Annotated in this window: 95 protein-coding genes, 1 tRNA gene and 1 pseudogene; 37 read left to right on the forward strand and 60 right to left on the reverse strand. The window is 68.2% G+C overall.

What is annotated here, in order from left to right; translation table 11 throughout:
• Window positions 1–241: 241 nt before the first annotated feature.
• From ACFWNN_RS38915 to ACFWNN_RS38935, 5 genes are all read right to left on the reverse strand, one after another.
• Window positions 242–895: a response regulator gene (locus ACFWNN_RS38915; RefSeq protein ID WP_382444984.1), complete on the reverse strand. Its 654-nt coding sequence runs from the start codon at window positions 893–895 to the stop codon at window positions 242–244.
• Window positions 886–2385 carry a GAF domain-containing protein gene (locus ACFWNN_RS38920; RefSeq protein WP_382444985.1) on the reverse strand — a complete coding sequence of 500 codons (1500 nt, stop codon included), beginning with the start codon at window positions 2383–2385 and terminating at the stop codon, window positions 886–888. The genes ACFWNN_RS38915 and ACFWNN_RS38920 overlap by 10 nt, the downstream gene beginning before the upstream one ends.
• Before the next feature lie 162 nt (window positions 2386–2547).
• Complete coding sequence (locus ACFWNN_RS38925; protein WP_382444986.1) at window positions 2548–3156, reverse strand: hypothetical protein; 609 nt, start codon at window positions 3154–3156, stop codon at window positions 2548–2550.
• Window positions 3153–4103 (reverse strand): methylmalonyl Co-A mutase-associated GTPase MeaB, encoded by a 951-nt coding sequence (gene meaB / locus ACFWNN_RS38930; protein ID WP_382444987.1) that lies wholly within the window; start codon window positions 4101–4103, stop codon window positions 3153–3155. Before meaB ends, ACFWNN_RS38925 begins: the two co-directional genes overlap by 4 nt.
• 10 nt (window positions 4104–4113) lie before the next feature.
• Complete coding sequence (locus tag ACFWNN_RS38935) at window positions 4114–5304, reverse strand: acetyl-CoA C-acetyltransferase (RefSeq protein WP_382445068.1); 1191 nt, start codon at window positions 5302–5304, stop codon at window positions 4114–4116.
• A gap of 125 nt (window positions 5305–5429) precedes the next feature.
• Between ACFWNN_RS38935 and mce the strand changes: the two genes are divergently transcribed.
• Window positions 5430–5876, forward strand: a complete 447-nt coding sequence (gene mce, locus ACFWNN_RS38940) for a methylmalonyl-CoA epimerase (protein WP_382444988.1) — start codon at window positions 5430–5432, stop codon at window positions 5874–5876.
• Here the strand turns inward: mce and ACFWNN_RS38945 are convergent.
• Both ACFWNN_RS38945 and ACFWNN_RS38950 read right to left on the reverse strand, forming a co-directional pair.
• Complete coding sequence (locus tag ACFWNN_RS38945) at window positions 5873–6421, reverse strand: TetR/AcrR family transcriptional regulator (RefSeq protein WP_382444989.1); 549 nt, start codon at window positions 6419–6421, stop codon at window positions 5873–5875. The genes mce and ACFWNN_RS38945 overlap by 4 nt on opposite strands.
• A gap of 63 nt (window positions 6422–6484) precedes the next feature.
• A complete protein-coding gene (locus ACFWNN_RS38950; protein ID WP_382444990.1) occupies window positions 6485–6844 on the reverse strand; it encodes an SPW repeat protein in 360 nt (119 codons plus the stop codon).
• 163 nt (window positions 6845–7007) lie between these two features.
• On the opposite strand from ACFWNN_RS38950, the gene ccrA reads away from it, so the two are divergent.
• The gene (gene ccrA / locus ACFWNN_RS38955; RefSeq protein WP_382444991.1) at window positions 7008–8321 is read left to right on the forward strand and encodes a crotonyl-CoA carboxylase/reductase; all 1314 of its coding nucleotides are present in this window, start codon (window positions 7008–7010) and stop codon (window positions 8319–8321) included.
• Window positions 8322–8357: 36 nt separating this feature from the next.
• A complete protein-coding gene (locus ACFWNN_RS38960; protein WP_382444992.1) occupies window positions 8358–9671 on the forward strand; it encodes a chromosome segregation protein in 1314 nt (437 codons plus the stop codon).
• 93 nt (window positions 9672–9764) lie between these two features.
• Here the strand turns inward: ACFWNN_RS38960 and ACFWNN_RS38965 are convergent, their stop codons facing one another.
• Complete coding sequence (locus ACFWNN_RS38965; protein WP_382444993.1) at window positions 9765–10292, reverse strand: histidine phosphatase family protein; 528 nt, start codon at window positions 10290–10292, stop codon at window positions 9765–9767.
• A 24-nt stretch (window positions 10293–10316) separates the two neighbouring features.
• Between ACFWNN_RS38965 and ACFWNN_RS38970 the strand changes: the two genes are divergently transcribed.
• Both ACFWNN_RS38970 and ACFWNN_RS38975 read left to right on the forward strand, forming a co-directional pair.
• Window positions 10317–10865 carry a GNAT family N-acetyltransferase gene (locus ACFWNN_RS38970; protein ID WP_382444994.1) on the forward strand — a complete coding sequence of 183 codons (549 nt, stop codon included), beginning with the start codon at window positions 10317–10319 and terminating at the stop codon, window positions 10863–10865.
• Complete coding sequence (locus ACFWNN_RS38975) at window positions 10862–11554, forward strand: alpha/beta fold hydrolase (RefSeq protein WP_382444995.1); 693 nt, start codon at window positions 10862–10864, stop codon at window positions 11552–11554. Before ACFWNN_RS38970 ends, ACFWNN_RS38975 begins: the two co-directional genes overlap by 4 nt.
• 3 nt (window positions 11555–11557) lie before the next feature.
• On the opposite strand, the gene ACFWNN_RS38980 is transcribed toward ACFWNN_RS38975, so the two are convergent.
• On the reverse strand, window positions 11558–11851 hold the full coding sequence (locus ACFWNN_RS38980) for a hypothetical protein (RefSeq protein ID WP_285646468.1): 294 nt from the start codon (window positions 11849–11851) through the stop codon (window positions 11558–11560).
• Between the two features lie 33 nt (window positions 11852–11884).
• Between ACFWNN_RS38980 and ACFWNN_RS38985 the strand changes: the two genes are divergently transcribed.
• Entirely contained in the window at window positions 11885–12097 is a 213-nt protein-coding gene (locus ACFWNN_RS38985) for a zinc ribbon domain-containing protein (RefSeq protein WP_382444996.1), read from the forward strand.
• A 21-nt stretch (window positions 12098–12118) separates the two neighbouring features.
• Here the strand turns inward: ACFWNN_RS38985 and ACFWNN_RS38990 are convergent, their stop codons facing one another.
• From ACFWNN_RS38990 to dhaK, 5 genes are all read right to left on the reverse strand, one after another.
• The gene (locus ACFWNN_RS38990) at window positions 12119–12715 is read right to left on the reverse strand and encodes a DUF3558 domain-containing protein (RefSeq protein ID WP_382444997.1); all 597 of its coding nucleotides are present in this window, start codon (window positions 12713–12715) and stop codon (window positions 12119–12121) included.
• Window positions 12716–12759: 44 nt separating this feature from the next.
• Window positions 12760–14535, reverse strand: coding sequence for a 3-hydroxyacyl-CoA dehydrogenase family protein (locus ACFWNN_RS38995; protein WP_382444998.1), 1776 nt, complete (start codon window positions 14533–14535; stop codon window positions 12760–12762).
• Between the two features lie 1133 nt (window positions 14536–15668).
• Window positions 15669–16379 carry a dihydroxyacetone kinase phosphoryl donor subunit DhaM gene (dhaM, locus tag ACFWNN_RS39000; protein WP_382444999.1) on the reverse strand — a complete coding sequence of 237 codons (711 nt, stop codon included), beginning with the start codon at window positions 16377–16379 and terminating at the stop codon, window positions 15669–15671.
• Window positions 16376–17002 (reverse strand): dihydroxyacetone kinase subunit DhaL, encoded by a 627-nt coding sequence (dhaL, locus tag ACFWNN_RS39005; RefSeq protein WP_382445000.1) that lies wholly within the window; start codon window positions 17000–17002, stop codon window positions 16376–16378. Before dhaL ends, dhaM begins: the two co-directional genes overlap by 4 nt.
• Before the next feature lies 1 nt (window position 17003).
• A complete protein-coding gene (dhaK, locus tag ACFWNN_RS39010) occupies window positions 17004–17996 on the reverse strand; it encodes a dihydroxyacetone kinase subunit DhaK (protein WP_382445001.1) in 993 nt (330 codons plus the stop codon).
• A gap of 145 nt (window positions 17997–18141) precedes the next feature.
• On the opposite strand from dhaK, the gene ACFWNN_RS39015 reads away from it, so the two are divergent.
• Window positions 18142–19134, forward strand: a complete 993-nt coding sequence (locus ACFWNN_RS39015; RefSeq protein ID WP_382445002.1) for an ABC transporter substrate-binding protein — start codon at window positions 18142–18144, stop codon at window positions 19132–19134.
• 20 nt (window positions 19135–19154) lie between these two features.
• On the opposite strand, the gene ACFWNN_RS39020 is transcribed toward ACFWNN_RS39015, so the two are convergent.
• The 4 genes from ACFWNN_RS39020 to ACFWNN_RS39035 form a co-directional block, all read right to left on the reverse strand.
• Window positions 19155–20660: an aldehyde dehydrogenase family protein gene (locus ACFWNN_RS39020; RefSeq protein WP_382445003.1), complete on the reverse strand. Its 1506-nt coding sequence runs from the start codon at window positions 20658–20660 to the stop codon at window positions 19155–19157.
• An 87-nt stretch (window positions 20661–20747) separates the two neighbouring features.
• On the reverse strand, window positions 20748–21758 hold the full coding sequence (locus ACFWNN_RS39025; RefSeq protein ID WP_382445004.1) for a hypothetical protein: 1011 nt from the start codon (window positions 21756–21758) through the stop codon (window positions 20748–20750).
• Between the two features lie 227 nt (window positions 21759–21985).
• A complete protein-coding gene (locus ACFWNN_RS39030; RefSeq protein WP_382445005.1) occupies window positions 21986–22222 on the reverse strand; it encodes a hypothetical protein in 237 nt (78 codons plus the stop codon).
• Between the two features lie 11 nt (window positions 22223–22233).
• Window positions 22234–23925, reverse strand: coding sequence for a sodium:solute symporter family protein (locus ACFWNN_RS39035; RefSeq protein ID WP_382445006.1), 1692 nt, complete (start codon window positions 23923–23925; stop codon window positions 22234–22236).
• Window positions 23926–24112: 187 nt separating this feature from the next.
• Between ACFWNN_RS39035 and ACFWNN_RS39040 the strand changes: the two genes are divergently transcribed.
• Window positions 24113–24451, forward strand: a complete 339-nt coding sequence (locus tag ACFWNN_RS39040; protein WP_382445007.1) for a hypothetical protein — start codon at window positions 24113–24115, stop codon at window positions 24449–24451.
• Between the two features lie 6 nt (window positions 24452–24457).
• On the opposite strand, the gene nucS is transcribed toward ACFWNN_RS39040, so the two are convergent.
• Window positions 24458–25117: an endonuclease NucS gene (nucS, locus tag ACFWNN_RS39045; RefSeq protein ID WP_382445008.1), complete on the reverse strand. Its 660-nt coding sequence runs from the start codon at window positions 25115–25117 to the stop codon at window positions 24458–24460.
• A 27-nt stretch (window positions 25118–25144) separates the two neighbouring features.
• Here nucS and ACFWNN_RS39050 point away from each other — a divergent pair, with 27 nt between their 5' ends.
• Window positions 25145–25708: an NUDIX domain-containing protein gene (locus tag ACFWNN_RS39050; RefSeq protein WP_382445009.1), complete on the forward strand. Its 564-nt coding sequence runs from the start codon at window positions 25145–25147 to the stop codon at window positions 25706–25708.
• Here ACFWNN_RS39050 and ACFWNN_RS39055 read toward each other — a convergent pair.
• A complete protein-coding gene (locus tag ACFWNN_RS39055; protein WP_382445010.1) occupies window positions 25705–26631 on the reverse strand; it encodes a GlxA family transcriptional regulator in 927 nt (308 codons plus the stop codon). The genes ACFWNN_RS39050 and ACFWNN_RS39055 overlap by 4 nt on opposite strands.
• Window positions 26632–26740: 109 nt before the next feature.
• On the opposite strand from ACFWNN_RS39055, the gene ACFWNN_RS39060 reads away from it, so the two are divergent.
• Both ACFWNN_RS39060 and ACFWNN_RS39065 read left to right on the forward strand, forming a co-directional pair.
• A complete protein-coding gene (locus ACFWNN_RS39060; RefSeq protein WP_382445011.1) occupies window positions 26741–27319 on the forward strand; it encodes a DJ-1/PfpI family protein in 579 nt (192 codons plus the stop codon).
• Complete coding sequence (locus ACFWNN_RS39065) at window positions 27316–27723, forward strand: hypothetical protein (protein ID WP_382445012.1); 408 nt, start codon at window positions 27316–27318, stop codon at window positions 27721–27723. Before ACFWNN_RS39060 ends, ACFWNN_RS39065 begins: the two co-directional genes overlap by 4 nt.
• On the opposite strand, the gene ACFWNN_RS39070 is transcribed toward ACFWNN_RS39065, so the two are convergent.
• Window positions 27720–28421 carry an SDR family oxidoreductase gene (locus ACFWNN_RS39070; RefSeq protein WP_382445013.1) on the reverse strand — a complete coding sequence of 234 codons (702 nt, stop codon included), beginning with the start codon at window positions 28419–28421 and terminating at the stop codon, window positions 27720–27722. The two genes, ACFWNN_RS39065 and ACFWNN_RS39070, sit on opposite strands and share 4 nt — an antisense overlap.
• A 102-nt stretch (window positions 28422–28523) precedes the next feature.
• Between ACFWNN_RS39070 and ACFWNN_RS39075 the strand changes: the two genes are divergently transcribed.
• A complete protein-coding gene (locus tag ACFWNN_RS39075) occupies window positions 28524–29378 on the forward strand; it encodes a helix-turn-helix transcriptional regulator (protein WP_382445014.1) in 855 nt (284 codons plus the stop codon).
• Here the strand turns inward: ACFWNN_RS39075 and ACFWNN_RS39080 are convergent.
• Together ACFWNN_RS39080 and ACFWNN_RS39085 are read right to left on the reverse strand one after the other, a co-directional pair.
• Window positions 29293–30051: an enoyl-CoA hydratase-related protein gene (locus tag ACFWNN_RS39080; RefSeq protein ID WP_382445015.1), complete on the reverse strand. Its 759-nt coding sequence runs from the start codon at window positions 30049–30051 to the stop codon at window positions 29293–29295. The two genes, ACFWNN_RS39075 and ACFWNN_RS39080, sit on opposite strands and share 86 nt — an antisense overlap.
• 17 nt (window positions 30052–30068) lie before the next feature.
• Complete coding sequence (locus tag ACFWNN_RS39085; RefSeq protein WP_382445016.1) at window positions 30069–32063, reverse strand: protein meaA; 1995 nt, start codon at window positions 32061–32063, stop codon at window positions 30069–30071.
• 103 nt (window positions 32064–32166) lie between these two features.
• Here ACFWNN_RS39085 and ACFWNN_RS39090 point away from each other — a divergent pair, with 103 nt between their 5' ends.
• Window positions 32167–32454, forward strand: a complete 288-nt coding sequence (locus ACFWNN_RS39090; protein ID WP_382432139.1) for a hypothetical protein — start codon at window positions 32167–32169, stop codon at window positions 32452–32454.
• Here ACFWNN_RS39090 and murA read toward each other — a convergent pair.
• Window positions 32444–33709 carry a UDP-N-acetylglucosamine 1-carboxyvinyltransferase gene (murA, locus tag ACFWNN_RS39095; protein WP_382445017.1) on the reverse strand — a complete coding sequence of 422 codons (1266 nt, stop codon included), beginning with the start codon at window positions 33707–33709 and terminating at the stop codon, window positions 32444–32446. The genes ACFWNN_RS39090 and murA overlap by 11 nt on opposite strands.
• Before the next feature lie 35 nt (window positions 33710–33744).
• Here murA and ACFWNN_RS39100 point away from each other — a divergent pair, with 35 nt between their 5' ends.
• The gene (locus ACFWNN_RS39100; protein WP_382445018.1) at window positions 33745–34317 is read left to right on the forward strand and encodes a cob(I)yrinic acid a,c-diamide adenosyltransferase; all 573 of its coding nucleotides are present in this window, start codon (window positions 33745–33747) and stop codon (window positions 34315–34317) included.
• Between the two features lie 58 nt (window positions 34318–34375).
• Here ACFWNN_RS39100 and ACFWNN_RS39105 read toward each other — a convergent pair whose 3' ends face one another.
• Both ACFWNN_RS39105 and ACFWNN_RS39110 read right to left on the reverse strand, forming a co-directional pair.
• On the reverse strand, window positions 34376–34807 hold the full coding sequence (locus ACFWNN_RS39105) for a DUF2550 domain-containing protein (protein WP_382445019.1): 432 nt from the start codon (window positions 34805–34807) through the stop codon (window positions 34376–34378).
• Window positions 34808–34829: 22 nt separating this feature from the next.
• Window positions 34830–35195 carry a F0F1 ATP synthase subunit epsilon gene (locus ACFWNN_RS39110; RefSeq protein WP_089921576.1) on the reverse strand — a complete coding sequence of 122 codons (366 nt, stop codon included), beginning with the start codon at window positions 35193–35195 and terminating at the stop codon, window positions 34830–34832.
• Between the two features lie 108 nt (window positions 35196–35303).
• Between ACFWNN_RS39110 and ACFWNN_RS39115 the strand changes: the two genes are divergently transcribed.
• Window positions 35304–35792 carry a SigE family RNA polymerase sigma factor gene (locus ACFWNN_RS39115; RefSeq protein ID WP_382445020.1) on the forward strand — a complete coding sequence of 163 codons (489 nt, stop codon included), beginning with the start codon at window positions 35304–35306 and terminating at the stop codon, window positions 35790–35792.
• Window positions 35783–37009 carry a hypothetical protein gene (locus tag ACFWNN_RS39120; protein WP_382445021.1) on the forward strand — a complete coding sequence of 409 codons (1227 nt, stop codon included), beginning with the start codon at window positions 35783–35785 and terminating at the stop codon, window positions 37007–37009. The genes ACFWNN_RS39115 and ACFWNN_RS39120 overlap by 10 nt, the downstream gene beginning before the upstream one ends.
• A gap of 16 nt (window positions 37010–37025) precedes the next feature.
• Here the strand turns inward: ACFWNN_RS39120 and ACFWNN_RS39125 are convergent, their stop codons facing one another.
• From ACFWNN_RS39125 to ACFWNN_RS39180, 12 genes are all read right to left on the reverse strand, one after another.
• A complete protein-coding gene (locus tag ACFWNN_RS39125; RefSeq protein ID WP_382445022.1) occupies window positions 37026–38756 on the reverse strand; it encodes an ABC transporter ATP-binding protein in 1731 nt (576 codons plus the stop codon).
• Window positions 38753–40258, reverse strand: coding sequence for an ABC transporter transmembrane domain-containing protein (locus tag ACFWNN_RS39130; protein WP_382445023.1), 1506 nt, complete (start codon window positions 40256–40258; stop codon window positions 38753–38755). The genes ACFWNN_RS39125 and ACFWNN_RS39130 overlap by 4 nt, the downstream gene beginning before the upstream one ends.
• 15 nt (window positions 40259–40273) lie before the next feature.
• Complete coding sequence (locus tag ACFWNN_RS39135) at window positions 40274–41440, reverse strand: MFS transporter (RefSeq protein WP_382445024.1); 1167 nt, start codon at window positions 41438–41440, stop codon at window positions 40274–40276.
• A 557-nt stretch (window positions 41441–41997) separates the two neighbouring features.
• Complete coding sequence (gene atpD / locus ACFWNN_RS39140) at window positions 41998–43434, reverse strand: F0F1 ATP synthase subunit beta (RefSeq protein ID WP_382445025.1); 1437 nt, start codon at window positions 43432–43434, stop codon at window positions 41998–42000.
• A complete protein-coding gene (locus ACFWNN_RS39145) occupies window positions 43427–44341 on the reverse strand; it encodes a F0F1 ATP synthase subunit gamma (RefSeq protein ID WP_382445026.1) in 915 nt (304 codons plus the stop codon). Before ACFWNN_RS39145 ends, atpD begins: the two co-directional genes overlap by 8 nt.
• Before the next feature lie 8 nt (window positions 44342–44349).
• Window positions 44350–45996 (reverse strand): F0F1 ATP synthase subunit alpha, encoded by a 1647-nt coding sequence (gene atpA / locus ACFWNN_RS39150; protein ID WP_382445027.1) that lies wholly within the window; start codon window positions 45994–45996, stop codon window positions 44350–44352.
• A 46-nt stretch (window positions 45997–46042) separates the two neighbouring features.
• Window positions 46043–46876: a F0F1 ATP synthase subunit delta gene (locus tag ACFWNN_RS39155; protein WP_382445069.1), complete on the reverse strand. Its 834-nt coding sequence runs from the start codon at window positions 46874–46876 to the stop codon at window positions 46043–46045.
• Between the two features lie 3 nt (window positions 46877–46879).
• The gene (locus ACFWNN_RS39160) at window positions 46880–47422 is read right to left on the reverse strand and encodes a F0F1 ATP synthase subunit B (protein WP_382445070.1); all 543 of its coding nucleotides are present in this window, start codon (window positions 47420–47422) and stop codon (window positions 46880–46882) included.
• Between the two features lie 41 nt (window positions 47423–47463).
• Entirely contained in the window at window positions 47464–47721 is a 258-nt protein-coding gene (locus tag ACFWNN_RS39165) for an ATP F0F1 synthase subunit C (protein WP_319977816.1), read from the reverse strand.
• Window positions 47722–47782: 61 nt separating this feature from the next.
• Window positions 47783–48559, reverse strand: a complete 777-nt coding sequence (atpB, locus tag ACFWNN_RS39170; RefSeq protein WP_382445028.1) for a F0F1 ATP synthase subunit A — start codon at window positions 48557–48559, stop codon at window positions 47783–47785.
• A 148-nt stretch (window positions 48560–48707) separates the two neighbouring features.
• A complete protein-coding gene (locus ACFWNN_RS39175) occupies window positions 48708–49154 on the reverse strand; it encodes a hypothetical protein (RefSeq protein WP_382445029.1) in 447 nt (148 codons plus the stop codon).
• A 49-nt stretch (window positions 49155–49203) separates the two neighbouring features.
• Window positions 49204–49962 (reverse strand): BTAD domain-containing putative transcriptional regulator, encoded by a 759-nt coding sequence (locus ACFWNN_RS39180; RefSeq protein ID WP_382445030.1) that lies wholly within the window; start codon window positions 49960–49962, stop codon window positions 49204–49206.
• Window positions 49963–50091: 129 nt separating this feature from the next.
• Here ACFWNN_RS39180 and ACFWNN_RS39185 point away from each other — a divergent pair, with 129 nt between their 5' ends.
• Window positions 50092–50475: a hypothetical protein gene (locus tag ACFWNN_RS39185; RefSeq protein WP_382445031.1), complete on the forward strand. Its 384-nt coding sequence runs from the start codon at window positions 50092–50094 to the stop codon at window positions 50473–50475.
• Between the two features lie 7 nt (window positions 50476–50482).
• On the opposite strand, the gene ACFWNN_RS39190 is transcribed toward ACFWNN_RS39185, so the two are convergent.
• Both ACFWNN_RS39190 and ACFWNN_RS39195 read right to left on the reverse strand, forming a co-directional pair.
• Window positions 50483–51622 carry a glycosyltransferase family 4 protein gene (locus tag ACFWNN_RS39190; RefSeq protein ID WP_382445032.1) on the reverse strand — a complete coding sequence of 380 codons (1140 nt, stop codon included), beginning with the start codon at window positions 51620–51622 and terminating at the stop codon, window positions 50483–50485.
• Between the two features lie 81 nt (window positions 51623–51703).
• Window positions 51704–52354, reverse strand: a complete 651-nt coding sequence (locus ACFWNN_RS39195; protein WP_382445033.1) for an L-threonylcarbamoyladenylate synthase — start codon at window positions 52352–52354, stop codon at window positions 51704–51706.
• 229 nt (window positions 52355–52583) lie between these two features.
• On the opposite strand from ACFWNN_RS39195, the gene ACFWNN_RS39200 reads away from it, so the two are divergent.
• The 6 genes from ACFWNN_RS39200 (at window position 52584) to ACFWNN_RS39225 (ending at window position 57965) form a co-directional block, all read left to right on the forward strand.
• Window positions 52584–53021, forward strand: a complete 438-nt coding sequence (locus ACFWNN_RS39200) for a hypothetical protein (RefSeq protein ID WP_382445034.1) — start codon at window positions 52584–52586, stop codon at window positions 53019–53021.
• Entirely contained in the window at window positions 53018–53554 is a 537-nt protein-coding gene (locus ACFWNN_RS39205; RefSeq protein WP_382445035.1) for a DUF3558 domain-containing protein, read from the forward strand. The genes ACFWNN_RS39200 and ACFWNN_RS39205 overlap by 4 nt, the downstream gene beginning before the upstream one ends.
• A gap of 22 nt (window positions 53555–53576) precedes the next feature.
• On the forward strand, window positions 53577–54824 hold the full coding sequence (locus tag ACFWNN_RS39210; RefSeq protein ID WP_382445036.1) for a hypothetical protein: 1248 nt from the start codon (window positions 53577–53579) through the stop codon (window positions 54822–54824).
• Window positions 54821–55573: an ESX secretion-associated protein EspG gene (locus ACFWNN_RS39215; RefSeq protein WP_382445037.1), complete on the forward strand. Its 753-nt coding sequence runs from the start codon at window positions 54821–54823 to the stop codon at window positions 55571–55573. The genes ACFWNN_RS39210 and ACFWNN_RS39215 overlap by 4 nt, the downstream gene beginning before the upstream one ends.
• A gap of 362 nt (window positions 55574–55935) precedes the next feature.
• Window positions 55936–57645, forward strand: a complete 1710-nt coding sequence (locus ACFWNN_RS39220; RefSeq protein ID WP_382445038.1) for a hypothetical protein — start codon at window positions 55936–55938, stop codon at window positions 57643–57645.
• Window positions 57642–57965 carry a hypothetical protein gene (locus ACFWNN_RS39225; RefSeq protein WP_382445039.1) on the forward strand — a complete coding sequence of 108 codons (324 nt, stop codon included), beginning with the start codon at window positions 57642–57644 and terminating at the stop codon, window positions 57963–57965. The genes ACFWNN_RS39220 and ACFWNN_RS39225 overlap by 4 nt, the downstream gene beginning before the upstream one ends.
• Here the strand turns inward: ACFWNN_RS39225 and prmC are convergent.
• The 5 genes from prmC to rpmE all read right to left on the reverse strand — a co-directional run bounded on the left by prmC (window position 57962) and on the right by rpmE (window position 62841).
• On the reverse strand, window positions 57962–58828 hold the full coding sequence (gene prmC / locus ACFWNN_RS39230; protein WP_382445071.1) for a peptide chain release factor N(5)-glutamine methyltransferase: 867 nt from the start codon (window positions 58826–58828) through the stop codon (window positions 57962–57964). The genes ACFWNN_RS39225 and prmC overlap by 4 nt on opposite strands.
• Before the next feature lie 19 nt (window positions 58829–58847).
• A complete protein-coding gene (lpdA, locus tag ACFWNN_RS39235; protein ID WP_382445040.1) occupies window positions 58848–60233 on the reverse strand; it encodes a dihydrolipoyl dehydrogenase in 1386 nt (461 codons plus the stop codon).
• Window positions 60234–60244: 11 nt separating this feature from the next.
• Window positions 60245–61453: an acyl-CoA thioester hydrolase/BAAT C-terminal domain-containing protein gene (locus ACFWNN_RS39240; protein WP_382445041.1), complete on the reverse strand. Its 1209-nt coding sequence runs from the start codon at window positions 61451–61453 to the stop codon at window positions 60245–60247.
• 23 nt (window positions 61454–61476) lie between these two features.
• The gene (gene prfA / locus ACFWNN_RS39245; RefSeq protein WP_382445042.1) at window positions 61477–62541 is read right to left on the reverse strand and encodes a peptide chain release factor 1; all 1065 of its coding nucleotides are present in this window, start codon (window positions 62539–62541) and stop codon (window positions 61477–61479) included.
• Window positions 62542–62628: 87 nt separating this feature from the next.
• Complete coding sequence (rpmE, locus tag ACFWNN_RS39250; protein ID WP_090095185.1) at window positions 62629–62841, reverse strand: 50S ribosomal protein L31; 213 nt, start codon at window positions 62839–62841, stop codon at window positions 62629–62631.
• Window positions 62842–63277: 436 nt separating this feature from the next.
• Between rpmE and ACFWNN_RS39255 the strand changes: the two genes are divergently transcribed.
• Complete coding sequence (locus ACFWNN_RS39255) at window positions 63278–63640, forward strand: hypothetical protein (protein ID WP_382445043.1); 363 nt, start codon at window positions 63278–63280, stop codon at window positions 63638–63640.
• Between the two features lie 566 nt (window positions 63641–64206).
• Here ACFWNN_RS39255 and rho read toward each other — a convergent pair.
• The 6 genes from rho to argS form a co-directional block, all read right to left on the reverse strand.
• Entirely contained in the window at window positions 64207–66228 is a 2022-nt protein-coding gene (gene rho, locus ACFWNN_RS39260) for a transcription termination factor Rho (protein WP_382445044.1), read from the reverse strand.
• A gap of 317 nt (window positions 66229–66545) precedes the next feature.
• Window positions 66546–67400 carry a homoserine kinase gene (gene thrB, locus ACFWNN_RS39265; protein ID WP_382445045.1) on the reverse strand — a complete coding sequence of 285 codons (855 nt, stop codon included), beginning with the start codon at window positions 67398–67400 and terminating at the stop codon, window positions 66546–66548.
• The gene (gene thrC, locus ACFWNN_RS39270; RefSeq protein ID WP_382445046.1) at window positions 67397–68449 is read right to left on the reverse strand and encodes a threonine synthase; all 1053 of its coding nucleotides are present in this window, start codon (window positions 68447–68449) and stop codon (window positions 67397–67399) included. The genes thrB and thrC overlap by 4 nt, the downstream gene beginning before the upstream one ends.
• Window positions 68446–69747: a homoserine dehydrogenase gene (locus ACFWNN_RS39275; protein ID WP_382445047.1), complete on the reverse strand. Its 1302-nt coding sequence runs from the start codon at window positions 69745–69747 to the stop codon at window positions 68446–68448. Before ACFWNN_RS39275 ends, thrC begins: the two co-directional genes overlap by 4 nt.
• Window positions 69744–71162, reverse strand: coding sequence for a diaminopimelate decarboxylase (lysA, locus tag ACFWNN_RS39280; protein ID WP_382445048.1), 1419 nt, complete (start codon window positions 71160–71162; stop codon window positions 69744–69746). The genes ACFWNN_RS39275 and lysA overlap by 4 nt, the downstream gene beginning before the upstream one ends.
• Window positions 71162–72799, reverse strand: coding sequence for an arginine--tRNA ligase (gene argS / locus ACFWNN_RS39285; RefSeq protein WP_382445049.1), 1638 nt, complete (start codon window positions 72797–72799; stop codon window positions 71162–71164). The genes lysA and argS overlap by 1 nt, the downstream gene beginning before the upstream one ends.
• Before the next feature lie 169 nt (window positions 72800–72968).
• Between argS and ACFWNN_RS39290 the strand changes: the two genes are divergently transcribed.
• The 3 genes from ACFWNN_RS39290 (at window position 72969) to ACFWNN_RS39300 (ending at window position 76884) form a co-directional block, all read left to right on the forward strand.
• Window positions 72969–73787, forward strand: a complete 819-nt coding sequence (locus ACFWNN_RS39290) for a DUF3105 domain-containing protein (RefSeq protein WP_382445072.1) — start codon at window positions 72969–72971, stop codon at window positions 73785–73787.
• Window positions 73787–74497, forward strand: coding sequence for a DUF305 domain-containing protein (locus ACFWNN_RS39295; RefSeq protein WP_382445050.1), 711 nt, complete (start codon window positions 73787–73789; stop codon window positions 74495–74497). Before ACFWNN_RS39290 ends, ACFWNN_RS39295 begins: the two co-directional genes overlap by 1 nt.
• 515 nt (window positions 74498–75012) lie before the next feature.
• On the forward strand, window positions 75013–76884 hold the full coding sequence (locus tag ACFWNN_RS39300; protein WP_382445051.1) for an acyl-CoA dehydrogenase family protein: 1872 nt from the start codon (window positions 75013–75015) through the stop codon (window positions 76882–76884).
• A gap of 219 nt (window positions 76885–77103) precedes the next feature.
• Here the strand turns inward: ACFWNN_RS39300 and ACFWNN_RS39305 are convergent, their stop codons facing one another.
• Window positions 77104–78231, reverse strand: a complete 1128-nt coding sequence (locus tag ACFWNN_RS39305; RefSeq protein ID WP_382445073.1) for an ROK family protein — start codon at window positions 78229–78231, stop codon at window positions 77104–77106.
• Window positions 78232–78420: 189 nt separating this feature from the next.
• On the opposite strand from ACFWNN_RS39305, the gene ACFWNN_RS39310 reads away from it, so the two are divergent.
• Window positions 78421–82653 (forward strand): GH92 family glycosyl hydrolase, encoded by a 4233-nt coding sequence (locus tag ACFWNN_RS39310; RefSeq protein WP_382445052.1) that lies wholly within the window; start codon window positions 78421–78423, stop codon window positions 82651–82653.
• Between the two features lie 263 nt (window positions 82654–82916).
• Here ACFWNN_RS39310 and ACFWNN_RS39315 read toward each other — a convergent pair whose 3' ends face one another.
• Window positions 82917–83825, reverse strand: coding sequence for a cation diffusion facilitator family transporter (locus ACFWNN_RS39315; RefSeq protein ID WP_382445053.1), 909 nt, complete (start codon window positions 83823–83825; stop codon window positions 82917–82919).
• A gap of 150 nt (window positions 83826–83975) precedes the next feature.
• Here ACFWNN_RS39315 and ACFWNN_RS39320 point away from each other — a divergent pair.
• Window positions 83976–84050, forward strand: a tRNA-Arg gene (locus ACFWNN_RS39320).
• A gap of 832 nt (window positions 84051–84882) precedes the next feature.
• On the opposite strand, the pseudogene ACFWNN_RS39325 reads toward ACFWNN_RS39320, so the two are convergent.
• Window positions 84883–85167 (reverse strand): annotated as a pseudogene (locus tag ACFWNN_RS39325) (recombinase family protein); the annotation flags it as partial.
• Here ACFWNN_RS39325 and ACFWNN_RS39330 point away from each other — a divergent pair.
• Window positions 85162–86052 (forward strand): hypothetical protein, encoded by an 891-nt coding sequence (locus ACFWNN_RS39330; RefSeq protein WP_382445054.1) that lies wholly within the window; start codon window positions 85162–85164, stop codon window positions 86050–86052. The pseudogene ACFWNN_RS39325 and the gene ACFWNN_RS39330 sit on opposite strands and share 6 nt — an antisense overlap.
• Window positions 86053–86235: 183 nt before the next feature.
• The gene (locus ACFWNN_RS39335; protein ID WP_382445055.1) at window positions 86236–86478 is read left to right on the forward strand and encodes a helix-turn-helix domain-containing protein; all 243 of its coding nucleotides are present in this window, start codon (window positions 86236–86238) and stop codon (window positions 86476–86478) included.
• 215 nt (window positions 86479–86693) lie between these two features.
• On the opposite strand, the gene ACFWNN_RS39340 is transcribed toward ACFWNN_RS39335, so the two are convergent.
• The gene (locus ACFWNN_RS39340) at window positions 86694–87107 is read right to left on the reverse strand and encodes a hypothetical protein (protein WP_382445056.1); all 414 of its coding nucleotides are present in this window, start codon (window positions 87105–87107) and stop codon (window positions 86694–86696) included.
• 85 nt (window positions 87108–87192) lie between these two features.
• Between ACFWNN_RS39340 and ACFWNN_RS39345 the strand changes: the two genes are divergently transcribed.
• Entirely contained in the window at window positions 87193–87519 is a 327-nt protein-coding gene (locus ACFWNN_RS39345) for a hypothetical protein (protein WP_382445057.1), read from the forward strand.
• Between the two features lie 93 nt (window positions 87520–87612).
• On the opposite strand, the gene ACFWNN_RS39350 is transcribed toward ACFWNN_RS39345, so the two are convergent.
• The 4 genes from ACFWNN_RS39350 to ACFWNN_RS39365 all read right to left on the reverse strand — a co-directional run bounded on the left by ACFWNN_RS39350 (window position 87613) and on the right by ACFWNN_RS39365 (window position 91888).
• Window positions 87613–88476 (reverse strand): hypothetical protein, encoded by an 864-nt coding sequence (locus tag ACFWNN_RS39350; RefSeq protein ID WP_382445058.1) that lies wholly within the window; start codon window positions 88474–88476, stop codon window positions 87613–87615.
• 188 nt (window positions 88477–88664) lie between these two features.
• The gene (locus ACFWNN_RS39355; RefSeq protein ID WP_382445059.1) at window positions 88665–90209 is read right to left on the reverse strand and encodes a hypothetical protein; all 1545 of its coding nucleotides are present in this window, start codon (window positions 90207–90209) and stop codon (window positions 88665–88667) included.
• Between the two features lie 60 nt (window positions 90210–90269).
• Window positions 90270–91043, reverse strand: coding sequence for a hypothetical protein (locus ACFWNN_RS39360; protein WP_382445060.1), 774 nt, complete (start codon window positions 91041–91043; stop codon window positions 90270–90272).
• A gap of 515 nt (window positions 91044–91558) precedes the next feature.
• Complete coding sequence (locus tag ACFWNN_RS39365; protein WP_382445061.1) at window positions 91559–91888, reverse strand: hypothetical protein; 330 nt, start codon at window positions 91886–91888, stop codon at window positions 91559–91561.
• A gap of 345 nt (window positions 91889–92233) precedes the next feature.
• Between ACFWNN_RS39365 and ACFWNN_RS39370 the strand changes: the two genes are divergently transcribed.
• The 3 genes from ACFWNN_RS39370 to ACFWNN_RS39380 all read left to right on the forward strand — a co-directional run bounded on the left by ACFWNN_RS39370 (window position 92234) and on the right by ACFWNN_RS39380 (window position 94172).
• Complete coding sequence (locus ACFWNN_RS39370; protein WP_382445062.1) at window positions 92234–92683, forward strand: DUF4383 domain-containing protein; 450 nt, start codon at window positions 92234–92236, stop codon at window positions 92681–92683.
• 325 nt (window positions 92684–93008) lie between these two features.
• A complete protein-coding gene (locus ACFWNN_RS39375; RefSeq protein WP_382445063.1) occupies window positions 93009–93740 on the forward strand; it encodes an anti-sigma factor domain-containing protein in 732 nt (243 codons plus the stop codon).
• A 45-nt stretch (window positions 93741–93785) separates the two neighbouring features.
• Window positions 93786–94172 (forward strand): NAD-binding protein, encoded by a 387-nt coding sequence (locus ACFWNN_RS39380; RefSeq protein WP_382445064.1) that lies wholly within the window; start codon window positions 93786–93788, stop codon window positions 94170–94172.
• Between the two features lie 62 nt (window positions 94173–94234).
• Here the strand turns inward: ACFWNN_RS39380 and ACFWNN_RS39385 are convergent, their stop codons facing one another.
• A complete protein-coding gene (locus ACFWNN_RS39385) occupies window positions 94235–94885 on the reverse strand; it encodes a fasciclin domain-containing protein (RefSeq protein WP_382445065.1) in 651 nt (216 codons plus the stop codon).
• 273 nt (window positions 94886–95158) lie between these two features.
• Here ACFWNN_RS39385 and ACFWNN_RS39390 point away from each other — a divergent pair, with 273 nt between their 5' ends.
• Window positions 95159–96883, forward strand: coding sequence for a cytochrome c biogenesis protein DipZ (locus tag ACFWNN_RS39390; protein WP_382445066.1), 1725 nt, complete (start codon window positions 95159–95161; stop codon window positions 96881–96883).
• Window positions 96884–96897: 14 nt separating this feature from the next.
• Window positions 96898–97218, forward strand: a complete 321-nt coding sequence (trxA, locus tag ACFWNN_RS39395; RefSeq protein WP_382445067.1) for a thioredoxin — start codon at window positions 96898–96900, stop codon at window positions 97216–97218.
• The last annotated feature ends 47 nt before the right edge of the window (window positions 97219–97265 follow it).

Below are 97265 nucleotides of genomic sequence, written 5' to 3' on the forward strand. Positions count from 1 at the left end.
ACCCAAAGTCAAGCCCCAATCGCCATGCGCGGGTGGAACCGGCTCTGTGGCGGGCATCAGCCCGTTCGGGCTCGCCTTCGGCATCGCGTGCCAGGCCTCGTAGGTGGCTGGCTTGCGTCGACGGCTGCCGGTTGGGAGCGCGCGCCGGGCCAAGACGGTGGTCACCTTGCGTTCGCGACTGCGGTTGCGTGCGTGGCTGCGGTTGCGTGCGTGGCTGCGGTTGCGTGCTTGGCTGCCTCGTTCAGAACGTGCCGGGGTGCGTGCGTCTGCGGCGGGCCGCGTAGACGCCTGCCTCGGTGCGGCGGTCGAAGCCCAGCTTGTGCAGCAGTGAGGAGACGTAGTTCTTCACGGTTTTTTCGGCCAGGAACAGGCGGTTCGCGATCTGGCGGTTGGTCATGCCCTCGGCGATGAGGTCGAGGATGCGGCGTTCTTGTGGGCTCAGGGCGGCGTAGCGCGGGTCTTCTTCGGGGCCGCCTCGGAGGCGTTGCAGGACGGTGGCGGTGACACCGGCGTGGAGAAGTGAGCCGCCTGAGGCGAGAGTGCGGACGGCAGCCACCAGGTCGTTGCCGGAGACCTCTTTCAGCATGTAGCCGGAGGCGCCCGCCATGATCGCGCCGAAGAGCGCCTCGTCGTCGGAGTAGGAGGTGAGCATCAGGCAGGCCGGTGGGGGTTGGACCAGGCTGCGGATCTCCCGGCAGACCGTGACGCCGTCGCCGTCGGGCAGGCGGACGTCGATGATGGCCACGTCGGGTTTCAGGCGTGGTGCTTGGGCGATCGCCGCGGCCGCGCTGTCCGCTTGGCCGACTACCTCTACGTCTTCTGCTTGGGCCAGCAGCTGTACGAGGCCTCGTCTCACGATTTCGTGGTCGTCCACCAAGAGCACCGCTATCGCCATCTCGCCTCCTGCAGCACCAGTGGGACGAACCAGGTGACGCTCACCCCCGCGCCGGGGATCGAGTCCACCGCGCAGTCGCCGTGGTGGCGCCGCGCCCGAGCCGCCATGTTGGCCAAGCCGCCCGCGTGGTGGGGCAGGCCGCCGGAATCGTCAGCCAACGGCAAGCCTCTGCCGTCGTCCTTGACCAACAGCTCGAGACTCGACACGGTGCGGTCGACTGTTACGGCGACGGCTACGTGCTTCGCTCGTGCGTGTCGTACGACGTTCGTCAGCGCCTCGCGCAGGGTGGCGAGAAGGTCTGGTCTGACCTGGTCGGGCACCACCGTGTCGAGTGGGCCCTCCAGGGAGACGTCCGGTTCGAAGCCCAGCAGGCGGGCGGAGTCGTGCACGGCGTTGAGGAGCTGGCCGCGCAGGCTCGTGCTGCCGGACGGGGGTTCCTGCAGGGAGAAGATGGTGCGGCGGATCTCGCGGATCGTGTGGTCGACCTCCTCGACGAAACCGCTGATCCGTTCCATGACCTGAGGTCTGTTGATCATGCCGGTGAGGCCCTGGAGACCGAGGCCCAGGCCGAAGAGTCGTTGGATGACGAGGTCGTGCAGGTCTCGGGCGATGCGGTCGCGGTCCTCGAGGACGGCGAGCCGTTCGGTGTCGCCCCTGGCCCTGGTGAACTCCAGCGCCAGGGAGGCCTGGGCGGCGAACGTCTCGATCAGGTCCGGGTCGTCGAAGCTCGGTTCGTCCGGCAGCCTCGTCACGAGCAGCACGCCGATCGTGCGGTCGCCCACCTTCATCGGCACGACCGCGCACGGGCCTGGCACCTCGGGCAGCGTGCCCTCGTCGTGGCACTCCCCCATGCCCGACTCGTAGACGCGGTAGGTGGAGGTGCCCTCCTTCGGCACGCGCATGCCCTCGGCGTCGTACTCGCCGCCGACGGTCACCTCGATGACGAGGTCGCCGTTGTGGTCGGGCAACACCAACGCCGCGAAGTCCGCGTTGGCCGTGCGGCGTGCTGCGCGCGCCACGCGGTAGAGAGCGTCACGGCCGTTCGTGCCTAACAGAAGGTCAGTGGTGACTTCTGCTGCGGCGCGCAGCCAGACCTCACGCTTGCGCGTCTGGTCGTAGCGGTCGAGGTGACCCACGGCGCTGCCCGCCGCGGTGGCGAGCGCGTGCAGGACGTCGCGGTCCTGGCGGGTGAACTCGGCCTTGCCGCTCAGGAGGAGGTTGCCGAACGTCTCGTCGTGGACCTTGATCGGCGCGCCCAGGAAGTCGGCCGCGCTGATCGAGCGCGGGTCGCCCGAGGTGATCTGGACCTGGCCGTCGTGGCGGGCGGTGAACTCGGTGAGCTCGCGGTGGCCGTCGATCACCGCTAACGCGCCGTAGGGGGCGCCGGTCAGATCGCAGGCGGACTCGACGACGTGGCGGAGGAGTTCGGGGAGCGTGTCGTCTTCGGCGAAGGACAGCACGACGTCCAGAACCCGCTGTTCTGTGCTCACGTTGCCGCCCACGGCTTCACCCCTTGGGGGGATAGAAGTGACACCGCACGAACGACTGAGGGTAACTCCCCTGAGTAGTCAAGGGGGAGACCAACACTGCAAACAGTGAAATTCGGGACTACTGAGAGTAGAGGTGCGTCTCGTTTCGGAACTCTGCGTTCGTCAGTGGAGGCCGACGGTGAAGCCCTCGTCGATGACGCCCCGGTAGATCTGCGGGGCGAACGTCCGCAGCGCCTGGTCGATCGGCGCGATGAACCCGGCCGAGTCCCCCAGCGGCAGCCGGTAGCCGTTCTGCACGCGGTGGAACTCCCACATCGGTTCCATCGTCGGGTGCGCCGGCCGGAACCGCTGCGGGTCGCGCGGGTGCAGGTCGACGCGGACCAGCGTGCGGCGCACCAGGGCGTCCGCGAGCTGCACGGCGCGTTCCTGCGTGCGGGAGATCGAGATCGCGCCCAGGTCCTGCCAGCCGACGGCCCACGGCATGCCCTGCGGGTCGTCCAGCCGGATGCCCTGCTGCTCGATGATCAGCTTGCGCGGGCGGGAGATGGTCTTCCACTTCACCACGGCCATCACGCCGATGAAGGTGAACGCGATGCCGATGACGGCCGCGATGCTGCCGCCGACCGGTTCGCCGTCGAGGAACGCCGTGACGGCGCCCACCAGCGCGAGGATGCCGAGGATTCCGGCGACGGAGCCGCCGATCAGGACTTTGCGGGTGTCGCTCTTGCCGAGGTCGACGACGACGGGTGGAGGCGGTCCCCAAGCGGTCATGGCCGCAGGTTACCGCTGATCAACTGCTCGGCCGCCGCGAACGGGTCGAGTTCACCCGCGACGACGCGCTTCGCGAGCTCGTCGGTTCCGCCGAACCGGGTGCGGACGCGTTCGACCGCGATCGCCTCGATCTCGGCCCCCGCGCGGCGCAGCCGGCGTTCGTGGAGTTCGCCGTGCTCGGCCATCCACGCGTGGTGCTCGCCGATCGCCGCGACGACCTTGTCCAGGCCCTCGTCGCGGGCTGCCACCGTCTTCACCACGGGCGGGCGCCACAACGGGCCGTCGCGGTCGCGCCGGCCCAGGGAGATCATGTACTTGAGGTCGCGGGCGGTCTGGTCGGCGCCGTCGCGGTCGGCCTTGTTGACCACGAACACATCGGCGATCTCCAGGATGCCCGCCTTCGCGGCCTGGATGCCGTCGCCCATGCCCGGCGCGAGCAGCACGATCGTCGTGTCGGCGAGCGCGACGATCTCGACCTCGGACTGACCGACGCCGACGGTTTCCACGAGCACGACGTCGAAGCCCGCCGCGTCCAGGACCCGCAGCGCCTGCGGAGTGGCCCACGAGAGACCGCCGAGGTGCCCGCGGGTGGCCATCGAGCGGATGAACACGCCGGGGTCCGTCGCGTGGTCGCCCATCCGCACGCGGTCGCCCAGCAGCGCACCGCCGGAGAACGGGCTGGACGGGTCGACGGCGATGACCGCGACCTTCTTGCCCTGCTCGCGGAAAGCGCGCACCAGGGCGTTGGTGGAGGTCGACTTGCCGACTCCCGGGGCGCCGGTCAGGCCGACGACCTGAGCGTTGCCGGTGTAGGGCGCGAGGGCGGCGGCCACCTCGGGCAGCGCCTCGCTCGCCTGTTCCACCAGGGAGATCAGCCTGGCGACCGCGCGCGGCTCGCCGTCACGCGCGCGGTCGACCAGTCCTGTTACGTCAACGGCTTTGGCCACAGCCAGGAGGTTAGGCCTTGGCGGGCACGCGGATGATCAGAGCGTCGCCCTGACCACCACCACCGCACAGCGCCGCGGCACCCACGCCGCCGCCCCGCCGCTGCAGCTCGAGAGCGAGGTGCAGGGCGATGCGGGCGCCGGACATGCCGATCGGGTGGCCGAGCGCGATGGCGCCGCCGTTGACGTTGACCTTGTCCTCGGAGATCCCGAGCTTCTTCGTGGAGACGATGCCGACCGCCGCGAACGCCTCGTTGATCTCGATCAGGTCGAGGTCGGCGGGGTCGATGCCCTCCTTGGCGCAGGCGGCCTTGATGGCGTTGGACGGCTGCTCGTGCAGCGAGGCGTCGGGGCCCGCGACGACGCCGTGGGCGCCGATCTCCGCGATCCACTCCAGGCCCAGTTCCTCGGCCTTGGCCTTGCTCATCACGACGACCGCGGCCGCGCCGTCGGAGATCTGCGACGCCGAACCGGCGGTGATCGTGCCGTCCGCGGCGAACGCCGGGCGCAGCTTGCCGAGGGTGTCGGTGGTCGTGTCGCCGCGGACGCCCTCGTCCGTGCTGAACAGGACCGGCTCGCCCTTGCGCTGCGGGATCGCGACGGGCGCGATCTCGGCCTCGAACACGCCGTTCTCGGCGGCCTTCGCGGCGAGCTGGTGCGACCGCGCGGAGAACGCGTCCTGCTCCTCGCGGGTGACGCCGTAGCGCTCGTTGTGCTTCTCCGTCGAGACGCCCATCGCGACCTGGTCGAACGCGCAGAACAGGCCGTCGTGCGCCATGTGGTCGAGCATCGTCACGTCGCCGTACTTGAACCCGCCGCGCGACTTCGGCAGCAGGTGCGGCGCCTGCGTCATCGACTCCTGGCCACCGGCCACGACGACGTCGAACTCGCCGGCGCGGATCAGCTGGTCGGCCAGCGCGATCGCGTCGATGCCGGACAGGCAGACCTTGTTGATGGTCAGCGCCGGCACGTTCATCGGGATGCCCGCGGCCACGGCGGCCTGGCGAGCGGGGATCTGGCCCGCGCCGGCGGTGAGCACCTGACCCATGATCACGTACTGCACCTGCTCGGGGGCGACGCCCGCGCGTTCCAGTGCCGCCTTGATCGCGACGCCACCCAGCTGGGCGCCCGAGAAGTCCTTGAGCGATCCCAGCAGTCGGCCCATCGGGGTGCGCGCCCCGGCGACGATCACGGAACCGGACACAACTGCCTCCATTGGAAGAGCGAACGGTCGTTAACTAGGCACCATACCTGCGCCTACTGGGCGGTAATCGTGTGAGACCCCGCACAGGGGCACCTGCACCGATCAGGTAGATACCCTTCGCCGTTATGAACGCAGACATCGCTCGATTCGTGACCGCGATCGACCACGTGGGCATCGCGGTGCCTGATCTCGACGTGGCCATCGCGTTCTACCGCGACAACTTCGGCCTCGAAGTGGCGCACGAAGAGGTGAACGAGGAGCAGGGCGTGCGCGAGGCGATGCTGCACGCGCCGGGCGACGCCGCCGGGACCGCGATCCAGCTGCTGGCGCCGTTGAACGAGGACTCCACGATCGCCAAGTTCATCGGCCGGTCCGGGCCCGGCCTGCAGCAGCTCGCGTACCGGGTGTCCGATGTGGACGTTGCGGCGGACGCTCTGCGGGCGAAGGGCCTGCGGTTGCTCTACGACGCGGCGCGGCGCGGCACGTCCAACAGCCGGGTGAACTTCGTGCACCCGAAGGACGCCGGCGGGGTGCTCATCGAGCTCGTCGAGCCCGCCGCCGCACAGCACTAGCGCTGGAGCGCGCCGGCCACGAAGTCCAGTTCCCTGTCGATCGGGTCGTCCTCGTCGCTGTGCCGCGCCACCGAGTGCCGGTAGCTGACAGCGAGCGCGAGCAGGGCCGAGGCGGCCTCGACGTCCTTGAGCGCGACGGCCGCCCCGCCCGCGGCGAGGATGACCTGCTTGATCTGCGTGGCGACGTTCGCGTACCGCGCCTGCATGGCGTCGCGGACGGCCTCGTGCGTGTCCGCCTCGCGCCACAGCAGGTGCGAGAGCAGCGGTGAGGCGTTCAAGCGGGCGTCGAGCGCGGCGACCAGTCTTCTGAGCGACTCCGCGACGTCCCCCGCGACAACGACCCCGCGGTGGTCGACCGTGCTGTCCGGCAGCCGGGCGACGAGCGCGGCGAGCAGGTCTTTCTTGCGGTTGAAGTAGTAGTGCACCAGACCCTTGGGGACGCCGGCGCGTTCAGCGATCTTCGACGTCGGGGTGGCGTCGAAACCACCGTCGGCGAAGAGCTCCTCGGCCGCGGTCAGGATGCGCTCCTTGGCCGAATCCTCCACGCTCTCGCCTCCACGACTGTGTGGGCCCAGAACGTTTCCCGGGCCCACAGGTTCACAGGTTGATCAGTGCGGTTGTGCCGCGGCCGAGTGCGCGGCGTTCGCGGACGGCATCGCCAGCGCCCCCGCGGCCACGGTGAGCACGCCACCGACCCAGGAGACCCACGAGGCCGCCATCAGGTCGCTGTAGCTCATCACCCACGGCGAGATGAACAGCAGTGCTCCGAGCACCATCTGCACGTACTCCCCGTAGATCATCGCGGGCACGGCGAGGTCGACGAGTCCGTCGATCGCGATGAGCGCGCCGAGCACGATCATCGTCCACATGGCCGCGTTCGAGGTGTCCACGACGAGCGGAGACAGCAGCACCAGAACACCGATCGCCACCTCGGTCCAGTCCTGCCACCTGGTCCACGCCTTGGTCATCTCCACCACCTCCCTTTCTCGGACACCTTCAATGCTCCTCCTTGGTTGGCCGCCCGGTCAACTCTTCCGAGTGGAATCCCTCACAAGCAGGATTCTGAATCGGTTACTACTGAGTAACCTCCGGCAACCTGCGACTATCCCTCACTAGGGAAGGAATGCCGCCGTGCAGAAGATCCTTGACGCGATCCTGGCCGACGAGCTGGACGCGATCGGTTCGTTGGACGTTCCGGAGAGCTATCGGGGCGTGACCGTGCACGCGGACGAGGCCGAGATGTTCTCAGGCCTTGAGACGAGGGACAAAGACCCTCGCAAGTCGCTGCACGTCGACGAGGTCGCGACGCCCGAGCTCGGGCCGGGCGAGGCGCTGGTCGCGGTGATGGCCTCCGCGATCAACTACAACACCGTCTGGACGTCGATCTTCGAGCCGGTCTCGACGTTCGGGTTCCTGAAGAAGCTGGGCGGGAAGCACCACCTGCCGTACCACGTCGTGGGCTCGGACCTGGCCGGTGTCGTCGTCCGCGTCGGTCCCGGCGTCACCGCGTGGAAGCCGGGCGACCGGGTCGTGGCGCACTGTCTGGACGTGCCGCTGGAGGCGCCGGACGGGCACAACGACACGATGCTCGACCCGCAGCAGCGCATCTGGGGCTTCGAGACGAACTTCGGCGGTCTCGCCGACCTGGCCCTGGTGAAGTCGAACCAGCTGATGCCGATGCCGCGCCACCTCACGTGGGAGGAGGCCGCGTCTCCCGGCCTGGTGAACTCCACGGCGTACCGGCAGCTCGTGTCGACCAACGGCGCGAACATGAAGCAGGGCGACACCGTGCTGATCTGGGGTGCGTCCGGCGGGCTCGGTTCGTACGCCACGCAGTTCGCGCTGAACGGTGGCGCCACGCCCGTTTGTGTCGTCTCGTCGCCGGAGAAGGCCGAGATCGTTCGTTCCATGGGCGCCGAACTGATCATCGATCGTTCGGCGGAGGGCTACAAGTTCTGGAAGAACGAGCACGAGCAGGACCCGCGCGAGTGGAAGCGGTTCGGCGCTCGCATCCGTGAGCTGACCGGCGGCGAGGACCCGGACATCGTCTTCGAGCACCCCGGCCGGGAGACGTTCGGCGCGTCCGTGTTCGTGGCGCGCAAGGGCGGCAAGATCGTGACGTGCGCGTCGACCTCCGGGTACATGCACCAGTACGACAACCGCTACCTCTGGATGAACCTCAAGCACATCCTCTCCTCCCACTTCGCGAACTACCGCGAGGCGTGGGAGGCGAACCGCTTGATCGCCAAGGGAAAGATCCACCCGACTGTGTCCAAGGTGTACTCAATGGACGAAACGGGACAGGCCGCGCACGACGTGCACCGCAACGCACACCAGGGCAAGGTCGGCGTGCTCTGCCTTGCCCCGGAAGAAGGTCTTGGTGTGCTGGATCACGAACTGCGCGCGAAGCACCTCACAGCTATCAATCGATTCCGGGGTGTGTGACCTTCCGGGGTTACCCGAACGGGTAGCGTGAGGGGCATGGGCCTCGCCGACGACCGTGACCTCGTCCCACTGGGATCCGGCTTCGACATCGTCAAGCGCGGTTACGACCGCGCCCAGGTCGAGGATCATCTCGAACGCCTCGACTCGGACCTGCGGCTGCTCGCCGCGGACCGCGATGCCGCCGTGTCCCAGACGTCGGATCTGGCGCGCCAGCTGGAAGCCGCACGCTCGGAGATCACCGAGATGCGCAACCAGGTGGAGCGCCTGTCACTGCCGCCGACGACGCTGGAGGGGCTCTCCGAGCGCCTCCAGCGCATGCTCCGCCTGGCCCAGGACGAGGCCAACGAGATCAAGGCGCGCGCCGAGGCCGAAGGCGGCCACATCCGCGCCAAGGCGGAAGCCGACGCGGGCGTCCTGCGCCAGCGCTACGAAACGCTGATCGCCGAGCTCGACGAACGCCGCACCTCCATGGAGGCCGAGCACAAGGGCGTCCTGGAAACCGCGCGCTCGGAAGCCGAGAAGATCGTCTCCGAGGCCGAGGGCGCCGCCCGCAAGATCGCCGACGAGTCCGAGCAGCGCCGCGTGACCGTCGAAGAGGACTTCGAGATCGCGATGGCCGCCCGCCGCTCCGAGGCCATGGCCACCCTCGCCACCCAGGAGGCCACCTCCAAGGGCGAGGCGGACCGCCGCATGCGCGAGGCAGCCGAAGAGGCGGCCCGAGTGCGCGCTGCCATCGCTCAGGAGCAGACCACCTCGAAGTCCGACGCAGAACGCCGCGTCCGCGAGGCCACCGAAGAGGCCAACCGCCGCCGCCACGACTCGGTAACCGAAGCCACCGCCCGCATCCAGGAGGCCACCGACGAGGCGAACCGCCGAGTCCGCGAGGCCACCGAGGAAGCCAACCGCCGCACGACCGCCGCCACCCAGCGCGTCGACCAGCTCCGCAACCTCCGCAACCGGCTGTCGCACCAGCTCCACAACGTGCGCACGGCCCTGCAGGACGTCGTGCCGCTGCTCGACCCGGTGGAGGAGGAGAAGGCCTCGGCGGCCGTCCCGCCGGCACAGGCCCAGGCCGGTCCGCCGGCAAAGGCACAAGCCGGTCCGGGCACTCCGGCGCAGGTCCCGCAGCCGCCTCAGGCACCGGCCAAGCCCGCGGTTCCGCAGGCCCCGGCTCCCGCGCAGCCCACCCAGGCGGCGCCTCCGCAGGCCGTTCCGGCGCCGCCCGCCACTCCGCAGGCACCGGCACCGAACAAGCCGGCGCAGGCACCGCAGCCGTCTCAGGCGCAGGCGCCTCAGCTGGACGGCCCGACGGCGAAGCTCGCCCGGCCGCAGACGGCCAAGAAGCCCTGACACCCACGCTCACGCAGGGGTCCCCCGCCCAGAGGGACCCCTGTTTTCAATTCTCCCAGACGGCACCGACAGTTTTCGGGCCCTGACCGCGCCTCAGACCGTCACCTCGCAGATCGCGGGCATGGGCATCGCGCGCCACGAGTCGAAGTCCGCGTGCCGCCCCACCGCGATCAGCGCACGCGACACGAACGTCCCGTGCGACCCGACGAGCACGGTCGCGTCCGGGTACTCGATCCCGATGCGCGCCAAGGCCTCCCCCGCGCGCCTGGTCAGCGTGTCCAGGCTCTCCCCCGCCCCGTACACCCACGTCGGGTCGGCCCAGCTGCGCGAGTACAGCGCCTCCCAGTCCGGAGTCGGCAACAGCCCCGGCTCCCACTCCCGCAGCTCGGGCCACGTGATCACCGGGAGTCCCAGCGCGTCAGCCGTGGGCCGCACCGTCTGCACCGCTCGCCACTGCGGGCTGGACAGCACCGCCACCGGCTCGTACGGCACGAGCCGCGTCACCAGCTCGTCTGCTGCTTCCAGTCCGGCGGGTGCCAGGGGCCTGGTGTCGTTGTCGTCCTCGCCGAAGCGCGGCGGGACGGATTGCGCATGACGCACCAATACGATTCGTGTGGGCACAACTCACCATCTTGGGGGAACAGGATGTTCGTGAAGTCGCTGGGCGAGGACGGCGCCGAGCTGCGGCCGTTGGAGCCGTGGCAGGCCGAGGAGTTCTTCGCGCACATGGAGCGCGGGCGGGAGTCCATCGGCGAGCACATCGGGTTCGCCGACGCCGCGAAGGACCTGGAGAGCGCGCGCAGGCTGTTGCAGGGGTACGCGGACAAGGCCGCGGCCGACATCGGGCGGATCTTCGGGATCTGGCTCGGCGACAAGCTCGTCGGTGGGGTGTTGTTCCGCATCATGGACATCCCGCAGGGGCGGGTCGAGGTCGGGTGCTGGCTGGAGCCGTCGGCGACGGGTCGCGGGCTGGTGACGCGGGCGGCGAGCGTGTTGATCGACTGGGCGATTCGCGAGCGTGGCGTGCATCGGGTTGAGTGGATGGTGTCGTCGCGCAACGAGCCGAGCATCGCCGTCGCGCGGCGGCTCGGGATGAGCCGGGACGGAGTGTTGCGCTCGCACCACGAGTACCGCGGGGTCCGGCAGGATCTCGAGGTGTGGTCGGTGCTGGCGTCGGAGTGGGAGAGCCGATGAACGACCTGGTGCTGCTGCACGCCTTTCCGCTCGACGCGCGGATGTGGGACGTGCCGGGCGCGCTCACGCCGTCGTTGCGCGGGCACGGCGAGCCCGACCTCGGGACCGTCGCGGACCAGGTACTGAAGGTGCTCGACGAGCGCGGTCTCGACCAGGTGCTGCTCGGCGGGTGCTCGATGGGCGGCTACGTGGCGATGGCGTTGCTGCGGCGGGCGCCGGAACGGGTCAAGGGCCTGGTCTTCGTCGACACCAAGCACACCGCGGACGCGCCGGAGGCCGTGGCGAACCGGCACGCGATGGCGGACCGCGCCGAACGCGAGGGCGTCGGCGAGTGGCTCGTCGAGGCGATGCTGCCGAACCTGCTCGGGCCGGACGCCTCGGACACGGCGCGCGCGTCGGTGCGCACCATGATTCTCGAGCAGCGGGCCGAGGACGTGGCGTGGTGGCAGCGCGCGATGGCGCGGCGGCCGGACTCGACGGACGTGCTGGAGTCGTTGGCCGTGCCGTCGCTGGTGCTGGTCGGCGAGCACGACAGGATCACGCCACCCGACGTGGCCGCGAAGCTCGCCGTCACGCTGCACCACTCCACCAGCGAACGCATCGAGAACGCCGGGCACCTGCCGCCGGTCGAGCAGCCCGAGGAGTTCCGGGCACGGCTGGAGCGGTGGCGCGAGCAGGTCGGGATCTAGGCGCTACCAGCGGCGCGCGGTCGGGCCACGCCGGCCGCGCGAGTCCCAGCACGCCTGGTGCCAGTGCCTGCGTTCGTCCACCGAGCCGGACTCCTGCGCGGGCCACGCCACGACGTGCGCGACGCCGGGGCGGATCTCGTGGTCACAGCCCGGGCAGCGGTAGGTCTTCTGCGCCTGCGCGCCCGAGATGGCGCGGACCAGCCACTCGCCGTCCGGCCCCGACTCGGCGCGCGCCCAGCCGACACCGCCCCCGAGGGGCCGCGGTTCTTCTGGCTTGGGGCTGTTACGACGAGGCACGGCGACAACGGTAATCGCTCGTAGAATCAGCTCGTGCCGACCTACGAGTTCCGTTGCCGAACCTGCGACGACACCTTCGACGTGCAGCGCCCGATGAGCGAGTCCTCGTCGCCCGCGAACTGCCCGGAGGGCCACCCCGACACGGTGAAGCTGCTGTCCATGGCCGGGATCGGCGGCACCCAGCAGGCCGCGCCCGGTGGTGGCGGCGGCGGTGGCGGGTGCTGCGGTGGGGGTTGCTGCAGCTAGGACCGCGGGTTCAGCGCGTGGTCAGGCCGTCTCGCGTTCGATCATCACTTCGGCGATCTTGCGGCCCTGGTCGCAGACGCCGCCGAACTTGCCGGTCGAGTCGATCACGATGATCCCGAGCCCACCACCGTTGTAGGGCAGCGCGACCACGCAGGACGGTTCGACGTCCTCCTCGCCCGTGCGGTCGAGGTACGAGACCTTGTGGCTGTTGATGTCCCACTCACCGGTGGTGCGCTCGATCGTGATCTGCTTGCCGTCGCGGACGCGCAGGGAGACGCCGACCTCGACGTTGTCGATCTTCGTCGTCCACCGGCACGACTCCTCGAACGTCGAGTCGTAGTTGATCTGGGTGGGCGGCGTCTCGGCCTTGGTGCCGGGGTAGGGCAGGTCCGTCCACTTGAGCTTGGCGCAGGTGGGCGTGATCTCACCGTCGATCGGCGCGTTCTCCGGGTCGTCCGGGTTCACGGACTCGCTCGGGTCGGTGCTCGGGTCCGACTCCTTGTCGAACGGCGAGGCGGCGTCGAGCACCGGTTGCGCAACGGGACTGCCCTCAACGGTCGCCTTGGCACAGCCAGAAGCGAGCACGAGGACAGCCAACAGGAGCACCAGTCGACGCATGGCGCCCACCATGCCAGACGCGACATGGTGCCCCTGTGAGCGACTCACGAGTAGTCGCGGAACCCCTTGCCCGTCTTGCGGCCGAGCCGACCGGCCGTGACCAGGTGTTCCAGCAACGGCGCCGGCGCGAAGCCGGGCTCGCGGAACTCGTTGTAGAGCGTCCGCTGGATCGCCAGCGACACGTCCAGCCCCACGACGTCGAGCAGCGCGAACGGTCCCATCGGCAGTCCGCAGCCGACCTTCATGGCGTTGTCGATGTCGTCGGCCTCGGCGTAGTGGGCCTCCAGCATCCTCACCGCGTCGTTGAGGTACGGGAAGAGCAGCGCGTTCACGATGAACCCGGCCACGTCACCGCAGTGCACGGGGTGCTTGCCGAGGTCGAGGCAGATCTTGCGCGCCGTGGCCACCACGTCGGCGCCGGTGGAGATCGTCTCCACGACCTCGACCAGCTTCATGACCTGCGCGGGGTTGAAGAAGTGCAGGCCGACGACGTCCGCGGGCCTGCTCGTGGCCGCCGCGACCTCGATGACGGGCAGCGAGGACGTGGTCGTCGCGAGCACCGCACCCGGCTTGCACACCTCGTCGAGCGCCGCGAAGACCTCCTTCTTGATCCCGATCTCCTCGGCGACCGCCTCCACGACCAGGTCGCAGTCCGCGAGCTCCACGAACTCCACCGCAGGCGAGATGCGGGCGAGCGTCGCGTCGCGGTCGGCCTCGGACAGCTTGCCCTTGCTGACCGCGCGCTCCAGCGACTTGCGCACCGCGCCGATCGCCTTCTCCGCCTTGTCCAGGCCGCGCGCCCGGAGGACCACGTCGTACCCGCGCTTGGCGAACACCTCGGCGATGCCCGTGGCCATCGTGCCGGTGCCGATGACACCGACCCGCTGGACGTCCCTCGCCTGGACCGCACTGTCCACTTCAGACGGTGTGTGCGCGTCCTTCACGATGGTCGGCGAGTCCGGCCCGTCGTAGGTGTAGAACCCGCGCCCGGTCTTCCTGCCCCTGAGACCCGCCGTGATCATCTGCTTGAGGAGCGGCGCCGGCGAGTGCAGCCGGTTGCGCGACTGGTGGTACATCGTGTCGAGGATCTCGTACGCCGTGTCGAGACCGATGAGGTCCAGCAGCGCCAACGGTCCCATCGGATACCCGCAGCCGTACCGCATGGCCGCGTCGAGGTCCTCACGCGTGGCGTACTTGGACTCCAGCATCTTCACGGCGTGGTTGAGGTACGGGAACAGCAGCGCGTTCGCGATGAACCCGGCCCTGTCGCCGATCACGACCGGCGACTTGCCCAGGCGCTCCGTGAACGCGACCACGTCCGTGATCACGTCCGGCTCGGTGACGACCGTGCGGACGACCTCGACCAGCTTCAGCACCTGCGTGGGGTTGAAGAAGTGCAGGCCGACGACCTTGCCGGGACGCTTCGTCACCACGCCGATCTCGGTGATGCTGAGCGACGAGGTGTTGGACGCGATGATCGCGTCTGGGCCGAGGATCGCGTCCAGTTGCTTGAAGATCAGGGTCTTGAGTTCGACGCTCTCCGGGACGGCCTCGATGACCAGGTCGCAGTCGGCGAGGGTGGAGAGGTCCAGGCTCGTTTCCACTCGGGCGTGGAGAGCCTCTTTTTCTTGGTGTGTGAGCTTTTCGCGCTTCACTGCCCTGGTGGTGGAGTGCTCCAGGTGGTCCTGGCCTCGCTCGATGCCCGCCTCGTCCGCTTCTACCACCTTGACGGTGAGGCCGGTGCGCGCCAGTACCTCCACGATGCCCGCGCCCATGGTTCCGAAGCCGACGACTCCGACGGTCTTGATCTCGCGCGCCACTGGGACCTCCCTGCCGGGGTGCTTACCTCGGGCTTCGGGTGAGCTTTCGGGGGTGAGCTTCTGGTGGGCTACCAAGGAGTAACTTGCGGGCGACTATGCCACTCATGGTGGGTGGTGGGGTCGTGAGCTTCGCCATCAGGATCGAAACAGTTATCGGTTTAGGAAACGGCTAGATCCGGGGTTTCGGCTGTTCAACCCATGTGGGGGAATGGGGTGGTTAGGCCGATTGTGGGGTGGTGCGCGGGTCAGCTTGCGTTGGCCGGCTGCGGTTCCAGCGGGGTGGTCGGCCTGTGCGGTCGAATCACCTTGGGTTGGTGGTCGCCTTGGGTCGTGACGAGCGTGGTTGCGTCATCGCCGCTGGCGCGTCGATAGAGATTGGGGCTTGACTTCGGGGCCCTTGCGAGGTGCTGGTCGGCCGGAAAAGGCCGGGCTGAAAAGCGCCCGGCCGAGCTCTCGAAGCTAGCACCTCGCACCCAAAGTCAAGCCCCAATCTCTTCGAGTGCGTGGTTGCGTTGAGTTGGTACGTCACGTCATTACCGGTTGCCGTGGTGCGCCCAGGATGTACGCCTCGCCTTCGGCATTGCGTTGAGGCAAGGAAGCTCGGCTACGCCATTGCCGTACGCACGCTCAGACGGGCTCGCCTTCGGCATCGCGAACACCTCAAGCCTTTGGTCGACCACATCCGACCTAGATCTCAGGTCACCTCAACGACCGGCCGCGCATTCCGCGCGCCCTACCTCAGCCCTGCCCTGCCTGCGTGCCCGGCCAGGCCCTGCCTGCCTACCTGCCCGGCCCCGCCTGCCTGCCTGCCTGCCTGCGTGCATGCCTGCGTGCATGCCCGGCCTGCCCGGCCCTGCCTGCGTGCCAGGCCTATCCGGCCCCGCCGGTCTATCTTCCCGCCTCGCCTCACCTCACCCTGTCCTCTTGCGCCTCACCGCACCCCTGCCCCACCCCTGCCTCGTGCCGCTTGTCAGCCTCGCCCCTCCGCCTCACCTCGCGTTGCCTCACCCCGTCCTGCCTCACTCGCCGTGCCCTGCCTTGCCCCACCTCGCTTCCGGGTCGCCTCGCCCGGACTGTCTTGCCTTGCCCCGCCTCGCTTTCGGGCCGGGTCGCTTGCGGCTCGTCTTGGGCGGTCAGTCGTCGAAGCCCCTTTCTGCCAGCTCCTCGATTCGGCGCACTGCTTCGGCCGCGTCCTTGCCCGTGGCGATCACTGTGATGGACTTGCCGCCTGGGGCGCTCAGGCCCATCAGGGCCAGGACGCTGGCTGCGTTGGCCTCTTCTGTGCCGTAGCGGATGGTTACTTCGGCGTCCAGTTCTGCCACCGTGCGGGCCAGCAGGGCTGCTGGGCGGGCGTGTAAGCCAACCTCGTTGGTCAGGTGGACTTCTGTTTGTACGGCGCCGTCTTGTACTAGGTGCAGGGCTGGGCGTTGGGTTGTTGTTGTGGTGGTGGTTGGGGATTCGGCTGAGGCGCCTTCTGCTGTTGTGGCCACGTCTTGCAGGGCGGCGCCGCCTTGGGCTGCGACGGCTGCTGCCACTGCGCCTTCGACCAGCGGGGCGTCCACCACTGCGTAGCGGGTGGGGTCGTCTGCCGATTCGACGGCCATTTCTGCTGTCATCTTGGCGCTGCCCAGGTCGTAGAGGACTACGACGCCTGCTCCTGCGTCGGCGTCTGTCAGGGCCTCTACTACTGCGTTGTAGTCGGTGCCTAGGGTTCCTTCTTCTGTGCCGCCCACTGGGATGACTGTGGTGTCCGGGGCCATTTGGGTTGCCAGTTCGGCTACGCCGTTGGCGAGCATGTCGCTGTGGCTCACGACCACCAGGCCCACTCGGGGGTTCGTGGTCATGATTTTGTTGCCGTGTCTGCGAAGGAGCGGAGCAGCAGGGCTGTCGACCTTGCTCCTGGGTCCATGTGGCCCGCGCTTCGGTCGCCCAGGTAGGAGGCTCGGCCTTTGTGGGCGACCATCGGGACTGTCGAGTTGGCTCCTTCCGCCGCCGCGTCTGCTGCTGCGGAGAGGGCTGCGGCGACTGTGCCTTCGGCGCGGAAGGCTGCTGCTACCGCTGGGGTGAGGGCGTCGACCATGGTTTTGTCGCCTACGGCGGCTTTGCCTCTGGCTATTACGCCGTCCAGGGCTGCTTGGAGGGCTTTGGCGACTGTGTCGCAGTCGAGTTCTGGGGTGTCGCCCACGGCTGAGGCCGCTCGGAGGAACGCCGTGCCGTAGAGGGGGCCCGCTGCTCCGCCCACTGTGGAGATCAGGGTGGTGGCCACCAGTTTGAGGACTTTGCCCGGGGTTTCCGGGGGTTCTGCCTCCAGGCGTGCCAGTACCGCGGTGAAGCCTCGTTTCATGTTCTCGCCGTGGTCGGCGTCGCCGATGGCCTGGTCCAGGCGCACCAGTTCGTCGCGGTGGTCCTGGATCACGGCCGCTGCCGCTCGTACGGCCGTGATCACGTCAGTCGCCGTGCAACCCACTTCAGACTCCCCATCGCAGTGCGGGCGTGTGGACGGGCGCGTCCCAGAGTTCGGCCATCTCGTCGTCCAGGCGGAGCAGGGTGAGGCTCATGCCCTGCATCTCCAGGCTGGTGATGTACGGGCCGACCAGCCTGCGTTCGACGGTGATGCCCCGGTCCGCCAGCAGTTGTTCGGCTATGCCGTGGGCCAGGTACAGCTCGATCAGCGGGGTGCCGCCCATGCCGTTGGTGAAGAGCAGGACTCGGTCGTCGGCGGCGAACGGCAGGTCGGACAGGATCGGTTCGAGCAGCGCGGTGACCATTTCGGACGCCGTGCCCGTCGGGACCTTCTGCCTGCCCGGTTCGCCGTGGATGCCGATGCCGATCTCCATCTCGTCGTCGGCCAGCTCGAACGACGGCTCGCCCACGTGCGGCACCGTGCACGCGGTCAGCGCCAGGCCCATCGAGCGGACGTTCGCGATCACCCGCAAGGCCAGCGCCTCGCACGCCGCCAGGTCGTCGCCGCGTTCGGCCGCGGCGCCCACGATCTTCTCCAGCAGGACGGTGCCGCCCACGCCTCGGCGGCCGGCCGTGTAGAGCGAGTCCTTCACCGCCACGTCGTCGTCGATCACGACGGAACGGACCTCGGTCTCGGCCAGCTCGGCGGCCATCTCGAAGTTCAGCACGTCGCCCGTGTAGTTCTTCACGATCAGCAACGCGCCCGCGCCGCCGTCGGTGCGCGCGATCGCGTCGACCACCTGGTCCGACGTCGGTGAGGTGAAGACGGGACCGGGACAGGCGGCGGACAGCATGCCGCGGCCCACGAACCCGCCGTGCAACGGTTCGTGGCCCGAGCCTCCGCCCGAGATGAGCGCGACCTTGCCCTGCGCCGGTCCGTCCGCCCGGACGATGACCGCGGGGTCGTAATGCACGGACAACAGATCGGAATGGGCGGCCTGCATGCCCCGCAGCGCGTCCTGCACCACGGTTTCCGGATCATTGATGATCTTCTTCATCGAACAGCCCCTTCCGATCGCCGGTGACCGTGTTCCTTCTTACTCCGGGGGTCTGACACTCGGAACGGGCAAAGGACACCGTTACCGTTAGGCTGCCCTAACAAATGCTGGTCAACATCACGTTCCGTAGTGGAGGAACAACGTCGTGTCCAAGAGAGCCGCACTGCTCGTGGCAGTCGCCCTGACCCTGACCGCGTGTTCCAGCACGCCGGACAAGCCGACCGTCGCCCAAGGTGGCGAGGACTTCGGCAAGGCGTACGAGCTGAGCAACGGTTTCGGCACGACCTCCAAGCCGGGCGAGTTCCCCCGCACGGTGAAGCACGCGATGGGTGAGACCAAGCTCGAGAAGAAACCCGAACGGGTGGTCGTGCTCGACACCGGCGAGCTCGACAACGTCGTGGCGCTCGGCATCAAGCCCGTCGGCATCGCCTACCCCGACGGCGCCCCCACCATGCCGTCCTACATCGGCGACAAGGGCGGCACGCCGGAGAACGTCGGCAGCACCAACAACCTCAACCTCGAAGCGATCACCAAGCTGAACCCGGACCTCATCCTGGGCTCGCAGCTGCGCGCGGAGGCCCTCTACCCGAAGCTCGCCGCGATCGCCCCCACGGTGTTCAGCGTGCGCCCCGGCTACGTGTGGAAGGAGAACTTCCTCCTCAACGCGGCCGCGCTCGACCGCCAGGCCGACGCCGCGAAGATGCTCGAGGACTACACGAAGAAGGCCACCGAGACCGGTGACGCCGTCGAGAAGAAGCTCGGCGTGCGCCCCACGGTCACGGCGCTGCGCTTCATGCCCGGCCGCATCCGCCTGTACGCCAAGAAGTCGTTCATCGGCACGATCCTGATCGACGCCAAGATCGGCCAGCCGACGCCGTCCCAGGTGGACGACCTGGCCGCCGAGGTCAGCGCCGAGGAGATCGGCAAGGCCGACGGCGACTTCATCCTCTACTCCACCTACGGCGACCCGGCCAAGACCGCGCAGGCGTCGGTCCTCGGCGGTCCGTTGTGGACGAAGCTGAACGCCGTCAGCACGGGCAAGGCCAAGCCGGTGCTCGACGAGACCTACTTCCTCGGTCTCGGCGTGCTCGCCGCGGACGTCGTCCTGGACGACATGAAGAAGCAGCTGGGCGCCTAAAACACCGCAGCGGATGCTCTTCAGCGACCGAAGAGCATCCGCGCCAGGCGCAGCATCTGCCTGCCAGCCATGGACGACCGGTCGAACGTCGCCATGTCGATCAGCGACTTGAACTTCAGCTTCGTCACGGCCTTGGCGTAGGAGAACTCGCGCAGCCCGTCCTCGCCGTGGATGCGCCCGAACCCGGAGTCCCCGACCCCGCCGAACGGCAGCCCGGGGATCGCCGCGTAGGTCAGCACCGAGTTGACCGACACCATCCCGACCCGCAGCTCCGCGGCCAGTTCCTCGCCGCGCGACTTCGAGAACACCGCCGCCCCCAGCCCGTACTTGGACTGGTTCGCGAGCCGCACGCCCTCCAGCGCGTTCGGTACCCGGTTGATCACCACGGTCGGCCCGAAAGTCTCCTCGGTGACCGCCAGCGAGTCCTCCGGCACGTCCGTGAGCACCACCGGCTCGACGTACGGCGGCCTGATCGACTCCGGCCCGCCCACCACGGCCTTGCCACCGCGGTCCAGCGCGTCCTGCACGTGCTCGCGGATGATCTCCACCTGCGACGGCATGGTGATCGGCCCGAGGTTCGCGTTCGGTTCCCCGCCGGGCTTGAGCTTCTTCGCCCGCTTCACCAGCACCTCGATGAACGCGTCCGCGACCTCCTCGGCCACGTAGATCCGCTCCACGCCCGCGCACGTCTGCCCGGCGTTCGACACCGCGCCCCAGATCGCGGCCTCGGCGGCGGCGGTCAGGTCGGCGTCCGAGTCGACGATCAACGCGTCCTTGCCACCGCACTCGACCAGCACCGGCGTCAGCGACGCGGCAGCGGCGGCCATGACCTTCTTGCCGGTCCGGGTGGACCCGGTGAACGCGATCTTGTCGACGCCGGCGGACACCAGCGCCGCGCCCGTCTCACCGAAGCCCGTGACCACCTGGAACACCGGGTACTCGGGCACCGCCTCGGTGAACGTCGACGCGAGGAACGTGCCGACGCCCGGCGTGAACTCCGACGGCTTGAACACCACGGCGTTGCCGGCCGACAGCGCGTACGAGATGGAACCCATCGGCGTGTGCGCGGGATAGTTCCACGGCCCGATGACGCCGATGACGCCCAACGGCCGGTACTCCAGCGACGCGCTGTGGTTGACCATCAGCATGCCCGACGACACACGGCGCTTGCCCAGCACACGACCGGCGTGCCGCGCGGCCCAGTGCAGGTGGTCCATCACCAGCGCGACCTCGACGCGGGAGTCGTCGGCGGGCTTGCCGGTCTCCGCGCTGATCAACGCGATGAACTCGTCCGCGCGCTGCGAGAGGATCTTGCGCCACGCGTCGAGCTTGGTCTTGCGCCCCTCGAACCCGAGCCCCGCCCACCACGCGGCGGCCTCGCGGGCCGACGACACGGCGTCCTCGACCTCGGCGGCCGTGTGGATCGGGTGATGCGCGACGACCTCGCCCGTGCGCGGGTCCAGTGAAGCGAACCGCCGCTGCTCGCCATCGGCCGAAAGTGCGCTGTCCGAAGCGGTCTGCGTCATGGTGCTCCTCCGGTACTCGCCAGTAACCTCGACATTAACGCGTACTCGAGGAACTTTCAGCCCCCGCCTGGCCCCGCAGGGGGACCGTCAGGCCTGGGGCAGCGAGGGAAGAACCGCCTTGGCAAACGCTTGCGACGCCACACAACGGTCAATCCCGTTCTCCTTCGAGGCCGCGACCGTGAACTCCACGATCTCACCCGCGTCGGCCTGGTCCTTGGTCCGGACCACGACGAGCTCGCACGTCGGGAACGGGCCGTCCTTGAACGCCTGGTAGGCCTTCGACCCGCCGAGGTCGACCTCGACCGACCTGGAGTCGAACTTGCCGTCGGACGGGATGCGCGCCGTCTTGAACTCGATCTGCATCTGCGCGCTCTGGCCGGACCACGAGCACTGGTGCAGACCGAACGGCAGCGCCCGCGGCGACGCACCCAGCACGGGCGAGAGCGCCGAACGCTCCACGATCGCGCACGGGTCGACCTCGACCGGCGAGCCCTTCGGCGGGCTGTACTTCTGCGGGTTGCCCTTGAGCTTGCGGACCGCGCCTTCGAGCACCTTGCGGCCGGGTTCGCACGGGTCGTTGCCGTCGTTGCCGGTGCCGATCTGCACCCGCACCGCCTGTGCCGGGTTCTCCATCGTGACGGCCGAGATGAAGCACGCCGAGGCGTTGAGCTTCTGCTCGCCGCTCTTGAGCCCCGCGATCTGCTTGGTCGCGTTCTTGAGCTCCGTGGACGTCAGCGTGTAGCCGATGTCCAGCGTGACGTTGAGCGTCTTGCCCGTCTTGTCCTTCATGTAGTTGGAGCAGCGCGTGTAGGAGCTGCTCGTGTACTTCGACGGCGTGCCGACCGTCTGGAGGACTTCCTTCTCGATCAACGCGCACGGGTTGACCAGCCGCAACCGTTCCGCGGCGAACGCCGGGTCGACCGGCTTGCCCGCCTGCGACGACGGCTTGGTCGACGGATCGGTCGTCGTGGTCGCGTCCGCACCCGCCTGCACGGTGCGACGCGGCGAGTTGGTCTTGGCGAGACCCGGCCCGGTCGCGCAGCCGGCCATCAGCAACGCGGCGGCGGCGACCACAGCGGTGGCACGAAAACGAGGCACGACGTGCACGGTAGTGCCCTTTGCCCGCTTCCGTGGCCGGTACCCCGAGTTCCTCCGTGGCACATGTCACCCACAGCTACGGGAACGATTCAGAAGATCGACGCGATGTACAGGGTGAAGACCCCGACAGAAGGAGAGACGTGTTCAACCGCATTCGCCGCGCAGTCAACTGGCTCGACGCGTGGACGATCGAGGCCTTCAACCCCGTTTACCCCGGTCGTCCCCAGTCATAGCTCCTTGAGCGGCTCTTTGTCCGTGTCCGCGAACTGAGGCCGCAAGGTCGCCCAGGCCGCGAACGCCGCCGACAGCACCACCATGGCGATGCCGGCCCACAGGTTGATGTTGACCCCTTCGGCCTTCTTCAGGTCCGCGTCGGTCGTGAAACCGAGCCCGATGACAACCAGTACGACGCCGTACAGGCCGAAGAGGAAAGCGATGATCAGTCGCAGGTCGAACAACCTCATGGCGGCCTCCCTCAGGCGAAGATGAAGTAGAGAACGGTGGTCAGGGCCAGCACGCCGCCACCGAGCAGCGCGGGCGAGCGGTACCAGCCCGCGTCCTCACCGGTGGTGGAGTGCGCCCTGTCCTCCTTGGGCGTCAGGCTGTAGACCAGCCCGCCGAGCTCGCTGTCCGGCTTCGGCCTCGTGACGAGGCTGACCGCGAAGCTCACCACGATGTCGACCGCGAACGCGAGGCCGGCGCCGAGGAAGCTCGCGCCCTGGCCGGGCAGCTGCAACCACTCGATGCCGAACGACGGCTCCGAGATCGCGTAGACGAAGATCGCGGTGAACGTGCCCGCGAGCAGACCGACCCACCCGGCCGTCGGCGTCATCCGCTTCCAGAACATGCCCAGGATGAACGTCGCGAACAGCGGCGCGTTGAAGAACGAGAACAGCGCCTGGATGTAGTCCATGATGTTGGACCCGCCGAGCGACGCCGCGATGAACGCCGTGCCGATCGCGAGGACGCACGCACCGACCGTGGCGAGGCGTCCGACGCGCAGGTAGTACTCGTCGGGACGGTCCTTCTTCACGTAGTCCTGCCACAGGTCGTACGTGAAGACGGTGTTGAACGAGCTGACGTTCGCCGCCACACCGGCCATGAAGCTGGCCAGCAGACCCGTGATCGCGATGCCGAGGATGCCGTTGGGCAGAAGGTCGCGCATCAGCAGTGGCAGCACGTTGTTGTAGACGACGCCACTGCTCGTGTCACCGGCTTTCAGCTGCGCCATCTCCGGCACGATCACCGCGGCGATGATGCCGGGGATGATGATGATCGCCGGGATCAACGCCTTCGGGTACGCGCCGATGATCGGCGTGCGCTTGGCCGCGGACATCGACTTGGCGCTCATCGCGCGCTGGACCTCGGCGAAGTTCGTCGTCCAGTAACCGAACGACAGCACGAAGCCGAGACCGAACACCAACCCGATGACACTCCACACCGGATGGTCGATGCCGGTGAGTTCCGTCGCGGGCCACGCGGACAACTGCTCCTTGTCCGTCACCTTCTCGACCAGACCCTGCCAGCCGCCGACCTTGATCAGGCCGACGATCGTCAACGGCGCGAGCGCGGCCACGATGACGAAGAACTGCAGCACCTCGTTGTAGATGGCGGCGCTGAGGCCGCCGAGCGTCGTGTACGCGAGCACCACCAGGGCCGCGACGCAGATCGACACCGGCAGCGGCCACCCGAGCAGCGCGTCGATGATCACCGCGAGCGCGAACAGGTTGATGCCCGCGATCAGGATCTGCGCGACGGCGAAGCTGATGGCGTTGACGAGGTGCGCGGGCTTGCCGAACCGGCGCCGCATGAACTCGGGAACGCTGCGCACTTTCGAGCCGTAGTAGAACGGCATCATCACCAGGCCGAGGAACACCATCGCGGGGATGGCGCCGATCCAGTAGTAGTGCACGGTCGCCATGCCGTACTGCGCGCCGTTCGCCGTCATGCCCATCAGTTCGAGGGCACCGAGGTTCGCGGAGATGAACGCGAGGCCCGTGACCCACGCCGGCAACGACCGCCCGGACAGCAGGAAGTCGAGGCTGGAGGAGACGGATCGTCGTGCCATCACGCCGATGCCGAGAACCACCACGAAGTAGATCAACAGCAGCGCGTAGTCGATCGGTCCCGCGTCGAGCCGCAGGTCCGCCTCGGCCAAGATCGACACCGTCCACCTCCCAAGACATCGAACAAAGTCGAACATCAACAACCAGGAGAGGACATTACTCCAGGTGCAGCGGGTCTTACCCCGTGTGGATGATCACCAAACCACGGGGTTTGAAGAGGCGCGCGCTGAAGCCCGCGAGCAGGGAAATCGGGTGCGCGAGGCGGCCCTGTCAGCCGAGACTCAGGGCATGACGGACAGCCACGAGCCGCAGTGCTTCCACTGCGGGACGACGCCTGCGGCCCACCGTGCCGACTACGTTCTCGGCGCGTTGTGCGGCGAGTGCGCCGAGCAGCTCACGTCGTGGATCTGCCCGGACTGCGGCGACATCACGAGTGGCAGCCGCTCGGACGCCGGCGCGCACTGTGCCCGGTGCGTCGCGCAGCGGGCCTGGGCGACGGTCCCCGATCCGGCTCGCGAGGAGGTCGCCCGGCTGCTGGCAGCGGGGAAGACGATCCTGGCGCTCAAGCTGATCAGAGAGGTGACCGGCTGCGGCCTCGCGGAGGCCGTCGCGCTCACCCGTCTCTGACCGCCGTCAGAACAGCCGGAACTCGTCCGGCTCGATGCCGCGCAACGCGTCGTAGTCCAGGACCACGCACCGGATCCCGCGGTCCTCGGCCAGCGTCCGCGCCTGCGGCTTGATCTGCTGCGCGGCGAACACGCCCTGCACCGGCGCGAGCAGCGGGTCGCGGTTCAACAGTTCCAGGTACCGGGTCAGCTGCTCGACGCCGTCGATCTCACCGCGCCGCTTGATCTCCACGGCGACCGAGACGCCCGCGCCGTCGCGGCACATCAGGTCGACCGGGCCGATGGCGGTCGGGAACTCGCGCCGCACCAGCGTCCAGCCGTCGCCCAGGGTCGTGACGTGCTCCGCGAGCAGCTTCTGCAGGTCGGCCTCGACGCCGTCCTTCTGCAGGCCCGGCTCGGGGCCGAGCTCGTGCTTGGAGTCCTGCAGGACCTCTTCGAGGGTGATGATCAGCTTCTCCCCCGCCTTGTTCTGCACCGTCCAGATGTCCGGGTCCTCGATCAGCCAGCAGGGCGGGCTCATCCAGTTCAGCGGCTTGTAGGCGCGGTCGTCCGAGTGGATCGAGACCGAACCGTCGGCCTTGATCAGCAGCAGACGCTGAGCCATGGGCAGATGGGCGGTGAGCCGGCCTACGTAGTCGACCTTGCAGCGAGCGATGACGAGACGCACCGCGACAGGCTACGGGGTGCGTCCAGAATGCGGACGTTAGGTACGGTCCGTGGCGTGGAGAACGTCGGCACCCGAGAGGTGTACGCAAACCCGTGGATGACGGTCCGCGAGGACGAGGTCCGGCGCGCTGACGGCTCGAACGGCATCTACGGCGTGGTCGACAAGCCCGACTTCGCGCTGGTCATCCCGCTCGACGGCGAACGCGTGCGGCTTGTCGAGCAGTTCCGCTACCCGATCGGCCTGCGCCGCTGGGAGTTCCCGCAGGGCACCGCGCCCGACCGCGCCGACTCCGACCCGCTGGAGCTCGCGCGCCGCGAACTGCGCGAGGAGACCGGACTGCGCGCCGGCCGGATGACCGCGCTGGGTCTGCTCGACGTGGCGCCCGGCATGTCGTCGCAACGCGGCCGCGTGTTCCTCGCGACCGAGCTGACCGAGGGCTTCCACGAGCGGGAGCACGAGGAGCAGGACATGCGCTCGGCGTGGTTCCCGCGCGCCGAGTTCGAGTCGATGATCGCGAAGGGCGAGATCACCGACGCCCAGTCGATCGCCGCCTACACGCTTCTCCTGCTGCACGAGCACTCCCAGCCCTAGTTCTGGCAGCCCTGGAACGCCGTCCGGTAGCTCTGCGGTGAGGTGCCGGCGATCCGCTTGAACCTGTCGCGGAACGCCGTCGCCGATCCGAAGCCGACCCTGCTCGCGATCAGCTCCACCGGTTCCTTCGTGGTTTCGAGCAGGTGCTGGGCCTGGCGGACGCGGGCCCGGTGCAGCCACTGCAAGGGCGTGGTGCCGGTCTGCTCGCGGAACCGCCGGTTCAACGTGCGCGTGCTCATGCCGGCCTGCTTCGCCAGGTCCTCCAACGTGAGCTCCGTCGCCGTGTTGGCCTCCATCCACCGCAGCAACGGTTCGAGCTCGACCCCTTGCGGCGCCACGGGTGGTGTGACGATGAACTGCGCCTGCCCGCCTTCTCTCTCGAGTGGCATCACGGCCAGTCGTGCCGCATCGGCCGCCACCGCGGACCCGTGGTCTCGCCGGATCATGTGCAGGCACAGGTCGAGCCCGGCCGCCGCCCCCGCGGACGTGAGGAACTGCCCGTTGTCGACGTAGAGCACGTCCGGGTCGACCTCCAGCGCGGGAAACCGCGCGGCCAGCTCCTCCGCGCCCAGCCAGTGTGTGGTCACCCGCAGCCCGTCGAGCAACCCGGTCGCCGCGAACACGAAGGCACCCGTGCAGATCGACGCGATCCGCGTGCCTCGTGCCGCCGCCTGCCGCAGCGCCTCGACCAACGGCTTCGGCACGACCATTCCCGGGTCGTGGCCGGGCAGCACGATGGTGTCCACTTCGGACAACAACTCCAGGCCGTGCGGCACTTTGATCTCGAAACAGCCCGCGTCCACCGTCCTCTTGGGACCGCAGACGCGCACCCGGTACCGCCCGACCCAGTTGAACGCGTCGACCGGCGTCGCGAAGTCGAACGGGACGACGCTGTCCATCGCTACCACTGCCACCTCGTGCACGTCCACCACCGTAGCTGGCGAGAATCCGTTGGAACATGGCATTCCAGCCAGTTCTCGACGGGTTCCGGCCGTCCTACGGTTTTGATCACCGACGACGAGGGAGTCCGCTGTGAGAGCGCAAGTGGTGTTGTTCGACGGCTTCGACCCGTTGGACGCGATCGGCCCGTACGAGACGTTGACGGCGGGCGGCGTCCAGGCCGAACTGGTGACGGTGGAAGGCCCGCGAGAGGTCCGCGCGGGCATGAACCTGTTGTCGCTCAACGCAACCGCCCGGCTCGACCCCGGCAGCGACCTCATCGTCGTCCCCGGTGCGGCGGCCTTGGCGGAGGACGAGACGTTCGCACTGCTCAGCGCGGCCGCCGCGACGATCGCGCCCGCGCTGACAGGCACCGAAGCGATCATCGCCACCGTCTGCGGAGGCTCGCTGGTGCTGGCCATCGCCGGCCTGATCAAGGGCCGCAACGCCACCACGAACCACCTCGGCCTGCACGCGCTGGAGTCGATGGGGGTCAACGCGATCAAGGCCCGCATCGTCGACGACGGCGACCTCGTCACCGCCGCGGGGGTCACGTCCGGCATCGACCTGGGCCTCTACCTGGTCGAACGTGAGCTCGGGGCCCAGCAGGCACTGGAGGTCGAGGAGCTCTTCGCCCACGAACGGCGCGGCACCGCGTGGAGGGCGGCGTGAGCAAGTTCTTCCTCTCCCTGCACGTCCTGGCGGCGATCATCGCCATCGGCCCGGTCACCGTCGCCGCCAGCATGTTCCCGAAGGCCGTCACCACCCCGGGCAACCCCGAACTGCTGCACCGGATCTGCCGCGTCTACGCCCTCATCGGCATCTCCGTGCCGGTCTTCGGCTTCGCGACGGCCGGCGTGATGGGCGTGACCGGCCACCCCTGGGTGATCGTGTCGATCGCGCTCACCACCGCCGCCGCGTTCGTGCTGGCGTTGAAGATCCTGCCCGGTCAGGAGAAGGCGTTGAAGACCAAGGACGTCAAGCACCTCGCCATGTACACGGGGATCTTCAACCTGTTGTGGGCCACCGTGACCGTGCTGATGATCCTGCGGCCAGGCTCGACCACCGGGGCCTAGAGCTGCTGCACCACCGGGCGCACGATGATCTCGTTGACGTCCACCGACGGGGGCTGCGCGATCGCGTAGGCGATGGCGTCACCGATGACCGACGCCGGCAGCGCGATCTTGACCAGGTCCTCCATCGCGCCGGCCGCGACGTCGTCGGTGATGGAGTTCGCCAGCTCGGACTCCATGGCGCCAGGGCTGATCACGGTGACGCGCAGGGCGGAGCTCTCCTGGCGCAGCCCTTCGGACAACGCCCGCACCGCGTACTTCGTGGCGCAGTAGACGGCGGCGGTCGGCATGACCGTGTGCGCGGCCACCGAGGCGACGTTCACGACGTGGCCGCCGTCGGCGAACCTCGGCAGCACCGCCGCGATGCCGTTCAGCACGCCCTTGATGTTCACGTCCACCATGCGGTCCCACTCGTCCACCTTGAGGGAGCTCATGAGGGACAACGGCATCACGCCCGCGTTGTTCACCAACACGTCGATCCGCCCGTACCGCTCCACCGCCGCGTCCACAAAGGACTGGAACGACTCGCGCGACGTCACGTCGAGCGGCGCGTACGAGCCGCCGATCTCCGCCGCCAACGCCGCCAGCCGGTCCTCACGCCGTGCCCCGAGGAACACCTGATGTCCTGCCGCGGCCAGCACTCGGGCCGTCGCCTCGCCGATGCCGCTGGACGCTCCACTGATCAACACGACTTTGCTCATGGCCACCACCCTCCGGCCGCCGCAGGCCCGCTACCAGGACACCTTCTCCCTAGGTGCGTCACACCCAGGCAGAACCAGAGCAACCCGAATAGCCTCGGTGACGTGCTCGGCGACTTCCTGAAGGCCCACCGCGCCCGCGTCAGTCCCGAGGACGCGGGCCTCCCGTCGCACACCCAGCGCAAGGTGAAGGGCCTGCGCCGCGAGGAGGTCGCCGTCCTGGCCGGGGTGAGCGCGGACTACTACGCCCGGCTGGAGCAGGGCCGCGAGACCAACCCGTCGGCGCAGGTCCTGGACGCCCTGAGCCGCGCGCTGCGACTCGACACGGACGCGCGGGCCCACCTGCACCGCCTCGCCGGCGTCGCGGCCGAGGAGGGCTACGCGCCCGACGTCGTCAGCCCGGAACTGCGTCGCCTCATCAGCGGCATGCCCGACATGCCCGCGTTCGTGATGAACTCGGTCCTCGACATCCTCGCCACGAACGCGCTGGCCGACGCCCTGTACGAACCGTTCACGCCAGCCGACAACGCGGTGCGCATGGCCTTCCTCGACCCCGCCGCGCAGAGCTTCTACCCGCGCTGGCACTGGATCGCCCAGACCACCGTGGCGCACCTGCGGCAGACCGCCGACCCGAACTCCCCGCGGCTGCGCAGGATGGTCGAGGAGCTCAGCCGGAACACGGTCTTCAAGCAGCTCTGGGAACAGCACGAGGTGCGCGGCAAGACCCAGGACGCCAAGGAGTTCGTGCACCCGGCCGTCGGCCCGATCGAGCTGAACTACCACTCGTTCGACGTGCGCGACGCCCCCGGCCAGTTCCTGGTGATCTACCAGGCCGAGCCGGGCCCGAACGCCGACGCCCTGAAACTTCTCGCGACTAGTCGGGCCACACGGGCGGCCGCTTCTCCAGGAACGACGCACGTCCCTCTTTGGCTGACGGCGACTGCGACGTCTCGGCCATGACGTTGAGCGCGACCTCGTACCCGTCGCTCTCGGGCCGGTCGAGCTGCGCGTAGATCGTCCGCTTGCCGATCGCCTTCGACGCGCGACTCCCCCGCGTGGCGCGCGCCAGCAGGTCGTCCGTGGAGGCGTCCAACTCGTCTAGCGGCACCGCCCGGTTGATCAGCCCCCACTCGACCGCCGTGGCCGCGTCGATCACGTCCCCGGTCAGCACCATCTCCATCAACCGCTTGCGCCCCACCGACCGCGCCACCGGCACCGCGGGCGTGTGGCAGAACCACCCGGCCTTGCCGCCGGGCAACGAGAACCCGGCCGTGTCCGCCGCGACCGCGAGATCGCAGGAGGCCACCAGCTGACACCCGGCCGCCGTCGCCAACCCCTGCACGCGCGCGATCACGACCTGCGGCGCGGACTGGATGGTCTTCATCAACACCGTGCACAACTCCAGCAGGAGCCGCACGCCCTCCTCGTCCCGCGCGTGCACGTCCGCGAAGTCGTGCCCGGCCGAGAACACCGGCCCCTCGGCGGCCAGCACGATCCCGGCCGCGTCGGACGTCCGCACCTCCCGGAACGCGTCCAGCAGCTCGGTGAGGTGTTCCGCGGACAGCGCGTTGCGCTTGGCCGCGCGGTTCATCGTGATCCGGACGACGGACCCGTCCCGCGAAACGTCAACCATTCCGCGACACTAAGGCCCTACGCCAGCTCACGCACCTCCCGGATCACCGTGACGATCTCGTCCATGATCTCGGTCAGCTCGTAGTCCTTGGGCGTGAACACCCGTGCCACACCACGTTCGCGCAGCTTGGCGGCGTCGTCCGGCGGGATGATGCCGCCGACGATCACCGGGATGTCCCCGGCGCCGGCCGCCCGCAAGCCGTCGACCACCGCGGGTACGACCTCCAGGTGCGAACCGGACAGGATCGAGAGACCCACGACGTGCACGTCCTCCTGCACGGCGGCCGCGACGATCTGCGACGGCGTGAGGCGGATGCCCTGGTAGACGACCTCGAAGCCGACGTCGCGGGCGCGCACGGCGACCTGCTCGGCGCCGTTGGAGTGGCCGTCGAGGCCGGGCTTGCCGACGAGCATGCGCAGGCGTTCGCCCAGGTCCTCGCCGGTCGCGCGGACGCGGTCGCGCACGCGGGCGATCTCGGAGCCAGCCTCACCGGACGCCGAAGCACCGGAAACGCCTGTGGGGGCGCGGTATTCACCGAAAGTCTCACGCAACGCCTGGGACCATTCGCCGGTCGTCACACCCGCGCGGGCGCACGCGAGCGTCACCTCCACGAGGTTCTGGTCGGTCTTCGCGGCCGCACGCAGAGCGTCCAAAGACGCTTCCGCCGCAACGTTGTCGCGCGCCGAACGCCACTGCTGGATCGCCTCGACGGCGTGCAGCTCGACGATCGGGTCGATGGTCTCGATGGCGTTCGCGCCCTCGGCCTGCAACGGCGACGGCTCGGTCGTGTCGAACTTGTTGACGCCGACGACGATGTCCTCGCCCGCCTCGACGCGGCGACGGCGATCCGCCAGCGAGGACACCAGGTTCGACTTCATGTAGCCGGACTCGACGGCCGCGACGGCACCGCCCATCGCCTGCACGCGGTCGATCTCCTCGCGCGCACCGGCGAGGATCTCGTTGACCTTCGCCTCGATGACGGGCGAGCCGTCGAAGATGTCGTCGTACTCCAGCAGGTCCGTCTCGAACGCGAGCACCTGCTGCATGCGCAACGCCCACTGCTGGTCCCACGGCCGTGGCAGACCCAGCGCCTCGTTCCACGCCGGCAGCTGGATCGCGCGCGCACGGGCGTTGCGGGACAACGACACCGCGAGCATCTCCAGCACGATGCGCTGAACGTTGTTCTCCGGCTGCGCTTCCGTGAGGCCGAGCGAGTTGACCTGCACGCCGTAGCGGAACCGGCGGTGCTTCGGGTTCTCGACGCCGTAGCGTTCCAGCGTGATCTCGTCCCACAGCTGGGCGAACGCGCGCATCTTGCACATCTCCTCGATGAACCGCACACCGGCGTTCACGAAGAAGGAGATGCGGGCGACGACCTCACCGAACTTCTCCTGCGGCACCTGACCGGAGTCGCGCACGGAGTCCAGCACCGCGATCGCCGTGCACATCGCGTACGCGACCTCCTGCGCCGGCGTCGCGCCGACCTCCTGGAGGTGGTAGCTGCAGATGTTGATCGGGTTCCACTTGGGGACGTTGGAGACGGTCCACGCCACCATGTCGGTGATCAGCCGCAGCGACGGCCCCGGCGGGAACACGTACGTGCCGCGGGACAGGTACTCCTTGATGATGTCGTTCTGCGTCGTGCCGGCGAGTGCCGACGGGTCCGCGCCCTGTTCCTCGGCCACGGTGACGTAGAGGGCGAGCAGCCACATGGCCGTCGCGTTGATCGTCATCGACGTGTTGGCGCCGCCGAGCGGGATCTCGTCGAAGAGCTGCCGCATGTCGCCGAGGTGGCTGATGGGCACGCCGACCTTGCCGACCTCACCCTTGGCGAGCTCGTCGTCCGGGTCGTAGCCGGTCTGCGTGGGCAGGTCGAACGCCACGGACAGACCCGTCTGCCCCTTGGCGAGGTTCCGCCGGTAGAGAGCGTTGGACGCGGCGGCCGAGGAGTGGCCCGCGTACGTGCGCATCACCCAGGGGCGGTCGCGTTCACGGTCAGCCGGGTACGGCACAGCAACCTCCCACAACGTCGTTCATCGGAGCGTACTGGCCGGTAACCAAGGCTGCGCGTGCGCTTGCTCACTGAATCGAGACCACTGAGAGCATCATGGGGAGGTGACGGGGATTTACCAGACTGTGGTCGTGTTCGCGGTGCTCGGCCTGCTGGCGTTGACGTTGAGGTACTTCGCGGGCAACGACAAGCGGCCCGTGCCGGATCTGGACGGCACGGACTTCGGCCTGCTCAGCGAGGTCGCGGTCGTGCCCACGGAAGAGGCGGCGAACGTCCTCGTGCAGAAGCTCAAGCGGAACGGCGTGCGCGCCACGCGTTCGAGGAACGCGCCCTACCAGGTGATGGTGTTCCCGGCGGACGTCCCGAACGCGCGGCTGGTGCTCAAGAGCTGACGCGCTCGACGTCGGCCCCGAGCTTGCGGAGGTTTTCCACGAACCCAGGGTAACCGCGCTCGATGTGGAAGATCTCGTAGACCTCGGTCGCCCCGTCCGCGCACAGACCGGCGAGCACGAGCCCCGCACCAGCACGGATGTCCGAAGCCCACACCGGCGCGCTGGACAGCTTCTCGATGCCGCGGATCACGGCGTGGTGACCGTCCGTGCGCGCATCGGCCCCGAGCCGGATCATCTCGTCGATGAAGCGGAACCGGGACTCGAACAGGTTCTCCGTGATCATCGACGTGCCCTCGGACACCGTCGACAGCGCGATCGCGAACGGCTGGTTGTCCGTGGCGAAGCCGGGGTACGGCAGCGTCACGAAGTCGACGGCCTTGGGCCGCCCCTCCATGACCACGCGGAACCCCTCGTCCTCACCCTCGTAGACGGTGACCTCGGCCCCCGCCATCCGCAGCTTCTCCAGCACGAGGTCCAGGTGGTGCGGGTTCACACCACGCACACGCACGTCGCCACGCGTCATCGCGGCGGCGAAACCCCAGGTGGCGCCCACGATCCGGTCACCGATGACCCGGTGCTCGGTCGGCTTCAGCTCCGTGACGCCGTGCACGGTGAGCGTGGACGTCCCAGCGCCCTCGACCTTCGCGCCCATCTGCGTGAGCATCAGGCAGAGGTCGACGATCTCCGGCTCGCGCGCCGCGTTGTCGATGACGGTCGTGCCGTTGGCCAGCACCGCCGCCATCAGGATGTTCTCGGTGGCCCCCATGCTGGGGAAGTCCAACCAGATCTGCGTGCCGTGCAGCCCCTCGGCCTCGGCGACGATGCACCCGTGCTCGATCCACGTGGTCGCGCCGAGCTTCTCGAGCCCGCTCTGGTGCATGTCCAGCGGCCGCGACCCGATGGCGTCACCACCCGGCAGCGCCACGACGGCCCGCTTGCACCGCCCGACCAGCGGCCCGAGCACGCAGATGCTGGCCCGCAGCTTGCCCATGGCCTCGGAGTCGGCCCGATGGCTGAGCTGCGCGGGCGTCGTGATCCTGGCCACGTCACCCTCGAGCTCGACCTCGCACCCGAGGCTGCGCAGCGCGTCAGCCATCAAGGGCACGTCGAGGATGTCCGGGCAGTTCGTGATGGTCGTAGTGCCCTCAGCCAACAGAGCAGCGGCCATCAACTTGAGCACGCTGTTCTTGGCGCCGACGACCTCGACCTCGCCGACCAACCGTGCGCCACCGTGTACCCGGAAATGCTCACTCACACGGCAATCCTACGTACGGCCATAGAGTGGCGAACATGGCGGTACACCTCACCAAGATCTACACGCGCGTGGGCGACGACGGCACCACAGGCCTGGGCGACTTCTCGCGTGTCCCGAAGACGGATCCGCGCATCGAGGCCTACGCGGACGTGGACGAGACCAACGCCTCCCTGGGCGTGGCGCTGGCGCTGGGCAACCTGGCCGAAGACGTCCACGAGGTGGTCCGCAAGGTCCAGAACGACCTCTTCGACGTGGGCGCGGACCTCTGCACCCCCATCGTCCCGGACCCGAAGTACCCACCGCTGCGCGTGACCCAGGCCTACGTGGACCGCCTGGAGGGCTACTGCGACGAGTTCAACGAACGCCTGGGCAAGCTCGACTCGTTCATCCTGAACGGAGGCACCCCGGGAGCAGCCCTGCTGCACCAGGCCCGCACCATCGCCCGCCGAGCGGAACGCCGCGCCTGGTCGCTGTTGGAAGTGGCCCCGGACGAGACCAACGTCCTCACGGCGAAGTACCTGAACCGCCTGTCCGACCTGCTGTTCATCCTGGCGAGGGTGGCGAACCCGGACGGCGACGTCCTGTGGCAACCGGGCGGCAACGCCTAGCAGGGCACCAAACGCAAAACGACCCGCCGGAAACTCCGGCGGGTCGAACCGCAAGAAATCAGGAAGCCCAGGGAATGGAACGCCCTGGAGGCGAGGACTCCAACCAGGACAAGAACCCGGTCAGGGCATCCGGCCCCATGGCGATCTCGACCTCACCGGAAGCGGATCGGCACCGCAGCACCGTGGCCCCCACCGGCATCGCGTAGGCCTCAGGCCCGGTCGGCTCCCGCCGGGCGTCGATCTCCAGCCCGTCCCGCGAGATCAGCTCGTTCGGCCCGGACCCGAGAGACAAGACCCGGAACCAAGCGAACGAATCACCCCGGTAGTGCCCCACGCCGAGATGCCACCCACGCCCGCGGTCATCGAACGAGCTGCGCAGGGCGACGTGCACGCCGCCCTCCCGCAACAAGCGAATCCGGCGCCAGGCGAAGTAGGCGATGACGATCGCCACCCCAAGAAGGATCAGGCCGGCAATCTCGGTGATCCCCACGGCTGCGGCCTCGTGCCCGGTCTCAGGCCGACTGTTCCACGGCCCGCACGCGCGCTGCCGCACGTGCGCGCTCTGCGTCGTCCGCGTCCTGCAGTGCGGTCCGCGCCGCGTCCACGTCGATCTCGCCCGCGAGCTCGGCGTCCTCGGCGAGAATCGAAACGCCGGTGCCGGTCACGGAGAGGAAGCCACCGTGCACCGCCGCGGTGACCAGGCCACCGTCGGTCGTGCGCACGCGCACCACGCCACCCTCGACCAGCTGGCCGAGCACGGGCTCGTGACCGGGCAGGATGCCGATCTCGCCCTCGGTGGTCTGCGCCGAAACAGAGGTGGCCTTACCGGACCACAAACGGCGTTCAACGGCGACCAGTTCAACGGTCATCTCGGCCACGCGTATCTCCCTCGTCGTCTGGAGTCGAACTGAGTCTAAACGGTCGCCTGACAACCTTGCCGCCCCGCCCGGTGTCAGTACGTTCGACGACCGCCGGGGAGGGGGGACATGCAGGACTTCGAAGACTTCGTGGCGTTGCGCTCGCAGGCTCTGTTGCGCACCGCCTACCTGCTCTGCGGCGGCGACAAAGGTGCCGCCGAGGACATTCTGCAGGACGTCCTCATGGGCATGTACGGCAAGTGGCGCCGCATCAGGACCTCTCCGGAGGCGTACGCGCGCGCCGCGCTGGCCAACTCGGCCGCGAACCGGTGGCGACGGCGTTCCCGCAGGCCGGAGGCACCGCTGGAACTGGGGGCGGTGCCTCCGGCCCGGGGACACGAGCAGCAGGTGGTGGACGCGGACAGCGTGGTGCGCGCGTTGGCGCAGTTGCCCAGCAGGATGCGCGCGGTGCTGGTGTTGCGGTTCTTCGAGGACCTGAGCGAGGCCGAGACGGCACGCCTGCTCGGGTGCGGTGTCGGCACGGTGAAGAGCCAGACCTCGCGGGGCCTCTCCCGCCTGCGCGAACTGATGGGTGAGCAGGTGCTGACGTGGAGCTGAAGCAGGCGATGGAGGCGGCGACGGCGGAGCTGGACGTGCGGCCGGGATTCGTGGGGGACGTGATGGCCGGGGGACGGCGCAGGCACACGCGCAAGCTCGTGACGGTCACCGCGGTGGTGGCGCTGCTCGCGGGCGCGACGGCCGGGGTGGTGGTGACGCGCACGACAGAAGCAGGACCGGCGGACTCGCGGGTGACGGCGGCGCCGACCGGTCCGTTCGCGGGCGACGCCGGGTTCCTCGCGTCGTCGCTGCACCTGTGGACCGAGGCGCAGAAGCAGCCGTGGAAACCCACCGAACCCGTGGCTGAAGTCACATCGCCGCCGAACGTGTTCTGGACGGGGCAGGCGACGTCGGGACGGGTGGCCCTGGTCGCGCAGGAGGTCCGGGTGACCAACTCGAAGCACCCGGCGACGCTCGTCGGTCTCGTGGCCGACGGCACCGTGGTGAGCCGCGAGATCGTCATGGAGGAGTCCAAGGGCCACGAGGCGGGGCTCTACCGGTTCGGCCCCGCGGGCGACCAGTACGTGGTGCTGACGCTCGGCAAGACCATCTCCTGGTCGTCGAAGGCGGAGCGGGGCACCGACCACAGGCTCAGCCGCGTCTGGGCATCGGCCCCGCACGACGGCGACGGCGCGGTCTACACGGTCGTCGCGCTGTCCGACCGGCCCGTGTTCGTGCGCGGCGAGTCGGTGCCGAAGTCCGACGACTTCGCCCAGCAGGCGATCCTGGGCTCCGGTTACTACCCGCAGGGCCCGTTCATGCCCCATCCCGGCATCGGCTGGAACGGGCAGCAGTGCGCGACGGACGGACCCCCGCAGCCGGCCGGCTGGCCGGGCATGAACGTGCCGACGGCACAACAGGAACTGCAGAAGCGCGCGTTGCTCGACTACCTGGTCAGCTGGGACTCCGCCGGCACCTGGAGCGTCTGCGCGTGGTTGCCGGACGGCCGTTACGCGCTCATGTTCGAGGCGTACGGCGACCTGTACGGCGCGCTGTACCGGCCCGACGGCACGTTCAGCGCACCCGCGTTCGGCGGCAAGGCCGTCAAGGGGCAGCCGGCCGTGCTGCCGCTCCCCGACGGCCAGGGCACGATCGTCGCCGACTTCAACGGCTACCTCGGCCCCCAGGGACGCGAGCACGCCTGGCTGGCCCCCAGCGGCACCAGGGAGGTCACCGTGGTGCAGCAGGGGGTGTCCCGCGTGCTTCAGCTGCCGTAGAGGCAACCAGCCGTCGCTAGCCGTGCCAGGAACGCCAGAGCGTCGCGTACGTGCCGTCCCTGGCCACCAGGTCGTCGTGGGATCCCAACTCCACGACACGACCCGCGTCGACGACCGCGATCCGGTCGGCGTCCCGCGCGGTCTGCAGCCGGTGCGCGATCGCGATCACCGTGCGTCTCTCCCGCACGGCCGCGATCGCGCGCTCGGCGTGTCGAGCCGTCGCCGGGTCGAGCGACGACGTCGCCTCGTCCAGCACCAGCGTGTGCGGGTCGGCGACCTCGACGCGGGCCAGCGCGAGTTGCTGCGCCTGTGCGGGATCCAGTTCCACGCCGCCCGCACCGAGCCGCGTGTCGAGCCCCTCGGGCAACTCGTCGAACCAGCGCGCGCCGACCAGGTGCAACGCTCCGAGCAGCTTCTCGTCCGGAGCGTCCGGCGCCGCCATCGCCAGGTTCTCCCGGACCGTGCCGATGAACACGTGATGTTCCTGCGTCACGAGGACGATCCGCTGCTCGCCGGCGGCGGCGAGGTCCGCGACCGGCACTCCGCCGACGAGCACCGTGCCCTCCGACGGCCTGTCGACGCCCGCGATCAGCCTGCCCAGCGTCGACTTGCCCGCGCCTGAGACGCCGACGATCGCCAGCCGTTCTCCCTGCTGCACCACGAGGTCGACGCCGTGCAGCACCTCGTGTCCGTCCACATAGGAGTACCGGACGCCCCGCACCTCGATGAGGTCGTCGGCGGGTTCACGCACCTCGGGCGAGGCCTCGCCGTGCACCCCGATCCCCTCTATCCGCGCGAACGACGCTCCGGCGCGCTGCAGGAACTCGATCCAGAACATGATGCGGTCCATCGGTTCGACCAGCCGCCACACCCAGAGCACCGCCGTGACGACGACCTCGAGCCGCACCCCGTCCTGCGCGTAGAAGAAGCCGCCGACGAGCAGCACCAGGACGGCCGGCACGACGTTGAGGAACGTCGTGGCGGGGAACAGCACGTTCCGCAGCCGCAGCGTGCGCATCCGCGCGCGGAACGCCCGCGCGATGGCACCGTCCGCCGCCGAGACCATCCGGTCCCGCAGCCCGTACGTCTCGATCGTCCGGCTGCCCTCGCCGACCGCGGCGGAGATCTCGGCGACGTCGCCGTTGGCCTCGCTCTCGACGAGGTACGCCTCGCGCGCACGGGTGAGGTACCAGCGCGTCGCCCACACCACGAACGGCATCCCGGCCAGCGACACGAGGCCCAGCACCGGATCCAGCCAGAACACGGCCACGAACACCACGACGAGGTGCACGGCGCCCGTGAGCACCTCGGGCACGCCGTCCCGCAGCGCCTGACCGACCACGCCGACGTCGCTCGTCACGCGGGTGAGCAGGTCGCCGGTGCTCAGCCTGTCGACCACCCGCGCGGGCAACGCCAGCGTGCGCGTGACCGCCTGCTCCCGCAACGACGCGAGGAACCGTTCGCCGAGCCGCGCCGTCAGCAAAGCGCTGTACCGCACCAGCACCAGGTGTGCCACGGCGGCGCCGAGCACACCGAGCGCAAGCGCGTCCACAGTGGACAGCGTCAGCGTGCCCGCCTCCACCCCGCCGACGATCTTGCCGAGCAGGTAGGGCCCGCCGAGCGCCGACACCGCCGAGAGCGCCGTCATCAGCAGCACCACGGCCAGCGCCGGCCGTTCGCCCCGCAACAGCCGCACCGCCGCCTGCCGCACCTCACGCCGGTCCGCGACCGGCAGCCTGGTGATCATCGGCTCTCCTCCAGCCGCACGACCTGGTCCGCCTGGCCCGCCCACAACGGCGACGACGACACCACGACCGTGGTGCGCCCGGCCCGCCGTTCCCTCACCCGCTTCGCCACGGCGGCCTCGGTGACGGCGTCCAGCGCCGACGTGGGCTCCACCAGCACCAGCAGTTCGGGTTCGCTCAGCAGGGCGCGCACGAGCCGCAGCCGTTGCCGCTGACCGCCGGACACGTTGCGCCCCTGCGACTCCAGGTGCGAGTCGAGCCCGTCCGGCAACGCCTCCACGACGTCCACCGCGGCCGCCGCGTAGAGCGCCTCGTCCAGTTCGCGGTCGAGGTGCTCCCCCACCGACACCGCCTCGCGCACGGTGCCGGGGAAGAGGTAGTCGTCGTTGTCCGCCACCACCCCGGGCAGCCGGTCGACCGCGTCCCTGGCCACCGTCGCGTTGGCCGACACGACCACCGTCAGCGCGCCGGTCTTCACGTCCAGAGGCCCGGGATCGTCGCTCTTCTCGTCCGGCTGCAACCTCAGCACGTCGATCACCCGCCGCGCCGACACCAGCGCGCGTGGGATCGCGTCCGCGCCCTCCATGAAGAACGCCACGGGCACCGTCAACGTGGTGACGTAGAGGTAGACGGCGAGCATCTCCTCGATCGTGATCGCGCCGGACACCACCATCCGCGCCACGATCCACGTGACGACGGCGAGGAACAGCGCGGGCAACCCCCACGTCACCGCCTGGACCCAGCTGAGCCAGGCCGACACCCGGTACCCGTCCCGCAACACCTCGCGCGACATCCCGCGAAACCGCGCCTCGAACGCCGGCTTCCCGCCGATGCCGGACAACACCCGCAGCCCGCCGACGATGTCCCCGGCCCGCGAGCTCAGCTCCCCCTGCCGTTCGCGATAGGCGCCTTCCACCGCGTGCAACCGCTTCAGCACCGGCCCGGTCACCAGCGCGAGCACCGGCACCCCGAGCAACACCACCACAGCGACCAACGGCGAGATCCGCACCAGCAACACCGCCGTCGCCGCGTACGCGACCACCGCCCCGACCCCGGGCCCGGTGCTAGTCAACGCGTGCGCGAGCCGAGCCGTGTCACCGTTCTGCAGGTACGTGAGCTCCCCAGTGGACAGCTTGCGCCGCACCACACCACCCAACCGGGTGACGTGCCGCACCACGACCTGCGCCGTCCGCAACGCGGCGTCAGTGCGCACCAACGTCATCGTCCGATGGCGGGCGATGAACACCAGCGCCAGCCCGACCCCCACGAGCACAAGCGCCCCGCACCACCACAACAACGCTCTGCGGTCGCCACCCCGCAACCCGTCCTCGACGGCCCGCGAGATCAGGTACGGCGGCACCATGAGCCCGCACATGGACAACGAGCCCCACCACGCCCCGGCGAGCACCCGCCCGCGCTGCATGCGCACGAGCCACCACAGGTACCGCCAGGGCGAGCGCAGATCCGGAACCCCGGGATCGTCGTGAGGAACATGTCGGGCCATCCCCCGACCTTGCCATCACTCAGCCGCCCCCACGACCGATTTCGCCGTCAGCCCAATCGCACCAACGGCCGTAGCACCCAACGCCGCAATGACCGCAAACGCATAGAAGCCCCACGGGTGCGCCAGTCCAGCCGTGAGCAACGCACCTCCGAGGAGCGGCCCACTAATGGCACCCAACCGCCCCACCCCAGCGGCCCACCCGATGCCAGTGGCCCGGTTCTCCTCGTAAACCCGCCCCGCATAGGCATAAACGAGCACCTGCGCACTGAACACAAAGCACCCGGCCAACAACACGGCGACGTACACACCCACACCAGGCAACTTGATGCTCAACAACGCCAGGAACACCACAGCACCAACAAACCACCCAATGGCCGCGGGCCTGATACCGATCTTGTCGGCAACCGCCCCAGCGATCAGAAGCCCGACCACAGCACCGATGTTGAGCGTCAGCAACAACGCCAACGCCGTCCCCAACTCGTACCCGGCACTACGCATGATCTGCGGCAACCAGGTGTTCAACCCGTACACCAACAACAACCCCATGAACGAGGCGACCCAAAAGGCCACAGTGGCCTTCCGCAACCCAGGCCGGAACAACGACCCGACGGCCTCCAACGCAGGCGCCTTCCGCACCGCGGTCTCCGGCAAGTGCTTGACCATCAAGGGAATCAGCACCAACGCGGGCAACGCCCCCACCACGAACAGCGCCCGCCACCCCAACTCGGGAATCAACACGATCCCCAGCAACGCCGTGATGACAGCACCCACGTGATACCCGGTCATGATGAGCGTGGTGGCCCGCCCACCCTGCCGAGGCCGAGCCTCGTTGACCAACGCGATCGCCGTGGGCAAACACCCACCAAGCCCAAGCCCGGCGAGGAACCTGAGCACCCCGAACGTGGTGGCGTCCGGCGCGAACGCACACGCCAACGTGAACACCGAGAACCCGGCCACCGCAACAATCATGACCTTGCGCCGCCCGATGACGTCCGTGATCGTCCCGATGACCAACGCACCGATCATCATCCCGACCAACCCGGCCGTGGACACGGCACTGGCGGAGGCAGTGGTGAGCAGCTTCTCCTGCAACAGCACGGGAATCACCGTGCCGAGCACCACGAGATCAAAGCCGTCCAACAGAACCGCAGTCCAGCAGAGCGGCAACACCCACTTGTTCACGCGCACTCTCCTCGTCGAGGTGATGCCACGCATCGTGGGCCTCAGGGCTACGAGATCGGGAGTGCGGTTTCCACTCACCGGAAAGCTGTCGGCCGCCGACAGCAGACGAGTGAGGACAAGACAAGCGGAGCGGGCAGGGCAGAGAGAGGCGAGGTGGGCTGTGGCGGAGCAGAGCGATCGAGAGGGGGCGGCCTGGGTACCGCGAAGCCGAAGGCGAGCCCGTATGAGCGCGCGCACCGTGAAAGCGGTTCGGTGACGTGCCCACCCAACTCAGCCACGCACAAACGAGATTGGGGCTTGACTTTGGGTGCGAGGTGCTACCTTCGCGGATCGGCCGGGCGCTTTTCAGCCCGGCTTTTACAGGCCGATGAGCGCCTCGCAAGGGCCCCGAAGTCAAGCCCCAATCTCTATCGACGCGAAGCGGCGATGACTCGACCACGCTCGTCTGCGGTTGTCTTTGCACCCCAACGCAACCACCGCACTGGCGACCCGATCACAACACCAAAGGGCCGCCCCTCCAAAGTGGAGAGACGGCCCTCTGAACGGCTAAACCAGACTCAGTTGCCGGCCAGCTTCTTGGCGTTGGCCTCGACGTCGTCCAACCCGCCGCAGGAGAAGAACGCCTGCTCCGGGAAGTGGTCGAACTCGCCCTTGCAGACCCGGTCGAACGCCTCGACCGTGTCCTTGATCGGCACGAACGACCCGACCTGCCCGGTGAACTTCTCCGCGACGAAGAAGTTCTGGCCGAGGAAGCGCTCGAGACGACGCGCGCGACCGACGAGGACCTTGTCCTCCTCGGAGAGCTCGTCCATACCGAGGATGGCGATGATGTCCTGCAGCTCCTTGTACTTCTGCAGGATTCGCTTCACCTCCTGGGCGACCCGGTAGTGCTCCTCGCCGACGATCGACGGCTCGAGGATTCGAGACGACGACGACAGCGGGTCGACGGCCGGGTAGATGCCCTTCTGGGAGATCGGACGGGAGAGCTCCGTCGTCGCGTCCAGGTGGGCGAAGGTGGTCGCCGGGGCGGGGTCGGTGTAGTCGTCGGCAGGGACGTAAATCGCCTGCAGCGAGGTGATCGACTTACCGCGCGTCGAGGTGATGCGCTCCTGGAGCTCACCCATCTCGTCGGCCAGCGTCGGCTGGTAACCCACGGCGGAAGGCATGCGGCCCAGCAGGGTCGACACCTCGGAACCGGCCTGGGTGAAGCGGAAGATGTTGTCGATGAAGAGCAGCACGTCCTGGTTCTGCACGTCGCGGAAGTACTCCGCCATCGTGAGAGCGGACAGCGCGACGCGCATACGCGTGCCGGGCGGCTCGTCCATCTGACCGAAGACGAGGGCGGTGTCCTGGAGGACCTCCATCTCCTCCATCTCCAGGAGGAGGTCGGTGCCCTCACGGGTGCGCTCACCGACGCCGGCGAAGACCGAGGTGCCGGAGAACTCACGCGCGATACGCGTGATCATCTCCTGGATCAGCACGGTCTTGCCGACACCCGCGCCGCCGAACAGGCCGATCTTGCCGCCCTTGACGTACGGGGTGAGGAGGTCGATGACCTTGACGCCCGTTTCCAGGATCTCGGTCTTGCCCTCGAGCTGGTCGAACGACGGCGCCTTGCGGTGGATGCCCCACTGCTCGCCGTCGCGGCCGAGGCCGGGCTGGTCGAGGCAGTCGCCGAGGGCGTTGAACACGTGGCCCTTGACGATGTCGCCGACGGGCACCGAGATCGCGGCGCCGGTGTCGGTGACGACAGCACCGCGGACCAGGCCGTCGGTCGGCTGCATCGAGATGGTGCGGACGAGGTTGTCGCCGAGGTGCTGCGCGACCTCGAGGGTCAGCGTCTTGGCGACGGCCTCGAACGTGATCTCCACGTTCAGGGCGTTGAACAGCTCGGGCACGGCGTCGCGCGGGAACTCCACGTCGACGACCGCACCGATCACCCGGACCACACGGCCGGTGCGGGTGGTGGTGGCAGTAGCACTCATGTCACTCATCACTTCCTGCGCCACCGGTAAGCGCGGCAGCGCCACCGACGATCTCGCTGATCTCCTGGGTGATCTGGGCCTGACGGGCCGAGTTCGCCGCCCGGCTGAGGTTCCGGACCAGCTCCGTCGCGTTGTCCGTCGCGGCCTTCATGGCCGTACGACGGGCAGCCGACTCCGAAGCCGCCGCCTCCAGCATGGCGGAGAACAGGCGAGTCTTCACGTACTTGGGCAGCATCGCACCGAGCAGCGCCTCGGCGCTGGGCTCGAAGTCGTACACCGCGCGCGGACCCTTGGGGGTCTCACCGGTGTACTCGACCTCCATCGGAGCGATCCGGCGGGCGGCCGGCGTCTGGACCAGCATGGACTTGAACTCGGTGTACACGATGTGGATCTCGTCCACACCCTGCGCGCCGTTCTCCGTGCCCTCCTGGAACGCCTCCACCAGCGCGTCACCGGCCTCGACGGCGTTGACGTAGTGCGGGGTCTGCGAGAACCCGCTCCACGAACCGGTGACCTCGCGGCGACGGAACTGGTAGTAGCCCTGGCCCTTGCGGCCGGTCACGTACAGCACCGGCTCCTTGCCCTCGGACCGGAGCAGCTGCAGCAGCTGCTCCGCGGCCTTGAGCACGTTGGCGTTGTAGCCACCGCACATGCCCTTGTCACTGGTCACGACCAGGACAGCGGCGCGCTTCGGGTTCGCGCGCTCGGTGAGCAGCGGGTGGTCGAGGTTCGCCGAGGCCTCGGCCAACGCGGAGAGCACGTTAGTGATCTCGTCCGCGTACGGCCGGGAGGCCGCGACCCTGGTCTGCGCCTTCGCGAGGCGAGACGTCGCGATGAGCTCGTAGGCCTTCGTGATCTTCTTGGTCGAGTTGACCGTTCGGATCCGCTGGCGGAGCTCCCGAATCTGTGCGCCCATGGCTCAGATCACTTCTTGGTCGGCTCGGGCTTGTTGACCTTCACCGACTCCTGGCCGACCTTGTCGGCGTCGAACGCCTTCGCGGGGGCCTCGTTGACGATGGTCGAGCCGTCGGAAGCGGTGAACTGCTTCTTGAACTCCTTGACCGCGTCGACAACGCGCTTCTGGGCGTCGTCACCGAACTGCTTGGTCTCGACGATCGAGCCCAGGAGGTCGGCGTGGTTGCGGCGCAGCGAGTCCTTGAAGTCGGCCACGAAGCGACGGATGTCGGCGACGGGGACGTCGTCCAGGTGGCCCTTGGTCGCGGCGAAGATCTCGACGACCTGCTCCTCGACGGGGACCGGCGAGTACTGGCCCTGCTTGAGCAGCTCGACCAGACGGGCACCGCGGTCCAGCTGGGCGCGCGACGCGGCGTCGAGGTCGGACGCGAACGCGGAGAAGGCCTCCAGCTCGCGGAACTGCGACAGGTCGAGACGCAGCGAGCCCGCGACCGACTTCATCGCCTTGATCTGCGCGGCACCACCGACGCGGGAGACCGAGATACCCACGTTGACGGCCGGGCGGACACCGGCGTTGAACAGGTCGGACTCGAGGAAGCACTGACCGTCGGTGATCGAGATGACGTTGGTCGGGATGTACGCCGACACGTCGTTCGCCTTGGTCTCGATGATCGGGAGACCCGTCATCGAACCGCCGCCGAGCTCGTCCGACAGCTTCGCGCAACGCTCGAGGAGACGCGAGTGCAAGTAGAAGACGTCGCCGGGGTAGGCCTCGCGGCCCGGCGGGCGACGCAGCAGCAGCGAGATGGCGCGGTACGCCTCGGCCTGCTTGGTCAGGTCGTCGAAGATGATGAGGACGTGCTTGCCCTCGAACATCCAGTGCTGGCCGATGGCGGAGCCGGTGTACGGCGCCAGCCACTTGAAGCCGGCGGAGTCAGAGGCCGGGGCGGCGATGATCGTGGTGTACTCGAGCGCGCCCGCCTCCTCCAGCGCGGTCTTGACGCCCGCGATGGTGGAGCCCTTCTGGCCGATGGCGACGTACACGCAGCGGACCTGCTGCTTGGGGTCGCCCGACTCCCAGGCCTTCTTCTGGTTGATGATCGTGTCGATGCAGACCGCGGTCTTGCCGGTCTTGCGGTCACCGATGATCAGCTGGCGCTGGCCGCGGCCGATCGGCGTCATGGCGTCGATGGCCTTGATGCCGGTCTGCATCGGCTCGGACACCGGCTGGCGCTGCAGCACGGTGGCGGCCTGCAGCTCCAGGGCGCGGTTGTCGTCGGCGACGATGTCACCGAGGCCGTCGATCGGCTGGCCCAGCGGGTTGACGACGCGGCCGAGGAAGCCGTCGCCGACCGGAACCGAGAGGACCTTGCCGGTCCGGCGGACTTCCTGGCCCTCTTCGATCTTGTCGAAGTCACCGAGGATGACCGCACCGATGTTGCGGACCTCGAGGTTCAGGGCGACGCCGAGGACGCCGCCGGGGAACTCGAGCAGCTCGTTGGTCATCGTGCCCGGAAGGCCTTCGACGATGGCGATGCCGTCGTAGGTCTCGGAGACGGTACCGACCTCTTCCCGGCTGACCTCCGGGGAGTAGCTCGAGACGTACTTCTCGATCGCACTGCGGATCTCGTCCGACGAGATCGTCAGCTCCGCCATGTCGTTCCTGCTCTCACTTCTTCGTTCTTGGGAAAGGGCTCGGGGGCTAGCTGGCGAGATTGCGGCGCAGTGCCGCCAACCGGCCGGCGATGCTTCCGTCGATGATCTCGTCGCCGATCTTGATCGAGAGGCCGCCGCCCAGCGAGGGGTCGACCTCCACGTGCAGCGCGATCGGGCGCGAGTAGATCGTGGTCAGCGTCGCGGTCAAGCGGTCGACCTGCTCGGCCGTCAGCTCCACAGCGGACTTCACGTGCGCGACGGAACGCTGACGGCGCTTGGCCGCCAGGTCGGCGAGCTCGGAGAGCCCGTCCGCCACGCGCACTCCGCGCGGGTTGCTGACCAGCTGGTCCACCAGGGTCTTGGTGACCGGGCTGACCTTCCCCTGGATCAGGGAGTCGACCAGGGCGACCTTGCCGGCGGTGTCGCCGGCGGGGTCCGCCAGCAGCAGTTCGAGCTCGTGCGAGCCGGCAACGATGCGGCCGAGCCGGAACAGCTCGTCCTCGGTCGAGTCCAGCTGACCGTCGCGCTCCGCGCGCACCAGCAGCGTGGTGCGGGCGAGCGACTCGACACCGTCGACGAGCTCGCGCGGGCTGGACCAGCGCGCGGTCACGACGGCTGCCAGGATCTGCAGGGTCGCATCGCTCACCTTGCCCGCGAACAGGCCGCGAGCCAGCTGCTCACGACCGGCGGCCTCGGACGAGGCGTCGGCGAGCGCGCCGCGCAGCGTCCGCTGCTCGATCAGCAGGCCGAGCACGGCGAAGAGCTCCTCGCCGAGCTTGGCGAGGTCGTCCGTCGACGTGGTGGCGTCGGCCAGCTCCAGCAGCCGCAGTTCCGCGGCTGCCAGAGCTTCACGACTTGCGGCATGCAACGTCATCGGCAGCCTCTACTTGCTCGCCGGCGCCGCGACGGCGTCCAGCTCGTTGAGGAAGCGGTCGACGGTGCCACGGCGGCGGGAGTCGTCCTCGAGGGACTCGCCCACGACCTTGCTCGCCAGTTCGACGGCGGTGCGGCCGAGGTCGGCACGCAGCTCCGCGACGATCTGGGCGCGCTGAGCGTCCAGCTGGTGCTGGCCCTGCGCGACGATGCGCGCGGACTCGGCCTGCGCCTGCTCACGCAGCTCCTCGACGATCTGCAGGCCCTCGGCCCGAGCGTCGTCGCGGATGCGCGCGGCCTCGGCGCGAGCCTCGGCCAGCTGCTCCTTGTACTGCTCGAGAGCGCGCTGAGCTTCGGCCTGAGCCTGCTCCGCCTTCTCGATGCCACCTTCGATCTTGGCCGTCCGCTCCTCGTACAGCGCCTCGAAGCGCGGCGAGACGAACTTCTTGACGACGAAGAGGAGGAGCAGGAAGGCGACGAGCCCGAGGATGATCTCCGCGGTGTGCGGAACGACCGGGTTGACCTTCGCAGGGTCCTCCGCGGCCAAGATCAAAGCGTGGAACACGACGTCTCCTAACGCGTTGAAGGGTTAGGTCAGGCGCCAGTCGCGGCGGTCGCGATGAAGTACACGACGAAGCCGATCAGCGCGAGGACCTCGACGATGGCGAAGGTGGTCCACGCGAGGCCGAGCAGCACGCCGCGGGCCTCAGGCTGGCGGGCGGTGCCGCTGATGACCGAGGAGAAGATCAGACCGACACCGATGCCGGGGCCGATCGCGGCGAGGCCGTAGCCGATCGCAGCAAGACCCGGGTTGATGTCGCCGGCCTGGGCAAGAACGACGGAAGCGCTCACTGTTGCTGTTCCCTTTCACTTCGGTCCGCCGGGAGTTGGCGGATCGGAGGCTTTGTGTTTCTCAGTGCTCTTCTGCCAGCGCCATGCCGATGTAGCTGGCAGACAACAGCGCGAAGATGTAGGCCTGGAGGCACATGATCAGCGCTTCCAGGAAGGTCAGCGCGATGGCGAAGGCGAAGGACACCGGCGCCACGATGACGGTCAGTCCACCGTTCAGCAGCAAGAACTCACCGGCCAGGGTGAACACCAGCAGCAGGAGGTGCCCCGCGAACATGGCAGCGAAAACTCGGATCGCCAGCGTGAGCGGGTTCAGGATGAACTTCTGGAAGAACTCGATCGGGATCAGCAACGGGAGCACGAACCACGGTGCGCCCGGCGGAACCGTCTGGTGCTTCAAGTAGCCCATGAAGCCGTGCCGCTTGAACCCGACGAAGTGGTACACCGGGTAAACGACGAGCAGCGAAACGGCGAGCGGGAAGCCGATGTGCGACATCGTCGGGAACTGCACGATCGGGATGAGCCCGAACAGGTTGTTCACCAGGATGAAGCAGAAGATGGTGAGGATCAGCGGGACGAACGGCTTGTAGTCCTTCGCGCCGATCTGCTCCCGGGCGATGTTGTTGCGCCCGAAGTCGTAAAGCGACTCGGCGGCGAACTGGAACTTGCCGGGAACGACCTTGAGGTTGCGGGTCGCCGCAATGAAGAAGACGGCGATGATCACGATCGACAGCACCAGCAGGACCATCGGCTTCGTGACCGAGCCGAAGATCGGCGGGAGGAAGAAGTCCTTCACACCGGGAGCGACGAACTCACTCCCCGAAGCCAGCAACTTGGTCACTGTGTTCCTTCCGGTTCTCCCGGCCGGCGTTCACTCCGCCGGGGGAATCGTCACGATCTGGACTTAACGTACCTTACGGTTCGCAAGCGACTACCAGAGGCACCCCTTCTATCGGGTGTCCCTGGTCACGCGGACCATATCAGCAGGTCTAGGCGCCTTCGGAGGCGGGGACCACCATCTGACTACGGCTCCGCTTGGAGGCTCTGGCCTCCAGGAACGACGTCACGAGCACCGTCGCCACCAGGGTGATTCCGAGTGCCTTGGGTTCGAGCCACGGCTGGTTGCGCAGCAAGATCACCGCGAGCAGCAGGATGATCAACTTGCCCATGAATCCGCCGAGTGCGGCGACCATCACGAACATGGGATCGAGTGCGGCGGTCTTACGCATCAACAACAGCGTCAGAAGACTCGAACCGATGGCGATCGCACCACCGATCAATGACCCGAAGAGACCAGCGGTCCCCCAGATCACAGTTGACACGACGACGCCGAGGACAAACGTGCCGAGCGCGGCCCACGCGGCCTCGCGGAACATTTCCCCGGCGAGTCGCTGGACGGTCAGCTCGTGCGTGACGGCCTTGTCCGCGTCGCTCATGTCCCGAAGTGTAGGAACTCCGATATGAGACGTTGCGGGCAGCCCCTGATTAACGCCGGTTAAGCGGCCCCAAACAAGATGGAGCGCCCATTTCCCGGCCGCACAAGATCTGCTCGTGGAGCTCCCCCAGCCGTCGCCCGGGCCGAACTCCCAGCTCGTCGGCGAACATCCGGTGAACAACCCGGTAGATCTCCAGGGCGTCCGCCGAGCGCCCGCCGCGGTGCAGAGCCAGCATCAGGAACTCCGCGAACCGTTCGCGCAGCGGGTACTGCCTCGTCAACGCCCGGAGTTCGGGCACCAGCTCGCGGTGCGCGCCCAGTCCGATCTCCAGCTCGATCCTGCGCTCGACGGCGACGAGTCGTTCTTCGTCCAAGCGGTCGGCCTCGAACCGCATGGCCTCCGACGTCATGTCGGCGAGCGCCTGGCCGCGCCACAACGCCAGCGCCTCGCGCAGGTCGCCGAGCTCGGTGCGGGCATCGGTGTCGTGGCGCGCGACCAGGCCGCGGAACCTGTGCAGGTCCACCTGCTCGGCGTCCACCTCGAGGCGGTAGCCCGTGGTGCTGCGCACGACCGCCGGGCCATGGGCGCCAAGCGCGTTCCTGAGCCGTGCGACGTAGACCTGAAGTGTGGAGCCGGCCCGCACCGGCGGCTCGTCCCACACGTGGTCCACGAGGTCGTTCTGCGACACCGGCTTTCCCGCGTGCAGCAGAAGTGCGGCGAGCAGGCAACGCAGCTTGGCGGCCTTGAGCGAGATGGCGCCGTCGTTGATCGACAGTTCTCCGAGCAGACCGAACCTGCAGCTCTCCATGGTTGTCATTCCCCCCAGGCAGTCCAACCAGGACGGACGCTACTCCATTCGCCTACACCTCATGTAGGTGAATTGGCGCAACGCATCGTTAGCGTCGATCCCGTTGGCAACCACTCTTTGGGGGATCCGATGAGCAAAGTTCGAACGGCCGCGATCGCACTGACCGCCGCCACGGCAGCACTTCTCATGACGACGCCTGCGCATGCGGACGAGAGCGGCGTGAACGGCAGCATCTCGGTGAGGGTGGTGGGCAACGGTGGCCACGTGCACCAGGTGCAGGGCAAGGTCACGTCGATCGGCCCGTACCTGGCGTTCGACGGCTTCTTCCGGTTGTTCGGCCCGGACTACAACGTGACCTCGGAGACGCGCAGGTGGGGCCAGGGCAGCGTCTACTACCACACCGTCGACCGCAGTTACGCCGACGGACAGAAGCACTGCGCAGAGGGCTGGATGAAGAAGGACGACGGCACGTTCGAGCTGATCGGGCGCCCCTGCGTGGAGAACCCGGTCTGAGGTCTCGTCAGGACTTTCGGGCGTCCCGCAGCCTGGGAATCACCGAGACCACGAACGTCACGATGAGGCCGATGACGAAGCACGTGGCGACGATGATCGGGTCGAACAGCGTGAGCGCGACGGCGCCGAACGCGAGGACGCCCGCCCACAAGTAGATGAGCAGCACGGCACGGCGTTGCGAGTGCCCGATCTCCAGCAACCGGTGGTGCAGGTGCATCTTGTCCGGGGAGAACGGGCTCTCGCCGCGCCTGGTGCGGCGGATGATGGCCATCAGCAGGTCGAGCAGCGGCACGAACAGCACGGCGGCGACCACGATCAGCGGCGAGAGCAGACCGAGCAGGTCGGCGGCGCTGCCGGTGGCCTGGTTGATCTTGCCGGACGCGCTGGTGGTGGCGGCGGCGAGCATGAGGCCGATGAGCATGGAGCCCGAGTCGCCCATGAAGATGCGCGCCGGGTTGAAGTTGTGCGGCAGGAAGCCGAGGCAGGCGCCCGCGAGCACGGCGGCGATCAGCGCGGGCGGGTAGGCCTCGACGGCGCCCTGACGTTCGACGAGCAGGCCGATCGAGAAGACGGCCGTCGCGGCGGCGGCGATGAGGCCGATGCCGGCGGCGAGCCCGTCGAGGCCGTCGACGAAGTTCATCGCGTTGATCATGGTGACCGCGAGCAGCACGGTCAGCAGCGCGCCCTGGTTCTGGTCGAGCGAGATGGTCGCGCCGCCGTCCCACGGCACCCACGCGATCATCCACTGCAGGCCGAACAGCACGAGGATGCCCGCGGCCGTGACCTGGCCGGCGAGCTTGGTGAGCGAGTCGAGCTCGAACCTGTCGTCGATCGCGCCCACGAGCACGATGACGCCGCCCGCGACGATGACACCCCACGGGTCGTTGGAGAAGTCGAACGCCGCCCGCAGCACCGGCAACTGGTGTGCCACGAACATGCCGCACAGCACGCCGCCGTAGATGGCGACACCACCCATGCGCGGCATGGGCTGCACGTGCACGTCCCGTTGCCGCGGGTAGGCCACCGCCCCGAGCCGGAACGCCAGGGCGCGCACCAGACCCACGAGCAGGAACGTCACGACGGCAGCGATCAACGCGACGAGCAGGTACTCGCGCACGGGGAGGACGAACGAGGATGCGGGCCCCACGGGCCTACCAATCAATCGGGAATGTTCGGGGTGGCCGCCACGGTACCCGCGGCGACCATGATCAATTCTGGCAGCCGCCCGCTACCGCGCGATCTCGACCTCGACGCCGAGCACCTCGTCGACCTGTGCCTTGCTCACGGCGCCCTCGCGCAGGATCAGCGCGTCCGGCCCGGTGAGGTCGACGATGGTCGAGGCGATGTTCTCGCCGCTGAGGCCACCGTCGAGGTACACGGGAACGGCGTCGCCGAGCTGGTCACGTGCCTCCTGCGCACTGGACGCGGGCGCGTGCCCGGTCCGGTTCGCGCTGGACACGGCCATCGGACCGACGTCGCGCAGGAGTTCCAACGCCACCGGGTGCAACGGCATGCGCAACATGACCGTGCCGCGCGTCTGCCCCAGATCCCACGCCAGGCTCGGCGCGTGCGGCAGCACGATGCTCAACCCACCGGGCCAGAACGCCTCGATGAGAGCCCGCGCCTGCCGGGGCACGCTCAGCACCAGCCCGTCGATCGTGGTCCAGGACCCGACCAGCACGGGCACGGGCATGTCGGGCCCGCGTCCCTTGGCGTCGAGAAGACTCCGGACGGCTTCCGCGTCGAACGCGTCGCAGCCGATCCCGTAGACGGTGTCGGTGGGCAGGACGACGAGGCGTCCGCTCCGCACCGCACCAGCGGCGGCGGCGAGTCCCGCCGCGCGGTTGCCCGGTTCGCTGCAGTCGTAGACCGTGCTCACCTCGGTGAGCCTAGCCAGCCACCCCGACCGGGTGACGCAAGGCCCGCCCTAACCGCGCCTGCGCTGCCCGACCTGTGCCTCGATTCTCACTTTGCGCAGTTGGGGCCTGCCTGACCAGGCAAGGTTCCGGCCCGAACGTTGTAAGTAGTTCAACGCATCCCCCAAACGGGCGCACAACTGTAAGGTCATGGGTCGACCACAGAGCGCAATGGGGGAGGGTCGAGCTTCTGTGTCTGAAGAAGTGGTGACGAGCGGCAAAGTAGGCGGTTTCGCGGCGGGGACGTGGGACGGCATCTTCGGCACCGGCGTGAGCGCCATTATGGACGCCGGCAGGGCGGTGGCGGCAGCGGTGGAGACCCAGCAGCTGTCGGTTGACCCCAACCTGGTCGACGCCATGATCAAGAAGCTGAACGAGATGAAGGACGCCATCGACGAGGTCTCGCAGAGGGGTGCGGATCTCAGCGCGGACACCAAGCTCGGCGGTGGCTACGCCGAGGCGATCAGCCAGAACAACAGGACTTTCGGCCAAGGCGCCCAGACGACGCTCATCGACCTCGGCAAGGCGATCGACGCGCTCAAGGTTCAGATTGAGAAGAGTCGCGCCTCGTACAAGAACGTCGACCAGGCGGGCGTCGACTCAATGAAGAAAATCGACGGGAAGTCATGAAGCGCATCCTCATCGCCACGACGATCGGCCTCGCTGTCCTCACGGCGGGATGTACGGGCACCACGGGCAACGCGAACCCGACGACGACGAGCGGAGGCGCAACCCCGACCAGCGGATCCGGCACCGCGTCAGGCCTCGAGTCGGTCAAGCCGTGCGACCTGCTCACCGAAGCCGAGGTCACGAGCCTGGGCCTCACCTATCCCGGCAAGGCCGCGCAGGTCGGCACCTCGGATGGTTGTGGCTGGAACGTGAGCGGCAACGGAGGCCTCCGTGCGGGCATCCGCACGAGTTCAGGTGTCAAGGACCTGAACCTGCAGGGCGACAAGATCTCTCAGATCAAGGTCGGCAAGTACGACGCCACGAAGGTTGAAGCGCAGGACAACGCCAAACACCTCTGCACGATCGCGATCTCGGTCAGCGAGTCGTCGTCGGTGACCGTGATCGGAAATCTGACCGTCACGTCTGAGGACACCGCCGCGGCCTGCGAGCGCGCCACCAAGGGCGCCGAGCTCATCGCATCGAAGTTGCCGTAACGCCACCTGAGGGGGAAATCCGATGGCGCCCGTCAAGCCCGCCGTTCCGCACCCGAACGCGAACTACCCAGGCCAGCCGCACGAAGAGATGAAGAAGCTGGTCACCGACAAGTACAGCCCCGACGCGGCGAACCAGGTGATCGACGCCTGGGGTGAGATCGGCGGCCGGTTCAAGGAGCTGGCGACCGACTTCACCATCCTCGTCAACGGCTCGCAGTCGGCGTGGACCGGCAGGGCCGCCGAGGGGGTGCGGGCCGCGCTGGGCAAGGTCGGGACGTTCGCGGACACCACGGGCGACGGGTTCGTGCGCACGTCCACCGCCATCGCGCAGCAGCGGGACGCGGCGGTGCAGGCGAACAAGGCCATGCCCGAGCCGGTCAAGTTCGACCCGCTGTCGATCGCCGGCGACTGGCTCACGAACAAGGGCGGGTTCATCAGCCCGGTCATGATGGTGGGCGCGCCCGTCGAGATGATCTCGACGTACAACAAGCAGCAGGGCGCCAAAGAAGAGGCCGTGCAGGTCATGCAGACGCGTGACAACACGATGATGTCGGCCGCGATGTCCATGCCCACCATGGACTCCCTGCCTCAGGTGACGCAGGACCAGGGCGTCACGCAGACCAGCAGTTCGACGAGCACGAGCAGCCTCAGCAGCACCAGCAACGGCTGGCGGCCGCCGTCCAGCACGGGCATGCCGGGCATCCCGAACCAGAGCAGCGGCAACAACACGACCAACCCCGCGTGGGTCGCGCCGGGCCTCAAGGATCCGGGTCTCAACAACCCCAGCAACCCGAACAACCCGCCCGGCGGAAACCGGCCTCCCGTCGGACCGCCGATCGGACCGCCCGGAGCGTTCCCTCCCGGCATGCGGCCGCCTGGAGGCGGCCAGAACGGCAGGCCCGGCGGTGGCGGTCCCGGCATGGGACGTGGTGGGCCAGGTGGCGGCGGTGCCGGTGGGCGCGGCATGGGTCCTGGCGGCATGGCGGGTGTGGGCGGCAGCGGGCGCGGTATGGGCAGCTTCGGGCCCGCGACTCCTGGCGGTAGCGCCGGTGTCGCAGGCGGCGCGGCCGGTCTCGCTGGAGCCGGCGCGGGTGCGGCTGGTGCAGGGCGAGGTGGTGCTGCTGGTGCCGGCGGGATGGGGGCCGGTGGCGGCGCTGGGGGCGGCAAGGGGGGCGAGGAGGACAAGGAGCACAAGTCCAACTACCTCGTGCCCACTGACGAGTTCTTCGACGACGACCGGATGGTCGCGCCGCCGGTGATCGGCGGATGAAGCGGATCGCCCAGCTCTCGTTGCCCGCGTTCGAGGTTCTCTGGGAAGGGTTGCGGGTCGGGGGGATTCCGTATCCGTTCGACATCGGGCAGCACGGGGAGACGCTGGACGAGCGCGCTCGGGTCAAGGCCGAGGTGTTCGCGGATCTCGAGCGGCGGAACCTCGCGCGGCGGGGCAGGCCCGAGCCGGATCTGGAGGACGCGCTGACCCTGTTGGCGCGTCCCGAGCTTCGCGTCATCGCCTTCGCCATTCCGGACATGAGTCAGGAACGGCTGGTGCGGGCGACCGTGGTGGCGCGGGGCGGGTACGCGGTGCTCGTGACGCAGGAGGACGCGAGCGTCACGGTGAACCTGGTGCAGGCCAACGAGATCGCCACGAGCATCGCCAACGCCATGCCGCCGGGACGGCCCGGGCCGGGCAAGCCGGTGACGGTGCCTGCTCAGGCGTTCGAAGCGCCGCAACAGCAGCAGGAAGGGTTCCGGCAGGCGGTCAGGTCCACCGAGAACGAGGACGTGCGGCTCGCCAAGCAGATGCTGACCGGGCCCGCCATCGGCAACGGGCACTTCCTCGTGCAGATGAACCAAGGACGGGCGAAGCGGGACTTCCCGCCTGTCACGTGGATCGACACCAAGGCGGGCCGGTACGCCAACGTGCCCGCGCGGGCCGGCTGGTTCACGATCGGGCCCGCCGACAACACCGGACTGGCGCGGCACCTCGGTCAGGTGCTGGCGATGACCAGCGAGCGGTAAGGCGCACACGCGGTCACGCGCGAGGCGGCGGATCCTCATAGCGCGTGACCGCGTGCCCTCCCCGCGGAGAACATACGTCCGTTCGGCCTCACGGCGAACAAACGTCGCGTTATTGGCCAGGTTTTGGCCACCCACGCACGTCTGCGCAGGCAACCGATCATCGGGCGCGTCCGAGAAGCGCGTCGGTTGCCCTCTTTCGGCGCATTGACAATTTACTTTCAGGCGACCCGCGCCCAATTCGGATCCAAAGCGACTATCGTCTCCGCAGCACACTGAATTTGCCCGTTGTTCGTTGTCTCACCATGTCCCTGACCAGCACAAACACAGAGTGCTCGATTCAATGACAGAAAGTGGACAGGACAATGCCAACAGCTGCGACGACGAAGGGAAACGATTCTCCGAAGTTACGCGACGACACGACCCGCTTCCTCTGCGGAGCCGCTCACCGCGACGAGGAGTTCGCGGACTCCGCCATTCGCGAGTACCTCGTCGAGTCCACTCGGTCGATTCCACGTTCACCCGGCGTCAACTCGGGCGCGGTGTTGCGGGAGGCGGTGGCGGCGCGGACGCGGCGCAAGGTGCGCGACAGCGTGCTGCTGGTGCTGGCGGTGGTGGTGCTGTTCGCCGCGAGCGGGATGCTGCTCGGCGCGTGGCTGCTGGTCGCCTCGGTCGTGGCGCTCGGCACGGGAGCGCGGCTGGCGTTCCCGAGACAGCAACAACGGCCAAGAACGCCGCGCGTGCCGGTCGTGCTCGGCTCGATCGCCAGCGTGATCGCGCTCTTCTTCGTGCTGTACAAGCTCATGGCCGAGATCGAAGACGCCGACGTCTACTGCAGTCCCAGGTACAGGAACTGCGTGGAGGAGAGCGACGACGCCGGGCTCGTGATCTCGATCTTCGCGATCGTGCTGCTCTTCGCGGTGCTGCTGACGGATCGGGTCGTGACGTGGCTGCTGGTCACGAAGAGCTTCCGGCGCGCCGGGTTCCGCACCAGCAAACCCGAAGAGGAGCTGTGGCGAAACGAGTGGAACATCCGGTCGCTTGGGCACTCCAGCTACGCCGAAGCGCTCGCGCGCTACCCCACCGAGGAGGACGACGAGCCTGACGCCGGCGAGGCTCAGGTGATCGTCTACCACGACTACCGGCCGTTCGTCGGCTCCGGCGTGATGTTCGAACCGTGGTCCATGGCGCTGCCCCTCAAGCCCGCCAAGGGCGAGGACACGACGCTGCCCGGCTTCGCCCTGCCTGAGCTCTACGACCGCATCACGAGCGAACTGGTCAAGACGGGCCGCTCGGCGTCGCTGTCTCCCGGACACCGATTACGAGGCCTCAAGACCGGCGACCGCGTCGTCATCTCGTCGGTCGAGCTGATCGACCACATCGACGACGCCGAGGCGCGGATCGTGTTGCCGGACAAGGACCACTCCCCGGAGAAGGGCGTCGGCCAGTCCGTTGTGGACGAACTGATCGCCAGGCCGATGGAGTGGATGCGCTACTTCCGCTCGTTCCAGGTGGAGACGTGGGACCGCGACGTCGTCGTCTCCGCGTACCTCACGTTCGGGCTCGACGACGAGATGCTCTACGTCGAGTGGACGCCGTGCATCCTGCACCCCATCCACGCCCACCACCGGCAGATCGACGTGCTGCCGGAGCAGTCGATGCGCCCGTTCCTCGAAGCGGTCGTCGACCTGCTGAAGTTCCCGACGTCGTTGCCCAAGCGGTTCGCGACGGCCGTCGGCTGGATGAACCCGATCCACCAGGCGGAAGGCACGTTCGTCGCGCAGCGCTACGGCGCCAGCAACAGCCTGCGCGAGCTCGCGAGCAGGAGCCAGGTCGACAACTACTTCCAGCTCACCGACGTCGAGCGCTACGTCAAGGTCCTGGAGTCACGGCTGCTGCGCACGCTGGGCGAGTTCCTGGAGAGCAAAGGCATCTCCGTCACCGAGTTCATGGAACAGGCCATGCAGGTGACGAGCAACAACGTCCACATCACCGGCCCGGTGATCTCCAGCAACATCGGCACGACCGGCAAGGCCCGCACCGGCAGCGCGAACGTCACCAAGGGAACCTCATGAACGAACGGAACTTCGAGATCACCGGACCGGTGATCGGGAGCAATGTCGGAACGAGCGGACGTGCCAGAACCGGCGACGTCCACATCGGACACATCAAGGACGTGAGCGCCGTGCTGCGGCTGCTCGACGAGCTGCGCGAGGACCTGAACGAGGCCCAGGCGCCCACGTCCACCATCGAGGCCGTGGACGACCTGCGCGCGGAGGCCCGCAAACCCAAGCCCAGCAGGGAGGTCGCGGACCACCTGATGGACAAGCTGTCCGATCGCGGCCTGGGTGAGCAGGTCCGGGACCTGTCGAAGGCCTTCGACGCGTTGTTCTAGGACACCCTGCGGGCGGTCGCGAACCGGGGCCGCCCCGCCAGGTCGAGGTGATCGGCCACGTCCGTGAGCGAGCGGCGCGCGCTCAGCAGCGCCGGCACGGACTCCCCCTGCGTGTCGTCGTGCTCGATGCCGACGAACCCGCCGGGCTTGAGCCACCGCGCGGCCGCCCACACGACGTGCCTGATCACGTCCAGCCCGTCCGCCCCGGAGAACACGGCGTGGTGCGGGTCGTGCTCACCCACCTCGGGCTGCACGTACGTTCCCTCGGGCACGTAGGGCGGGTTGCAGACGACGAGGTCGACCAGACCGTCCAGATCGGACAGCAGCGACGGGTCGGTGGCGTCACCGGAGTGCAGCCGGATCGGCGTGTCCCCCGCGGCCACCCGCGCGTCGGCGTTGCGCCGCGTCCACGCAAGCGCTTGCGGGTCGATCTCCACCGCGTGCACCACCGCGTCCGGGCGGGCGGCGGCGATCGACAATGCCAGCGCGCCGGTGCCCGTGCAGAGGTCCACGACGACCGGGGAGGTCACGCCGACCAGGGCTTTCAGGCCCCACTCCATCAGCAGCTCGGTCTCCGGCCGCGGCACGAACACGCCCGACCCGACCTCGACGGAGATCATCCCCATCGGAGCCCAGCCGAGGATGTGCTGCAACGGGATGCGCGACGCGCGCACCCGCACGAGCTTGTGCAGCTGGTCGATCACCGACGGATCGACCAGCGGGATGAGCGGCAACCGCCCGCGCTCGACCCCGAGCACGTGCGCGGCCAGGTACTCCGCGTCGACGCGCGGACTGTCCACACCCGCCTCGGCGAGGATCTTGGCCGCCTCGGAGATCGCGAGGCGGAGCGGCTGCCGGTTCATCATCGTGGAGAAAGCTATCTCAGAAGTTGATCATGTGCCCGGCCAGGCCGTGCACAGCTTCCTTGACGGCCTCGGACAGCGTCGGGTGCGCGTGGACGTTGCGCGCGACCTCGTGGACGGTGAGGTCCCACTGCTGCGCCAGCGTGAGCTCGGGCAGCAGCTCGGTCGCCTCGGGGCCGATGATGTGGCCGCCGAGCAGCTCGCCGTGCTTGCCGTCGCTGATCAGCTTCACGAAGCCGCCCGGGTCGGCCAGGCCGTGCGCCTTGCCGTTCGCGGTGAACGGGAACTTCGCGACCTGGACGTCGTAGCCCTTCTCGCGGGCCTGCTTCTCGGTGTAGCCGAACGAGGCGATCTGCGGCTGGCAGAACGTCGCGCGCGGGATCATCACGTAGTCGAGCTCCATCGTCTCGGCGCCCGCGATGGTCTCCGAGGCGATGACGCCCATGGACTCGGCGGTGTGCGCGAGCATGAGCTTCGCGGTGACGTCACCGATCGCGAAGATGTGCGGCACGGACGTGCGGCCACGGCCGTCGATGTCGATGGCACCGCGGTCGGTCAGCTTCACGCCGGTGTTCTCCAGGCCGTAGCCCTCGACGCGCGGCACGAAACCGATGGCCTGCATGACCTTGTCGGCTTCGAGGACCTCTTCCGCGCCGTTCTTCGACACGGTGACGCGGACCTTCGGGCCCGACTCGTCGATCGACTCGACGCGCGTGCCGATGCGGACGTCGACGCCCAGCTTCTTGTAGCGCTTGAGCAGCTCGGCGGAGACCTCTTCGTCCTCCAGCGGCACCATGCGGTCGAGGAACTCGACGATGGTGACCTTCACGCCGTAGTTGTGCATGACGTAGGCGAACTCGACGCCGATCGCGCCCGCGCCGGCGATGATGATCGACTCGGGCAGGTCCTCGGTCATGATCTGCTCTTCGTAGGTCACCACGCGGTCGGACTTCTGCGTGCCCGGCAGCATCCGGGTCGTGGCGCCCACGGCGATGATCGCGTGGCCGAAGGTGATGACCTCGCCGTTGACCGTCAGCGAGTGGTCGTCGGTGAAGTTGGCCCACCCGTTGTACTCGGTGATGCCGTTCTTCTTCATCAGGAAGTGCACGCCCTTGACGCGCCCGTCCGCGACCTTGCGGCTGCGCTGCCAGGCAGCGCTGTAGTCGAAGCTGACGTTGCCGTCGACCTTGATGCCGAACGTCTTCTGCTCGTGCGTGAAGATGTGCGCCAGCTCGGCGTTGCGCAGCAGCGCCTTCGAGGGGATGCAGCCGACGTTGAGGCAGACGCCGCCCCAGTACTTCTCCTCGACGATGGCGGTCTTCAGCCCGAGCTGAGCCGCACGGATCGCGGCGACGTACCCGCCGGGACCCGCACCCACGACGACGACATCAAAGTGTGCGCTCATAAGCACACAACCTAGCTCCCGAGCTGCTCCCGCAAGAACTCAACCGTCCGTTTCCAGGCATCTGCCCGTGCGTGCGCCGTGGCTTTCGGAACACCACCACCCGAGAAGGTGACACCGGGCCCCGGATAGGTCACGTCGGTGGCCGGCCGGTGCGGCGGGCCCGCGATCAGGTGTCCTGCCTCGGGATACACGACGTGCTCGTGCGGGAACGGGTGCTCGTGGTCCTTGAGGCGCCGCATCGCGACGTCGCTCAGCTCGGTGCTGGGCCAGCTGTCGTCGTGCCCGGACGAGATGAGCAACACACCCCCGTTGATGCGTTCGACGGGGATCTCGGTGTCCTCGGGGATGCCGTCCTCGGTGCTGAAGGCGAGCTTCAACGGCACGGGTTCGTCGTTGACGATCCTGGCGCGGAGCTCGTCGCCGACGTCGTAGGGCAGGTACGGGAGCGGCTGGCCCTTGAGGGTCCAGGAGGCGGTCTCGTACGAGAGCTTCTGCAGCAGGTTGGCGCCGGGGCCGATGCCCTGGGTGACGACGCCGCTGCCGACGACGCTCACCACAGCTTTGACCTGCGGGAACGTGGCCGCGATCAGGAGCGCCAGCTCGCCGCCCCGCGATCCGCCGGTGACGCCGATGGCGCCGGCCCGTTCCCCGAGGTAGGCGATGGCCTTGCCGAAGTACTCGAGCGGGATGTCGGTGAGGTGGTCCGGCAGACCCTTGAGACCGAAGTAGCCGAGGGCGAACGTGACGAAGCCGTGCGCGGCCAGCAGAGCGGCGTCGGTCTCGTGGAGGCCGCCTTCGGACCCGGCGAGCACGATCACGCCGGGGAGCTCGCCTCCGTCGTCCTCAGGGGCGAACAGGGTGCCCACGAGTCCGTCCTCGCGGACCTCCAGGCGTTCGACGCCCTGCGGGGTGGAGTGGCGCTCCAGCACTCGGTCGCCGACGCCTTCGACGGAGAGGACCGGCTGGCTCGCCTTGCCGCCCGTGCGTTCGAGGGACCAGAACAAGCCCATCGGGTCCACGCCCGTGTAGCTGCCGTCTTGTGGTGCGTGCCTTGTGAGGTCCACGACACCACGGTCGTCCGCCTCGAACACGGCGTGAGAAGCGCGCTCGCCCGTGGAGAGCTGCACGGTGATCTCTTGGCCGGGTTTGAGGCCGGCGACGACCACTTCGACCTCTTGGTCGAGGGGCGCTGACTGCGGATTCACCAGGATCTCGGCCACAACGCGCCCCTTCTCACGTCGGATTACCCGCCTGCGAGCCGTTCCGCCCTGTCTGCGGCGGCGAGTGCGTCCACCACCGCGTCCAGGTCTCCGTCGAGGACCTGGTCAAGGTTATGCGCTTTGTACCCAACCCGGTGGTCGGAGATGCGTGATTCGGGGAAGTTGTAGGTCCTCACCCGTTCACTGCGGTCAACGGTGCGGATCTGGGTGCGCCGGGCGTCCGACTGCTCCTGCGCCTTCTGCTCCTCGGCGAGGGCGATCAGGCGGCTTTGGAGGACCTGCATGGCGCGGGCCTTGTTCTGGAGCTGGCTGCGCTCGTTCTGGCAGGACGTGACGATGCCGGTCGGCAGGTGCGTGATGCGGACCGCGGAGTCCGTGGTGTTGACCGACTGACCGCCCTTGCCGCTCGACCGGTAGACGTCGATGCGGAGGTCCTTCTCGTCGATCTCGATCGCGGTGGTCTCCTCGGTCTCCGGGAAGACGAGGACGCCGGCGGCCGACGTGTGGATGCGGCCCTGGCTCTCGGTGACCGGCACGCGCTGCACCCGGTGCACGCCGCCCTCCCACTTGAGCCGGCTCCACACCCCGTCGGGCGTGGCCGACTTGGTCTTGATGGCGACGGTGACGTCCTTGAAGCCGCCGAGGTCGGAGTCGGTGCCGTCGAGCATCTCGACCTTCCACCCCTGCCGCTCCGCATACCGCGTGTACATGCGCAGCAGGTCCCCCGCGAACAGCGCGGACTCCTCGCCGCCCTCGCCGGACTTGATCTCCAGCAGCACGTCGTCCCCGTCGTGCGGGTCGCGCGGCAGCAGCAGCTCGGTGAGGCGCTCCTCCAGCTTGGGGAGCCGCTCCTCGATGTCGTCGACCTCGCTCTGGAACGACCGGTCCTCGGCCGCGAGCTCCTTGGCCGCCTCCAGGTCGTCGCGGGCCTGCTCGATCTCCCTGGCCGTCTTCACGATCGGCCCGAGCTCGGCGTACCGCTTGCCGAGCTTGCGCGCACCCGCCTGGTCAGCGTGCACGGAGGGGTCCGCGAGCTTCTTCTCCAGCTCGTCGTACTCGGCGAGCAAGCTGTCCAGCGACTGCGACACTTCTCCTGCTTTCTTGGGGTTTGCCCTGGAAACGGCGACGGCGCCCGCCCCGGCCGTGATGGCCGAGGTCAGGCGCCGTGAAAGCAGCTACTTGTTGCGCTTGCCGTAACGCGCCTCGAAGCGCGCCACGCGACCGCCGGTGTCCAGGATGCGCTGCTTGCCCGTGTAGAACGGGTGGCAGTTCGAGCACATCTCGACGCGAACCTCAGACGCCGAAGTGGTGCTGCGCGTCGTGAAGCTGTTGCCGCAGCTGCACGTCACTTCGGTGGCGGTGTACTCGGGGTGAATTCCACTCTTCAAGATCTTGTCCCTTTCAAGGATGGCCGCCGGGTCCCTGTTGGTGAACGGGTGAACCGGAGCCGGACTCGACCGTTTAGTTTGCCAGACCGTTCAACACGGGCAAAAACGTGGTTGTTCCCGAGGTGGGGGTGTGGGCTGGGTCATGCCCGCGGCTGCCGTGTTCGGACTTGGGTGGCGGGCTTGGCCGGGCGTCATCTAGGCAGGTCGCGGGCTGGTCGGGCTGGTTCGGCATGCGACTTGGGCCTGGTCAGGGTGGTGCGGTGCGGCTTGGGCCGGCTGACCTGGCATGCCCACCGTGCGTGGTTCAAGTCACAACCGCTCGGCGTTCCCGGTACGCCGTTCGGCGCAAGGTGTTGCCGTTCGACTGGATACGGCTCTGTGTTGTTGGTGGGCGTACACCAGACTGTGCGGCGTGTTCTGCACCGCTGAGCGGCCCATGGGTCAGCACTTGTGGCTGGCGTTGCCGTTCCTGTTCTCCGCTGCCGTGTTCGGCCTGATGGGGTCGGCAGGGCTGCTCACTGCTTCCTGGAGCACGGTGCCGTTGTCCCCTGTGGTTTCCGGGGCCGGGGTGGCGGTGGCGGCTGCTGTTTCCGGTGGGGTTCGGTGGCGGCGCGGGTGGCAGCGGGTGTGGCTCCGGTGGCCTTATCTGGTCGCGGTGCTCGGGGGTGGGGTCGTGGTCGGGGCGGTGGAGGTTCCCGCTGTGGCTGCGACCGTGGTGGGGGTGCCGGTTTTGCTGGGGCTCGTGTTGCAGTGCGTGATGCAGAGTGACGAGAGCCGGCAGGCTGCCGACTGTCGTTGAGTTCGCCGGGTGCCGGTTTCGTCGGCCGGTTCCTGTGCCAGCGGGGTTGGTTGCGTTCCGTTGGTTGGGCTGCGGTTGCGAGGGTTGGTCGCGCGGGTCTCGACGAAAGACCTGGGGTGTGCGATTGGGGCTTGACTTCGGGGCCCTTGCGAGGCGCTCATCGGCCGGAAAAGGCCGGGCTGAAAAGCGCCCGGCCGAGCTCGAGAAGCTAGCACCTCGCACCCAAAGTCAAGCCCCAATCGCCATGCGCGGGTGGAACCGGCTCCCAGTCCTGCATCAGCCCGTTCGGGCTCGCCTTCGGCATTGCGTGCCAGGCCTCGTAGGTGGTTGGGGTGCGTTGACGGCTGTCCGGTTGAGAGCGCGCGCCGGGCTAAGACGGTGGTCGCCTTGCGTTGACGACTGCGGTTGGGTGCTCGCGCCTGGCCAAGACGGTGGTCACCTTGCGTTCGCGGCTGCGGTTGGCACGGTCGCCCACGCGCCTCCGACCCCTCGGCATTCGAGTGACGGGCATGAAAAAGCCCCCGCTGACCTGCAGCGGGGGCAATTTCACGTGAAACTTACGCGGGTCAGTCCTGCTCGGCGCCCGGGGTGGTCTTGGCCACCTGCATCAGGAACTCGATGTTGGTGCGGGACTTGCGCAGCCGGTCCAGCAGGAGGTCGATCGCCTGCTGGCCGTCGAGGGCGTGGAGCACTCGGCGGAGCTTGTGCGTCACGGCCATCTCGTCCGGCGAGAGCAGGAGCTCTTCCTTGCGGGTGCCGGAGCTGTCGACGTCGACGGCCGGGAAGGTGCGCTTGTCGGCGATCTTGCGGTCGAGCTTGAGCTCGGCGTTGCCGGTGCCCTTGAACTCTTCGAAGATGACCGAGTCGCCGGCCGAGCCGGTCTCCACCAGTGCCGTCGCGATCACCGTGAGGGAGCCGCCGCCTTCGATGTTGCGGGCGGCACCCAGGAAGCGCTTGGGCGGGTAGAGGGCCGTCGAGTCGACACCACCGGACAGGATTCGGCCGGAGGCCGGGGCTGCCAGGTTGTAGGCGCGGCCCAGGCGGGTGATCGAGTCGAGGAGCACGACGACGTCGTGGCCCATTTCGACGAGGCGCTTGGCGCGCTCGATCGCCAGCTCGGAGATGGTGGTGTGGTCCGACGGCGGACGGTCGAAGGTCGAGGCGATGACCTCGCCCTTCACCGAGCGCTGCATGTCGGTGACCTCTTCCGGACGCTCGTCGACCAGGACGACCATCAGGTGGCACTCGGGGTTGTTCTTCGTGATCGCGTTCGCGATCGACTGGAGCACCGAGGTCTTGCCGGCCTTCGGCGGGGAGACGATCAGGGCGCGCTGGCCCTTGCCGATCGGCATCACCAGGTCGATGACACGGGTGGTGAGGATGTGCGGCTCGGTCTCGAGGCGCAGGCGCTCGTTCGGGTAGAGCGGCGTCAGCTTGGTGAAGTCGGGGCGGTTGCGCGCCTCTTCCGGGTCCAGGCCGTTGATCTTGTCGACGCGGACCAGCGGGTTGAACTTCTGCCGCTGCTGCTCACCGTCGCGCGGCTGGCGGACGGCGCCGGTGAGGGCGTCGCCACGGCGCAGGCCGTACTTGCGGACGAGCGAGAGCGAGACGTAGACGTCGTTCGAGCCCGCGAGGTAGCCGGACGTGCGGACGAACGCGTAGTTCTCCAGCACGTCCAGGATGCCCGCGACGGGGAGCAGGACGTCGTCGTCGCGCACCTCGGTCTCGCGGTCGCCACGGCCACCGCCGCCACCCTGGTCGTCGCCACGGCCACCGCGCCTGCGACGGTCGCGGAAGCGGCCGCGACGGCCGCCCTCGTCGTCGTCACCCGGCTGGTTGCCGCCCTGACGGTCGCCACCGCGGTCGCCGCGGTCGGAACGCTCGCCGCGGTCGCGGTTGCGGTCACGGCCGCCGCGCTCGTTGCGGTCGCCACGGTCACCGCGGTCCTGACGCTCGCCGCGGTCGGAACGCTCGGAGCGCTCGCCGCGGTCCGAACGGTCGCCGCGGTCCTGGCGCTCGCCGCGCTCGGGGCGCTCAGCGCGCTCCTGACGGTCGGCGCGCTCGGGACGCTGCTGCTGCTCGGACTGCTGCTGGCCCTCGCCCTCGGCGTTGCCGCCGCCACGGCCGGAACGGCGGCGACGGTTGCCCCGGCGCCCCCCGTCCTCGGTCGAACGGGCGTCGTCACCAGCGGAAACCTCGGCGGCGGCGGGCTTCTCCGCTACCTCGAGCTGCTGCTGAACAGGCTTCTCGACGACCTTTTCGGCCTTCGGCGCCGGCTTCTCAGCGGCGGCAGGGGCCTCGGCCTTGGCGGAGACCTTGTCGGCTTTCGCCGGCTTCTCGGCCTTGGCGGCAGGGGCGGAACCCTGCTTCTCCTTGATGGCCGCGATCAGGTCGCCCTTGCGCAGGCCGGCGGTTCCGGTGATGCCCATTTGGCCGGCAAGCTCGCGCAACTCAGCGAGCACCATGCCGGACAGACCCGCGCGGCGGCGCGGCGTCGTGCCGTTCGATGGGGTGGACAGAGCGTTCTCCTCGGCTCCAGAACCAGCGGCAGCTGCGACGTCGCTGCTCAGCAAATCGGTGTTGGTCACACAAGTCCTTCCTGACCAGGCCCCGCCTCCTACGCGGCCCAGCGGACCCGCCTTCCCACTTCAGCGGGGAACGGCGGTCAAGTCCGATGAAGACGGAAGCACGACGGCTACCGGCAAGCACGGGACTTTTCTCAGATCACGGCGATCGGGTGCCTCTTTGCGTCCGCCCCGCCCGCACGGCACAGAGCCGGAACACAAAAGGATTGCGACCCGGAACGAATGTCCGGGCGCGACACCGGCGCCCGTGCGCGCAGTGACTGATCGCCCCCGAGGGTAGACGCCGCTCCCCCGGCATGCAACAACCGGGGTCGGGCGTGTCAGTCCAATGGCCGAACGCGCACGCCAGAGGCGTCGACGTCGAGTCTGCGCACGTCGAAGCCGGTCGTGTCGACCTCGTCCGGAAGATCACCGAAGGCGATCACGGTGGGTCCCGCTCCGCTCACGCAGGCGGGAACTCCCAGCTTGCGAAGATCGTTGATCACCCGAACGGTGTCGGGCCAAGCGGGTTCCCGGTAGTTCTGGTGGAGTCGATCCTCAGTCGCGGCAAGGAGAACGGACGGGTCGGACGTCAGCGCGTGCACCGCGAGGGCGGCCCGTCCGGCGGCGTGCGCGGCGTCGGCGTGCGGCACCTCAGCCGGCAGCAGACCACGCGTCGTCTTCGTGGACGACTCCACAGCCGGGATCAGCACGACCGGGCGCACGCGTGCGTCCGCGTCCATCCGGACCGCGCGGTACCGCTCTCCTTCGGACCACGCAACGACAACTCCGCCGAACAGGGACGCCGCCGCGTTGTCCGCATGACCCTCGAACTCGGCGGCGATTTGCAACGCGTCCGTGTCCAACTCGCGACCCAACAGGGTGAATCCGGCTACGACACCCGCCACGATCGCGGCGGCCGACGAGCCCAGCCCGCGTGCGTGCGGAATGGTGTTGCGGCACCTCAGTGCCAGTCCGCCGGTGTAGCCGGTGGCGCGGACGGCCCGCACGACGAGATGGGTCTCGTCGAGCGGGACGTCACCGGATCCGGCACCGTCGACGGTGATCGTGAGACCGTCGACGCCCTCGCCGCCGGTCACCTCGACGTCGTCGTACATGCCGAGCGCCATGCCCAGCGCGTCGAACCCCGAACCGAGGTTCGCGGTCGACGCGGGGACGGAGACGAGGAACTTCACGAAAGCTCCAGCGCGTGCGCGACGGCGCCGGGGTCGACCGGAACCGGCTCGACCTCGGTGGTGCCGAGCAACGCCGTGTCGGGGTCCTTCAAACCGTGACCAGTGACGGTGCACACAACCGTCGAGCCCTTGGGCAGGCGCCCGTCCTCGGCGGTCTTGAGCAGACCGGCGATGGACGCGGCCGACGCCGGCTCCACGAAGATGCCCTCGGACGACGCCAGCAGGCGGTACGCGGCGAGGATCTGCTCGTCGGTGACGGCGTCGATCAGGCCACCCGACTCGTCACGGGCGTTCACGGCACCCGTCCACGACGCCGGCGATCCGATCCGGATCGCGGTCGCGATGGTCTCGGGGTTCGGCACCGGCGCACCGGACACCAGCGGCGCGGCACCGGCGGCCTGGAACCCGAACATCTTCGGCAGGCCCTGGTCGTACGACGTGTAGCCCTTCCAGTACGCGGTGATGTTGCCCGCGTTGCCGACCGGCAGGCAGTGCACGTCCGGCGCCTGGCCGAGCACGTCGCAGACCTCCCACGCGGCGGTCTGCTGACCGACGAGCCGCACCGGGTTGACCGAGTTCACCAGCGTGACGGGGTACTCGGCGGCGGTCTTGGACGCGAGCTCCAGGCAGTCGTCGAAGTTGCCGTCGATCTGCAGGATCTTCGCGCCGTGCATCACGGCCTGCGCGAGCTTGCCCATCGCGATCTTGCCGCTGGGCACCAGCACGGCCGCCGTCAGCCCCGCCTTGGCCGCGTAGGCCGCCGCGGACGCCGAGGTGTTGCCGGTCGAGGCGCAGATGACGGCCTTCAGGCCGGACGCCAGCGCGTACGTCATGGCCACGGTCATGCCGCGGTCCTTGAACGACCCGGTGGGGTTCGCGCCCTCGACCTTCACCCACACGTCCGAACCGGTGAGCGCGGAGAGGCGGCGGGCGTGCACCAGCGGCGTGCCGCCCTCGTGCAGCGTCACGACCTCGGCGCCCTCGGGGATCTCGATGCGGTCCCGGTAGGCGTTGATGAGACCGGGCCAGCCTGCTCTGGACGCACTCATTCTTCGCCCTCCACCCTCATGACGCTGACGACGTCCCGCACCACGGGGAGGCCACCGATTTTGTCCACAGTGGACCGCAGCGCGGCGTCGGTCGCCGCGTGCGTGACGATCACCAGGCTGGCGTCCTCGACCCGGCCTTCCTGACGGACAGCGGCGATGCTGACGTCGTGCTCCGCGAACACGGCGGCGACCTGCGAGAGGACACCGGCCTTGTCCGCGACGTCGAGGCTGATGTGGTAGCGGGTGGGCGTGTTGCCCATGGGCTGCACGGGAAGCGCCGCGTAGGCCGACTCGCGCGGGCCGTGCCCGCTCGCGACCATGTTGCGCGCCACGGCGACCAGGTCGCCGACGACCGCGCTCGCCGTCGGGGCGCCGCCGGCGCCCTGCCCGTAGAACATCATCTCCCCCGCCGCGTCGGCCTCGACGAACACCGCGTTGAACGCGCCGTTGACCGAGGCCAGCGGGTGCGTCCTGGGGATCATGGCCGGGTGCACTCGAACGGCGACTGACTCCTGGCCGGACGGGCTGACCACGCGTTCGCAGATGGCGAGCAGCTTCACCGTGCGGCCGAGGCCCTTGGCCGCCGCGATGTCCGCCGCCGAGACCGCGCGGATGCCCTCGCGGTACACGTCCGACGCCGTCACGCGCGTGTGGAACGCAAGGGACGCAAGGATCGCGGCCTTCGACGCGGCGTCGAACCCGTCGACGTCCGCGGTCGGGTCGGCCTCGGCGTAACCGAGGCGCGAGGCCTCCTCGAGCGTCTCGCCGTAGCCCGCGCCCGTGGCGTCCATCGCGGACAGGATGAAGTTCGTCGTGCCGTTCACGATGCCCATGACGCGCGTGATCCGGTCTCCCGCAAGGGATTCCCGCAACGGGCGCAGCAACGGGATCGCGCCGGCGACGGCGGCCTCGAAGTAGAGGTCGGCACCGGACGCGTCGGCGGCCTCGAACAGGTCGGGGCCGTGCTCGGCGAGCAGCGCCTTGTTCGCCGTCACGACGGACTTGCCGCCCCGCAACGCCTCCAGCAGCAGCCCCCGCGTGGGGTCGATGCCGCCGATGACCTCGACGATGACGTCCACGTCGGGCGACTTCACGAGCGCCTCGGCGTCCGTGGTGAGCAGGTGCTCCGGTACTTCACGGTGCTTGTTCGGCCTGCGCACGGCGATGCCGGCGAGCTCCACCGGCGCGCCGATGCGCTGGGTGAGGTCGTCGGCCTGGTCCGTCAGCAGCCGGACTACCTCCGTGCCCACCGTGCCACAGCCGAGCAAGGCGACCCGAATCGGTTTCACGGCTTTCATACCTCCAGACGGAACAGGTCGTCCTCGGTCTCGCGACGCAGCAGCAGCCGCGCCTCCCCATCGGTCACCGCGGCGAGCGCGGGCCGTGGAAGTCGGTTGTACCCGCTCGCCATCGAGTAGCAGTAGGCCCCTGTGGCGGCGATCGCAACCAAGTCTCCCGGTGCGAGGTCATCGGGCAGCCAGCAGTCGCGAACCACGATGTCACCGGACTCGCAGTGCTTGCCCACGACACGACACAGCACGGCCCTCGACTCGGGCTCGGACGCGCGTGAGACGAGCTTGCAGTCGTAGACCGCGTCGTAGAGCGCCGTGCGGATGTTGTCGCTCATGCCGCCGTCGACGCTGACGTACCGGCGGCGCGCGCCACCGTCCAGCTCGATGTCCTTGATGGTGCCGACCTCGTACACGGTGACCGTGCCGGGGCCGACGATCGCGCGGCCGGGCTCGACCGCGATGCGAGGCATCTCCAGGCCGTTGTGCTCGCACTCCTTCTGCACGATGTTGTGCAGCTGGCGGGCGAGCTCTGCGGGCGGGGGCGGGTCGTCGTCCGGCGTGTAGGCGATGCCGAGACCGCCGCCGAGGTCGACGACGTTCAACGACGGGACGTCGCCGTGCTCGGCGCGGATGTCGGCGAGCAGGCCGATCACGCGGCGGGCGGCGACCTCGAAGCCGGACGCGTCGAAGATCTGCGAGCCGATGTGGCTGTGCAGGCCGACGAGCTTGAGGCCACTGGCCTTGAGCACGCGCCGCACGGCCTCGGCCGCGTCACCGGACGACAGCGAGAAGCCGAACTTCTGGTCCTCGTGCGCGGTCGCGATGAACTCGTGCGTGTGCGCCTCGACGCCGACCGTCACGCGGATCAGCACCGGCTGCACCACACCGCGTTCGCGCGCGATCTGGTCCAGGCGCGCGATCTCGTGGTAGCTGTCGAGCACGATCCCGCCGACGCCCGCCTCGACGGCCGCGATCAGCTCGGGAACGCTCTTGTTGTTGCCGTGCAAGGCGATTCGCTCGGCCGGGAACTCGGCGCGCAACGCGATGGCGAGCTCGCCGCCGCTGCACACGTCGATGGAGAGGCCCTCTTCGGCCACCCACTTCGCGACCTGGACGCTCAGGAACGCCTTGGACGCGTAGTGCACGAGCGTCGGGTCGCCGAACGCCTCGGCGTGCTCGCGGCACCGCGCGCGGAAGTCCTGCTCGTCCATGACGAACAGCGGGGTGCCGTACTGCTCGGCCAGCTCGCGCACGTCCACGCCCGCGAGCTCCAGCACGCCCGCGTCGGTGCGCTTGGCGTTGCGGGGCCACACCGTCGGGTGCAGGAAGTCGAGCTGGTCGGTGGAGGAGGGACGGTCTCCGGCGGTGTTGCCGGGCGCCGTGACATCGGCGTGCCGAGGTCCGGCGGGGTGTGCTCGCATTACATTCGCTCCGGTGCGGTGACGCCGAGCAGGCCGAGGCCCGCTCCGAAAACATGCCTGGTGGCGGCGCAGAGGGTGAGCCTCGCCTGGTGCAGCGGGGTGGTCTCCTCGTCGCCCTGGGGAAGGACGCGGACGCCGTTCGTCCGGTCGTAGAAGCGGTGGAAGGTGCCGGCGAGCTCTTCGAGGTAGCGCGCCACCCGGTGGGGTTCGCGCAGGTCGGCCGCGGTGGCCACGACCCTGGGGAACTCGCCGATCGTGCGGATCAGGTCGCCTTCGCGCTCGTGCACCAGCAGCGAGAGGTCGTCCCCCTGCGTGACTCCGAGGTCGGCGGCGTTGCGCAGCACGCCGGAGATGCGGGCGTGCGCGTACTGGACGTAGTAGACCGGGTTCTCGTTGTTGTGCTTGCGCAGCAGGTCGAGGTCGATGTCGAGGCCGGAGTCGACGCTCGACCGGATCATGGCGTAGCGGGCGGCGTCCACCCCGACCGCGTCGACCAGGTCCTCCATCGTGATGACCGTGCCCGCGCGTTTGCTCATCCGGACGGGCTGGCCGTCGCTGACGAGGTTCACGAGCTGGCCGATCAGCACCTCGACGCTGTCCGGGTCGTCGCCGAGCGCCGCCGCCGCTGCTTTGAGGCGGGCGATGTAGCCGTGGTGGTCCGCGCCGAGCATGTAGATGCACAGGTCGAAGCCGCGGCCGCGCTTGTCGACCAGGTACGCGATGTCGCCCGCGATGTACGCCGGGTTGCCGTCGCTCTTGATGACGACCCGGTCCTTGTCGTCACCGAAGTCCGTCGACCGCAGCCACCAGGCGCCGTCCTTCTCGTACAGCGAGCCGTTGGCCTTGAGCCTGGCCACGGCCTCGTCCACGCGGCCGCTCTGGTGCAGCGCGTCCTCGTGGAAGTAGACGTCGAAGTCGGTGCCGAACTCGTGCAGGCTCCGCTTGATCTCCTCGAACATGAGCCCGACGCCGACCCTGCGGACGGTCTCGGGGTCGCCGAGCGCCCCCGGTTCGCGGCGCAGGACCTCGGCAGCGATGTCGCTCACGTACGTGCCCGCGTAGCCGTCCTCGGGGGCCGGCTCGCCCTTGGCGGCGGCGATCAGCGACCGGACGAACCGGTCGATCTGCGCGCCGGCGTCGTTGAAGTAGTACTCGCGGGTGACGTCCGCGCCGCGCGCCTGGAGCACCTTGCCCAGCGCGTCGCCCACGGCCGCCCAGCGCGCGCCACCGAGGTGGATCGGGCCGGTCGGGTTCGCGGAGACGAACTCCAGGTTGATGCGCTTGCCCACCAGCTCGTTGCCGGTGCCGTAGAAGTCCTGCAGCGCCGCACGAACGATCGCTCCCTGGGCCTCGGTGGCGATCGTGAGGTTCAGGAAGCCGGGCCCGGCCACGTCCGCCTTCGCGATGGCCGGCTGGTCGAGCAGCGCCTCGGCGAGCCACGTCGCCAGGTCGCGCGGAGGCACACCGGCCTTCTTGGCGAGCTGCAACGCGACGTTGGTGGCGTAGTCCCCGTGCTCGGGGTTCCTGGGTCGCTCGACCGTCACCTGCTCGGGCAGAGAGGTGGCGTCCAGGCCTCGGTCTGTCAGCAACTGGGCAACCGTGGTCCGGACCAGATCGGCGAGCACTTCAGGGGTCACGCCAGAAGAGTTTAGAGAAGCGTTGTCGCAGGTCTCGACCGGGTTACCGGGTCTCGGAGGGTGAGACGGCAAGTGTTAACGCGCACGTGGTAATGCCCTGCGCTGACAGTGATCAGACACGATGTCCCTACACTGGCGCCGGTTGACCAGGACGACATCTGAGGCGGACATGACCAGCGGCAAGAAGACGAAGGCCACACGCAACAGCGTGGCCGCAGCCCGTTCCTCGGTGGTGGCGAGCAAGCCGAAGCCGTGGGGCACGATCATCGCGGTTGTGGCAGTGCTGGCCCTCGCGGGCGGTGTTTTCGGATATGCGTACATGCAGATCCACGAGAACAACGTCAAGGAGGCCGCCCTGGCCAAGTGGAAGCCCTCCGACACGAACAAGGACCCGTCGCTGCAGCTCGCGGGCATCGTGTCCAAGGAGTACAAGGGCTCCCGCCACGTCACCGCCGACCAGCGCGTCGCGTACGACCAGACCCCGGCCTTCGGCGGCCCGCACGACGCCACGTGGGCCGACTGCACCGGCGTCGTCTACGACAAGGCCGTGCGCACGGAGAACATGGTCCACGGCCTGGAGCACGGCGCCGTGTGGATCGCGTACAACCCCGACCAGGTCAAGGACGACGCGCTCAACAAGCTGAAGGTCAAGGTCGAGGGCATCCCGTACATGGCGCTGTCGCCGTTCCCGGGCCTCGACAAGCCGATCTCGCTGCAGTCCTGGGGCCACCAGCTGAAGGTGGACACCGCCGACGACGAGCGCATCGACCAGTTCATCTCGTCGCTGCTGCGCAACCCGAACACCTACCCCGAGGTCGGCGCGTCCTGCGAGAACTCGGCGTTCCTCGCCAACCCGGCCCCGTTCGTGGCCGAGAAGCCGGGCGCCGACGCCGTGCCGATGGACGGCGGCAAGGACGAGTCCCTGACCGAGGGCCAGCAGCAGACCCCGCCCGCGTCGAGCTCCGTCTCGACGCCCCCGTCGAGCTGATGACCGCTCCGACCGACGACGACGTCGCCGAGGACGAGGTCTCGGCCGCACCTTCGGGTGTGGCCAGGACCCTCGTCATCGGCGCGGCGGTCCTGGCCGTGCTCCTGCTGGGCGCGGCCGTGGGACTCCTCGTGAAGCTCCCCGGCTCGTCCACGTCCTCCGCGGTCCCGGCCTCGGGCTCCGTGGACGTGGGCTTCTGCCAGGACATGTCCATGCACCACCTGCAGGGCATCCAGATGGCGAACATCGCCCGCGACCGCTCCACAGACCCGGAAATCCGCCAGCTCGCCTTCGACATCTCCTCCACCCAGCTCGAACAGGTGGGCAGGATGAAGGGCTGGCTGATGATGTGGAACGAGCACGAGCAGAACATCAGCGGCGTCTACATGAAGTGGATGGACGCGGCCGGAATCCACGGCCACGGCGCCACCACGCCGGAAGCCGGCAAGCCGATCATGCCCGGCATGGCCACCACCGAAGAGCTCACCAAGCTCCGCACCATCCCCGCGGGCACCGAGTTCGACGTGTACTGGCTCCAGCTGATGCTCCGCCACCACATGGGCGGCGCGCCGATGGCCGAGTACGCCTCGACCGCGGCGGGCCAGTCGTTCGTGCGAACGCTGTCCGACAACATGCTGAAGTCGCAGGCTGCCGAGACCGAGCTGATGAAGGACTACCTGGCGAAGCGCGGAGCCGCCCCGCTGCCGTAGCCACCCGACATCACCGCTGGTTCGTGAGGGCCGCTCCCAGAGCTGTGGGGGCGGCCCTTTCGCGTACCGAGGGCGAGGCGGGGCGAAGCGGGTAGGTGAGAGGCGCGGCAGGCAGGCAGGCAGGCAGGCAGGCAGCACGCCGCCAGTGCCGCGAAGCCGAAGGCGAGCCCGAATGAGCGCGCGAATCGTCAAAGCGGTGTGGTGACGTGCCTGCACAAACTCAGCCACGCACGCTGGAGATTGGGGCTTGACTTTGGGTGCGAGGTGCTAGCTTCTCGAGCTCGGCCGGGCGCTTTTCAGCCCGGCCTTTTCCGGCCGATGAGCGCCTCGCAAGGGCCCCGAAGTCAAGCCCCAATCTCTATCGACGCGTCAGCGGCGATGACTGAACCACGCTCGTCCGCAGTTGTCTTTGCCCCGAACGCAACCACCGCACCGGGCGACCCGACCCCCCAAACCGGCCATGGACAACCGCCTACCTCCGAGTAACGTAGGTCACACCTACTGGGAGGTAACCCATGACCGTCGACGAGCGCGCGGCCAGGCAGGTCGCCGAACAAGCACGGGAAACCCGCTGGCAGCGGCCAAGCTTCGGCAAGGAACTCTTCCTGGGCCACCTCAGAATCGACCTGATCCACCCCCACCCCACCGGCTCCCAGGAAGACCGCGACCGAGGCGAAGCCTTCCTGGCCAAGCTCCGCACCTTCACCGAGCAGCACATCGACAACACCGTCATCGAACGTGACGCCCAGATCCCGGACGAAGTCCTCAAGGGCCTGAAGACCCTCGGCGCGTTCGGCATGAAGATCAAGCCGGAGTACGGCGGCATAGGCCTGACCCAGGTCTACTACAACAAGGCCCTGATGCTCGTCGGCTCAGCCAGCCCGGCCATCGGCGCGATGCTCTCAGCGCACCAGTCCATCGGCGTCCCCCAGCCGATCGCCATGTTCGGCAACGAGGAGCAGAAGCAGGAGTTCCTCCCCAGGTGCGCCAAGGGCGAGATCACCGCCTTCCTCCTCACCGAACCGGACGTGGGCAGCGACCCGGCCAGGCTCGGCACCACCGCCACCGAGGACGGCGACGACTACGTCCTCAACGGCGTGAAGCTCTGGACCACCAACGGCGTGGTGGCCGACCTCCTCGTGGTGATGGCCCAAACCACCAAGGGCATCACGGCGTTCGTCGTGGAGGCCGACGCGGAAGGCATCACCGTCGAGAACCGCAACGCCTTCATGGGCCTGCGAGGCCTGGAGAACGGCGTCACCAGGTTCCACAACGTCAAGGTCCCCAAGAAGAACGTGATCGGCAAGGAAGGCGCCGGCCTCAAGATCGCCCTCGCCACCCTCAACACCGGCCGGCTGAGCCTCCCCGCCCTCTGCGCCGGCAGTGCCAAGTGGTGCCTCAAGATCGCCCGTGAGTGGTCGACGGAACGCATCCAGTGGGGCTTGCCGGTGGGCAAGCACGAGGCCATCGCGGGCAAGATCGCCTACATCGCCGGCACGGCGTACGCGCTGGAGGCCGTCCTGGACCTGAGCTCGGAACTGGCCGACGCCGGCAGCCACGACATCCGCATCGAGGCGGCCCTGGCCAAGCTCTACGCGTCCGAGAAGGCCTGGCTGGTGGCGGACGAACTGGTCCAGATCCGCGGCGGCCGGGGCTACGAGACGGCGGAAAGCCAGGCTGCGCGCGGAGAACGCGGCATCGCGGCCGAGCAGGTTCTGCGGGACCTCAGGATCAACCGCATCTTCGAAGGCTCCACCGAGATCATGCACCTGCTGATCGCGCGGGAGGCGGTGGACGCCCACCTCAGCGTCGCCGGCGACATCATCGACCCCGACGCCGACCGCAACGCCAAGATGAAGGCGGCGGCGAAAGCAGGTGCCTTCTACGCCAAATGGCTCCCCACTCTCGCGGTGGGCAAGGGCCAGACTCCGGTCGGCTACACGGAGTTCGGGCCGCTCGCCAAGCACCTGCGGTTCACCGAGCGGTCCGCGCGCAAGCTGGCGCGGCAGACGTTCTACGCCATGTCGCGGTGGCAGGGGAAGATGGAGCGCAAGCAGCGGTTCCTCAGCCGGATCGTGGACATCGGCGCCGAACTGTTCGCGATCTCCGCCGCGTGCGTACGCGCTCAGCAGGACAAGAACCCCAACGCACTGGCGCTCGCCGACGCGTTCGCCAAGCAGGCGCGGATCCGGGTGGACGAGCTGTTCGAGAAGCTGTGGAAGAACACCGACGACAGCGACCAGGCGCTCGCCTCCCAGGTGCTCAAGGGCGACTACACCTGGCTGGAACAGGGCGTGCTCGACACGTCCATCCCCGGCAGCTGGATCGCCGACTCCACCCACCGCGAGTCGACGGCGGCGAACGTCCACCGGCCGACTCCGCGTTAGCCCCGTTGCGCACTGGGCAGGCTGATGGTGGTGCGGGCGCGGCACCTGCCCAGTGCACGGCCGGTAGGGGGCTACGTCCCCCGCATCCCCCTACCGACTCCCCTTGCAACGGAAGGACACAACCCTCCAGGTGGAGGTGCCGGTAACGCTAAGCCACAAAACGCCGTTAACAGTTACGACAATTGAGTGAACTACCAGGTGAGGGGTGCTCAACTACTCTCAGAGAGTAACTTCGAAGACCAATTCACGTGCGGCCTCCAGGCCCATCGCGATGGCCCCGGAGAGCACCGCGCCGTCACCCAGCGACCCCGCCACGATCCGCGGCGCCAACGGCGTCATCGTGCGCAACGCGGCCTCCATCGGCTCCAGCAGCAGGTCGACGTTCGAGCCGACGCCGCCACCCAGCACCACCAGCTCCGGGTCGATCACCGCGGTCACGGCGGCCACCAGGAACGCGATCCGCTCCGCCTCCAGCCGCACGACCTCCAGCGCCACCGCATCACCGGACCGCGCCTGCGAGAACACCTCACGGGCCGTGCGCGCGGTCAGCCCGCGCTCCCGTGCCGCCGCCACAACGGAACCGGCCGAAGTCGCGCCCTCGAACTGTCCACGTCGGACGTCCGAACCGGACTGTCCGAACGGCAGGAAGCCGACCTCGCCCGCCGCCCCGTGCGCGCCGCGGAACAGCACGCCGTCCACCACGATCCCCATGCCGACGCCGGTCCCGACCGTCGCGCACACGAACACCCGCGCGTCGCGGGCGGCGCCGTACACGTGCTCCCCCAACGCGGCTAGGTTCGCGTCGTTCTCCACGAGCATCACCGGCCCGAGTGAAGCCTCCAGCCCGTCCAGCACGCCGGCGGACTCCCAGCCGGGCAGCTGCGGCGCGTGCCGCACGGCGCGCGTCCGCCGGTCGATCACGCCGGGGCTGCCGATCACCTTCACCACGGCGTCCGTGAGAGCGATCCCAGCGTCGGCCGCGGTGCGTGTCGCGAGGTCCGTGACGGTCCGCACGAGGGCAGCGGCCGAGCGGCTGCGGTTGCGTTCGTCCACGCGCGCCACGACGGACCCGCCCAGGTCGGCCAGCGCCGCCCGGATCCGTTCGCGGCCGATGTCGACGCCCAGCACGTACCCGGCCGTGGGGTTGGGCTCGTAGACCATCGCCGACCTGCCAGGACCCGCCGTCGTGCGGCCGATCGGGCGCACCAGTCCGTGCCGTTCGAGATCGACCAGAGCCTGGCCGACGGTCGGTTTGGACAGGCCCGTGTCCTTGGCGATCTGCGGGCGGGTGGCGGCACCCAGACGGCGCAACAGGTCGAGCACAGCGCGTTGGTTGAGCACGCGCATGCCCGCTGGTGTACCCACCTCTGGCGGCTTGCGGTCGCTCACCGGCCGATTCTAGATCTTGATCGCCCCGCAATACCCGCAACTGTGGAGAGGACAGGTTGCACGACAATTCCCGTCTTGTCCCTTGACAACGATGTCACGTGCAGAAACGCTCCCTGGCACATGGGGCAGGCGGGCGGAAGGGTTGCAATGAGGCACCTGCGCAAGAGACGAACTACAACCCTGTTGAGCGTTGCGATTACTGCGACACTGGTGAGCGGCGTCACCAACGGCTATGCGGCCGCCGCACCAGAGGAGCCAGGAGTGGGTTTTTCGTCGTCCTTTGAGGACGGTCAGCCACAGCCTTCGTGGTCGAACACCGTCGAGACCGACGCGTCCGGCAACCCGAAGGCCTCGGGTGTGATCGGATCGGACGGCTCGGGCATCCCCGGCAACGTCTCGGACAAGGTCGTCGAGGTCAAGGCCAACGGCGAGTACGCGGAGTCGGGCGAGGTGAAGGAGAACCTCGTCGACGGCAGCGTCAACACCAAGTGGCTCGTCTTCGCCACCACCGGCTGGGCGACGTTCAGGTTCGGCGAGGCCCGCACGATCAAGAAGTACGCGCTCTCGTCGGCCAACGACTCCCCCGAGCGCGACCCGAAGAACTGGACCCTGCAGGGCTCGGCCAACGGAACCGACTGGACGGTGCTCGACACCCGCGCCGGTGAGACGTTCCCCGAGCGCTTCCAGACCAAGACCTACGAGATCGCGGCGCCGCAGTCGTTCCAGCACTACAAGCTGGACGTCACGCTGAACAACGGCTCCACGAACATCGTGCAGCTCGCCGAGGTGCAGCTGTCCGACGGCTCCACCAACCCGCCGGCACCCAACATGCGCAGCGTCGTCGGCAACGGCCCCACGGGCGGTTACACGGCCAAGTCGCGGGCCGGGTGGACGGGCGTCAAGGCGTTCCGCACCCAGGGCAGGCACACGGTCGAGGGCCGGGCGTACAGCTACAACAAGGTCTTCGACGTCGACGTGCCCGTCAGCGCCAAGACCGAGCTGTCGTACATGATCTTCCCGGAGTTCATCACCGACAACCTGAACTACCCGAGCACGTACTCGTCGGTGGACCTCGCGTTCTCCGACGGCACGTACCTGAGCGACCTCAAGGCCGTCGACCAGCACGGCGCGACGCTGTCGCCGCAGGGTCAGGGCGCCGGCAAGTTCCTCTACACCAACCAGTGGAACAAGGTCGCGTCCACGATCGGCGCGGTCGCCGCCGGCAAGACGATCAAGCGGATCCTGGTCGCCTACGACGGCCCGAAGGGTCCGACGGACGTCGCCGCCTGGTACGACGACATCCGCATCGGCGACGTCGTCGTGAAGCAGTACGCGAAGCCTTCCGACTACGTGCTGACCACGCGTGGCACGAACTCGAACGGTTCCTTCTCGCGGGGCAACAACTTCCCGGCGACGGCGGTGCCGCACGGCTTCAACTTCTGGACCCCGATGACCAACGCGGGTTCGCAGAGCTGGCTGTACGAGTACGCGCAGCGCAACAACGCGCAGAACCTGCCGACGTTGCAGGCGTTCACGACCTCGCACGAGCCCAGCCCGTGGATGGGTGACCGGCAGACGTTCCAGGTCATGCCGTCGGACAAGGCGCCGACGCAGGACCGCGCGCTGCGGGCGTTGCCGTTCAAGCACGACAACGAGGTCGCGAAGGCGCACTACTACGGCGTGACCTTCGAGAACGGCATGAAGACCGAGATCGCGCCGACGGACCACGCGGCGGTCTTCCGGTTCACGTTCAACGACGGGGCCCAGAAGAACCTCGTGTTCGACAACGTGAACAACAACGGCGGGGTCACCCTCGACGCCGCCAACGGTGTCGTGACGGGCTACTCGGACGTCAAGAGCGGCCTCTCCACCGGCGCGACCCGCCTGTTCGTCTACGGCAAGGTCGACAAGGCGGTCACGGCGAGCGGCCGGCTCACCGGCGCGGGCCGCGACAACGTGGGTGGCTACTTCTCGTTCGGCGACAAGACCGTCGAGCTGCGGATCGCCACCTCGCTGATCTCCGTCGACCAGGCGAAGTCGAACCTGGAGCAGGAGGTCTCCGGCTCGGACACGTTCGACTCGGTGCGCGACAAGGCGCAGGCCGCGTGGGACAAGGTCCTCGGCATCATCTCGGTCGAGGGCGCGTCGGAGGACCAGCTGATCACGCTGTACTCCAACCTGTACCGCCTCTACCTGTACCCGAACTCGGGCTACGAGAACGTCGGCGGCAAGATCCAGTACGCGTCCCCGGTGGCGCCCCCGGTCGGCCAGGACACGCCCACGAAGACGGGCGCGAAGATCGTCGACGGCAAGGTCTACGTCAACAACGGGTTCTGGGACACCTACCGCACGACCTGGCCCGCCTACTCGTTGTTCACGCCCACCAAGGCGGGCGAGATGGCCGAGGGCTTCGTCCAGCAGTACAAGGACGGCGGCTGGATCTCGCGCTGGTCCTCTCCCGGTTACGCGGACCTGATGACCGGCACGAGCTCCGACGTGGCGTTCGCTGACGCTTACCTGAAGGGCGTCTCGAACTTCGACATCAAGGCTGCGTACGACGCCGCGGTGAAGAACGCGTCCGTCGTGCCGCCGAGCAACAACGTCGGCCGCAAGGGCATGGACCGGTCGGTCTTCCTCGGCTGGACCGCCAACGACCAGCTGCACGAGGCGTGGTCGTGGGCGATCGAGGGCTACCTCAACGACTTCGGCATCGCGTCGATGGCGAAGGCCCTGCACGAGAAGACGGGCGAGAAGCGGTACGCCGACGAGTACGAGTACTTCATCAACCGCGCCCAGAACTACGTGCTGACGTTCGACAAGCGGATCGACTTCTTCCAGGGCCGCAACACCGACGGTTCGTGGCGCGTCGAGGACCCGACGAAGTACAACCCGCAGGACTGGCGGTACGACTACACCGAGACCAACGGCTGGAACATGGCGTTCACGGTGCCGCACGACGGACAGGGTCTCGCGAACCTGTACGGCGGACGGGACAAGCTCGCCCAGAAGCTGGACTCGTTCTTCACCCTGCCCGAGACCGCGAAGTTCCCCGGCGGCTACGGCGGCGTGATCCACGAGATGGTCGAGGCGCGGGACGTGCGGATGGGCCAGTACGGCCACTCCAACCAGCCGTCGCACCACATCGCCTACATGTACAACTACGCGGGCAAGCCCTCGGGCACCCAGGAGAAGGTGCGCGAGATCCTGTCGCGCCTGTACGTGGGCTCCCAGGAGGGCCAGGGCTACGCGGGTGACGAGGACAACGGCGAGATGTCGGCCTGGTACCTCTTCTCGGCGCTCGGCTTCTACCCGTTGCAGATGGGCAAGCCGGCCTACGCGATCGGTTCGCCGCTGTTCACCAAGGCGACCGTGAACCTGGAGAACGGCAAGAAGCTCGTCATCAACGCGCCGAAGAACAACGCGAAGAACATCTACGTGCAGGGCGTGAAGGTCAACGGCAAGGCGTGGAACAAGACGTCGCTGCCGCACGACCTGCTCTCGGCCGGTGCGACGATCGACTTCGACATGGGCTCCAAGCCCTCCGCGTGGGGTACGGGCGCCAACGACGTGCCGGACTCGATCACCACCGGCAACGCGGTTCCGACGCCGTTGCGCGACGTCGCTGCCGGCGTGTCCACCGCTGCTCTGGTGGACAACAACTCCGGGACGTCCGCGGTGGTGAAGTCCTTCGACTTCAAGCCTTCGGACGTGAAGGAGAAGGCGGAGTTCTACACGTTGACCAACGGCAAGACGGGCACGTCGCCCTCCGCGTGGGAGCTCAAGGGTTCCTACGACGGCAAGACGTGGTCGACGGTCGACAAGCGGTCCGGTGAGAACTTCCAGTGGCAGCAGTACACGCGCTCGTTCAAGATCGCGTCGCCTGGCCGGTACAACTTCTACCGGCTGGAGTTCTCCGGCGACGTGACGCTGTCCGAGTTCGAGCTGCTGTCGAAGCCGCTGGCGGCCCCCGCCACCACGGTGACCGGCACGGTCAGCGGTCCGCTGCAGGTCAAGGGCGTGACCTATGTGGACGGTGCGACGATCAACGGTCCGGTGACCGTTGCCAGTGGCGCCACGCTCTACGTCTTCGGCGGCGAGATCAAGGGCCCGCTGTCGGCGTCGAGCGCGGCCTCGGTGGTGCTCGTCGGCACGAAGGTCGGCGGTCCGGTGTCGGTCAACGCCTCCGCGACCGAGGTGGCCCTGGAGAACACCACCGTCGGTGGCCCTGTGTCACTGACGGGGAACAAGACCAGGTCAGTCGTGGCGGCCTCGTCGGTCGGCGGACCGTTGTCCTGCACGGGCAACACCCCGGCGCCGTCGAACAACGGCTTCGCGAACGACGTGAAGGGTCCGAAGGCAGGACAGTGCACTGGGCTGTAACGCCCAACTGCTCCTGATGCTCGTTCGGAAGGCCGCGTTCCGTCACGGAACGCGGCCTTTCCCGTTCACCTGAAAGGATCTATCCCTTTCAGACATACTCCGATGAGATCTTGGGAGTTTTGTGCGCGGGGACCGGGGAGGCTGTTGTGGTGCCGTTCGAACGAGGCCGCGCGTGGGTGACCGTGCCGTTGCCCCGCAGCCCGCTCGTTCCGTCACGAACGGGCACGCAGTCCACTAAGGACGGAATCCGCGACCTGCCCGCGTCACCAGCTCAGCTCCCGGCACCGCTGCGCTGACGAGCCGCCCTCCACCTGCAACGTGGCGTGCTCGATGCGGTACTTGGTCGCCAGCAACACCTGAGCGGCCTTCAACACGTTCTCGTGATCGGCGTTCTCCGCCGTGGCGAGGTGCGCCGAGCACACCTCCATGCCACTGGTGAGCGTCCACACGTGCAGGTCGTGCGCCTCGGTGACACCTTCGATCTCCGTCAGCGCGACCTGCATCTCCGTCACGTCCAACCGCTCGGGCGCGTGCTGGAACAGGATGTGCAGAGCGTTCTTCGCGAGCCCGTAGGTCCGCGGCAACACCCAGATGCCGATCAGCACACCCATGATCGGGTCCGCGTACTTCCACCCGGTCGTGATCGTGACGAGGGCCGACAAGAGCACCCCGACCGACCCGATCAGGTCAGCCAGCACCTCGAGATAAGCACCCTTGACGTTGATGCTCTCCTTCGCGCCTTCCCTGAGCACGCTGAAGCTGACGAGGTTCGCCCCGAGCCCCAGCGTCGCCGCGATGAGAACGGGCCACCCGGCCACCGACGGCGGGTCCTGGAACCGCCCGACGGCCTCGTAGATCACGTACCCGGCCACTCCGAAGAGCAACACGGCGTTGGCCAGCGCGGCCAGCACTTCGGCGCGGTAGAACCCGAACGTGCGGTTCTTCCCGGCCTTGGCCCGCCGCGCGACCATGATGGCGGCGAGCGCCATGCCCACCCCGAGCACGTCGGTCAGCATGTGGGCGGCGTCGGAGATCAACGCCAGCGAGGACGTCGCGAACCCCACGACGAACTCCACCACCATGAAGACCGCGCCGATCCCGAACGCGATCCACAACTTGCCGGCGTGCTGACCGCTCGCCGATCCGTGCCCATGCCCGTGGCCGTGACCCATGCCTCGGAACATATAGCGATATGCGCATGAGTGCAATCCGAGGTATTCCCGACCGGGCGGCCACGTGACGGACGCCACGCGCCGGACGCCTGAGGGGGTAGGTGTGAAACGGGGTGGCGGTTGTGCGCTAGGATCTTCCACGTAGCTACGGCCCCCGTAGCTCAGGGGATAGAGCACCGCCCTCCGGAGGCGGGAGCGCAGGTTCGAATCCTGCCGGGGGCACCACGCAGACCTGCTCAATTTGAGCAGAGCGTTGCTTCGGAAGGGCCGCAACCGCCTCGGTTGCGGCCCTTTCTGCTGCTAGGACCGTGTCCCCGGTCAGGGTGATGCGACACACGGCAGTCCTCGTCTCGTAGTCGTAGTGGATCTCTAGCCGAAACGCCTCGAACAGCGGTCGCGACACCTCGTCGGTCAACAGGTCGAGGTCGACCCCCGCGATAGGCAGGAAGTCGAGCAGCTCCGGGTTCACAGCCTCACGAACCTGGACCTCGATGGCTTCCAGCTGCTCCTCCAGCCGGGTCCGTTCGGCCTGGAGTTCGACGCGCCGGTTGTTCACGTCCCGCACGAACTCGTCGGTCACGTCAGCGGCGACCTCCAGGGTGCGAAGCAGGTTGGTCGACCTGCTTCGGTTCTCACGGAGCGCCCGCTCGATCGCCGCAATCCGGTCCGCACGTTCCTTCGTGGCGGTCTGCTCCTGGTCGGCTCGGCCCGCGGCGAACAGGCTGCGGCGGTACGGGCCGAAGACTTCATGCGCCAAGAACTTGTTGACGCCGATCAGCAGCTCGTCCTCACGTACGCGGAACATCGGCGGGTGCCCGTCGGGCCGGTACGCCTTCTTGGGCTGGCAGCCGTAGTAGACGGTCCCGGCGTGGTTGGCGTTGCCGAACAGCCGCCGATGGCAGTGCACGCAGGACGTGTAGCTCCGCAGGCGATAGACCCGCTTCGACTCCGGAGCGGGGTTCAGGCCCGGCTTCGTCCGCGACCGTTCGCGCCGAGCCGACACCTGCTGCGCCTGGACGAACGTCTCCAGGCTGATGAGCGCCTCGTGCGTGGGCTCGACCGACCAGACCCACTCGGAGACCGGGTTGACCTTGTTCTTACCCGCACCCTTGCGCGCCCGGCGGTTCCAGACCATGTGCCCGGTGTACTTCGGGTTCGTCAGGATGTCCCGCACGCTGGAGTACGTCCAGAACCCGACCGCCCGGTCCGGCTCGACCGGAGTCGGCGGCGGGTTGAGCACGAGGTCCTCGTTGAGCCGATCCGCGATGGCCTGGTAACCCAGCCGCTCGGTCGTGCGCCACTGGAACTGCCGCTGGACGCAAGGCCCCTCGATCGGATGCATCAGCAGCCGGGTCTTCTTAATGCCCTTGGCCCGCTTGGCCGGGACCGGGTGGGGCACGGGATCGGCCCGGAAGCCGTAGCAGGCCTTGCCGACGTTGTAGCCCTGCTGGGTGTGGGTCTCGAACCCGTCCCAGCTCTTTTCGAGCATCTCCAGCACGTACCACTCGGTGACGCCCTGCTTGACGCGCCGAGTCAGCACCTGCGTCGCGGTCTTCGCCCGGCGACCGACGTCACCGAGCTGGAACGGTTCGTCGGCCGCGATCAGCCGCACGCCGAGCTGCTCAAGGCGACGCTCGATCTCGTTGGAGATGTACGCCCGCCGGCCGACCCGCCCGATCTCCTCGCAGATGACGACGTCGAACCGGCGGTCCGGCCGAGCGGCTTCCTCAAGCAGGTCGTGGATGCCACCGTCGCGCGGGACCGGGATCTCGAACATCTCGTGCGCTCGACTTTGGCCGCGCGCGGCGAGGTCCTTCCGGCCCGACTCGATGTCGTAGAAGTGCGCGACGATGACCGCGTTGTCCGGCAGGGCGCGGTGACACCCGTTGAGCTGCCGCAGGATCGAGAGCGTCGGGTCCTGCTGGTCGTACGTGGACGTTCGAGCGGCGAAGGCAACACGGATGAGCCCGTTGTCAGCACGGACCGCGGGACCCGACAGCGGGTGCTCGCGATCTACTCGTCGCGGCCCCGCCCACTCTTGGATCGCTGCTGGGCTACCCACGCAGCCACCTCCCGCAGAACTCGTAACTGCTCGCGGCGAAGCGCTGAAACCTCACGCTCGTCCGCCAGCCGGATCTCGAACTCGAACCTGATCGGCGAGGCACTGCTCGGGAACTCCCGTGACGGCTCAGCCATCACGATGCCCGCACGTCGATCTCGAAACTGAAGGTATCACCTTCATATCCAAGTCATTGCCTCGCCTTCGCAGCTTTCGCCTAGAGGGAGTACGTGCTTGGCGGCGACACACCCCACCGCGCCCACGGCTCGACGTCCGCGATCGGAGAAACTGCCGTGAACACGACGGCGCTCCACGCGGGCGCGAACGGCTCGCAACGAAGGGCGTGAGGGAGTGCAGATCCGCTGGCAGCTCCGGCAGGTCATGGCTTCGCGCGAGATCTGGAAGGGCGCGGACCTGATTCGCCTGTTGCAGGAGCGCGCCGGCTTCGAGATCTCCTCCGCGTCGATGTCCGCTCTGCTCAACCACCAGCCGAGCCAGGTGAAGTGGGAGACACTGCAAGCCCTGTGCACGGCGTTGAGTTGCACGCCGAACGAACTGTTCGGCGTGGACGCTCCGGGGCCCACGAGTACGTGACTGGACCGCACCACCGCCGCAGGCGTGTTGGTCCTGTCCAGGTCGATGGGCAGTCCCGACCACATCGTCGTCACCTGGCATACCCGTTCGGACCGGTCGGACGCGGTCAACTCGGCGAAGTTCTTCCTCTAGCCGCAACTTGTCCACAGGTTTGTCCACAATCGGGAACACCGACGGCGGACAGGCCCTGGGCTCACGGCAGCGAGAGCGTGCAGTCATGCCGCTCGTCCCCAGACGCGAGCGTCGACGTCGCAGACCGCCTCGACTGCGAGTTCGGCGTCGTTCGCGAGCTGGAAGACGAACACCTCGTCGTGGGCCACGAGCGACGCCCGCGAGTTGGCAGACCTTCGACGTTCGGCGAGAGATGCTCGGGTGCGCAGGCGCTCACCGCGCAGCTCCGCGGTGAGCGCGACACACCTGTCGACCAGCGTCAGCCCAGCCGCCGTGCCGACCGCATCGAGCCGGCTGGCCAGGTCCACAAGGGTGCCGTCCGACCGCCGCTTCGGTCGCGCGACGACAACGACGTACGCGCCTTGGCGCACGAGTGGTTCGCAGCAACGAAGTGCAGCGGTGAGCTCGGCCAGAGCGGACTCGTCCGAGTCGTGGTCCGGCCCCGGCGAGCGCCTCACTGAGGTCCGGAGCGCGGTCAGAACCAGCCCGACCCGACCGATCAGACCGGCGGCTCGGACCGGATGTTGCCCACGGCAGGCGAACATGACGCTTAAGAGCCCGCACACCCGCTGGGACGGCGATGACGTCCACGGCCGGCGAGTCGTGCTCACCAGCGTAGGGGTCCGGCTGGACCGTCTGTTCGCCCGCGTCGCTGGGACACCCCGACATGTGATCGAGACCGGGTTGGACATGACCGGCGAGGTGCACGGCCGACTGCATGGCCGCTTCCCCAGCATCGATGGTGACTGGTACGGAGTCGTGAACTACGAGATCGGCTACGCCGACGGCCGTCCGCAGAAGGTGTACCTGGTCGACCAGTTGGTGCCGTTCCACGTGCTGCGACTGCTCAGCGAGACGAAGCCGCACTGATACGCCCCCAAACTGAGGTCGCTTCTCGGCATCAACACAATCGTTTGGCGACGACGCCGCAGACGCGGGGGAGATGAACTCTTCACCTCCTACTCAGACCTGCTGCGGCCCGATCCACTGGTCACCGTCAGGGTTCCAGTACTCCGGTAGATCGCCAGTTCCAACCGTGACGAACGGGCTGCCGTCGTCATCGATGACCTGCCTAACCCGTCGGCCCTCGACGAGGAGATTCAGCACGATCATCCACTCGAAACGAACAGCATCGCGAGCCTCAGCCCAGATGTAGAACACCTCTCCGTCGCCTGCCGACATCTTCAAGCTCGGTGAGGTGCCTGGTTGTCCCCCCGCATCCAGCCAATGAACAGTCTGCGACGTCGCCTGAGGATCCAACTCGATCCGGAACTGACGTGGGGTTACCGATGCGCCACCGACTCCGCGCACGAGCACAGCTCCGTGCCTTACCGGGCGTCGACTGTGAACCTCGACGTTCACGCTATCGATCCAGACCAGAGCTTCGACCTTTGCTTGGAGGCGAATCTGAAAGTGGGTGCGCCTAGCGTCTACCGCACCTTGAGATCGCGCCCAGTGCGCCCACCCGTCACGGTCGCCTGGAGGCGTTCCCTTCAGCCGTAGGCGGTTCTCGACGTAGACACTGTCGCCGATCCAGTCGGGATGACCAGCCCAGATGATCGAACGGTCACGCTCCACATGAACGAGCACTGGATCTTCGTTCCAGCCTTTGCGGGCCCGTCGTTCCCATGTCGCGACAAGTGGGCGGAGCACAGCTCCGACAGGCACACCGACCAGGACACCGAACACCGCACCCACCAGCCCGCCCACAACCAGCTCAGGTACGTCCACTCCTGCAGTATCGCCGACGCCACTGCGAGGAACGACTCGTTCAACTCCGCATGTCGGTTCTGCGCCGACCTTGAACTCCACGCGAACGATCAGCACTCAGAGGGTCTTCGTTGCGACATAACTGTCGAGCGGCTACTCCGGGCAGGCCTGCGCTGGCAGCAACAGGAAGCGTCCGGCTCTTGAGGTTTCGATCACCGCTCATCGATCGCAGCCAAAAAACGGGCTCTCTCGCGACGAAAGGCGGGGCCGACTGGTGCCGGCCCCGCCTTTAGATCACCTGATGGTCACGCCTTCACGGAGTGCTTCTTCCCGTGGGTCCAGGACTTGGCGTTGCCGCCGTCGCCCGCCGGACCGGAGTGGCCACCGACCGTGTTGCTGTGGTTGGACGCGTCGCCGGTCGGACCAGTGGCGCCGGTGTCACCGGAGTTGCCCGAGGTGACCTCGGTCCAGGACTTGGTGCCGTGGTTCTTCCAGTCGTGCTTCCAGCCCTTGTGCTTCCAGCCGTGGCCCTTGTCGCCGCGGTGGTCGTTCCACTTCTTGTTCTCGGTCTTCACCACGGCCGAGTTGCCGCCGGTGTCACCGGAGTTCCCGGAGTTGCCCGAGTTACCGGTCGTGGCGTCGTTCGAGCTGGTGGCGTTGCCGCCGTTGCCCGAGTTGCCGCCGTCACCCGCGGTGGCCTCGGTGGAGCCGTTGCTGCTGTGCTTGCTCCAGCCGCCGTGGTTCCAGGACTTGCGCTGTTCGGTCATCGCCCAGGCGTTGCCGCCGTCGCCGGCCGGGCCGGAGTTGCCGCCCTGCGTCCAGCTGTGGTTCGAGGCGTCACCGGTCGAGCCGGTGGCACCCGTGTCGCCGGAGTCGCCCGACGTGACCGTGGTCCAGGACTTGGTGCCGTTCCAGCGGTCGCGGTTCCAGCCGTGGCCCTGCTCCGAGCCAATCGAACGGACGACGGCCTTGTTGCCACCGGTGTCGCCCGAGTTCCCGGAGTTGCCCGAGTTACCGGTCGTGGCGTCGTTCGAGCTGGTGGCGTTGCCGCCGTTGCCCGAGTTGCCGCCGTCACCCGCGGTGGCCTCGGTGGAGCCGTTCTTGCTGTGGTGGCCCCACTTCTGGTCCTTGGTCATGACGGCCGCGTCGCCGCCGTCGCCTGCGGCACCGGACTTGCCGCCCACCGTGTTGCTGTGGTTGGTGGCGTCGCCGGTCGAACCCGTTGCACCGGTGTCGCCCGAGTCGCCCGAGCTGACGTTGGTGTGGCACTCGGCCAGCACGCACAGGTTCGTGGCGCTGTTGCCACCGGTCGAACCGGAGTTCCCGGAGTTACCCGAGTTACCGGACTGCGCGTTGTTCGAGCTCGTGGCGTTGCCGCCGTTGCCCGAGTTGCCGCCGTTGCCAGCATTGGCGTTCGCGTTCTGCGTCCGGCCGACCGCGGTGGCGTCGCCGCCGTTGCCCGCCGCACCAGAGTTGCCGCCCGCCGTGTTGCTGTGGTTGGAGGCGTCGCCGGTGGAGCCGGTCGCACCCGTGTTCCCGGAGTCACCCGAGCTCACGTTGGTGTGGCACTCGGCCAGCACACACAGGCCGTAGGCGCTGTTGCCACCGGTCGAACCGGAGTTCCCGGAGTTACCCGAGTTACCGGACTGCGCGTTGTTCGAGCTGGAGGCGTTGCCGCCGTTGCCCGAGTTACCGCCGTTGCCACCGTTCACGACCGAGTGCACGACGTCGCCCACGCCACCCAGGAGGCCGTTGCCACCCGTGTCAGCGCTTGCCATTGCCGTTCCTGCGAGCAGGAACCCTCCCGAGAACACCGCGGCCATCAGGCCGCGTCGCACGTACTTGTGCATTTGCCGAACCTTCCCTGTCGATCAAGCTTGGTGATCTGTCGGCTTGGTGGACAGGGCTGTTCAACTGGGATGGTTGCGGCCGTAGTAGTAACACCACGACCCGTGGACCTGGTGATCTGCCACCACCACGAGGGAGTCACTCGCCGGATGAGCTCCCGGTCCTGCCGGGAGGTCCGCGACGGTGAGACTCGTCGATCCACTCGACGACGCCGATCCCATCGTGCCGGGCAAAGCGAACGGCACGTCGGGTGACGGCGAGCGCGGCGCCTCGATCGGTGGCGCCACATCAGGTGCGGAAATCTGCTGCAACAGCGGGGAAAACGCCGTTGCGGGCTTCTCCGGCAGCGCCACGACGCGGGCGTCCGGCGCGATGACCGGCGCTTGCGGCACCTGCGGAACCACCGGCTCGGCGGCCGGCGGAACGCTGTCAGCAGGAGCGGATCGCTGTGCTACCAACGGTTCCGTGATCCGCGGCACCACCGGGACGTCCTGCACCGTGTCCGCCACGGGGGCGAGCAACGGCGCGGTGACGGGCTGGAGAGGCTCCAGCACCGGCCCCAGAGGCCGCACGACGGAGTCGACGACGGGCTCCAGCGGCGCCAGCACCGGCCGGGTCACCGGCTCGGCGGCTTTCAGAACCGGCTTCAGCACCGGATCCGCCACGGTCGCGACGCCCTTGGTCACCGGCTCCACTTGTCGCGTCACCGGTGCCACCGCGTCAGCCACCGGGGACAGCAGCGAACCGACTCCACCCAGCAGGCCAGGCGAGTCGCCGTCATCAGCGCTCGCCACTCCAGCGGAGAGCAGACCGAACCCGATCAGGAACCCGGTCACGCCCAGCGCCCGTCGAACAGTTGTCGAACAGGTCAATCTCACGAAATCACCCCCTTTCCTCGTCTGAGCACCTGTACATCCATGCATTCGGCGCCCCATCGGGAGCGGTTCACTCGAAAGTGGAAGAAGTTTTGTTGTCGCAGCTCAACAACTCAATGAATTTTGAAACCTTCATTTCCAACTACTTTGCGACACTGGATTTCCCGCAAATACAACACAGAGTTACCCCGTCCACGGGATTCCTGAGGGTGGTTCGCGGCTACTTTGCGGACCGCTGGCGAGTCCAGCGAGCAGCGCGCTTCGCTCGCTTCCGCTTCTCCGGTCAGGGCAGCTGGGTCCTGGTCGACCACCCCGCGCGCTGATCGACCGGCTCACAGCCGGTAAGCACACGTTCAGGTCCGCAGTCACAAGTCTGTGCGCAGAGTGTGTGCGTCATGGCCGCCACGCTGCACCGCTGGCCGCACCACAGCACCCTGCCGCTCGTCACGAACGCGACGAGTTCACGTCCGCGTGGTTCAGCTGATCGTCGCCGTGTCCAACGCGATCGCGATCTCGCCATCCGCAGTGACAACTCGCACGTCACAGCGTGCCTGCCGGGCTCGTTGAGCCGCGTCGCGAATGGCGGTGACGACTGCGTCGCCGGTGCAACGGCACGCGGTCACGTCCACGACCACGACGCCACAGCACAATTCGAGGGCTTCGGCGAGCGTGTCCACCAGTCCGGCGGCATCGGATCCGGTCAGCCGACCCGCCAGCCCGACAATGATGGTCCGGTCTGCGACCAGCACCTGGGTCGTCAGCCCGCGCGCTACCTGCTGGGGTATCCGTACCTCAAGAACGCCCATCGGTCCCCTCCTTGAATTGCACACCCGAACAAATCAACGGCTACCCCCTCACGGTGTCCTTACGCGGATCGATCGGGTGTAGTCAGCACGCGTCATTTCAGATCCTCGCGGACGGTCGGCGCGTTGGATTCAGGCCCCCGAGCGGCTCTGAGGCAGGACAATCCTCGAACAAGGTCCGAACCAAAAAACCTGAAGTTCGTTCGCACCTACCTCGTGGACCGCAGGTCACATCCTTGACGGCCCACAAGTTCAGGCGGACAAGACAGCTGTGATCACCAATCCGTGAACAGGCGCGTTCCGAATTACCCATATCAGATGCGCGTCAGGTTCTCGGAGGTGAGTCCATTGACTCCAACACGTTCCTCGCGTTCGGGTCGCCAGGGCACGACCCACAGGCCGGTCCAACTGCTCGCAGCGGCGGTCGGCGCGGTGTTCCTGCTCGTCGGCATGCTCGGCTTCATCCCAGGCGTCACCACCAACTACGACCAACTCTCCGTCGCGGGCCATCACGAAGGCGCACTGCTGCTCGGCGTGTTCGCGGTTTCCGTGCTGCACAACGTCGTACACATCGCGTTCGGTGTCGCCGGGCTGCTGATGGCGGGCAACGCCCGCAGGGCCGCGATCTACCTGATCGGCGGCGGCGCGATCTACCTCGTGCTGTGGCTCTACGGAATCGTGATCGACCACGACAGCGCGGCGAACTTCGTACCCGTCAACACCGCCGACAACTGGCTGCACCTGGGCCTCGGCGTCGGCATGGTCACCCTCGGCCTGCTCACCGGCCGTACGAAGTAGAAGTCTCTCGTCCCTGTGCGTCTGACGTTGAATCGGCAGACGCACAGGGACCTGCGCGGCGCCGTCCCGAGCCGGCTGAACCGCATCTGGCGGATCCACGGACTCGACATCCGCACGACTTGGTGGCTCTGGATCAGCCGAACACTCCTTTCCACCCGATGGAGCGACTACCTGGCGACGGCCGGCTCAACGCCATACCAATGCGCTTTCCCAGCACCAGCCGCCAACATGGTGACTCGACGGCCACTTGTCATGCTCCGAGTTCTTGGTTGGTTCGCTTCCGTTGCACAGCAATCCATTCGTCCGTTCGCATCGAAGCACCGACGTGAACCCGGGAACGCCACGTGCGATCAACCCGCACCTGCCAACCGGTGCCTATGCGCTCGATTCCTTGCCTGACGCCGAGCATGCCCGGTTTCAGGATCACCTGACCACGTGTCAGTCCTGTGTGGACGAAACAGCGGGGCTCATCGAGACGGCAGCACTCCTCGGTGCCGCTGTCGACCACGACTCCCCGACAGCTCTACGACCGGCGGTTCTCGACGCGATCCGGTTCGTGCACCAGATTCCGCCGGACGTCGAGACTAGGCCCAGCCTCTCCCGTCGGCAGGGCTTCAGGCGGGCCGCGACGCTCATCGGAGCCGCGTGCCTGACAGCACTGGCGGTGGCCGGCGTGCACAACTCGCTGACCAGCCCTGGAGTCGGGCCGACGGGAGCTCCGGTGCACACCAGGATCGGGGACCTGCTGGCGGCGCCTGACCTGAGGCTCATCACCGCGCCGAATCAGGCAGGCACCGCGGCAGTCTCGGCTTCGCGCGACGAGATGCTCTTCCTGGCGAGCGATCTGAGAGCGTTGCCACCAGGCCGGGTCTACCAGCTGTGGCGGGTCGGCTCGCGCGGACCGGCGTCGGCAGGGGTGGCGCTTCCGGGCAGCGAAGTGACGTCGCTGCTGTTGAACGGGATGAGCGAGGCCGACGAGATCATCCTCACCGTCGAACCGGCGGGTGGATCGCCGAGCCCGACGGGTGCTCCGGTCGTCACCATCGTCCTGCACTGACCTCGACAGCCAATCCGGCTCGCGGCGGGCGCCGAATGCCTGGTCGTGACCGATCACATTCTCGTCATCGGGTACGGCGACGCCGGCCGTGCCGCCGTGAACGCGGTCCTGGCCTCGCAGCCGGACGCGCGGTTGACAGTCCTCGACACCGATTACCTCGCCGTCGCCGAGGCGACCGCGAACGGCGCCACCGCCGTGGTCGGTGACGGGCGGGACAGATGTGCGCTCGACGACGCCGCCGCCGACCTCGCCGATCGGGTCATCATCGCGGTCCCCGACGACCTCAACGCGTTCATGATCACCAGAGCCGTGCGGCCGGTGAATCCCGACACCGTGATCGTGGTCGTCATCCGCGAACCGGCGAACCACCTGATCTTCGAGTCTGACGGGACCGTGACCGTCCACAACAGACCATCAGGCCGTGAAACGTAAAACTCCGAGAACCGCAACACAGTGCGGTCCTCGGAGTCGCGGTACGACTACCCCTGGAGATGTCAGGCGGGGAGCAGCACCGAGTCGATCAGGTACACGGTGGCGTTGGCGGTGTGCACGCCGCCGCAGATCACGTTGGCGTCGTTGACCTTCAGCGCGTCCTTGGTGCCGGACACCTTGACCGTGCCGGTCTCGACGGTCTTCTGGTCGCCCACGATCTTGTCCGGGGAGATCTGGCCGGGGACGACGTGGTAGGTGAGGATCTTGGTCAGCAGCGCGTCGTCGGTCTTGAGCTTCTCGATCGTCGCGGCGTCGATCTTCGCGAAGGCGGAGTCCACCGGTGCGAAGACGGTGAACTCGGCGCCGTTGAGCGTCGAGACCAGGTTGACCTTCGGGTTGAGCTTGCCGGAGACGGCGTCGACCAGGGTCTTGAGCAGCGGGTTGTTCGACGCGGCGACGGCGACCGGGTCAGCGGCCATGCCCGAGACCGAGCCGGCGCCGGACGGGACCTGCTTCGCGTAGTCGGCACAGCCGGGGCCGACGAGGTCGCGCGCCGGGTCCATCGCGGCCGCGGACGAGGCGGTCGTGGTGGGGGCGGCGGCGGTGGAGGAGCTGCCGCTGCTGGCCGTGTCAGACGAGCCGCACGCCGCGCCGAACAGGGCGAGCGAGACGGCGCCGACGGCCAGGACGGTGTTGCGGACGGTCTGGTTCATGACGAGACATCTCCAAGAGGGTTTGGCCTGTTGATGCTGGTGATTCGGCACCGCTCCGGGATCGGATGGGTCGGGTTATCGACCTGTTACCAACGAATCCGCGAATCGCACGTGACCAGGACAAAAGTTCCGACGGAGAGTTCTGTCCACAGTCGACGATCAACTTCACCCGATCGTGGGATGCCCAGAGCCTCGTCCGCGCGGGCAATCCGCAGCAAGCGCAGCGTCGAAGCACTGGTACAGAGCAATTTCACCAACTCAGTTGGGCTTCCCATGTTGACCCTCGCACTGATCGGTCTGATCGGCGGCCTGGTCACCGGTATCTCGCCGTGCATCCTGCCCGTCCTGCCCGTCATCTTCTTCTCCGGCGGCACGCAGAGCGCCCGCACGACGGACTCCGGCTCCGGGGTGGCGGTGGCGACCAAACCAGCGTCACGAGCCCGGCCCTACCTCGTCATCGCCGGACTCGTGGTCAGCTTCAGCCTCGTCACGCTGTTCGGCTCGCTGCTGCTGACCGTGCTGAACCTGCCGCAGGACGTGCTGCGCTACGCCGGCATCGTCGTGCTGGTCCTGATCGGTATCGGGCTGATCGTGCCGCGGTTCGAGCAGTTGCTGGAGAAGCCGTTCACCTGGATCCCGCAGCGCAACCCGGACGCGAGCCGCGGCGGGTTCACCCTCGGCCTCGCCTTGGGCGCGGTCTACGTGCCGTGCGCCGGGCCTGTGCTGGCCGCGATCACCGTGGCGGGGTCCACCGGCCGGATCGGCACCGAGACCGTCGTCCTCACTCTCACGTTCGCGGTCGGCGCCGCGATCCCGTTGCTCATCTTCGCCCTCGCCGGCCGTCGCGTCGCCGAACGCGTGCAAGCCTTCCGAAAGCGCCAGCGCGGCATCCGCATCACCGCGGGCGTCGTGATGATCGCGCTCGCGATCGGGCTGGTGTTCAACCTGCCGCAGCTGCTGCAGCGCGCCATCCCCGACTACACGGCTTCGTTGCAGGACAAGGTGAACAACTCCGAGCAGGTCAAGAAGGCGCTCAACCTGGGCGGTCTGGTCAACGATCAGAACAAGGATCTCGACAAGTGCTCCGACGGTGCCCCCGAGCTGGAAAGCTGTGGCACCGCACCGGATATCACCGGCATCCAGCAGTGGGTCAACTCGCAGCCGCTGGAGCTGAAGGCGCTCCAGGGCAAGGTCGTGATGATCGACTTCTGGGCGTACTCCTGCATCAACTGCCAGCGCTCGATCCCGCACGTCGTCGCCTGGGACAAGGCCTACCGCGACGCGGGGTTGCAGGTCATCGGCGTCCACTCCCCCGAGTACGCATTCGAGAAGGAACCCGCCAACGTCGAGGCCGCGACCAAGAACTTCGGCATCACCTATCCGGTCGCCCTGGACAACAACCTCGGCACCTGGACCAACTACCGCAACCGCTACTGGCCCGCCCACTACCTGATCGACGCCTCCGGCACCGTGCGGCACATCAAGTTCGGCGAAGGCGACTACCAGACCACCGAGAAGCTGATCCGGCAGTTGCTGAGCGACGCCAAGCCCGGAGTCCAGCTCCCGCAGGCGACCGAAACGCAGGACGACACCCCGGTCGTCGCGGACATCACGCGCGAGACCTACCTCGGCTCCACCAAGCGCGTGAACTTCGCCGGCACCGAGGAGTACACCAGCGGCGAGAAGTCCTTCCAGTTCCCGGAAAACCAGGGCGCGGACTCCTTCGCGCTCAACGGCGGCTGGAAGCTCGACACCCAGTTCATCACTCCCACCGGTGACTCCGGGCAGATCAAGCTCAACTACCGCGCCAAGGAAGTCCGGATGGTCCTGTCCGGCAAGGGAACCGTGACCATCCAGAACAACGAGGAGACGAAGACCATCGAGGTCGACGGCACACCCAACTCCTACCAACTCGTTGCCACGCAGGCGATCCAGAGCGGCTCGCTCACCGCGACCGTCAGCTCCGGCGTCCAGGCTTTCTCCTTCACCTTCGGATGATCAGGAACCGCATCATGACCCTCACCGACGTGACCACCGACTCCTTCGACACCGACGCGCTGGGCTCCGACAGGCCCGTCCTGGTCGACTTCTGGGCACCCTGGTGCGGCCCGTGCAAGCAGCTCAGCCCGGTTGTCACCGACCTCGCCGAGGAACACCAGGACAAGATCACGGTGGTGAAGGTCGACATCGACGCGAACCCCGACATCGCCGTCCGCTACCAAGTCCTCAGCATCCCCACGCTCATGCTGTTCTCCGGCGGCGAACCCGTCGCCACCCTCACCGCGCCCCGCAAGCGCGCGGACATCGTCAAGGCGCTGTCCACCTGGCTCTGAACACCAGCAGAGACGACGCGACCCCGGCGGCCACCAGGCCTCTGGGG

The sequence above is a fragment of the Lentzea sp. NPDC058450 genome, assembly GCF_042721395.1.
Lineage (GTDB): Bacteria > Actinomycetota > Actinomycetes > Mycobacteriales > Pseudonocardiaceae > Lentzea.

Bases quoted from the DNA above. Each gene is read 5' to 3' on its own strand.
- ACFWNN_RS39315 (WP_382445053.1), bottom strand. From the start codon at position 83,825: ATGGGTCACGGCCACGGGCATGGGCACGGATCGGCGAGCGGTCAGCAC.
- ACFWNN_RS39225 (WP_382445039.1), top strand. From the start codon at position 57,642: ATGAACGAACGGAACTTCGAGATCACCGGACCGGTGATCGGGAGCAAT.
- ACFWNN_RS39205 (WP_382445035.1), top strand. From the start codon at position 53,018: ATGAAGCGCATCCTCATCGCCACGACGATCGGCCTCGCTGTCCTCACG.
- ACFWNN_RS39295 (WP_382445050.1), top strand. From the start codon at position 73,787: ATGACCGCTCCGACCGACGACGACGTCGCCGAGGACGAGGTCTCGGCC.
- ACFWNN_RS38970 (WP_382444994.1), top strand. From the start codon at position 10,317: ATGTTCGTGAAGTCGCTGGGCGAGGACGGCGCCGAGCTGCGGCCGTTG.
- ACFWNN_RS38975 (WP_382444995.1), top strand. From the start codon at position 10,862: ATGAACGACCTGGTGCTGCTGCACGCCTTTCCGCTCGACGCGCGGATG.
- ACFWNN_RS38950 (WP_382444990.1), bottom strand. From the start codon at position 6,844: ATGACCAAGGCGTGGACCAGGTGGCAGGACTGGACCGAGGTGGCGATC.
- ACFWNN_RS39310 (WP_382445052.1), top strand. From the start codon at position 78,421: ATGAGGCACCTGCGCAAGAGACGAACTACAACCCTGTTGAGCGTTGCG.
- mce (WP_382444988.1), top strand. From the start codon at position 5,430: ATGAACGCAGACATCGCTCGATTCGTGACCGCGATCGACCACGTGGGC.
- ACFWNN_RS39125 (WP_382445022.1), bottom strand. From the start codon at position 38,756: ATGATCACCAGGCTGCCGGTCGCGGACCGGCGTGAGGTGCGGCAGGCG.
- lysA (WP_382445048.1), bottom strand. From the start codon at position 71,162: ATGCGAGCACACCCCGCCGGACCTCGGCACGCCGATGTCACGGCGCCC.
- ACFWNN_RS39355 (WP_382445059.1), bottom strand. From the start codon at position 90,209: ATGCACAAGTACGTGCGACGCGGCCTGATGGCCGCGGTGTTCTCGGGA.
- ACFWNN_RS39300 (WP_382445051.1), top strand. From the start codon at position 75,013: ATGACCGTCGACGAGCGCGCGGCCAGGCAGGTCGCCGAACAAGCACGG.
- prmC (WP_382445071.1), bottom strand. From the start codon at position 58,828: ATGAACCGGCAGCCGCTCCGCCTCGCGATCTCCGAGGCGGCCAAGATC.
- atpA (WP_382445027.1), bottom strand. From the start codon at position 45,996: ATGGCGGAGCTGACGATCTCGTCGGACGAGATCCGCAGTGCGATCGAG.
- ACFWNN_RS39080 (WP_382445015.1), bottom strand. From the start codon at position 30,051: ATGGTTGACGTTTCGCGGGACGGGTCCGTCGTCCGGATCACGATGAAC.
- ACFWNN_RS39145 (WP_382445026.1), bottom strand. From the start codon at position 44,341: ATGGGCGCACAGATTCGGGAGCTCCGCCAGCGGATCCGAACGGTCAAC.
- ACFWNN_RS39175 (WP_382445029.1), bottom strand. From the start codon at position 49,154: ATGAGCGACGCGGACAAGGCCGTCACGCACGAGCTGACCGTCCAGCGA.
- ACFWNN_RS39345 (WP_382445057.1), top strand. From the start codon at position 87,193: ATGACGCTTAAGAGCCCGCACACCCGCTGGGACGGCGATGACGTCCAC.
- ACFWNN_RS39255 (WP_382445043.1), top strand. From the start codon at position 63,278: ATGGGTCAGCACTTGTGGCTGGCGTTGCCGTTCCTGTTCTCCGCTGCC.
- ACFWNN_RS39130 (WP_382445023.1), bottom strand. From the start codon at position 40,258: ATGGCCCGACATGTTCCTCACGACGATCCCGGGGTTCCGGATCTGCGC.
- ACFWNN_RS39185 (WP_382445031.1), top strand. From the start codon at position 50,092: ATGAGCAAAGTTCGAACGGCCGCGATCGCACTGACCGCCGCCACGGCA.
- ACFWNN_RS38990 (WP_382444997.1), bottom strand. From the start codon at position 12,715: ATGCGTCGACTGGTGCTCCTGTTGGCTGTCCTCGTGCTCGCTTCTGGC.
- ACFWNN_RS39390 (WP_382445066.1), top strand. From the start codon at position 95,159: ATGTTGACCCTCGCACTGATCGGTCTGATCGGCGGCCTGGTCACCGGT.
- ACFWNN_RS39275 (WP_382445047.1), bottom strand. From the start codon at position 69,747: ATGAAAGCCGTGAAACCGATTCGGGTCGCCTTGCTCGGCTGTGGCACG.
- ACFWNN_RS39290 (WP_382445072.1), top strand. From the start codon at position 72,969: ATGACCAGCGGCAAGAAGACGAAGGCCACACGCAACAGCGTGGCCGCA.
- ACFWNN_RS39365 (WP_382445061.1), bottom strand. From the start codon at position 91,888: ATGGGCGTTCTTGAGGTACGGATACCCCAGCAGGTAGCGCGCGGGCTG.
- ACFWNN_RS39070 (WP_382445013.1), bottom strand. From the start codon at position 28,421: ATGAGCAAAGTCGTGTTGATCAGTGGAGCGTCCAGCGGCATCGGCGAG.
- ACFWNN_RS39215 (WP_382445037.1), top strand. From the start codon at position 54,821: ATGAAGCGGATCGCCCAGCTCTCGTTGCCCGCGTTCGAGGTTCTCTGG.
- ACFWNN_RS38960 (WP_382444992.1), top strand. From the start codon at position 8,358: ATGGGCCTCGCCGACGACCGTGACCTCGTCCCACTGGGATCCGGCTTC.
- ACFWNN_RS39210 (WP_382445036.1), top strand. From the start codon at position 53,577: ATGGCGCCCGTCAAGCCCGCCGTTCCGCACCCGAACGCGAACTACCCA.
- ACFWNN_RS39385 (WP_382445065.1), bottom strand. From the start codon at position 94,885: ATGAACCAGACCGTCCGCAACACCGTCCTGGCCGTCGGCGCCGTCTCG.
- dhaK (WP_382445001.1), bottom strand. From the start codon at position 17,996: ATGAAGAAGATCATCAATGATCCGGAAACCGTGGTGCAGGACGCGCTG.
- ACFWNN_RS39305 (WP_382445073.1), bottom strand. From the start codon at position 78,231: ATGCGCGTGCTCAACCAACGCGCTGTGCTCGACCTGTTGCGCCGTCTG.
- ACFWNN_RS39050 (WP_382445009.1), top strand. From the start codon at position 25,145: ATGCGGACGTTAGGTACGGTCCGTGGCGTGGAGAACGTCGGCACCCGA.
- ACFWNN_RS39100 (WP_382445018.1), top strand. From the start codon at position 33,745: ATGGCGGTACACCTCACCAAGATCTACACGCGCGTGGGCGACGACGGC.
- ACFWNN_RS39030 (WP_382445005.1), bottom strand. From the start codon at position 22,222: ATGAGGTTGTTCGACCTGCGACTGATCATCGCTTTCCTCTTCGGCCTG.
- trxA (WP_382445067.1), top strand. From the start codon at position 96,898: ATGACCCTCACCGACGTGACCACCGACTCCTTCGACACCGACGCGCTG.
- atpD (WP_382445025.1), bottom strand. From the start codon at position 43,434: ATGAGTGACATGAGTGCTACTGCCACCACCACCCGCACCGGCCGTGTG.
- ACFWNN_RS39330 (WP_382445054.1), top strand. From the start codon at position 85,162: ATGCATCAGCAGCCGGGTCTTCTTAATGCCCTTGGCCCGCTTGGCCGG.
- ACFWNN_RS39020 (WP_382445003.1), bottom strand. From the start codon at position 20,660: ATGACGCAGACCGCTTCGGACAGCGCACTTTCGGCCGATGGCGAGCAG.
- ACFWNN_RS39115 (WP_382445020.1), top strand. From the start codon at position 35,304: ATGCAGGACTTCGAAGACTTCGTGGCGTTGCGCTCGCAGGCTCTGTTG.
- lpdA (WP_382445040.1), bottom strand. From the start codon at position 60,233: ATGAGCGCACACTTTGATGTCGTCGTCGTGGGTGCGGGTCCCGGCGGG.
- ACFWNN_RS38925 (WP_382444986.1), bottom strand. From the start codon at position 3,156: ATGACCGCTTGGGGACCGCCTCCACCCGTCGTCGTCGACCTCGGCAAG.
- ACFWNN_RS38915 (WP_382444984.1), bottom strand. From the start codon at position 895: ATGGCGATAGCGGTGCTCTTGGTGGACGACCACGAAATCGTGAGACGA.
- ACFWNN_RS39180 (WP_382445030.1), bottom strand. From the start codon at position 49,962: ATGGAGAGCTGCAGGTTCGGTCTGCTCGGAGAACTGTCGATCAACGAC.
- ACFWNN_RS39220 (WP_382445038.1), top strand. From the start codon at position 55,936: ATGCCAACAGCTGCGACGACGAAGGGAAACGATTCTCCGAAGTTACGC.
- dhaM (WP_382444999.1), bottom strand. From the start codon at position 16,379: ATGACCACGAACCCCCGAGTGGGCCTGGTGGTCGTGAGCCACAGCGAC.
- thrC (WP_382445046.1), bottom strand. From the start codon at position 68,449: ATGAGTGCGTCCAGAGCAGGCTGGCCCGGTCTCATCAACGCCTACCGG.
- ACFWNN_RS39040 (WP_382445007.1), top strand. From the start codon at position 24,113: ATGACGGACAGCCACGAGCCGCAGTGCTTCCACTGCGGGACGACGCCT.